The organism is Amycolatopsis sp. NPDC049159 (assembly GCF_040648295.1).
GTDB classification, from domain to species: domain Bacteria; phylum Actinomycetota; class Actinomycetes; order Mycobacteriales; family Pseudonocardiaceae; genus Amycolatopsis; species Amycolatopsis pretoriensis_A.
Genome location: NZ_JBEZDL010000014.1, coordinates 57,672 through 166,664, shown reverse-complemented (window position 1 = coordinate 166,664; position 108,993 = coordinate 57,672). Strand labels below are relative to the sequence as shown.

General features: G+C 70.3%; 134 protein-coding genes and 1 tRNA gene (1 of these 135 cut by a window edge). 102 read left to right on the top strand and 33 right to left on the bottom strand.

The genetic code is table 11. The annotated features are described in order from the left end of the window. Positions 1–158 precede the first annotated feature (158 nt). Together AB0B33_RS26075 and AB0B33_RS26070 are read left to right on the top strand one after the other, a co-directional pair. A complete protein-coding gene (locus AB0B33_RS26075) occupies positions 159–1,091 on the top strand; it encodes an LLM class F420-dependent oxidoreductase (RefSeq protein WP_360776507.1) in 933 nt (310 codons plus the stop codon). A gap of 299 nt (positions 1,092–1,390) precedes the next feature. Continuing rightward, the gene (locus AB0B33_RS26070) at positions 1,391–2,929 is read left to right on the top strand and encodes an FAD-binding protein (RefSeq protein WP_360776505.1); all 1,539 of its coding nucleotides are present in this window, start codon (positions 1,391–1,393) and stop codon (positions 2,927–2,929) included. A gap of 54 nt (positions 2,930–2,983) precedes the next feature. Here AB0B33_RS26070 and AB0B33_RS26065 read toward each other — a convergent pair whose 3' ends face one another. After that, on the bottom strand, positions 2,984–3,586 hold the full coding sequence (locus AB0B33_RS26065) for a sugar O-acetyltransferase (protein WP_360776503.1): 603 nt from the start codon (positions 3,584–3,586) through the stop codon (positions 2,984–2,986). Positions 3,587–3,764: 178 nt separating this feature from the next. Here AB0B33_RS26065 and AB0B33_RS26060 point away from each other — a divergent pair, with 178 nt between their 5' ends. Next, the gene (locus AB0B33_RS26060; protein WP_360776501.1) at positions 3,765–4,718 is read left to right on the top strand and encodes an NAD(P)-dependent oxidoreductase; all 954 of its coding nucleotides are present in this window, start codon (positions 3,765–3,767) and stop codon (positions 4,716–4,718) included. A gap of 676 nt (positions 4,719–5,394) precedes the next feature. Here AB0B33_RS26060 and AB0B33_RS26055 read toward each other — a convergent pair. The 8 genes from AB0B33_RS26055 to AB0B33_RS26020 all read right to left on the bottom strand — a co-directional run bounded on the left by AB0B33_RS26055 (position 5,395) and on the right by AB0B33_RS26020 (position 12,298). Further along, positions 5,395–6,933, bottom strand: a complete 1,539-nt coding sequence (locus tag AB0B33_RS26055) for an alpha-amylase family glycosyl hydrolase (protein WP_360776499.1) — start codon at positions 6,931–6,933, stop codon at positions 5,395–5,397. A 173-nt stretch (positions 6,934–7,106) separates the two neighbouring features. Next, the gene (locus AB0B33_RS26050) at positions 7,107–7,700 is read right to left on the bottom strand and encodes a dihydrofolate reductase family protein (RefSeq protein ID WP_360776497.1); all 594 of its coding nucleotides are present in this window, start codon (positions 7,698–7,700) and stop codon (positions 7,107–7,109) included. Between the two features lie 87 nt (positions 7,701–7,787). Then, positions 7,788–8,255 (bottom strand): VOC family protein, encoded by a 468-nt coding sequence (locus AB0B33_RS26045; RefSeq protein ID WP_360776495.1) that lies wholly within the window; start codon positions 8,253–8,255, stop codon positions 7,788–7,790. Positions 8,256–8,301: 46 nt separating this feature from the next. Continuing rightward, on the bottom strand, positions 8,302–8,919 hold the full coding sequence (locus tag AB0B33_RS26040; RefSeq protein WP_360776493.1) for a TIGR03086 family metal-binding protein: 618 nt from the start codon (positions 8,917–8,919) through the stop codon (positions 8,302–8,304). A gap of 154 nt (positions 8,920–9,073) precedes the next feature. Then, the gene (locus tag AB0B33_RS26035) at positions 9,074–9,370 is read right to left on the bottom strand and encodes a hypothetical protein (protein WP_360776491.1); all 297 of its coding nucleotides are present in this window, start codon (positions 9,368–9,370) and stop codon (positions 9,074–9,076) included. A gap of 752 nt (positions 9,371–10,122) precedes the next feature. Further along, positions 10,123–11,340 (bottom strand): hypothetical protein, encoded by a 1,218-nt coding sequence (locus AB0B33_RS26030; protein ID WP_360776489.1) that lies wholly within the window; start codon positions 11,338–11,340, stop codon positions 10,123–10,125. Between the two features lie 18 nt (positions 11,341–11,358). Further along, positions 11,359–11,625 carry a hypothetical protein gene (locus AB0B33_RS26025; RefSeq protein ID WP_360776488.1) on the bottom strand — a complete coding sequence of 89 codons (267 nt, stop codon included), beginning with the start codon at positions 11,623–11,625 and terminating at the stop codon, positions 11,359–11,361. Positions 11,626–11,797: 172 nt separating this feature from the next. Further along, a complete protein-coding gene (locus AB0B33_RS26020) occupies positions 11,798–12,298 on the bottom strand; it encodes a hypothetical protein (protein WP_360776486.1) in 501 nt (166 codons plus the stop codon). A 210-nt stretch (positions 12,299–12,508) separates the two neighbouring features. Between AB0B33_RS26020 and AB0B33_RS26015 the strand changes: the two genes are divergently transcribed. The 34 genes from AB0B33_RS26015 (at position 12,509) to AB0B33_RS25850 (ending at position 28,957) form a co-directional block, all read left to right on the top strand. Next, positions 12,509–12,883: a hypothetical protein gene (locus tag AB0B33_RS26015; protein ID WP_360776484.1), complete on the top strand. Its 375-nt coding sequence runs from the start codon at positions 12,509–12,511 to the stop codon at positions 12,881–12,883. Then, entirely contained in the window at positions 12,880–13,128 is a 249-nt protein-coding gene (locus tag AB0B33_RS26010) for an excisionase family DNA-binding protein (RefSeq protein WP_360776482.1), read from the top strand. The genes AB0B33_RS26015 and AB0B33_RS26010 overlap by 4 nt, the downstream gene beginning before the upstream one ends. Further along, positions 13,128–13,850, top strand: a complete 723-nt coding sequence (locus AB0B33_RS26005) for a hypothetical protein (protein WP_360776480.1) — start codon at positions 13,128–13,130, stop codon at positions 13,848–13,850. Before AB0B33_RS26010 ends, AB0B33_RS26005 begins: the two co-directional genes overlap by 1 nt. A 65-nt stretch (positions 13,851–13,915) precedes the next feature. Next, positions 13,916–14,233 (top strand): hypothetical protein, encoded by a 318-nt coding sequence (locus AB0B33_RS26000; RefSeq protein WP_360776478.1) that lies wholly within the window; start codon positions 13,916–13,918, stop codon positions 14,231–14,233. Next, a complete protein-coding gene (locus tag AB0B33_RS25995) occupies positions 14,230–14,631 on the top strand; it encodes a hypothetical protein (RefSeq protein WP_360776476.1) in 402 nt (133 codons plus the stop codon). The genes AB0B33_RS26000 and AB0B33_RS25995 overlap by 4 nt, the downstream gene beginning before the upstream one ends. After that, a complete protein-coding gene (locus AB0B33_RS25990; RefSeq protein ID WP_360776474.1) occupies positions 14,628–14,939 on the top strand; it encodes a hypothetical protein in 312 nt (103 codons plus the stop codon). Before AB0B33_RS25995 ends, AB0B33_RS25990 begins: the two co-directional genes overlap by 4 nt. Continuing rightward, positions 14,936–15,160: a hypothetical protein gene (locus AB0B33_RS25985; RefSeq protein WP_360776472.1), complete on the top strand. Its 225-nt coding sequence runs from the start codon at positions 14,936–14,938 to the stop codon at positions 15,158–15,160. Before AB0B33_RS25990 ends, AB0B33_RS25985 begins: the two co-directional genes overlap by 4 nt. A gap of 5 nt (positions 15,161–15,165) precedes the next feature. Beyond that, positions 15,166–15,507: a hypothetical protein gene (locus AB0B33_RS25980; RefSeq protein ID WP_360776470.1), complete on the top strand. Its 342-nt coding sequence runs from the start codon at positions 15,166–15,168 to the stop codon at positions 15,505–15,507. A gap of 109 nt (positions 15,508–15,616) precedes the next feature. Next, positions 15,617–16,177, top strand: a complete 561-nt coding sequence (locus AB0B33_RS25975; RefSeq protein ID WP_360776468.1) for a hypothetical protein — start codon at positions 15,617–15,619, stop codon at positions 16,175–16,177. Positions 16,178–16,188: 11 nt separating this feature from the next. Further along, positions 16,189–16,482 carry a hypothetical protein gene (locus AB0B33_RS25970; RefSeq protein WP_360776466.1) on the top strand — a complete coding sequence of 98 codons (294 nt, stop codon included), beginning with the start codon at positions 16,189–16,191 and terminating at the stop codon, positions 16,480–16,482. Then, positions 16,482–16,883, top strand: coding sequence for a LuxR C-terminal-related transcriptional regulator (locus AB0B33_RS25965; protein WP_360776464.1), 402 nt, complete (start codon positions 16,482–16,484; stop codon positions 16,881–16,883). The genes AB0B33_RS25970 and AB0B33_RS25965 overlap by 1 nt, the downstream gene beginning before the upstream one ends. Then, positions 16,880–17,236, top strand: a complete 357-nt coding sequence (locus tag AB0B33_RS25960; RefSeq protein ID WP_360776462.1) for a hypothetical protein — start codon at positions 16,880–16,882, stop codon at positions 17,234–17,236. Before AB0B33_RS25965 ends, AB0B33_RS25960 begins: the two co-directional genes overlap by 4 nt. Beyond that, positions 17,236–17,442 carry a hypothetical protein gene (locus tag AB0B33_RS25955; RefSeq protein WP_360776460.1) on the top strand — a complete coding sequence of 69 codons (207 nt, stop codon included), beginning with the start codon at positions 17,236–17,238 and terminating at the stop codon, positions 17,440–17,442. The genes AB0B33_RS25960 and AB0B33_RS25955 overlap by 1 nt, the downstream gene beginning before the upstream one ends. Continuing rightward, complete coding sequence (locus AB0B33_RS25950) at positions 17,439–17,693, top strand: hypothetical protein (RefSeq protein ID WP_360776458.1); 255 nt, start codon at positions 17,439–17,441, stop codon at positions 17,691–17,693. Before AB0B33_RS25955 ends, AB0B33_RS25950 begins: the two co-directional genes overlap by 4 nt. Beyond that, entirely contained in the window at positions 17,690–17,911 is a 222-nt protein-coding gene (locus tag AB0B33_RS25945; RefSeq protein ID WP_360776456.1) for a hypothetical protein, read from the top strand. The genes AB0B33_RS25950 and AB0B33_RS25945 overlap by 4 nt, the downstream gene beginning before the upstream one ends. Beyond that, a complete protein-coding gene (locus AB0B33_RS25940; RefSeq protein ID WP_360776454.1) occupies positions 17,908–18,738 on the top strand; it encodes a hypothetical protein in 831 nt (276 codons plus the stop codon). The genes AB0B33_RS25945 and AB0B33_RS25940 overlap by 4 nt, the downstream gene beginning before the upstream one ends. Further along, complete coding sequence (locus tag AB0B33_RS25935) at positions 18,738–19,727, top strand: hypothetical protein (RefSeq protein WP_360776452.1); 990 nt, start codon at positions 18,738–18,740, stop codon at positions 19,725–19,727. The genes AB0B33_RS25940 and AB0B33_RS25935 overlap by 1 nt, the downstream gene beginning before the upstream one ends. Continuing rightward, a complete protein-coding gene (locus AB0B33_RS25930; protein WP_360776450.1) occupies positions 19,724–19,981 on the top strand; it encodes a hypothetical protein in 258 nt (85 codons plus the stop codon). The genes AB0B33_RS25935 and AB0B33_RS25930 overlap by 4 nt, the downstream gene beginning before the upstream one ends. Positions 19,982–20,048: 67 nt before the next feature. After that, complete coding sequence (locus AB0B33_RS25925; protein WP_360776448.1) at positions 20,049–20,372, top strand: hypothetical protein; 324 nt, start codon at positions 20,049–20,051, stop codon at positions 20,370–20,372. A 4-nt stretch (positions 20,373–20,376) separates the two neighbouring features. Beyond that, positions 20,377–21,183 (top strand): hypothetical protein, encoded by an 807-nt coding sequence (locus AB0B33_RS25920; RefSeq protein ID WP_360776447.1) that lies wholly within the window; start codon positions 20,377–20,379, stop codon positions 21,181–21,183. Continuing rightward, a complete protein-coding gene (locus tag AB0B33_RS25915) occupies positions 21,180–21,566 on the top strand; it encodes a DUF4326 domain-containing protein (RefSeq protein WP_360776445.1) in 387 nt (128 codons plus the stop codon). The genes AB0B33_RS25920 and AB0B33_RS25915 overlap by 4 nt, the downstream gene beginning before the upstream one ends. Next, on the top strand, positions 21,566–21,799 hold the full coding sequence (locus AB0B33_RS25910; protein WP_360776443.1) for a hypothetical protein: 234 nt from the start codon (positions 21,566–21,568) through the stop codon (positions 21,797–21,799). The genes AB0B33_RS25915 and AB0B33_RS25910 overlap by 1 nt, the downstream gene beginning before the upstream one ends. Next, positions 21,796–22,044, top strand: coding sequence for a DUF6354 family protein (locus AB0B33_RS25905; protein WP_360776441.1), 249 nt, complete (start codon positions 21,796–21,798; stop codon positions 22,042–22,044). The genes AB0B33_RS25910 and AB0B33_RS25905 overlap by 4 nt, the downstream gene beginning before the upstream one ends. Then, a complete protein-coding gene (locus AB0B33_RS25900; protein WP_360776439.1) occupies positions 22,041–22,430 on the top strand; it encodes a hypothetical protein in 390 nt (129 codons plus the stop codon). The genes AB0B33_RS25905 and AB0B33_RS25900 overlap by 4 nt, the downstream gene beginning before the upstream one ends. Further along, the gene (locus AB0B33_RS25895; protein ID WP_360776437.1) at positions 22,427–23,152 is read left to right on the top strand and encodes a hypothetical protein; all 726 of its coding nucleotides are present in this window, start codon (positions 22,427–22,429) and stop codon (positions 23,150–23,152) included. The genes AB0B33_RS25900 and AB0B33_RS25895 overlap by 4 nt, the downstream gene beginning before the upstream one ends. Beyond that, complete coding sequence (locus AB0B33_RS25890) at positions 23,149–23,451, top strand: hypothetical protein (protein ID WP_360776435.1); 303 nt, start codon at positions 23,149–23,151, stop codon at positions 23,449–23,451. The genes AB0B33_RS25895 and AB0B33_RS25890 overlap by 4 nt, the downstream gene beginning before the upstream one ends. After that, positions 23,441–23,827 (top strand): hypothetical protein, encoded by a 387-nt coding sequence (locus tag AB0B33_RS25885; RefSeq protein WP_360776433.1) that lies wholly within the window; start codon positions 23,441–23,443, stop codon positions 23,825–23,827. Before AB0B33_RS25890 ends, AB0B33_RS25885 begins: the two co-directional genes overlap by 11 nt. An 11-nt stretch (positions 23,828–23,838) precedes the next feature. Next, complete coding sequence (locus AB0B33_RS25880) at positions 23,839–24,198, top strand: hypothetical protein (RefSeq protein WP_360776431.1); 360 nt, start codon at positions 23,839–23,841, stop codon at positions 24,196–24,198. After that, positions 24,195–24,530 (top strand): hypothetical protein, encoded by a 336-nt coding sequence (locus AB0B33_RS25875; protein ID WP_360776429.1) that lies wholly within the window; start codon positions 24,195–24,197, stop codon positions 24,528–24,530. The genes AB0B33_RS25880 and AB0B33_RS25875 overlap by 4 nt, the downstream gene beginning before the upstream one ends. A 312-nt stretch (positions 24,531–24,842) precedes the next feature. Next, a complete protein-coding gene (locus AB0B33_RS25870; RefSeq protein WP_360776427.1) occupies positions 24,843–26,168 on the top strand; it encodes a hypothetical protein in 1,326 nt (441 codons plus the stop codon). After that, entirely contained in the window at positions 26,165–26,542 is a 378-nt protein-coding gene (locus tag AB0B33_RS25865) for a hypothetical protein (RefSeq protein WP_360776425.1), read from the top strand. The genes AB0B33_RS25870 and AB0B33_RS25865 overlap by 4 nt, the downstream gene beginning before the upstream one ends. Further along, positions 26,539–27,390 carry a DNA cytosine methyltransferase gene (locus AB0B33_RS25860; protein WP_360776423.1) on the top strand — a complete coding sequence of 284 codons (852 nt, stop codon included), beginning with the start codon at positions 26,539–26,541 and terminating at the stop codon, positions 27,388–27,390. The genes AB0B33_RS25865 and AB0B33_RS25860 overlap by 4 nt, the downstream gene beginning before the upstream one ends. Beyond that, complete coding sequence (locus AB0B33_RS25855) at positions 27,387–28,388, top strand: hypothetical protein (RefSeq protein ID WP_360776421.1); 1,002 nt, start codon at positions 27,387–27,389, stop codon at positions 28,386–28,388. Before AB0B33_RS25860 ends, AB0B33_RS25855 begins: the two co-directional genes overlap by 4 nt. Continuing rightward, positions 28,385–28,957: a DNA adenine methylase gene (locus tag AB0B33_RS25850; RefSeq protein WP_360776419.1), complete on the top strand. Its 573-nt coding sequence runs from the start codon at positions 28,385–28,387 to the stop codon at positions 28,955–28,957. The genes AB0B33_RS25855 and AB0B33_RS25850 overlap by 4 nt, the downstream gene beginning before the upstream one ends. 94 nt (positions 28,958–29,051) lie before the next feature. On the opposite strand, the gene AB0B33_RS25845 is transcribed toward AB0B33_RS25850, so the two are convergent. The 4 genes from AB0B33_RS25845 to AB0B33_RS25830 form a co-directional block, all read right to left on the bottom strand. Next, entirely contained in the window at positions 29,052–29,504 is a 453-nt protein-coding gene (locus tag AB0B33_RS25845; RefSeq protein ID WP_360776417.1) for a hypothetical protein, read from the bottom strand. A 102-nt stretch (positions 29,505–29,606) separates the two neighbouring features. Then, entirely contained in the window at positions 29,607–29,732 is a 126-nt protein-coding gene (locus tag AB0B33_RS25840; RefSeq protein ID WP_360776415.1) for a hypothetical protein, read from the bottom strand. 360 nt (positions 29,733–30,092) lie between these two features. Continuing rightward, positions 30,093–30,305 carry a hypothetical protein gene (locus tag AB0B33_RS25835; RefSeq protein ID WP_360776413.1) on the bottom strand — a complete coding sequence of 71 codons (213 nt, stop codon included), beginning with the start codon at positions 30,303–30,305 and terminating at the stop codon, positions 30,093–30,095. A gap of 64 nt (positions 30,306–30,369) precedes the next feature. Then, positions 30,370–30,585, bottom strand: a complete 216-nt coding sequence (locus AB0B33_RS25830) for a hypothetical protein (RefSeq protein WP_360776411.1) — start codon at positions 30,583–30,585, stop codon at positions 30,370–30,372. 101 nt (positions 30,586–30,686) lie between these two features. On the opposite strand from AB0B33_RS25830, the gene AB0B33_RS25825 reads away from it, so the two are divergent. The 4 genes from AB0B33_RS25825 to AB0B33_RS25810 all read left to right on the top strand — a co-directional run bounded on the left by AB0B33_RS25825 (position 30,687) and on the right by AB0B33_RS25810 (position 31,998). Further along, positions 30,687–30,932 (top strand): hypothetical protein, encoded by a 246-nt coding sequence (locus AB0B33_RS25825; protein ID WP_360776409.1) that lies wholly within the window; start codon positions 30,687–30,689, stop codon positions 30,930–30,932. Then, the gene (locus tag AB0B33_RS25820) at positions 30,925–31,269 is read left to right on the top strand and encodes a DUF6221 family protein (RefSeq protein ID WP_360776407.1); all 345 of its coding nucleotides are present in this window, start codon (positions 30,925–30,927) and stop codon (positions 31,267–31,269) included. Before AB0B33_RS25825 ends, AB0B33_RS25820 begins: the two co-directional genes overlap by 8 nt. Further along, positions 31,266–31,421 (top strand): hypothetical protein, encoded by a 156-nt coding sequence (locus AB0B33_RS25815; RefSeq protein ID WP_360776405.1) that lies wholly within the window; start codon positions 31,266–31,268, stop codon positions 31,419–31,421. The genes AB0B33_RS25820 and AB0B33_RS25815 overlap by 4 nt, the downstream gene beginning before the upstream one ends. A 139-nt stretch (positions 31,422–31,560) precedes the next feature. Then, complete coding sequence (locus AB0B33_RS25810; protein ID WP_360776403.1) at positions 31,561–31,998, top strand: DUF6221 family protein; 438 nt, start codon at positions 31,561–31,563, stop codon at positions 31,996–31,998. Between the two features lie 112 nt (positions 31,999–32,110). On the opposite strand, the gene AB0B33_RS25805 is transcribed toward AB0B33_RS25810, so the two are convergent. Beyond that, positions 32,111–32,347, bottom strand: coding sequence for a hypothetical protein (locus AB0B33_RS25805; protein WP_360776401.1), 237 nt, complete (start codon positions 32,345–32,347; stop codon positions 32,111–32,113). Between the two features lie 918 nt (positions 32,348–33,265). Between AB0B33_RS25805 and AB0B33_RS25800 the strand changes: the two genes are divergently transcribed. From AB0B33_RS25800 to AB0B33_RS25625, 36 genes are all read left to right on the top strand, one after another. Continuing rightward, positions 33,266–33,775 carry a GIY-YIG nuclease family protein gene (locus AB0B33_RS25800; RefSeq protein WP_360776399.1) on the top strand — a complete coding sequence of 170 codons (510 nt, stop codon included), beginning with the start codon at positions 33,266–33,268 and terminating at the stop codon, positions 33,773–33,775. 20 nt (positions 33,776–33,795) lie between these two features. After that, positions 33,796–33,972 carry a hypothetical protein gene (locus AB0B33_RS25795; RefSeq protein WP_360776397.1) on the top strand — a complete coding sequence of 59 codons (177 nt, stop codon included), beginning with the start codon at positions 33,796–33,798 and terminating at the stop codon, positions 33,970–33,972. A gap of 665 nt (positions 33,973–34,637) precedes the next feature. Continuing rightward, positions 34,638–34,829 carry a hypothetical protein gene (locus AB0B33_RS25790; RefSeq protein WP_360776395.1) on the top strand — a complete coding sequence of 64 codons (192 nt, stop codon included), beginning with the start codon at positions 34,638–34,640 and terminating at the stop codon, positions 34,827–34,829. Between the two features lie 314 nt (positions 34,830–35,143). Continuing rightward, positions 35,144–35,386, top strand: coding sequence for a hypothetical protein (locus AB0B33_RS25785; protein WP_360776393.1), 243 nt, complete (start codon positions 35,144–35,146; stop codon positions 35,384–35,386). After that, on the top strand, positions 35,386–35,661 hold the full coding sequence (locus tag AB0B33_RS25780; RefSeq protein WP_360776391.1) for a hypothetical protein: 276 nt from the start codon (positions 35,386–35,388) through the stop codon (positions 35,659–35,661). Before AB0B33_RS25785 ends, AB0B33_RS25780 begins: the two co-directional genes overlap by 1 nt. Further along, the gene (locus AB0B33_RS25775) at positions 35,661–36,143 is read left to right on the top strand and encodes a phage terminase small subunit P27 family (protein WP_360776389.1); all 483 of its coding nucleotides are present in this window, start codon (positions 35,661–35,663) and stop codon (positions 36,141–36,143) included. The genes AB0B33_RS25780 and AB0B33_RS25775 overlap by 1 nt, the downstream gene beginning before the upstream one ends. Continuing rightward, a complete protein-coding gene (locus AB0B33_RS25770; RefSeq protein ID WP_360776388.1) occupies positions 36,115–38,661 on the top strand; it encodes a terminase TerL endonuclease subunit in 2,547 nt (848 codons plus the stop codon). The genes AB0B33_RS25775 and AB0B33_RS25770 overlap by 29 nt, the downstream gene beginning before the upstream one ends. Beyond that, complete coding sequence (locus tag AB0B33_RS25765; RefSeq protein ID WP_360776386.1) at positions 38,658–40,142, top strand: hypothetical protein; 1,485 nt, start codon at positions 38,658–38,660, stop codon at positions 40,140–40,142. Before AB0B33_RS25770 ends, AB0B33_RS25765 begins: the two co-directional genes overlap by 4 nt. Continuing rightward, positions 40,120–41,148 carry a hypothetical protein gene (locus AB0B33_RS25760; RefSeq protein ID WP_360776384.1) on the top strand — a complete coding sequence of 343 codons (1,029 nt, stop codon included), beginning with the start codon at positions 40,120–40,122 and terminating at the stop codon, positions 41,146–41,148. Before AB0B33_RS25765 ends, AB0B33_RS25760 begins: the two co-directional genes overlap by 23 nt. 133 nt (positions 41,149–41,281) lie before the next feature. Then, the gene (locus AB0B33_RS25755; RefSeq protein ID WP_360776382.1) at positions 41,282–42,016 is read left to right on the top strand and encodes a hypothetical protein; all 735 of its coding nucleotides are present in this window, start codon (positions 41,282–41,284) and stop codon (positions 42,014–42,016) included. 13 nt (positions 42,017–42,029) lie between these two features. Further along, a complete protein-coding gene (locus AB0B33_RS25750) occupies positions 42,030–42,728 on the top strand; it encodes a hypothetical protein (protein WP_360776380.1) in 699 nt (232 codons plus the stop codon). 19 nt (positions 42,729–42,747) lie between these two features. Beyond that, positions 42,748–43,785, top strand: a complete 1,038-nt coding sequence (locus AB0B33_RS25745; protein WP_360776378.1) for a major capsid protein — start codon at positions 42,748–42,750, stop codon at positions 43,783–43,785. Between the two features lie 14 nt (positions 43,786–43,799). Then, positions 43,800–44,168 carry a hypothetical protein gene (locus AB0B33_RS25740; RefSeq protein ID WP_360776376.1) on the top strand — a complete coding sequence of 123 codons (369 nt, stop codon included), beginning with the start codon at positions 43,800–43,802 and terminating at the stop codon, positions 44,166–44,168. Between the two features lie 6 nt (positions 44,169–44,174). Further along, complete coding sequence (locus AB0B33_RS25735) at positions 44,175–44,570, top strand: Gp19/Gp15/Gp42 family protein (RefSeq protein WP_360776374.1); 396 nt, start codon at positions 44,175–44,177, stop codon at positions 44,568–44,570. A gap of 11 nt (positions 44,571–44,581) precedes the next feature. Next, positions 44,582–44,947, top strand: coding sequence for a hypothetical protein (locus AB0B33_RS25730; RefSeq protein WP_360776372.1), 366 nt, complete (start codon positions 44,582–44,584; stop codon positions 44,945–44,947). Beyond that, positions 44,919–45,182 carry a hypothetical protein gene (locus AB0B33_RS25725; RefSeq protein ID WP_360776370.1) on the top strand — a complete coding sequence of 88 codons (264 nt, stop codon included), beginning with the start codon at positions 44,919–44,921 and terminating at the stop codon, positions 45,180–45,182. Before AB0B33_RS25730 ends, AB0B33_RS25725 begins: the two co-directional genes overlap by 29 nt. A gap of 10 nt (positions 45,183–45,192) precedes the next feature. Beyond that, positions 45,193–45,519 (top strand): hypothetical protein, encoded by a 327-nt coding sequence (locus AB0B33_RS25720; protein WP_360776368.1) that lies wholly within the window; start codon positions 45,193–45,195, stop codon positions 45,517–45,519. Positions 45,520–45,522: 3 nt separating this feature from the next. Further along, complete coding sequence (locus tag AB0B33_RS25715) at positions 45,523–45,834, top strand: HK97 gp10 family phage protein (protein ID WP_360776366.1); 312 nt, start codon at positions 45,523–45,525, stop codon at positions 45,832–45,834. Further along, on the top strand, positions 45,831–46,295 hold the full coding sequence (locus AB0B33_RS25710; protein WP_360776364.1) for a hypothetical protein: 465 nt from the start codon (positions 45,831–45,833) through the stop codon (positions 46,293–46,295). The genes AB0B33_RS25715 and AB0B33_RS25710 overlap by 4 nt, the downstream gene beginning before the upstream one ends. Before the next feature lie 126 nt (positions 46,296–46,421). After that, positions 46,422–46,979: a hypothetical protein gene (locus AB0B33_RS25705; protein WP_360776362.1), complete on the top strand. Its 558-nt coding sequence runs from the start codon at positions 46,422–46,424 to the stop codon at positions 46,977–46,979. Positions 46,980–46,993: 14 nt separating this feature from the next. Beyond that, positions 46,994–47,422: a hypothetical protein gene (locus AB0B33_RS25700; RefSeq protein ID WP_360776360.1), complete on the top strand. Its 429-nt coding sequence runs from the start codon at positions 46,994–46,996 to the stop codon at positions 47,420–47,422. Between the two features lie 86 nt (positions 47,423–47,508). After that, a complete protein-coding gene (locus AB0B33_RS25695) occupies positions 47,509–47,925 on the top strand; it encodes a hypothetical protein (protein ID WP_360776358.1) in 417 nt (138 codons plus the stop codon). A 27-nt stretch (positions 47,926–47,952) separates the two neighbouring features. Next, the gene (locus AB0B33_RS25690; RefSeq protein ID WP_360776356.1) at positions 47,953–51,969 is read left to right on the top strand and encodes a phage tail tape measure protein; all 4,017 of its coding nucleotides are present in this window, start codon (positions 47,953–47,955) and stop codon (positions 51,967–51,969) included. Between the two features lie 8 nt (positions 51,970–51,977). Then, positions 51,978–52,712 carry a hypothetical protein gene (locus AB0B33_RS25685; RefSeq protein WP_360776354.1) on the top strand — a complete coding sequence of 245 codons (735 nt, stop codon included), beginning with the start codon at positions 51,978–51,980 and terminating at the stop codon, positions 52,710–52,712. Positions 52,713–52,716: 4 nt separating this feature from the next. After that, positions 52,717–54,135 (top strand): hypothetical protein, encoded by a 1,419-nt coding sequence (locus tag AB0B33_RS25680; protein ID WP_360776352.1) that lies wholly within the window; start codon positions 52,717–52,719, stop codon positions 54,133–54,135. Between the two features lie 13 nt (positions 54,136–54,148). Further along, on the top strand, positions 54,149–55,261 hold the full coding sequence (locus AB0B33_RS25675; RefSeq protein WP_360776350.1) for a DUF5047 domain-containing protein: 1,113 nt from the start codon (positions 54,149–54,151) through the stop codon (positions 55,259–55,261). Positions 55,262–55,270: 9 nt separating this feature from the next. After that, the gene (locus AB0B33_RS25670; protein ID WP_360776348.1) at positions 55,271–55,495 is read left to right on the top strand and encodes a hypothetical protein; all 225 of its coding nucleotides are present in this window, start codon (positions 55,271–55,273) and stop codon (positions 55,493–55,495) included. Continuing rightward, positions 55,492–55,872, top strand: a complete 381-nt coding sequence (locus tag AB0B33_RS25665; protein WP_360776346.1) for a hypothetical protein — start codon at positions 55,492–55,494, stop codon at positions 55,870–55,872. The genes AB0B33_RS25670 and AB0B33_RS25665 overlap by 4 nt, the downstream gene beginning before the upstream one ends. 21 nt (positions 55,873–55,893) lie before the next feature. Then, on the top strand, positions 55,894–56,295 hold the full coding sequence (locus AB0B33_RS25660; RefSeq protein WP_360776344.1) for a hypothetical protein: 402 nt from the start codon (positions 55,894–55,896) through the stop codon (positions 56,293–56,295). Further along, positions 56,276–57,115 carry a hypothetical protein gene (locus AB0B33_RS25655; RefSeq protein WP_360776342.1) on the top strand — a complete coding sequence of 280 codons (840 nt, stop codon included), beginning with the start codon at positions 56,276–56,278 and terminating at the stop codon, positions 57,113–57,115. Before AB0B33_RS25660 ends, AB0B33_RS25655 begins: the two co-directional genes overlap by 20 nt. An 8-nt stretch (positions 57,116–57,123) precedes the next feature. Next, on the top strand, positions 57,124–58,134 hold the full coding sequence (locus AB0B33_RS25650) for a hypothetical protein (protein WP_360776341.1): 1,011 nt from the start codon (positions 57,124–57,126) through the stop codon (positions 58,132–58,134). A 21-nt stretch (positions 58,135–58,155) separates the two neighbouring features. Beyond that, entirely contained in the window at positions 58,156–58,527 is a 372-nt protein-coding gene (locus tag AB0B33_RS25645) for a hypothetical protein (RefSeq protein ID WP_360776339.1), read from the top strand. 3 nt (positions 58,528–58,530) lie between these two features. Next, positions 58,531–58,899 carry a hypothetical protein gene (locus AB0B33_RS25640; RefSeq protein ID WP_360776337.1) on the top strand — a complete coding sequence of 123 codons (369 nt, stop codon included), beginning with the start codon at positions 58,531–58,533 and terminating at the stop codon, positions 58,897–58,899. Between the two features lie 4 nt (positions 58,900–58,903). Beyond that, complete coding sequence (locus AB0B33_RS25635; protein ID WP_360776335.1) at positions 58,904–60,388, top strand: hypothetical protein; 1,485 nt, start codon at positions 58,904–58,906, stop codon at positions 60,386–60,388. Then, on the top strand, positions 60,385–60,717 hold the full coding sequence (locus AB0B33_RS25630; RefSeq protein ID WP_360776333.1) for a hypothetical protein: 333 nt from the start codon (positions 60,385–60,387) through the stop codon (positions 60,715–60,717). Before AB0B33_RS25635 ends, AB0B33_RS25630 begins: the two co-directional genes overlap by 4 nt. Before the next feature lie 15 nt (positions 60,718–60,732). Then, a complete protein-coding gene (locus AB0B33_RS25625; protein WP_360776331.1) occupies positions 60,733–61,074 on the top strand; it encodes a hypothetical protein in 342 nt (113 codons plus the stop codon). 113 nt (positions 61,075–61,187) lie between these two features. On the opposite strand, the gene AB0B33_RS25620 is transcribed toward AB0B33_RS25625, so the two are convergent. Beyond that, on the bottom strand, positions 61,188–61,583 hold the full coding sequence (locus tag AB0B33_RS25620) for a hypothetical protein (protein WP_360776329.1): 396 nt from the start codon (positions 61,581–61,583) through the stop codon (positions 61,188–61,190). Positions 61,584–62,102: 519 nt separating this feature from the next. Then, positions 62,103–62,330 carry a hypothetical protein gene (locus AB0B33_RS25615; RefSeq protein ID WP_360776326.1) on the bottom strand — a complete coding sequence of 76 codons (228 nt, stop codon included), beginning with the start codon at positions 62,328–62,330 and terminating at the stop codon, positions 62,103–62,105. A gap of 152 nt (positions 62,331–62,482) precedes the next feature. Between AB0B33_RS25615 and AB0B33_RS25610 the strand changes: the two genes are divergently transcribed. Both AB0B33_RS25610 and AB0B33_RS25605 read left to right on the top strand, forming a co-directional pair. Then, positions 62,483–63,331, top strand: coding sequence for a helix-turn-helix transcriptional regulator (locus AB0B33_RS25610; protein WP_360776323.1), 849 nt, complete (start codon positions 62,483–62,485; stop codon positions 63,329–63,331). Then, positions 63,328–63,531, top strand: coding sequence for a DUF397 domain-containing protein (locus AB0B33_RS25605; protein WP_360776320.1), 204 nt, complete (start codon positions 63,328–63,330; stop codon positions 63,529–63,531). The genes AB0B33_RS25610 and AB0B33_RS25605 overlap by 4 nt, the downstream gene beginning before the upstream one ends. Positions 63,532–63,685: 154 nt before the next feature. Here the strand turns inward: AB0B33_RS25605 and AB0B33_RS25600 are convergent. Both AB0B33_RS25600 and AB0B33_RS25595 read right to left on the bottom strand, forming a co-directional pair. After that, positions 63,686–63,759: transfer RNA gene (locus AB0B33_RS25600), tRNA-Arg, on the bottom strand. Between the two features lie 368 nt (positions 63,760–64,127). Beyond that, entirely contained in the window at positions 64,128–64,511 is a 384-nt protein-coding gene (locus AB0B33_RS25595; protein ID WP_360776317.1) for a peptidase inhibitor family I36 protein, read from the bottom strand. A 217-nt stretch (positions 64,512–64,728) separates the two neighbouring features. On the opposite strand from AB0B33_RS25595, the gene AB0B33_RS25590 reads away from it, so the two are divergent. Continuing rightward, positions 64,729–65,931 (top strand): MFS transporter, encoded by a 1,203-nt coding sequence (locus AB0B33_RS25590; RefSeq protein ID WP_360776315.1) that lies wholly within the window; start codon positions 64,729–64,731, stop codon positions 65,929–65,931. On the opposite strand, the gene AB0B33_RS25585 is transcribed toward AB0B33_RS25590, so the two are convergent. From AB0B33_RS25585 to AB0B33_RS25575, 3 genes are read right to left on the bottom strand one after another with little or no spacing between them, the layout of a single operon-like run. Next, entirely contained in the window at positions 65,903–67,264 is a 1,362-nt protein-coding gene (locus AB0B33_RS25585; RefSeq protein WP_360776312.1) for a YcaO-like family protein, read from the bottom strand. The two genes, AB0B33_RS25590 and AB0B33_RS25585, sit on opposite strands and share 29 nt — an antisense overlap. Beyond that, positions 67,264–67,410 carry a hypothetical protein gene (locus AB0B33_RS25580; protein WP_158104371.1) on the bottom strand — a complete coding sequence of 49 codons (147 nt, stop codon included), beginning with the start codon at positions 67,408–67,410 and terminating at the stop codon, positions 67,264–67,266. The genes AB0B33_RS25585 and AB0B33_RS25580 overlap by 1 nt, the downstream gene beginning before the upstream one ends. Beyond that, positions 67,407–68,627, bottom strand: coding sequence for an MFS transporter (locus AB0B33_RS25575; RefSeq protein WP_360776308.1), 1,221 nt, complete (start codon positions 68,625–68,627; stop codon positions 67,407–67,409). The genes AB0B33_RS25580 and AB0B33_RS25575 overlap by 4 nt, the downstream gene beginning before the upstream one ends. A gap of 416 nt (positions 68,628–69,043) precedes the next feature. Here AB0B33_RS25575 and AB0B33_RS25570 point away from each other — a divergent pair, with 416 nt between their 5' ends. Next, positions 69,044–70,216 (top strand): ATP-binding protein, encoded by a 1,173-nt coding sequence (locus AB0B33_RS25570; RefSeq protein ID WP_360776305.1) that lies wholly within the window; start codon positions 69,044–69,046, stop codon positions 70,214–70,216. Here AB0B33_RS25570 and AB0B33_RS25565 read toward each other — a convergent pair. Continuing rightward, positions 70,190–70,828, bottom strand: a complete 639-nt coding sequence (locus AB0B33_RS25565; RefSeq protein WP_247020396.1) for a phosphoglycerate mutase family protein — start codon at positions 70,826–70,828, stop codon at positions 70,190–70,192. The two genes, AB0B33_RS25570 and AB0B33_RS25565, sit on opposite strands and share 27 nt — an antisense overlap. A gap of 57 nt (positions 70,829–70,885) precedes the next feature. Between AB0B33_RS25565 and AB0B33_RS25560 the strand changes: the two genes are divergently transcribed. The 7 genes from AB0B33_RS25560 to AB0B33_RS25530 all read left to right on the top strand — a co-directional run bounded on the left by AB0B33_RS25560 (position 70,886) and on the right by AB0B33_RS25530 (position 84,197). Continuing rightward, the gene (locus AB0B33_RS25560; protein ID WP_360776302.1) at positions 70,886–72,913 is read left to right on the top strand and encodes a cytochrome c oxidase assembly protein; all 2,028 of its coding nucleotides are present in this window, start codon (positions 70,886–70,888) and stop codon (positions 72,911–72,913) included. Positions 72,914–73,031: 118 nt separating this feature from the next. Further along, a complete protein-coding gene (ettA, locus tag AB0B33_RS25555; RefSeq protein WP_360776299.1) occupies positions 73,032–74,708 on the top strand; it encodes an energy-dependent translational throttle protein EttA in 1,677 nt (558 codons plus the stop codon). 16 nt (positions 74,709–74,724) lie between these two features. Continuing rightward, positions 74,725–77,370, top strand: a complete 2,646-nt coding sequence (locus AB0B33_RS25550; RefSeq protein ID WP_360776296.1) for a hypothetical protein — start codon at positions 74,725–74,727, stop codon at positions 77,368–77,370. A gap of 496 nt (positions 77,371–77,866) precedes the next feature. Next, on the top strand, positions 77,867–82,852 hold the full coding sequence (locus AB0B33_RS25545; RefSeq protein ID WP_360776293.1) for an NAD-glutamate dehydrogenase: 4,986 nt from the start codon (positions 77,867–77,869) through the stop codon (positions 82,850–82,852). Then, on the top strand, positions 82,849–83,268 hold the full coding sequence (locus tag AB0B33_RS25540; protein WP_360776290.1) for a thioesterase family protein: 420 nt from the start codon (positions 82,849–82,851) through the stop codon (positions 83,266–83,268). Before AB0B33_RS25545 ends, AB0B33_RS25540 begins: the two co-directional genes overlap by 4 nt. Next, entirely contained in the window at positions 83,261–83,896 is a 636-nt protein-coding gene (locus AB0B33_RS25535; RefSeq protein ID WP_247020408.1) for a hypothetical protein, read from the top strand. The genes AB0B33_RS25540 and AB0B33_RS25535 overlap by 8 nt, the downstream gene beginning before the upstream one ends. Positions 83,897–83,948: 52 nt before the next feature. Beyond that, positions 83,949–84,197 (top strand): hypothetical protein, encoded by a 249-nt coding sequence (locus AB0B33_RS25530; protein ID WP_360776287.1) that lies wholly within the window; start codon positions 83,949–83,951, stop codon positions 84,195–84,197. A 6-nt stretch (positions 84,198–84,203) separates the two neighbouring features. On the opposite strand, the gene AB0B33_RS25525 is transcribed toward AB0B33_RS25530, so the two are convergent. The 4 genes from AB0B33_RS25525 to AB0B33_RS25510 form a co-directional block, all read right to left on the bottom strand. Next, positions 84,204–84,767 carry a dihydrofolate reductase family protein gene (locus AB0B33_RS25525; RefSeq protein ID WP_360776284.1) on the bottom strand — a complete coding sequence of 188 codons (564 nt, stop codon included), beginning with the start codon at positions 84,765–84,767 and terminating at the stop codon, positions 84,204–84,206. Positions 84,768–84,777: 10 nt separating this feature from the next. After that, positions 84,778–86,331, bottom strand: coding sequence for a glycoside hydrolase family 13 protein (locus tag AB0B33_RS25520; protein WP_360776281.1), 1,554 nt, complete (start codon positions 86,329–86,331; stop codon positions 84,778–84,780). Further along, positions 86,328–86,729 (bottom strand): globin, encoded by a 402-nt coding sequence (locus tag AB0B33_RS25515; protein WP_257920085.1) that lies wholly within the window; start codon positions 86,727–86,729, stop codon positions 86,328–86,330. Before AB0B33_RS25515 ends, AB0B33_RS25520 begins: the two co-directional genes overlap by 4 nt. Before the next feature lie 81 nt (positions 86,730–86,810). Continuing rightward, a complete protein-coding gene (locus AB0B33_RS25510) occupies positions 86,811–87,761 on the bottom strand; it encodes a mechanosensitive ion channel domain-containing protein (RefSeq protein WP_360776278.1) in 951 nt (316 codons plus the stop codon). A 394-nt stretch (positions 87,762–88,155) separates the two neighbouring features. Between AB0B33_RS25510 and AB0B33_RS25505 the strand changes: the two genes are divergently transcribed. Continuing rightward, entirely contained in the window at positions 88,156–88,653 is a 498-nt protein-coding gene (locus AB0B33_RS25505) for an HNH endonuclease (protein ID WP_315863255.1), read from the top strand. Between the two features lie 100 nt (positions 88,654–88,753). On the opposite strand, the gene AB0B33_RS25500 is transcribed toward AB0B33_RS25505, so the two are convergent. Next, on the bottom strand, positions 88,754–89,125 hold the full coding sequence (locus tag AB0B33_RS25500; protein ID WP_360776275.1) for a hypothetical protein: 372 nt from the start codon (positions 89,123–89,125) through the stop codon (positions 88,754–88,756). A 278-nt stretch (positions 89,126–89,403) separates the two neighbouring features. Between AB0B33_RS25500 and AB0B33_RS25495 the strand changes: the two genes are divergently transcribed. Together AB0B33_RS25495 and AB0B33_RS25490 are read left to right on the top strand one after the other, a co-directional pair. Continuing rightward, complete coding sequence (locus tag AB0B33_RS25495; RefSeq protein ID WP_360776272.1) at positions 89,404–89,658, top strand: hypothetical protein; 255 nt, start codon at positions 89,404–89,406, stop codon at positions 89,656–89,658. Continuing rightward, on the top strand, positions 89,645–90,133 hold the full coding sequence (locus tag AB0B33_RS25490) for a DUF5130 family protein (RefSeq protein WP_247020423.1): 489 nt from the start codon (positions 89,645–89,647) through the stop codon (positions 90,131–90,133). The genes AB0B33_RS25495 and AB0B33_RS25490 overlap by 14 nt, the downstream gene beginning before the upstream one ends. Positions 90,134–90,196: 63 nt before the next feature. On the opposite strand, the gene pepN is transcribed toward AB0B33_RS25490, so the two are convergent. Continuing rightward, on the bottom strand, positions 90,197–92,764 hold the full coding sequence (gene pepN, locus AB0B33_RS25485; RefSeq protein ID WP_360776629.1) for an aminopeptidase N: 2,568 nt from the start codon (positions 92,762–92,764) through the stop codon (positions 90,197–90,199). 153 nt (positions 92,765–92,917) lie between these two features. Here pepN and AB0B33_RS25480 point away from each other — a divergent pair, with 153 nt between their 5' ends. Further along, complete coding sequence (locus AB0B33_RS25480) at positions 92,918–93,538, top strand: DsbA family protein (protein ID WP_247020425.1); 621 nt, start codon at positions 92,918–92,920, stop codon at positions 93,536–93,538. A gap of 59 nt (positions 93,539–93,597) precedes the next feature. Here AB0B33_RS25480 and AB0B33_RS25475 read toward each other — a convergent pair whose 3' ends face one another. Together AB0B33_RS25475 and AB0B33_RS25470 are read right to left on the bottom strand one after the other, a co-directional pair. After that, positions 93,598–94,407 (bottom strand): MBL fold metallo-hydrolase, encoded by an 810-nt coding sequence (locus AB0B33_RS25475; RefSeq protein ID WP_360776269.1) that lies wholly within the window; start codon positions 94,405–94,407, stop codon positions 93,598–93,600. After that, positions 94,404–95,126 (bottom strand): 2-phosphosulfolactate phosphatase, encoded by a 723-nt coding sequence (locus tag AB0B33_RS25470; RefSeq protein ID WP_360776266.1) that lies wholly within the window; start codon positions 95,124–95,126, stop codon positions 94,404–94,406. The genes AB0B33_RS25475 and AB0B33_RS25470 overlap by 4 nt, the downstream gene beginning before the upstream one ends. Positions 95,127–95,171: 45 nt before the next feature. On the opposite strand from AB0B33_RS25470, the gene AB0B33_RS25465 reads away from it, so the two are divergent. Both AB0B33_RS25465 and AB0B33_RS25460 read left to right on the top strand, forming a co-directional pair. After that, positions 95,172–95,645 (top strand): ribose-5-phosphate isomerase, encoded by a 474-nt coding sequence (locus AB0B33_RS25465; RefSeq protein ID WP_247020431.1) that lies wholly within the window; start codon positions 95,172–95,174, stop codon positions 95,643–95,645. Then, complete coding sequence (locus AB0B33_RS25460; RefSeq protein ID WP_360776262.1) at positions 95,645–96,454, top strand: DNA-formamidopyrimidine glycosylase family protein; 810 nt, start codon at positions 95,645–95,647, stop codon at positions 96,452–96,454. Before AB0B33_RS25465 ends, AB0B33_RS25460 begins: the two co-directional genes overlap by 1 nt. Before the next feature lie 28 nt (positions 96,455–96,482). Here AB0B33_RS25460 and AB0B33_RS25455 read toward each other — a convergent pair whose 3' ends face one another. Then, a complete protein-coding gene (locus AB0B33_RS25455; RefSeq protein WP_360776259.1) occupies positions 96,483–97,301 on the bottom strand; it encodes a hypothetical protein in 819 nt (272 codons plus the stop codon). 148 nt (positions 97,302–97,449) lie between these two features. Here AB0B33_RS25455 and AB0B33_RS25450 point away from each other — a divergent pair, with 148 nt between their 5' ends. From AB0B33_RS25450 to AB0B33_RS25415, 8 genes are all read left to right on the top strand, one after another. Beyond that, the gene (locus AB0B33_RS25450; protein WP_360776257.1) at positions 97,450–98,325 is read left to right on the top strand and encodes a TIGR03619 family F420-dependent LLM class oxidoreductase; all 876 of its coding nucleotides are present in this window, start codon (positions 97,450–97,452) and stop codon (positions 98,323–98,325) included. 5 nt (positions 98,326–98,330) lie between these two features. Beyond that, positions 98,331–98,777 (top strand): nuclear transport factor 2 family protein, encoded by a 447-nt coding sequence (locus AB0B33_RS25445; protein WP_360776254.1) that lies wholly within the window; start codon positions 98,331–98,333, stop codon positions 98,775–98,777. Between the two features lie 193 nt (positions 98,778–98,970). Next, positions 98,971–99,573 (top strand): TetR/AcrR family transcriptional regulator, encoded by a 603-nt coding sequence (locus AB0B33_RS25440; protein ID WP_247020442.1) that lies wholly within the window; start codon positions 98,971–98,973, stop codon positions 99,571–99,573. A 12-nt stretch (positions 99,574–99,585) separates the two neighbouring features. Continuing rightward, complete coding sequence (locus AB0B33_RS25435) at positions 99,586–100,074, top strand: hypothetical protein (RefSeq protein ID WP_247020444.1); 489 nt, start codon at positions 99,586–99,588, stop codon at positions 100,072–100,074. 722 nt (positions 100,075–100,796) lie between these two features. Then, positions 100,797–103,646 carry an AAA family ATPase gene (locus AB0B33_RS25430; protein ID WP_360776250.1) on the top strand — a complete coding sequence of 950 codons (2,850 nt, stop codon included), beginning with the start codon at positions 100,797–100,799 and terminating at the stop codon, positions 103,644–103,646. 415 nt (positions 103,647–104,061) lie between these two features. Then, positions 104,062–105,093, top strand: coding sequence for a GDP-mannose 4,6-dehydratase (locus AB0B33_RS25425; protein WP_360776247.1), 1,032 nt, complete (start codon positions 104,062–104,064; stop codon positions 105,091–105,093). 4 nt (positions 105,094–105,097) lie between these two features. Beyond that, a complete protein-coding gene (locus tag AB0B33_RS25420; RefSeq protein ID WP_360776244.1) occupies positions 105,098–106,450 on the top strand; it encodes a glycosyltransferase in 1,353 nt (450 codons plus the stop codon). Positions 106,451–106,479: 29 nt separating this feature from the next. Beyond that, on the top strand, positions 106,480–107,535 hold the full coding sequence (locus AB0B33_RS25415; protein ID WP_247020450.1) for a DegT/DnrJ/EryC1/StrS family aminotransferase: 1,056 nt from the start codon (positions 106,480–106,482) through the stop codon (positions 107,533–107,535). A 55-nt stretch (positions 107,536–107,590) separates the two neighbouring features. Here AB0B33_RS25415 and AB0B33_RS25410 read toward each other — a convergent pair whose 3' ends face one another. Continuing rightward, a complete protein-coding gene (locus tag AB0B33_RS25410; RefSeq protein ID WP_281506243.1) occupies positions 107,591–108,250 on the bottom strand; it encodes a response regulator transcription factor in 660 nt (219 codons plus the stop codon). 86 nt (positions 108,251–108,336) lie between these two features. Then, positions 108,337–108,993 carry the 3' portion of an ABC transporter permease gene (locus AB0B33_RS25405; protein WP_360776240.1) on the bottom strand. 180 nt of this gene lie beyond the right edge of the window, so only the last 657 of its 837 coding nucleotides appear in the window; its start codon lies beyond the right edge, outside the window; the stop codon is at positions 108,337–108,339.

The following is a 108,993-nucleotide window of genomic DNA, read 5'->3' as shown; positions in this document are numbered from 1 at the left end:
CTCCGGCTGGTAGTTTGTAGTCACCGGGAATGGCCGGGTGGCGAGCACCGCGGGCTGCGCCGTCGCTTATCGAACTCTCGCACCGGTCCTTGTCGTGCTCATCTCCGAGCGTGCCGCCTCGCTTAGCGCGTCCGCCTTGCCGGGATAGGCTTTTCGCCATGGAGCTGAGGATCTTCACCGAACCGCAGGAAGGTGCCGCCCACGGCGATCTGCTGCGCGTGGCCCGGCACGCCGAAGCGACGGGGTTCCCCGCGTTCTTCCGGTCCGACCACTACATGCGCACCGGAACCGCGGCGGCGCACCCGGGCCCGTCGGACGCGTGGGTCACGCTCGGCGCGCTGGCGCGGGAGACCAGCCGCATCCGGCTGGGGGTGCTGCTGAGCCCGGTGACGTTCCGGTACCCCGGCGCGCTGGCCGTCACGATCGCCCAGGTCGACGAAATGTCGGGTGGGCGCGTCGAATTCGGCATCGGCTCGGGCTGGTTCGCCGGCGAGCACGAGGCGATCGGCGCGCCGTTCCCGACCAAGGGCGAGCGCGTGGACCGGCTGGGGGAGCAGCTCGAGATCCTCACCGGACTCTGGGGCACCCCGGTCGGCGACACGTATTCCTTCGAGGGCAAGCACTACCGCATCGTCGACTCGCCGGCCCTGCCGAAGCCGGTGCAGCAGCCCCACCCGCCGATCATCATGGGCGGCAAGGGTCCCCGGCGCCTGCCGAAGCTGGTCGCGCGCTACGCGAACGAGTTCAACAACTCCCTGTGGGACGAGGAGAACACGGCGGCGCAGTTCGACCGGATCCGCGCGGCCTGCGAAGAGATCGGCCGCGACCCCGGCGAGATCACGTTCTCGGTGGCCCAGACCATCTGCGTCGGCGCGGACGAAGCCGCGCTCGCCGCACGTGCGGAGAAGATCGGCCGCACGGTGGAAGACCTGCGGGAGAAGGCGCTCGCCGGCTCGCCCGCGGAGGTCGTCGACAAGCTCGGCCGGTGGCGCGAGCGCACCGGGCTCTCCCGCGTGTACCTCCAGGTCCTCGACCTGGCCGACTTGGACCACTTGGACCTGATCGCGGCGGAGGTCGTCCCGCAGGTCTAGGGGTCCGCCGCGGTGTCGAAGGGGGCTTTCCTCAGCAGGGGGAAGTCCCCTTCCTTTGTGTGGTCACGGGGAGTGTCAAAGTGAATCTTTTTTGTTAAAGGCACGACGCAAGATGCTGGTCAATCACCTGATCGGTTAATTTTTTCCTCTCAATTCTTGACTCGGCACTCAGTCGCGATCGCAGAGGAACGGCAGAAATGCTCAATGAGCGGCAGGTCACTGGTCGGAGAAAATTCCTCACTGGCGCAGTTCTCGGAGTCGGCGGGACGGCGCTCCTCGACAACGGGCTCCTCACCGGCGTGGCGGGAGCCGCCGAATCCACCGCGGCGGGTGCCGATTGCCCCGCCTCGATCGTCAACCCCGCGGACCAGCAGTACCCGGACCTGGTGCGCGCCCTCAACGCCCGGTTCGTGGCGCACCCGGAGCGGGTCGCCGTCATCGACTCGCCGTCGCAGGTCGCCCCGCTGGTGACCGCGGCCGTCAGCGCGGGCAAGCGGATCAGCGTCCGCAGCGGCGGCCACTGCTACGAAGACTTCGTCTACAGCGACGAAACCCAGGTCATCCTCGACCTGAGCAGCATGAACCGCATCTACTACGACCAGCAGCGCAACGCGATCGCGGTCGAGTCCGGGGCGATCCTGCTGGACGTCTACGAGAAGCTGTACAAGACCTGGGGCGTCGTCATCCCCGGCGGCGTCTGCTATTCCGTCGGCGTCGGCGGGCACGTCGCCGGCGGCGGCTGGGGCTGGCTGGTGCGCCGCAACGGCCTGGTCGTGGACCACCTGTACGCCGTCGAGGTCGTCACTGTGAACGCCGCGGGCCGGGCCCAGACGGTCGTGGCCACCCGCGAGCCCGGCGACCCCCACCGCGAGCTCTGGTGGGCGCACACCGGCGGTGGCGGCGGCAACTTCGGCATCGTGACGCGGTACTTCTTCCGCTCGCCGGGCGCGACCGGCACCGACCCGCGCAAGCTGCTGCCGAAGCCGCCCGCGCGGACGAACTTCACCGTCGCCGGCTGGAACCTGAACAACCTGACGGAGGCGCAGTTCTCCCGCCTGGTGCGGAACTACTCGCAGTGGCACATCGACAACAAGTCGCCGAACAGCCCGGCCCGCGACCTCACCGCTGCCCTGTCGGTGAACCACAAGTCGAGCGGGTCGGTCACCGCGCTGGCGCAGCTGGACGTGTCGGTGCCGAACGCGCAGGCCATCATGGACGGCTACATCGCCTACCTCGCCGACGGCGTGGCGCCGCCCGACTTCGTCGCCCCGCAGACGTTGCCGTGGCTTCAGTTCGTCGAGCTGACCGGGACCACCAACTCGGTCGCGAACGACCCGACGTCGCGCGCGAAGTACAAGGCCGCCTTCATGAAGGGCCTGTTCACCCCGGCGCAGACCGCGGCGATGTACAAGCACCTCACCCGGTCCGACATCAGCAACCCCAACATCAACATCATCTTCCAGCCCTACGGCGGCCAGGTTTCCGCGGTGCCGCAGGCGAACACGGCCATCCAGCACCGCGACGCCGCCTACCAGGTGCAGTGGTCGTCGGTGTGGAGCGGCGCCGCCGGCGACGCCGCCAACATCGCCTGGGCGCGCGAGGTCTACTCCGAGGTCTACGCGGCCACCGGCGGCGTCCCGGTGCCCGACGACGTCTCGGACGGCTCGTACGTCAACCACTGCGACGCCGACCTGAGCGACCCCGCGTTCAACAAGTCGGCTTCGCCGTGGCACGCGTTGTACTACAAGGGCGCGTACCCGCGCCTGCAGGCTGTGAAGAAGAAGTACGACCCGCGCAACGTGTTCCGGCACCGCCAGTCGGTCGAACTCCCGTCCTGACCCGCGTACGGAAAAGCCCCGGACCGCTCAGCGATCCGGGGCCTTTTCGTACGGTCAGCTCGCGATGTCGATGGGCCGGTCTTCGCCCGGCTCGATGGTCCGGACGACGCGGGCCGGCGCACCCACGGCGACGACGTTCGCCGGGATGTCCTTCATCACCACGGAATTCGCGCCGATCACGGCGTTTTCGCCGATCGTGACGCCCGGGCCGACGATGCTGCCCGCGCCGAGCCAGACGTTGTCCCCGATGGTGATGGGCTTGCCGTAGCCCCACTTCGCGCGGCGCGACTCGGGCTCGATCGTGTGCCCGGCGGCCAGCAGCTGCGAGTACGACCCGAGCAGGACGTCCTCGCCGATGGTGATCTGCCCGACGTCGAGGAAGATGACGCCGAAGTTCGCGAAGCTGCGGGCCCCGATCTTGGTCTGGTACCCGTAGTTGCAGTAGAACGGCGGGCGCAGGTAGGCACCCTCGCCGAATTCGCCGAAGAGCTCTTCGCAGATCTCGCGGCGCCGTTCGCCTTCCAGCACGGAACTGCGGTTGTACTCCTCCAGCAGTACCTGCGCGCGCCGGACCTCCTCGCTCAGGAGTTCCCCGTTCGCGAGGTGGTACTCGCCGGCCAGCATCAGTTCCTTCATCGCGTGGTCATCAAGCTGCATGGCGACGCTCCCTGGGGTCCTGGTTCACCGTTTCACGGTGCCCGCGCGCCCCGGACCAGGACATCTCCCAGCGTGCCGATCCCCTTCCACCCCGGCGAAAAATGCGCTGAGGTAGGGCAGGATGACTGTCGGCAAAGACGAGCGCGATCATTCGTCGGCGAAGCGCGAAAGGATGAAAATGATACTCGTTACCGGCGGCCTGGGTTCCATCGGGTCGCACACCGCACGGGGTTTGCTCGACCAGGGCGAGTCCGTCGTGCTCACCGCGCACCGGTCGACCGAACTGCCGGAATACCTCGCGAACGAGGCCGAGGGCCGAGTCGTCGTCGAGCCGCTGGACACCACGGACGAGCAGGCGTTCCTCGACCTGGGCAAGCGCCACGAGATCACCGGCATCGTCCACCTCGCGGCGAGCTACTTCGCCACCCCCGACCCGGTCGAGTACCTCCGCGTCGAAACCCTCGGCCTCCTGAACGCCCTCAAGGCGGCGTCGGTCTGGGGCGTCCGCCGCTTCTCGGTCGCCAGCTCGATCGGCGTGTACGTCGGCGTCGACGACTCCGCCCCGTGGCGCGAGGACGCGGCCCTCCCGGTGCTGCCCCTGCCCCAGATCCTCCAGTTCAAGAAGACGGCAGAGCTGTTCTCGATCGCAGCCGCGGCCGCCGGCGGCTTCGAGCTGGTCAACCTGCGCATCGGCACGATCTGGGGCCCGCTGAGCCTGCCGGACTCGCCGTTCTTCGCCCTGCCCCGCCTGCTCAGCTCGGCGGTACTGGGCGAGGACGCGGACCTGACCCCGCCCCGCCCGGACGCCTACGCCGAGGACGCAACGGACCTCTGCTACGTCAAGGACTGCGGCCGCGCAATCGCCCTGTTGATGACGGCGAAGCACCTGAACCACAACACGTACAACGTCTCGAGCGGCCGCCTGGTGCCTTACGCCGAGGTCGTCGACGAGATCAACAAGGCGGTCCCGGGCGCGAACATCACCCTCCCCCCGGGCCGCAGCCCGGAGCGCCCCTCGCCGAACTACCTGGACATCACCCGCCTGCGCGAGGACACGGGCTTCGAGCCCGAGTACGACTCGGCGCGGACGGTGCAGGACTACGTCGCTTGGCTGAAGACGCACGAGCGGTAGGTAGTTTTGGGAACGGGCCCCAGGCAGCGCCAAGCGCCGCCTGGGGCCTTTTCGCGTGGCGGGGACTCGCGCGGGGGCCGGGCCTCCGCGCGAGTCGGCGCTCGGGGCAGCGCGGATCGCCGCCTGGGGTCTTTGCGCTTTGGGCAGTGCGGATCGTTGGCTGGGGTCTTTTCGTGCTTCGGGTAGTGCGGATCGTTGGCTGGGGTCTTTTCGTGCTTCGGGCAGTGCGGATCGTCGGCTGGGGTCCTTTCGCGATCCGGGCAGTGCGGATCGTCGGCTGGGGTCCTTTCGCGATCCGGGTAGCGCGGATCGTCGCCTGGGGTTCTTCACGCGGCGCGGACTTGCGCGGGGCGAGGCTTTCCGCGCGCCGGGCGGCGCTAGCCGCCGTCCGGCGGCCTCTTCGCGCGTTGCCGAACCGCGCGGGCCTTCGCGCGTTGCGGACGCGCGCGGGCTTTCGCGCGTTGCGGACCCGCGCCTGCCTCGCGTTGGGACCCCGCGCGGGCCGGGCTCGCCGCGTGGGGCTCGTCCTGGGCCCGGCGCGGCGCGCGAGTTCGCCCCCGCCGGTACCCGGTCGTGCGCCCCGCCCCGGTGGCGGCGGTGCTGCCTGCCGCCGACGAAAGATCCCGGCCGGGTCGTGGTGACCGGGCCGGGATCCGTTTCGTTGCGTCGAAGCGCGTCAGTCTGCGGCGGCCCGGTAAATGCCGTAGCCGTAGCCCGAGACGTGCAGGCCCGCCGCGTCGTAGCTCGTGCCCTGGCCGAGGATCAGCTCGCCGGGGTCCGGGACGGTCACCGTCGCCGGGCGCAGGGCCGGGTTGACCACCACGGTGAATTCGCCGCGGCGGTAGACGAACGGGTAGCCGGCCCGCACGATCGAAACCTCGCCCCGGGCGCCGAGCGCCGGGTTCGCCTTGCGCAGGGCGATCAGCTCGCGGACGAGGTTCAGGTTCGAGTCCGGGTCGGCCTGCTGGGAGGCCACGTCCGGCCGGGTCGGGGACGGGTTCGGCGGCAGGTACGTGACCTCCGGATCCGCCGCGTCCCACTGCATCGGCGTGCGCGAGCCCGCGCGGTTGAAGCCGTCTTCGAAGACCTGCAGCAGGCTGCCCTCGTGGTCGGGCAGGCCGGGCTGGTACTGCGTGCCGATCTCGTCGCCGTAGTAGATCGCCGGCAGCGTCGGCCACGTCAGCAGGAACACCAGCGCGCTGCGCGCGTGCCGGGCCGAACGCGAACCCGCCACCAGGCGCGGCCAGTCGTGGTTCGCCGTGGGCAGGATGACGTGGCCGCGGTCGCCGATCGACGCCGTCGTCGTCGCCCATTCGGCGAGGAACACGTCGATCGAGCCCTGGCCCGCCGCGTCGAAGTAGGCCGGTCGCGGGTCTTCCCACGTCATGTCGTAGACGGCGCGGTTGTGGAACAGCGAACGGAACGCGCGGCTTTCCCCGTAGTGCATGAAGAAGTCCGCGTCGAACCCGGCCGGGACGGCGACCTTCGGGTCGTTCCACTCCGACAGCAGCACCGTGCCGGGGTGCGCGCGGTCGATCCACTCGCGCACGTCGCGCCACAGCTTCGACGTCTCGACGAGGCCGGGGTCGTCCTTGATCAGGAACGGCGCCATGTCGACGCGGAACCCGGCGATGCCGTAGCCCATCCAGAAGTCCATGATGTCGCGCAGGGCCTGCCGGTTCTCCCGCGGCCCTTCGGCGTCCACCGGCTGGCGCCACGGCTCGGCCTCGTTCGGCCGCCCGTAGCCGAAGTTCAGCGCGGGCTGCACGGGGAAGTAGTTCGGCAGGTAGAAGCCCTCGCGGCTGCCAGGCGACGGCTGGAAGTTCGGGCCCCGCTCCGCCGCCCAGATGTACCGGTGGTCGTCCGGGTCGTTCGCCGAGTGCACGAACCACGGGTGCTCGTTGGAGGTGTGCCCCGGCACGAGGTCGAGCAGCACGCGGATCCCGTGCCTGCCCGCCGAATCGACCAACTTGAGCAGGTCGTCGTTGCTGCCGTACCGCGGGTCGACGCGGTAGTAGTCCGCGACGTCGTACCCCGCGTCGAACATGGGGGAGGCGAAGCACGGGTTCAGCCAGACCGTGTTGACACCCAGCCACGCCAGGTAGTCCAATTTGGACTCGACGCCTCCGAGATCGCCGATCCCGTCCCCGTTCGAGTCCGCGAAGCTCTGCGGATAGATCTGGTATAGGACCGCATCCGCCAACCAGTCAGCCATGCTTGCCAAGCTACAAGAACCGCCGGTCGGCGGGCGTATCCGAACGTGCGGGAAGGCCCGCGCGCGCGACTGCGCCGAGGCACGCAGATCGCCGAGAGCGGCCGTGCTCCCGGCGATCTGGTAAACGTTTTCCCTGGCGGCCGGACGCGTTCACCGGCCGGGCGCCGGACCGGTCAGCGCTTGACGTTGTAGTGCAGGTGCAGCACGCGGTCGCCCTGGATGACGACGTCCGGGTCTTCGAGCTGGACGGTGCCGGCGTGGCTGCCGAAGTACCGCTTGCCCTCGCCGAAGACGACCGGCGCGACGTCCAGCGCGACCTCGTCGACGAGCCCGGCCGAGAAGGCCTGCCCGGCGACGTCACCGGCGGCCACGCAGACCAGCCCGTCACCGGCGAGCTTCTTGGCCAGGTTGATGCCGTTCTCGATCGAGTCGGCCGTGTGGAAGGGCGCGTCCGGGAACCGGGCCAGCCACTCGTCCGGCAGCGGCCGGTGGGTGATGACGACGAGCTCGTCGGCGGACGCGGGCTTGCCGCCCCAGCCGTCGAACGTGTCGAACAGGTGCCGGCCGATCACCGTGACCTTGATGGCGTCCCAGAAGGGCTGCACGTAGTCCGCAGAGGCCTGGCTGACGTTGAACGACCACTCGTCGTTGGCGCGGATCGTGACGTCGCCGTTCGAGTACCAGTCGAACAGCGGCCCGACCGAGTCGTCCGGGTAGGCGATGTAGCCGTCCAGCGAGACCACGGCGTGTACGACAACTCGGGCCATTGCATCCGCTCCTTGATTTCATCGGCGGCGCAGGACATTCCTGCGCCCGTTGGCGATGCTATCGGCGGGGCCGCGGCGCGCATCTCCCTAATTGCTCTCCTCGGCGAGTTCGACGATGAGACCTTCGGGACCGCGGACGTAGCACATCCGGAAGATGTTTTCGTAATTGACGATCTCGCCGATGGTGTCCAGTCCTTTTGCCCGAATTCGCTCGATCGTGCTGTCGAGATTCTCGACGATGTATGCGATGTGCCGGAACCCCAACCGGTTCACCGCCGGCGCCTGCGCGTCCGCTGAATCCGTCGCCGGGTCGACCGGGTGGTGGAACTTGGTCAGCTCCAGTTTTCCGCTCCCGTCCGGCGCGTTGACCATCACCATTTCCAGCCGCACGCCCTCGAGCCCGAGGATCCGCTCGACCCAGTCGTCTTCGATCCGCATCGGCGCGGCGACTTCGAAGCCGAGGTCGGCGAAGAAAGCCGTCACCGCTTCGAGGTCGTCGACGATCACGCCGACGTGCTCGAACCGCCGCACGCCACCCCCGGCCGCACCGTTCATGGTGAATTCCCCTCGCTCGTCGGACGATTCCGGTCCGCCGCGAAACCTACGCGGCCGCCTGCGCCCCCGGCCACGGCGACCGGCGCCCCACGTGACCCAGGTGCGCGGTCAGCAGGTCGGCGTCCGCCCCGACTTCCACAGGCGGTCCGAACATCCCGAGCGCCCGCGCTTCGGGCCCGACGAGCACGGCGGCGAACTTCTGCGCCGCGGCGACGACCTCGGCGTCGGGCGCGTAGGCGATCCCGCCGCCGCTCGCCAGGTCCCAGCCGTGGGTGAGCACCTCGTTGAGGCACATCAAGGCGTGCACCGAACCGGGCGTGTCCGCGCCGCCCTTGCCCGGGGTGACCCGGTCGAGGATCCCCGGCTCGGAAAAGGCGGTGACGCACCGGTCCCCGAGCGCGCGAACGGTGACCGCGGGGTCCGCGCCGAGCCGTTCGGTGTGCGCCAGGTGCTCCAGCCGGTCCGGCTGCGAGTCCGCGGGGTCCAGCGCCGGCCCGGTCGCCGCCTGCGTCGCCAACCCGACCATGCCGAGCATGTGGTTGCCGACCTGGCGGACCGACCACCGTTGGCACGGGCTCGGCCGGTCCCAGGCCGCCGGTTCGATGGCGGCCACCACGTCCGCCGTCGTCCGGAAAGCGCGCTCGAGCAGTGTGGGCAGGTCCATGTCCGTCCTCTCGTCGCCAGCTTTCCTCCAATCTGGAACATGATCAAGCAAACGATCATCTTGCTGCGTGCGAGATTCGCCTTTGCGGTGGTCAGCGGCTCGGAGGCAAGTGCTTGGCGTACCGGGGAACGGGCCGGGTGCCCACAAGTGACGGTCAGGCGGCCCGGTCGGCCGCGGCCTGGCCCGGCACCGGATCGTTCGCCGTCCGAACGGGGTCTCCGCACGGTGCCGCGAGCCCGCCCGTCGTCGGATCCGAACTGGACAGTGCGGTGCCGCCCGCGACCGGTGGTGCGGTGCCGGAATGCTCCGCGGCCGCCCGGAAGGCCAAGTGGTGCAGCTTCCTCAGGTGCCGCTGCACCAGACCGGCCCGCCGCGCTTCGGCGAAGATGGCCCGCGCGGCGCCGTTCTCGCGGCGACGGCGGTGGCGCGGGGTGGATCCGTGGTCCGCCACGATCGTGTCCTCCAGTGGGTGTGCCGGATCGGTCCGGCGTGTCGGGTTGACGGGTTTCATTGCTCGGTGTGACCGTTCGGTCGCGCGCGAGCACGACGGCCGGGTTCGCCGCCTGGGTAACAAGGTTGTCTCGACTGGAACTCGGCCCGGTCAGGTTGGGCCACCTGGCCGCTCGCACGGTGGGTCGTCCGGACCTTCGCGCACTGCGGGGGAATGCGGGCCGCCACCGTCCACTGTGGGAGCACACCGAGCAGGAGAAGCCGTTCCGGTGTGGGGCCGATCACGTGGCCAGGGCACGTCGTGCGCAGCCGCGCACGACGTCTTCCCTGGTGGCGCCCCCGGCAGGACTCGAACCTGCGACCTAGAGAGTCGCAGGAAACCGTCCGATATGGACAGGTATGGTTGTCTGACCTGCGATAGAACGCATGAACCGTTGGGTACCGACCGGCACAATCGGGTACGTTTCTGGTACGTTTGTGGACCATCGTTTGGGCTCGGCAAGGTCGTCGTGGGGTGCTACCGTCCGAGGGTTGCCGTGGGATCCCAGGTCTGGTTGAGAGCGGCGGGTACCCGGGTTCGAGTCCCGGCCAGCCAGGCCAACGAGGTCCCGAGGAACGCGTCCTCGGGGCCTCACCACGTCGGCGGCGTAGTACCCTGGTCGGCGAGAGCGTGACGCCGTGGGCGGCGCGCGAGTCGCAAGGCCAGGTGCACCCGGGGAATACCGGGACCCTGGCCTTACGCATGTCTGATGTTCACCCGCCGAGCAGGGACTCCAGCTTCGCCGCGTTCTCCGGCGACGTCCGCCGCTTCCGCCGATAATTCCGCTCCACGATCTCCGGCGTGTTCCCCAACTGATCCGCAGCGTCCTCGTTCGTGCCGCCCACGTCCACGATGTGCGTGCCGACCGTGTGCCGCAGCATCCGCGCCGCCACCCACTCGTACCCGATCCCGTCGCACGCCTGCCGGAACCGCTTCTGAAAGTTCGACGGGTCCGTCCACTCCCCGTTCCACGTCGGGAACAACGGCCCCTCACCGGCTGCCAGCTTCCGGCGCGCGAACATCGGCGCCGCCCACGACGGGTACATCGGCTCGACGGCCTCACCCCCGCCCTTCCGCCGGAACTTTCGCACCAGACCGACCCGCTCGATCCGCACCAGGTGATGGTCGAGCAGCACCGTCCGCGCCTGCGGGTCCACCCCGGTCCCGACCGCCGCGAGGATCTCGCCCGGCCGGCCACCCGTCGCCAGCATCGCCTCCACCGCGTCCGGCAGATCCCGCCAAGCCTGCACCCGCACCCCGCCCCGCGCCGAGCCGTCCGCCTTCGTCGTGCACCACGCGCGCAGCTTCGTCAGGAAGTCCAGCCGCTCGTCCGGCTCCAGCGCTCGCACGTCCTCACGGTCACCGGACTGCTCGATCGCCTCCGCCGACTTCGCCGGGTTCGACGTCATCGCGCCGTGCCGCACCGCCAGACCGCAGATCCCTGTCAGCACCGTCTTTGCGCGCTTCGCCGCCGCGTACCCCGCACCCCGCTTCGACCGCTTGCTCTTCGCTGCGTCGTCCCGGATCGCCTTCAACGTCTCATCGCATAGCCCCGCGTTGTCAGCCTCGCCGCACGTCAGCTCGCCCATGCGACGCCGGATTTGATCCGCGGAGTCCTCGTAGTCGTACAGCGACTTCGCCGCCCGCTCCCCACGCTCCACTTTCCGCCGGAATTCAGCCAGCCACAGGTCGATCACCACAGCGAACCGGGTCTCCACGTTGATCGTCTTGCTCGCCGCCTCGTTCGCGAGCTTCGCCATCGCGGCCTTCAGCTTCCGCTCCGCCGCGGTCCGCGACGCGCCGCGGCGCTTCACCGGCTTGAGCCGGCCGTTCCGCATCCGGAACCGGGCCCGCGCCTCCCACACCCCCGGAGACACCTCGCGCACGTTGATGTTCCCGAACGTCCCGATCTCAGTTCTAGGACGCGCCATGCTCTCCTCCGCGGAGGGTCAGGCGGCTTCACGGTCCCGGATCGCGTCCGCAATACGGTCGATCGCGCGTCTCCGGCGGTCAGCCTGGAGAACAGCTGCGACACCGAGGACGATCGCGATGCCCAGGTGCAAGCCGAACAGGTGGGTGGGCCATCGGTGGATGAACCCGAGGATTGCGTGGACCAGGAGGAGTAGTCCCGATGTGGTCGCGTACCTTGCCAGCCTGGTTCGGGTGGCGGCGGTGGTCGCGGCGTGGGTCAGGTGCGCGGCATCCTGGATGATCACGATTATCCCCTCCAGCTGGGCCTTTCGGTGAGGACGGTTGGTCCGTTCGGCAGGGGTATCTTCGTGCTTCCGTGGCGCAACGTTATCGAACAGGCGGTCTATCTACGCGGAAGTACTAAGATCAACCTACTGATTCGGTAACTTCCGTCAGATGACACCTGCAGAACCCGTGTCACTCCACTACGATACCGGCGCCTGGCGAGGCATGTTCGCGGCGAATTCGTAGCGCGTCCTCGGCGTAACTGACCGCAGCGTCGGGATTGACCTCGGCGATCTCCACGATCCGCTCCGCCAGTTCGCGTTCCGTCATCGCGATGATCCTTCGGTGCTTCTCCGGGACGTCTGCGACGGCGCCCGGAGCGGCGTGGCTGCTGACGGCCAGGGGTGTACTCGACGGTGCGTCGTCACCTTCGAGGATCATGCGGGGCGTGTCCTCGGTCCAAGCCGGCAGGAATCGGCCGAGCGCGTAGAGGAACGACTGGCCGACGCCCGGCTGTCCGGTCTCCACTAGCTCGAGGCTCTTCTTGTTCAGCGCTACGCCGGCGGTTGCTGCTGCTGCGACCAGCTGAGGGCGCGACATGCTGAGCGCCTCACGCGCCTTGGTGACGGCGTCGCCGAGGCGCTGTCGCGCTTCCGGGGAGTAGTTGGCTGTGCGCAGCCTGCTCGACGGCATGGGTGCATTGTGCCGCATGGCGGCGCATGTTGGGGAGCGTCTTGGCTGCTTGAGGCGTGACTTTCGTCCGTGGTCCCCCCGGACTAGAACTCGCTGGGCTCTGGCCATGAACGCATGCTAGCGCATGGTGACGCATGTTGTGAACCCGTGATGCAAGAAAATGCGCCAACATGCTTGACCAGAGACGCATGACGGCGCATGATCTGCGGCATGCCACTCCTCAACGGGCCCCGCGTGCGACACCTCGCCGCCGAGCGCGGTTGGGATCTGCCGACGCTCGCACGGAAGGCAGACCTCAACCCCCGCACCCTCGCCAACACCACCCGCCCCGACAGCCCCCAGCCGGTCAGCCTCCCCGCTCTCTACGCCATCGCCGGCGCCCTCGCCCTCACCGGGCAGGACCGCCGCGACGTCGCCGCGAACATCGTCGCCGACCCCAACGTCGCCGCCGAGATTCGTGCCGCGAAGGACGAGGAGAAGAAGGAGACCAAGAGCGAGCCGCGCGGCCCGATCCGTCGCAAGGACACCGAGCGAACCACCGGCCCGAAGCGCGCCGCCGACACGACCATCGCGGTCGCGTCGTGAGTGCCATCGTCGCCGCGATCGAGCGGCTCACCGAACGCGTCGCACGCCTCGAGAAGGCCGTCAAGGCGCCGCCGCGGAAGTCGTGGAAGCCCCGCGAGGTCGCCGCCATGACCGGACTCGGCTACGACACCGTCCTCGAGTTGATCCATGAGGGCACGCTGCGCGCGACGAAGGTCGGCCAGCTGTACGTGATCGCGGACGACGAGGTTGACCGGTTCCTCGGTCGCCGGAAGGCGGCCGCGTGATGAGCACTCTCGTCCCGGCGACGGGTTCGCCGTTCGACAGGATCAAGCAGACGCGTCCGGACGGTTCGGAGTTCTGGTCCGCGCGCAGCCTTCAGGTTCTGATGGGTTACTCGCGGTGGCAGAACCTGTCGCCCGCGATCGCCCGCGCGCAGCAGTCCGCCAGCAACACCGGGTTGGACGTACCCCGGGAGTTCGTGCAGGTCGGAATGGTTACGGGATCCCGGAACCCGTCTGACGTGAAGGTCGACTTCGAGTTGTCGCGTCAGGCGGCCTACCTGGTGGCGATGAACGGTGATCCGAACAAGCCGGAGGTGGCGTCGGCTCAGGCGTACTTCGCGGCGCGGACGCAGCAGGCCGAGATGGTCGAGCAGCGCGTCGCTGATCTGCCGGCGTGGGCGCAGGCGATTCACGCGCTGGTGGACAAGCAGGCCGCGATCGAGTTGGAGCAGCAGCGTCAGGCGCGGCAGGCCCGGGAGATCGAGGCGCGCGTCGACTCGATCGAGGGGAACTACGGCGAGTTCACGGCGCTGGGTTACGCGAAGTTGAACGACCTTCCGACGGCGCGGCCGTGGCTGGCGCAGTTGGGGAAGCGGGCGTCGGCGGCGCTGCGGGCTGAGGGTGAGGAGCCGCGGCGTCGGCAGGACGCGACGTTCGGGTTGATCAATGTCTATCCGACTTGGGCGTTGGATGCGGCGTTGGCCGAGATGTCCGACGCTGCCTGATTTTTCTTCCACATTGGACGGCCCGGTGCTGTCACACCGGGCCTTGATCAGAGGAGTAGAGCCTCATGACCGTCAGCATTCTCGCATCCGGATCGACCGGGCGCGACACGCTGTTCCCGGCGCGGCCGCATCCGCGGCGTGCCGCGGTGTGGACGCCGTTCGAGTCGATCGTGTGGGCGGTGTCGCTGTTGTGCGCGGTGCGCCGGCTCGGCGGTTCGCGGGGTGGGCACCGTCGGGCGGCGGCGGGGACGCGGCTGAACATGGCGGCCGGGCGTGCCGGGAAGTTCCTGAGGGACTGGTGGGTGTTGTTCGCGGTGTTCGGCGGGTTCGCGCTGGTCACGATCGTCGGTGTGCTGGTGCTGTCCGTGCAGGTGCCCCGATGACCGCGAATGCCTGGGGTCCGAAGAGCACGGAACCTGACCGCACCCTGACTTTGCGGGACCAGGACGGGGACCTGATCGCCTACAACGCTGACGAGGCGAAGGGTGGCGTCGGCTGGCGGTTCATCCGGGTCAAGGGCCACAAGATGAACTACAGCGGAGTTCCGTGGTCCGACCTCGACGACGAGTTCGAGGTCTCTTGGCCGCTCTTCAGCGTGGAACCTCTGGTGTCGCTCAACGCGGAGACCCAGGTCGAGTGGGGTGTGTGCATCGTCGCCCTCGGCGAGGTGATCCGCGAGTCCAGCGAGACAGAGGCTCGCCGGCGCGTGGGCTTGGCCCGCGCTGGTTCCCGTGCGCTCGTCCGCCGCGAGGTCGGCCCGTGGACCGAGGTGCAGTCGTGAGCGCGCCGGTGTTGGCGCGGCCGGACGAGCTCGCCGAAATGCTGGCCGACTGGCGCATCCGCGTCGGCCGCGACCCCTACCACGGGACGCTGCTGCCCGCCGTCGAACGCGGTCTGCTGCCGGTCGCGCGGCTGCGCGTCGACCACATGCCGACGGTCCCGGTGCTGCGCGTCGTCGAGCCGCGGTTCCCGCGGCTGGCTGCCGCTGTCCGCTGGGCGACGACGGTCGGCGCGATCGGTGTCGCGGTGGGTTGCCTCGGCGCGGCCGCGGTGCTCACCGCCGGGATGCGAGCGGGGGTGCTCCGATGAGCGAACTGATCTACCAGGTCATCGAAGGAGCCCGCTGCGACGCGCGCAACTGCGGGAAGGTCTTCGAGCTTCCGCAGCCGGTCAGCGTATTCGAGGGCAGGCGGGCGCTGGAAGACCTCGCGCGCCCCCTCGGCTGGTCGATGTGGGTCGGCCACACGCGGCGCACCTACTGCCGCGACCACGGTCCACGCCCCGGTTCCAAGCTGCGGAAGGTGTGGTGATAGCCGTGAACGACTTCGACACGGTCCGCGCGATCCTCGCGCACGCCGCCGACCTCCAACCCCGCATCGGCGCCATCTCCGTCGCCAGCGCACCGACCATCCGGCTCCGCGACGACGACGTCTCGTCGTTCCGCGCGTGGGTCGGGAGCTTGTCCTCCGCGTCGCCGGTCTACAGCGACGCGGGGGAGAACCGGGCGGTGCTGTCGTGCACCGGCCTGATCAAGGGCGGTCGCCGTGTGTCGGTGGTCGTCGATGTCCGGGCGGATTTGCTCCGTCGCAACGATCTCGTCGGCTTCTTGTCGGCGCATGAGCTGGCGCGTCTCGCGCCGATGGTGGTGAACCGCTGATGGGTGACAACCGACGCGACTACGGCCCGCAGGGGTGTGCGGAGAAGGGTGTCCTGTTCGGACTCCTGGCCGCGCTGCTCCTCACGATCACCCGGAAGGGCGGCAAGCGATGACCGAGTTCCTGCCCGGCGAGAAGGTCGTCGGCCCCAGCCTGATGCACGAGGACCGCCGCGAGGTCAGCGGCGCGTACGTCCGTCCTTTCGGGATGGGCCACCCGCGTGCGCTGATGATCGAGCAGGGTGACGGTACGCGCTCCGTCATCGACGCCGACGCGGCCCGATACCAGAACCCGCGCATGTCCGACTCGCTCCGCAACCTCGCCGACGTCCTCGACAACAACCCGAAGCTGGCGAGATGGTTCAGCTTCGAGCACTTCAGTCAGCACATGAGCGCCGAAGAGGCTGGCGCTCTGGACGAGTTCGCGGACATGTTCGGTGCGCAGGTCGAGTCGCGTACGCACGGTCCGCGGTCGTCGAACGCGGGTATCAGTTTCAGCTTCGTGTCAACGCAGATCGGGCCGATCCAGATGCAGTTGCAGGCGTACACCGAGGACTACGAGAAGGCGAAGCTCGTCGCGATCGGCCCGATCCCGCCGGAACAGATCGAAGAGGCGAAGCGGGTGTCCGACTGGAACGCCGAGCAGGCCGATCGGAACGCGGGCGGTGCGTGATGGCTCACTGCGTGATCTCCGAAACCTACGACACCGACAGCGAAACCCTCAACCCCGCATGCGTGGTCCACACGCACCACGCGCCGTGCCCCCGCGACGGCGAGCCGGCGAACCCGACGCCCCTGCACGGCGACGACCTGCCGGGCGAGACTGCCATGGTCCGGGCGTGGGCTGATCTGACCGACCAGCAGCGACCCTTGGTCGTGCACCACATGGGACGTGGCGTGGATCGGTTGGGGCACAACAAGGATGGCTTGGAGTGTCCGTGCTCGCCGTCGGTGTATCCCGCTCGGGAGGAGTCGTGATGTCCCGGACGGTGGTGCTGGCCGTGAATCCCGGTGTCATGCCGCAGGTTGAGGGGATCTTGCGTGCGGGTGCGATGCGGATCTCGGAGTCGGTTGGTGGTGACGGTGTGCGTGTGCGGGTGCACGAGTTCGTGGCGCCGTGTTTGCCGTCGCGTGTGGTCCCGGAGGAGACGCCTGTCGAGGTGGCGGAGCGGCTGGGGATGCCGGAGCGGATGTTTGAGGCGTTGGTGATGTTGGCGGATGGGTTGGCGGTGAAGCAGATTGGCCGTGAGATGGGGATTGCGGAGTGTTCGGCGAAGTCGCATTGTGCGCGCTTGTACCGGTTTCTTCGGGTGAATGGTGCGCCGGCTGCGGTGGCTGAGGGGTTCCGGCTGGGGCTGCTGACGGGCGGTGAGTCGTGACCGAGCGCCCCGCACCGCCGCCCCTGGAGTATCGAACGCCGCTCTGCTCTGTGTGCGGCACGGAGACCCGTCACAGCGTCAATGGCCGGTTCTTCTGTGATGCCTGCGGCTGCGGGTGGGATGACTCGATCATCGATCTCGAAGGCGAGTGGGAGAACACCGCTTCCGAGCAGTGCACGGCCACGGTTCGACCCTACGAGGACAACACCTGGATCCCGGAGGAGGACGAGCGGAAGCACCTCGAACTGAGGTGCATTCGTGACGCGGGCCACTGCAAGGAAGACGAGCTAGGCGAGCCGCAATCCCTTCACGCCCACCCGGAACTCATTACCTTCGCGAAGGGGTGGGCGTGATGAGCGGGCTCGGTGTGCTCGCCGCCGTCGCCGCGCTCGTCCTCATCGGGCTCGCCGCGCTGCTCCTCGTCGACAAACGCCGCCCCATCCGCCACCTCGACGACCAGCCCACCGACACCGGGCCCTGGCTCGGCGACGGCGACCTCGACCGCATGACCGACGAACGCATCGCCGCCGAACACAACCTCCACAGGAGACTCCGATGACCACCCTGCTCGAAGCGGCGAACTACCACCAGACCCGCCGCCACTACACCAAGGAACTCAACGAGCGCGGTCGCGGCTACGCGCTCTGCTCCCTCAACGGCGCCGACTGGACGCGAGTCGACGTCTATGACCAGACCGCGATTGCCCGCGTGCACGCGCTCGGCGGCGAGGCGAAGGACAACGCCACCCTCCCGCTGTGCAAGCGGTGCGTGAAGTCGGCCGCCGCGCAGGGATTCGAGGTGCCCGCATGACCGCGCCCGCCGAAGTCAGCTTCGAGGCCGCAGTCGCCCGGTCGCTCGCCGGCCAGGACGTCGGCCGCGACCTCACCCGCTTGGAGAAGTCCGCCGTCGCCCGCGCGCTCGCGGCGAAGAACTACACCGACCGTGCCATCGGGTTCCACCTCGGCGTCCACGAGGACGCCGTCCCCCGCCTCCTCAACGGTCGACCCGCCAAGAAAGGCCACCAGTGACCACCAAGTACACCGCCCCCATCCGGCGCGTCAACACCGCCAAGTCCCACTACTACGTCGACGCCAACGGCGAACGCGTCCCCGGCGTCACCACCATCCTCGGCGACGGAATCCCCAAACCCGCCCTCATCAACTGGTCTGCCAACTCCACCGCCGAGTACGCCGTCGACCACTGGGACGAACTCACCGGCCTCTCCCCGTCGCAGCGCCTGACCAAGCTGAAGGGCGCCCGGTACGCCGAGAAGGACGCCGCCGCCAACCGCGGCACCGAAGTCCACAACCTCGCCGAGAAGCTCGCCCGCGGCGAAGAAGTCGAAGTCCCCGACGTCCTCACCGGACACATCGAGTCCTATATCCAGTTCCTCGAAGACTTCGCCGTCCGCCCGGTGCTGCTGGAAACGACGTGCATGTCCCACAAGTACGGGTGGGCCGGGACGTTCGACGGGATCTTCGAGTTCCCGAACGGGCTGAAGGGTCTGCCGATGGAGTGCCCGCGGCTGCTGGCCGACCTGAAGACGAACCGGTCGGGGATCTTCGGGGAGACGGCGCTGCAGCTGGCCGGGTACCGGTACGCGGACACGTACCTGGACGAGGACGGTATCGAGCAGCCGATGCTCGAGGTGGACGGCTGCGCGGCGGTGCACATCACCGCGGACGGCGCGCACCTGATCCCGGTGGTGGCGGGTGAGGCGCAGTTGCTGCAGTTGCGGTACGCGAAGCAGGTCGCGGAGTTCGTGAAGGGTTCGCGGGATCTGGTGGGCGCGGCGGTGGAGCCAGCCGGCCGGACGCCGCGCCGCCGCCTGGAGCTCGTCGGGGCGGTCGCCTGATGACCGAGCTGCAGCAGTACCAGGGTGGCGGCGACATCGTGGCGCAGTCCGCGCTCCCGGCCGCCGCCGGTGCGCTCGTCGAGTGGGCGCAGGCTCTCCGCTCGGCGAAGCAGATCGCCGACGCGCTCTGCGTCACCGCGTTCTGCCCCCAGCAGTTCCGGAACAAGCCGGAAGAAGCGGCCGCCGCGATCCTCGCTGGATCCGAGATCGGGCTCTCGCCGCGGGCGTCGATGAACAGCTTCGACATCATCCAGGGCTCCGCCGCGCCGCGCGCCGTGACGCTCCGAGCGGTCGTCCAGTCGCACGGACACGACCTCTGGGTGGTCGAGTCCACGAACACCCGAGCCATCGTAAAGGGCCGCCGCGCCGGGTCGGACGCCGAGCACACGTCGACGTGGACCATGGACCGGGCGCGTGGCCTCGGCCTGCACACGAAGGACAACTGGAAGAAGCAGCCCGGCGCGATGCTCGTCGCCCGGGCGACCGCGGAGTGCGCGCGGTTCGTCGCGTCGGACGCGATCCTCGGCATCGCCTACACGGCTGAGGAACTGGCCGACACGTTCGAGCCGGAGCCCGCGGCGGTGGGCCGGGCGTCCGTGCGGCGGCGCGCGACGACGACCCGCGTGTCCCGGCCCGCGCTCACCGGCGCCGCGCCGGCGACGGTGGAGTCGGCGGGTGAGCCGCCACTGCCCGGCGACGAGGTCCCGCCGGTCGAGCCGGCCGCGCCGATCACCGAGCCGCAGATGAAGAAGATGCAGGCGATCTTCACGAACGCGGGCGTCGACCGTGACGTCCGGCTCGCCGCGTCGTCGGCGATCCTGCAGCGCGAGATCAGCACGGCCTCGGACCTGACGAAGGACGAGGCGACGGTACTGATCGACACGCTGGAAGGGCTCGGCGAGGGCGAGGACCTGACGCGTCGGATCGAGGAGCTGGCGGACCCGACGTTGCCGGGCGACCCGGACCTGCAGGCGGGTGGTCAGTCGTGAACGCGCAGGAGCACGTCCGGGCAGCCGACGCGTGGCTGGCCCGCGCCGAGCAGGCATGGACGGACTTCGACCAGGACGGCGAGCCGCGGGACATCAGCAAGCTCCGGAAGGCGGAGGTCGCGACCGGGCTGTCGCGTGCACACGCGGCGCTGGCGTCGCTGCTGGACCGGCCGCGTCCGTCCACGATGGAGCACCGCACCCCGAACGGTCTCTCGATCCCGGTGTCGCCTGTGCCCCCGCGCCGCGGCACCTGATGGTGGTCGGGCGGGCAACCCCGAGCCCGCCCGACCACACCCCCAACGACCACGAAAGGAGGACACCGTGAAGGCCTTCGACATCCCCGACGACGTCCTCGCGAAAGCCCAATCCGTCGCCGGCATGGCCGAGCGGATGTCCATGGACGACGTCACCGAGATGCTCGCCCCGTGGGTCCGCGACTCCCCTGAGGCGGCAGTGCGCGCGATGTTCGCGCTCGCCCTCCTGGCCGACAAGGACAAGCACCTGAAGCAGGCACACGCGGCCTACACCCGCGGGGTCCGCACCGAATCCGTCGTCGAACTGGAGCGCCAGTACCAGCGTGATCGGCAGCGCCGGAACCGCCCGTACCTTGCGGATCAGGTTGCGCCCCTGCGGAAGGGAGCGTAGCCGAGTGGCTCGTACTGAGGCCCGTCTGCTGTTCACGGTCTGGGAAGGCTTGGCCGTGCTCAGCGACGCCGGGAAGCTGGCTTACTTCGCGGTGATGACGGACCCGAGCCTGACGCAGTGCGGTGCTGGTCCGCTGCGTCCGTCCCGATGGAGCAAGAAACTCGGCTGGCGTGACGAGCCGGAGAAGATCGAAGCGGCACTGTCCGAGATGGACGAGCATCGGAAGATCTTCGTTGATCACGACACCGATGAAGTCCTGATCCGGACGTTCGTTCGTCGCGACGGCGTGGCGAAGATGCCCTATGTCCTGCGGTCGGCGCTGAAGGCTGCGGTGATGATCGAGTCGCATCGGCTGCGGAAGGAGCTCGCGGTCGAGCTGCGCACGCTGCACGACGAGCGTGCCGCCGAGAGCAGTGGCTTGCTGCGGCAGGTGCTCGACGAGTGCTTGGTGGTGGCCGATGAGCTGGAGGGTGTGCATCGACCGCGTCCGGCCGCGGAGTCAGCTGCCACCGCGCCGGCTGCTGCTGAGGAGCCGGGGGAGAAAGCGCCGCCGGAGCGGTGTCCGAAGCACCTGGAGAAGCCGACGAACCGTCCGTGTCGTGCGTGTGGCGCGGCGAAGGACAAGGCGCGGGCGTGGCACGCCGAGCGGTCGCGGGCTGTCGATGACGAGCGGGCGTCGGATGCGCGGGCGCGGGCGGAGATCAAGCGGAAGTTGGTCGCGGCGTGCGGGTTGTGTGATGAGCAGGGGTATGTGGGGACGGCGGTGTGTGATCACCAGCCGCGGGCGTTGATCAAGAGGAGAGCGCAGTGAGTTCCGAGAAGCCGAAGCGAATTCAGCGCAAACGAACCGCGGGCTGGCGGATGCCTGAAGGCGCGGTGTACGTCGGCCGCCCGTCCAAGTGGGGCAACCCCATCGACCTGTCCGACGTCGGCAGCCAGTTCCCCAGCCTCGACGACGAGCAAGTCGCAAGGATGGTCGTTCGTGACTTTCAAGCGCTTGCTGCGCGCGGCGAACTGTCCTTCCCGAACTGGCAGTTCGTCGGCGGCCGGCGCGGCCCGGTCGCCTGGACGTACCCGTCGGTCGCCGAGATCCGCGCCGAGCTGGCCGGACGCGATCTCGCGTGCTGGTGTCCACTGGACCAGCCGTGCCACGCCGAACTCCTGCTGGAGATCGCAAACGGTGGTGTGCCGTGATGGCTCACGACCGCACCGGCGAAGAGATCACGGACGACACCGAGTCGGTGGGCGCCCCGTTCCACGACCCACGCTGCATCGACGGCTGGATCGACTACGAGAACGCCGACGAACCGAAGCCCTGCTACGTGTGCCGCCCGAACCTGCGACCGGATGCGTTGCGACGTCGGGCGTACCTCGACGATCCGCGTCCTGATCCGTTGAACACAAGACGAAACCTGGAGACCTCATGACCGACCAGAGCGCAGTCGAACCCGGCCAGCTGTGGGTCGACAACGACCCGAGGAACAGCCGGGGCACCCGGTTCCTGATGGTGACCTCGGTGGGCGAAACGCACGCCGTCTGTGAGAGCTGGTACGAGCACGGTGGCGGCCACTCCCGTACGACCGAGATTCGACTCGACCGGTTCAAGCCGACCGCGACCGGCTACCGGCGTGCGAACCGGCAGGAATGCGAGCGGCAAGGCGTGGCTCCGTGAGCGCGCGGGATCCGCGGTACACCGCCGAAGCCGCGAAAATCTGCTGGGTCGACTGGATGCCCGGCGACGGCACCGCCTACCGCGTCCACGCACCCGTCATCGCCGGCGGCCCCGACCGATCCGACCGCACCCTCCTCCTCAACTGCGTCGGCCGCACCGTCGCCTTCCAGTTCTCCCTCACCGAGTACCGGCACCAGCACCTCGGCCGGTGGACGAAAACGAAGGCCCGCGAGCAGGGGATCCCGGAGTGGGCGTGGCGTGCGGCCGAGCCGCTGCTCGCCGCGTACGGGGCGACCGAGCGGTCGCTGGTGCGGACCGGGCTGGACGTGGTCCGGCAGGCGGGTCATTCGGTGCGTGAGGTCGAGCTCCCCGGCGGTGCGCCGTGACCGCCGGGGTTCGGCTCGGTCGTGCCGTAGCGCACGGCTGGGCTGTCCTCCTCGGCTACCCCTGGCGCCAATGCGCCGCCTGCGGCAACTCGTTCGGCGGGCAAGAACAGCCGACCACCGAGCACCTCGAAACCATCCCCGGCGGCGAAGACGACCACCGCCTCCTCTGCCCGTCCTGCGTGGACTCCGGTGTCGGATGCCGCGCCCACGCCACCAGCGAACGCCCGTTCCACCACGACGGCTGCGAGCACGTGCCCGACGAGGTGTGGCCGGCTGACGACACCGACACCGTGCCGGGGCGGTCGGGGCCTTACCTGATGGTGATGTCCCGTGAGCGTCCGCCGTCGCCGTTCCCGCGCACCGATTCGAAGGAAACCGTGAACCCGATCATCACTGTGTTGCCGGAGCCTGCTGTTGTGGAGAAGTTGGCGGGTCGTGCGGCGCAGCGCCGGATCCGGGCTGTGGGGGAGCGGTCCCGGATTCTGGCTGCGCACAAGGACATGCTCGCGACGGTCCCGGACGTGGACAACAACGCGGCGCTGCTGGATCTGTTGCGGGAGCATGCGCCGGTGTTCGTGGAGGCGGAGGACAGGTTGGTGTGCCGGGGGTGTGCGCCGTCGGAGCCGTTGACGGAGGACAAGGAGTACCCGGTTCGGTTGGCGGATGGTCCGTGTCCGACGTGGTCGACGATCCACGCCCACTTCGAAAAGAGAACAGCATGAGCGACGAAGAGCAGCCTGGGTATGAACTCGTGATGCCGTTCGTGACGGTTGCGTCGAAGGGCGGCCCGCACGAGGACCAGGCGTACACGGCGGGCTGGGAGATGGGCGCGCTCGACGCCTACCTCCAGTACGGAAACGTCCAGAACCCGTGGCAGCAGACAATCCGCACCGACAACGTCCCGCAGGCCGACCGGATCGCGATGAAGAACGGCTGGATCGCGAAGTTCGACGACGACGGGAACGGCTGGTCTGGCATGACCTTGCGGCTCGACGAGAGCGAGACGCCCCGTGATCGCTGACGAGCACTACGAGACCGCGCTCCGCCGCTGGAACGCCGCACACCGCCAACGCGACCGCGTCACCGGCAACCACATCCCCCTCACCGGCGCCGACCGTATCGAGATCGAGCAGGCCGCCGAGAAGCTGCGCGCCGCCGCCAACCCGACACCCCTGCTCGACGAACGCTGCGAACTCTTCGACCTCCCCGCCAAATCCTGCGCGCACTGCCGACCCGCACCGCCGCGACCGACCACCGTGGACGGACGAACCCGCATCATCACCGCCAACTACCCCGGCAAATGCGCCGGCTGCCACAAGCCATACCAGCCCGGCGCGACCATCGAACGCCTCGAAGGCGGAGGGTTCGTCGGCCCGTGTTGCGTGAACAAGACCTGAGGAGCACCACCATGACGACCACAGTGGAGGAGCTGCGACGGCTCGCCAACGAGCTGGAGCAGACGGGCCGGTTCCGTGCCGAGATGAGCGTCGGGCCTTGCGAGGACCACGAGGGCGTCGATTGCCACGCGGCGGCGGCGTTCACCGCGTGGTCCCGGGCGGCCGCGCTGGTCCGGAAACGAGCCGACGAGCTCGCGTCCTCGCCGCTGCCCGACAGCGAGACCGAGTGGCAGTGGGGCAACTGGCTGCCGCGCGAAGAGCGGATGCTGAAGGCCGACGACGAGGCTGACGCCCGCCGCACTCTCGCCGAGGATGGATGGGCCCTCTGGAAGCGCCAAGCGCCGGGCCCGTGGATCGAGGTGACCTCGTGACCGAGGACAACCGCATCCCCGAAATCCGCGCCGCACTGGCGGTCTACGACAGCGTCGCGTCGATGCCCGCCGACTACCTGGCCGACACCATCCGGGCGATCCTCGACAGTGCCCCGCCCGCGCCCCGGGTGTTCTTCCCAGGCGACACCGTGCCTGCCGGGATTTGGGTACTGAGCGGGCGTCTGGGGTTTCACAGGGTGCCGTGGGACTGGACCATCACCGAAACCTACGTCGAGGCGCACCCTATGACCCGCGAGGAGTGGCAGGCCGCTGTCGACCGGGCCTCTGAGGAGCGCGCCATCCCCGAACCCACCGAAGGGCAGAACCCGTGAGCGACAATTCCAGCTGGCCGAACCCCATGGTCGACCCCGAGGATTCGTGCCAGGACCTCCGATGTTCCCGCCGCAACGGTCGCTGCGTCAGCATCCACTGCTCGGTCTGTGGCGAGTCCTGCGGCATCTATGGCCACGAACGCTGCCAGACGCGTGCTCGCGTCGCGCTTGCCTCAGCTGGACACGCCGATGACTGTCGGGGTTGCGACGGACCGGGTCAGGTTCCGTGTGCAGCCGACGAGGTTCGCGGCGACGTGGCGTACCGCAACGGCGAGCCGATCAAGAGCCTGCGCATCTGGTCGGAGGTGTCCGATGGCGAGTGAGCCGGCCCCCCGACAGGACGAGCTGATCGAGAAGGCGGCGCGCGCGATGCGCGATCGGTGGTCGACGCAGACACCGCCGACCGAAGAGAACTACGCCGACGCTCGCCGACTCGCGCGTCGCGGGTTGCTGGCCGACCCCGAGCAGACCACCGAACTGGAGGAGATCCAGGAAGCGCTTGACGAGTTCCAGGTCCGGGACGCTGACGGGCCCGTGCCCAACGTGCCGCTGGCGGAGCAGGTGCGTGTGCTCTTCAGCGAGTGGACCGACGCTGTCGCCGAGCGAGATCAGTTGCGCGAGCGCAAGCAGGCGGACCTCGACGAGCTGAAGAGAACCCTGGGTCTGACGCGGAAGCCGCTGAAGCAGAACGTCGAGTGGCGGGATCGATTCCGGGCCGAGCGGGACGAGGACCGCGCGGAGCTGGGGGAGACACGGCGCGAGCGGGACCTCGCGCTGTGGCTGCACGCCGAGCGGGACGCTCTGCTGCCTCGTCTCGCTGAGCTGGCCGAGGCGTCCGGGAAGCTCCGGTCCGCCGAGTGGCTGCGCACCTGCGCCACGCTGCCGGTTGAGGAGTGGCCTCCAGCCCCGGCGTACAAGGGCCCGGTCGTCCACCTCGACGACCCGCGACCGGACTTCGCGGCGATGACCAAGCCGCAGCTGCGTGACCTCCGTCTCCAGATCGTCAACGAGCTGCGTCAGCGACGCGGGCTGCCTGAACTGGAACCCAGCGAGCCCGATCTCGCCGCCGAGCGGGACGGGCTCCAAGCCGCGGTCGACCGCGTGCGTGCGTGGGCGGACAGCTTGGAGACGGACTTCGAGGGGAACCCGTCGCTCACCGGGCGCGCGATCGCTGCGGCCGCTCGTGGTGCGCTGCAGGGCGACCAGCCCGCTGAGCCCCGTCACGAGCTGATCCTGAAGTCCGGCCTGTCCGGCGTCACCGGCGCGTGCTCCTGCGGCGACTGGACCGGCGGCGGACGGCACGAGCTGCCCTCCCGCGTCGCGCACCAGTGGGACGCCGAGCACCTGACGTCACTCGCCCCCGAGCCGGGTGACCAGCCGACCACGAAACAGCGGACGCTCTGGCCGACCGGAACGCCGACCGTCGGCGAGCGGGTGACCGGCATCGAGACGCAGAACGTCGGCCAGCCGGTCGTCACGGGCTACTTCCACTCGTCCGGCGTGGACGGCCTGTCCTGGCTGAAGGTCCACGCGGACGACCCGGAGACGGCGCAGCGGTTCCTCGTCGCTACGTCCACGCTAAAGCCTGCCCCTCGTGATGTCGGGGTTCGCGACGACACCAGCGAGGAGACCCCGTGACCCGCACCCGCGCCTCCGCCAAAGACGCCGGAACCCGCTTCGAAACCGCCGTCGCCCGCTACCTTGCCACGGCACTCGACGACGACCGCATCGAACGCCGCGCACGATCAGGCGGACGCGACCGCGGCGACATCGCAGGCGTCCGCGCACCCGGCGGCGACCGCGTCGTCATCGAGTGCAAGAACACCTCCCGGATCAACCTCGCCGGCTGGGCAGCCGAAGCCGAAGTGGAGCGCGGCAACGACGATGCCCTCATCGGCCTCACCGTCCACAAACGCCACGGAGTCGGCGACCCCGCGCGGCAGTGGGTCACCATGACCCTCGCCGACTTCGCCGCACTCCTCACTGGCACTCGACCCCCGGAGGTCGAATGATCCTCGACCTCTTCGGCGGACCCGGAGGCATGGACACCGGACTCCGCCTCGCCGGCTACACCGGCGACATCCTCGGCATAGACACCAGCGCCGACGCCTGCGCCACCGCCCGCGCCGCCGGACACCACCGCGAGCAAACCGACGTCACCACCTACCCCGTCCACGACCTCATCGGCCACGTCGACGGGCTCATCGTCACCCCACCCTGCACCGACTGGACCACCGCGGGCAACGGCCTCGGCATGGCCGGCACCACCGGCCCGCTGATCCTCGAAGCACTCCGCTGGACCCTGCTACTCCGGCCGCCCTGGACGGTGTGGGAATGCACGCCGGACCGGCCCGTCCGGACGCGGTTCGAACAGGACGCCGCGGTGCTCGAGCGCGCCGGGTACAGCACCTGGACCGGCGTGCTCAACGCCCACGACTACGGCGTCCCCTCGACCCGCCGCAGACAGATCCTCATCGCCCGCGCCGACGGCCACCCGGCGCGCCCGCCCGCGCCGACCCTGCGGCGCAGCATGACCGAGGCCCTCGGCTGGGACGGGGCCGTGCTCGTCTCGAACTACGGCACCGGCGGCGACGCGTCCCGCCGCGGCCGCCGCAACATGGATCAGCCGGCGTTCACCATGACCGGCAAGTGCTGCCGCAACCGGTGGGAATGGCCGGACGGAACGACCCGGAACCTCACTCACTCGGAGGCCGGCGTGCTGCAGTCCTTCCCCGCGGACTACCCGTGGCAGGGTGGAAGCACATCGGTGCAGCAACAGATCGGTGACGCGGTCCCGCCGCTGCTCGCCGCTGCGATCCTCCGTCCCCTGGTCGAAAACGTGAAGGAGCGTGCCGCGTGACCGTCGAGTGCGTGATCGGCTGCGGACGGCCATCCGAAACCACCACCTGCGCCGGCTGCCTGCGGAAGCTGTTCGACGACCTCCGCGAAGTCGAGTGGCTCCTCACCGAGCTCGACGTCACCATCACCCGGCAGGCGAAGCTGTCGTCCGGCGGCGTCGGATTCGTCACCGGGAAGGGTGAGGCGAGTATGCCGCTGCACCTCGGCGCGTCTGCGGTCGCCGCGGAGCTCCGGGATCGGCTTGCGCGGTGGGTGCTGAACCTGTGGGAGGAGCACGGCGTCCGCTGGCACCGCTGCGCCGAGTGCGGCGCGGAGGACCGGTCAGGTGACGGTACCCCGCCGTGCGCGCCCGGGTGTCCGACGAAGTGGGAGACGCATCTGGACCCGCTGGACATTCCGCTGCATGCGTTGCCGTTGTCGCGGTGGTTGCTGCGGCATCCGTCGTGGGTGCAGTCCTACAGCGATGGTGCGGCGTTGTTCGACGATATTCGTGGCGCGGTGCGGCATGCGCGGTCGACGATTTACGGGCCGGGGGAGCGGACGTTTCTGGGGATCTGCTCGGCGCCGGTCGAGGTCCCGGTCGGTGACGATGGTGACACGGTGCTGGCCGAGTGCCAGCGGGACTTGTACGGCGCGAAGGGGCGTCCGGTGGTGGCGTGCCCGGAGTGCGGCGCCGAGTGGGACACCGAGTTGCGGCGGCGGCACATGCTGCGGTCGATGGAGGATCAGTTGTTGACAGCGACGGAGTTGTCGCGGGCGTTGCCGAACTATCTGGACCGGCCGGGGGATAAGCCGGTGACGGCGTCGATGATCCGCGGGTACGCGAATCGGGGTCGTTTGGTGGCGCATGGCGGTGTGGCTGCGTCGGAGATGGATTTGTTGGAGGATCCGCAGTTGAAGTGTGAGCTGCGGGCGCGGGGGCGGGTGTTGGCGCCGCGGTATCGGGTGGGGGATCTGTTGGACATCTTGGACCCGACTGCGACCGCGGAAGCGTCGTGAAGCCGCCGCTGACCTACTTCGGCGGTAAGACGCGGCTTGCCGAGCAGATCTCGGCCGCGTTCCCGGCGCACGAGCACTACGTCGAGCCCTACGCCGGGTCGCTGGCCGTGCTGCTGGCCAAGCCGCGTAGTCGGATGGAGACCGTCAACGACCTCGACGGCGACCTCATGACGTTCTGGCGTGTCCTCCGCGACCAGCCCGACGAGCTAACGCGGGTGTGCGCGCTGACCCCGCACGCCCGCGCGGAACAGCTCGAGGCCTACGCGCTCGGCGAGGTACCCGACGACCTCGAGCGGGCCCGCCGCGTCTGGGTGCTGCTCACCCAAGGCCGCGCTGGGGTCATGCGCAACACCGGCTGGCGCCACTTCAGCAGGAGCGCACCGAGGTGTTGTGGTGCAACCGGGCGCCGGAGCCGACGCTGTTCGACAACCTCGAGGCCTGATGTGATGAAGGCCCCCGGCGTGCTGCCGGGGGCCTTCATCAGTTCAGCGAGCCGCGTGCCTCGCGGAGGTTGTCGTACCGGGCCTGCTGATCTTCGACGTCCGAGCCGTGCGCGGACCGCTCGATGATGCTCTGCTCCACCCGATCCAGGTCAGCGTCGAGCCCGCCAGCAGGGCGGCCGAGCTCCGGGTTCCGGGCAAACGGGTAGAGCGGGCCACCGCTTCAGCCCTGGGTCAGTCCACTGGCGGCCTGCTCCAGCTGGTTCTCGACCTCCTGCACCATCGAGTAGGCGCCGTCGATCTCCTGCTTCGCGGCCTGGATGGCGCCCTGCACGGCCTGGAGACCGGTGCCGCTGGAGCCGAGCAAGGTCGAGGCCGTGTTCATCGCCTGGTCCAGTTCGGTCTGCGCCTGCTGCATCGCGGCGAACGGCAGCGTGATGGCGCGCAGGGCGGCGGCGTCTTCGGTCGCGGACATGGTTCCTCCTGTGGTTGGTGCCGGTGCATGTCCGGCGGTGTGGGTGGTGACGGCCCGCTCCCAGCGGCCGTGGTCCCACGGCTCCACGTGGATGCCGTGGTCGATGCCAGCCGCGTGCGCGGTGATCGCCGTGTCCTTGGCGGTCTTCTTGTGCTGCTGGCGTTTGGTGAGCGGCGATCCGCCGTGGTGTGCTCTGGGCATGGTTCGTCCACAAAGGATTATCGGCGAACGCCGGAGATTCTGGCGAGGGAGCCATCGTCAGCCCGGTCACGATCCCGGGGACGCCCCGAAGGGCGTTTCGGCTCAGCTGGTGAAGATCTGGTCGCGCGGCGGCCCGACGGCCTCGCGGGCGTCGAGGATGGCGCGGGCGACAGCGGAGGTGGTCGGGGTGACCGACTCGGCCATCCGGAGAAGCGCCGGCGTGGGCATGTCGCGGAGTCCTGCTCGTCCCGCAGAGCGTCCTCCCGCCGCATGGACTCCCAATGGTGTTCGGGCAGCTGCGGGTATTTCGCGCGGAGTTCGGCGTAGTGCTCGGTGCGGTCGGGCATGGTCACTCCTGTGTGGAGGGCGGAGCTTGAACAGTTGATGTTGGTGGGGTTGCGCCCGCCTGCGCTGGCCAGTCGGGCGGGCGCGTGCCGTAGGCGCGACCTCACGGCACCGCGGCTGTGGCGGGCACAGGGTCTCCGGGGAGCGACCCGTATTCCTGTCCACCTTGGGGTTCCACAGCCGGCCCCTCGTGCCCCTGCTCGGTCGTGGACCGGCGGCGCCTACGCGCGGCGGGGGCGGAAGTCAGTGGAAGAGGACGAAGGCGGCCGGGTGGCCAGTCTCCATCTCGTAGATGCCGTTCCCGTACTCGATCATCAGCTCGATGCCGTCGTGGCCGTAGGCCTGGATCGTCGACCAGCCAGAGCGGTAGCCCTCGCTTCGGCACTGGTCTTCGCACGCGGAGACGGTGGCGGCCTGCTCCAACTCGGCGGCGTAAGCGATGGGCGGGATGCGCATGGTGGTTCTCCTGTCTGGTGTGGACAGTGGTGGTACCCCCGGCCGGAGCCGGGGGGCGGTCGGGCTACTTCTGGTCGGTGATGTCGGTGGTGGTGATCTGGATGGTGCGGCCGTAGGCGGTGACGGTGATGGGGCCGCCGTCGGGGTGGGTGACGGTGGTGTCGGGGTCGGCGACGGCGGCGAGGGCATCGCGGAGGGCGACGGCGATGTGGGCGCGGACGGCGGCGCTGGCGAGGGTGGCTTTGCTGGCGATCTTGGGGGCGTGGGGCTGGTCGGTCATCGTGTCCTCCGTGGCTCGGTATGTGAAGTAGCTTAGCGAAGCCACTTCACGTAAGTCAACAGGGTTCGCGAAGTGACTTCGCAATGAGGTACAGTCGGCCAGTGGACGAAGAGCACTACACTCGCATCGAGGAGATCCGCGAGCGCCTCAATGCCGCCGAGCGCGAGGCCGGCGGCATCCGAGAAGAGCTCTACGGCGCCATCCGCGCAGCCATCCCCGAGCTCAACGGCGGCGAACCCAAGCGCGGCGTGGTGTCCGAGATCGCCCGCCGGAGCGGCTTCACCCGCGAGTACGTCGCGATGATCCGAGACGGCAAGTACGGCGCCAAGGAGTCTGACCGTGGATGACGAGCACGTGCCGACGCGCGAGGCGGTGCATCTGGAGCCGGTGAGCGACCCGTTGATCGCGTTCTTCTGGGCCCGGCTTGACGAGGCGGAAGACGACGCGAAGTCGAGTGGACCAGGGATCGAGGTCTACGACGGCGGGGAGTGGCGGCGGCAGGCCGACATGACGCTGGCTGACGTCCGGGCGAAGAAAGCGATCCTCGACGACTACGCCCGCCGCTGCGCCGACCTCGACAACCCGGCCCGCGAGATGGAGTGCCAGCTGATCCGCGACGTCATCAAGCGGCTCGCGACCGTCTACGCCGGACACTCCGACTACACCGAGGACTTCCGACCATGAGCGACGACATGCAGCGCCACGACGGCGAGACGAACGTCGAGTTCGCTGCTCGCCTCCGCGACACCGCGAGCCGTATCCACGCCTGGGGTGGCGACGAAGAACGGGCAAGGCTGCTCGCTCGCGCAGACCGCGTCGAGCGCGGAGAGGAGTGAGAGCGATGAGCGACGAGGCGGCCGTGACCGGGCCGATGTGCTCGAAGTGCGACGAGAAGCCCGCCGGGCCGGGGAAGATTCTCTGCCCGGACTGCGTGGCGAAGATTCAGGCGGTTCGGCTCCCGGGTGTGGGGTCGTGATGGACGACTTGATCACGTGGCTGAGAGCCCAGCTCGACGAAGACGAGCGGGTCGCGCGCGAGGCTGGCGGCGCGGCCTGGTCGGTGGGCACCGAGGAGACCCCGGACGGCGAGAACGCGTACTACTCGATCGGCGCCTACGGCGAGGAGCCGTTCGTCGACACGGACGTGACCGAGCGGGCCAAGTTTGATCACATCGTTTACTGGGACCCGGCTCGTGTGCTCCGCGAGGTCGAAGCCAAGCGGGCCATCATCGACATGCACCAGCCTGACACCCAGTTTTCGAGCGATCAGCAGTTCTGCCGCAAGTGCGCAACGGGTGACTCCTGCGACGACTGCCTCGACTACTCGACCCAGGTCTGGCCATGTTCGACGCTGCGCCTGCTGGCCCTTCCGTACTCGGACCATCCGGGCTACGAGGAGAGCTGGAGACCATGAGCGAGCCGAAGCCGGGCCCGCCGATCCTTACGATGTGCCCGCGCCGGAAGGTAGGCAACTCGACCTACATCAGCGTGCCCGGCCGCGTCCCCGTCGTCTGGGCGCGTGGACGTCAGCCAGCCGGCTCGAAGTCCGCGGTGTCGTAGACCGGCCCGTTCGGATCCCGACCATCCGGACCCGGGTGCATCATCCCCGAGCCCCAGAACGGCACCGGCTCGTCGTCGACGATGTCCCAGTCGGCCTGGTCGAGGCCGGGCTCGTTGCTGCGGCGGAACCACCTGTCGCAGTCCATGCGGTCGCGCCAGACGCGTTTCTCGCGGGTGACCTTGTGGCGGGCGACGCACGGCACGAGCTGCTCCTCCCGGCAGGCTGGGGTGCATGCCGCCCGGTCGCGCTCCGGTGCGAGTGTTCGAAGTTCCCCCGTGTGCGTGACCGGGGCGGCATGCGGTGTGGTGGCCGGGGCGGGACCTTCCCCGTCTCGCCGTGGCCGTGGTTGACGCTAGCCGAACCCTTGCAGAATGTCGAACACCTGTTCTACGGTCGGTGTCTGGTCGGGCCCGCCAACGCATCCCCATGACGGGCCCGACCACTAGCCGATCGGCAAGCTGGGAACCCTTCGCGAAGGGTTCCCCGAACCCTTCGACCACCACAATATGTAGTGGTGCCGAACCCTTCGCGAACACTACGAGAAGGGTTCCCCGAATCCTTCGAATGGACTCACCCATTTAAGGGATCCCCGAACCCTAGGGGGAGGGGGAAGGGGAAGTGGTTCTCTTACGTTCCTGAGGTGGTTGAGTTTGTGGGTCGCGCACGCGTGAGCGCCCGCGCGCGTACACGCGCACGCGAGACCCCGCCCCGACCACCGACGACCCGCTTGACGACCCACGCCCGGCCCGGCTACCTTCGCCGCCATGACCCGACCGCAGCCCACCCCCGCCGACGCCCACCGCGTCGCCGCCCCGGCTGCCGTTGATCAGCCCACCGGAACCTGACCGGCCCGAGAGCAACCCCGCCGTGGCGAGCAGCTGCGGCCCTACGGCCCCGCCACCGCGCGGGGCCGTTTCACGTCTCGGCCAGCGCGCTTCCAAGATTTTTCGATCTAGGTCTTGCGCGAACGCAACTGCGAACGCTAATTTTTGTAGGATCCCACGGGACGAGAGTGGTTGAGGTTCATCCTCCCCTCGTGACCCGGCCCCGACACCAAGAAAGCCCCGGCGACGGCTGCAACCGTCCCGGGGCTCGGTCAACCCCACACCACGAGGTCGACATGCGACAGCGTACCCACGTCACCTGCACGGTCGTACAGCGCAACAATCGCTTCTGCGATGACCCCAGCGCCGACGACGTCCCGTTCCCGATCTGCGCCCACCACGCGAAGCAGCTCTACCGGCACATCCGCGAAGCGATGGCGCCCCTCGCGAGCGATCCGCTCTACGCACTCTGGCACAACGTCGAGCGCATCCAGGCCGACCGCGAACGCCAGAGGGTCGCCGACAGTGCCAAGACCTTCGTGGTCTACTACGTGCAGCTCGGTGAGCACCTGAAAATCGGCTACACCGGAAGCCTGCGGAAGCGCATGAGGGCCTACCCGCTCAACCGCCGTCTGCTTGCGTACGAAGCCGGCGGCCAGGAACTTGAGTTGAAGCGGCACCAGCAGTTCCGCGAGTACCTGTCGCTCGGCCAGGAGTACTTCGCGCCCGGCCCGAAGCTGATCGAGCACGTGAACGAACTCCGCGCGAAGGCTGGCGCACCCGCGATCCAAGCCTTCACCGCCTGACACCTCGGAGGCGAGCACCGGTGGCCAACCAGCTCCCGAAGCTCCCCACCACCCTCAACCTGTCGATCGGTGTCCACGCCCACATCGCCGGACCCAAGCTGCACGAAGACCACACCTGTGACTACGTCACCTGCCTCCTCTGCGGCAAACCCGGCAAGGTGCTGCTCGGCGTGTGGCTCGACCTCGTCCTCGACTGACCCGGAGGTCCACGATGGACAACCTCGAGTCGGAGTGCGCGACCTGCGCTCCGAACCTCTACCACCAGCCGCTCGCCGTCCCCGCCTGAGACCACGAAGGGCAGGCCCCCATGCCCGACTCCACACCAACCTCGCTCGCCGAACTCGAACTCGCCCGTCGCGCGCCCCTCGAAGCGGAGATCAACAGCCGAGCTGAGCAGCACGCCGAAGCCTGGACCTCCGCGCTCGCAGCCGTCACCCGCCCAACCCCGCAGCCCACCTGATCCGTGCCGGTCCACACCTGCACCCGGCCCGGCTGCCCCCTCAAGTCCGCAGACCAAGACCACCGCGGACCCTGCGAACGCCACGCACGCGCCGACCAACGCCACCGCACACGCACCACCCCGACGAAACGAACGAGGGACTGGGGCGAGATCAACCGCCGACGCGCCGCCGTCAAAGCCCACGTCGCAAAGCACGGCTGGAACTGCCCCGGCTACCGCGTCCCCGCCCACCCCAGCACCGACCTCACCGCCGACCACCCCGTCGAGATCGCAGCCGGTGGCGACCCACACGCCAAGCACGACGTCCTCTGCCGCGCCTGCAACAGCCGCAAAGCACAGGCCGCCACCAACCCGCACCGCGCACCACGACCACGCTGACCCGACGCCCCCATCGGAGAACGCATGTACTGGTCCCTCGCCCGCGTCACCCTTGCCGCTGTCCTCGCCATCACCAGCCTGGTCGTCCTAGCCACACCGCCAGCCCCACCCGAGCGCTTCGCCAGCTGGCTCGTCAGCCTCGGCGGCACCCTCACCGCCACGCTCGCGCTCCTCGCCTTCGACGCCTGGCGCACACGACGAGGTCGCACCGACTGAAGCTGAGCGGGCCTGAGCGCCACGTACACCCCGCGCCCGGCCAACCGCACCAGCCGACCCACGCCGGGCAGCAGGCGGCACAGCCACCCACCCAGCACAGGGCAGCACGGCAGGACACAGGCAGCACCACAGCCCGAGCACACCAGTCGATCAACAGAAGACGATCACAAGATGATCAACGAAGATCGACATCACTTGATCAAACACCCCCAGGGGATGCCCCCTCCCCCCAGGTCAACGCGCTCTCCGCCCCGGGCAAGGGTGGATCTCGCGTGGACAGGTTTCCGACAGCGCCGTAACCGGAGGTGATCAAGATGGCCGACCACAGCCCTCGCAGCGCGTCGATGCTGCTGTCCGGTGCTCTCGCTCACCTCGACGTGATCCAGCCCGAAGCGCTCCGTGGCCCGGTGCGGGACATCCTCCGCGCTGGCATCGAACTTTGCGTCGGGTCGCGGTCGCTGCTCGGCAAGCCGATCCGGCCGGCGCTGGACTTGGCGCAGGCCGTGATGGACACGGCCGAGGGCGAAAAGCGCAGGGACGACGAGGGGCAGGGCTGATGCGGCCCGCGCCGATCCCCGAGGATGCGATCTGGCCTGGCGCCAAGCGCATCGTGCTGTCCGCGCCGAACGGCGACCTGACCAACGAGAAGATCGCACCGGTCGAGATGCTCGCCGACGTCCCGGCTTCGATCGGCGGCGTCCGGTACTCGGCGCGGTGCATGCTCGAGCCGGGCGACCTGGAGAAGCTCGTCGACGGCGGCCACGTGTGGGTGTCGTTCTACGGTGGCGTCCCGCCGTTCTGCGTGGACGTGACCGACAAGGACGGCCGCTGATGGGCGAGCGCGGACCGGCCAAGACGCCGACGAACATCGCCGTGCTGCACGGACACCGCAAGGACCGGATCAACCAGAACGAGCCGAAGCCAGGCGCGCTGGCGGTCGAGCCGCCGGACTGGCTCGGCGAGCAGGCCGTCGAGGTCTGGCACACCCTGGCCGCCGACCTGAAAGCCAAGGGCGTGCTCACGGGCTGGGACGTCGAAGCGTTCGCCTCGTGGTGCGACGCCGTCGTGCGCCGCCGCCACGCATCGAAGCGCCTGCAGGTCGAAGGCGAAGTCATCGAGCTCCCGGTGTTCAACAAGAACGGCGAGGAGACCGGGCACCGGTACGCGAAGAACCCGTGGACGCTCGTGCTGAACGAAGCGGACGCGCAGATGCAGAAGTACGCCGCCCGGTTCGGCCTCACCCCGAGCGACCGGGCATCGCTGTCCATCGGGGGAGGCGCCGCCAGTGCAGACGACGACCTCCTCACCGGCTAGCTACGACCTCGAGGCCCGCTGGCGCCCCGACGACGACGCGGGCCCGGTGTGCGGCTACACCTTCCGCGGCAACGCCTGCCCGAAGTCCGGCGCGCACTACTGCGAGCCCCGCGCCGACCGCGTCGTCACGTTCTTCGCCCGCATGCTCGTCCACGTCAAGGGCCCGCTCGTCCGGACACCGTTCCTGCTGCTGGACTGGCAAGAATTCGAGATCATCCGGCCGCTGTTCGGCGAAGTCCAGTGGTCGAGCGAGTGGGGCACCTACGCGCGCCGCTACCGCATCGCCTACATCGTCGTCGCGCGGAAAAACGGCAAGTCCGAGATCGCCGCGGCGATCCAGCTGTACATGCTCGTCGGCGACGACGAAGAGTCCGCCGAGGTGTACTGCCTGGCGCCTGAGACGCGGGCGCTCCGCGCTGACCTGACGTGGGGTCCGATCGGCGACCTACAGCCCGGCGACGAGCTCGTCGGGTTCGACGAGAACGTCCCGGACGGTCAGCACCGGCGGAGCCTGCAGCCGGCCACGGTCACGTCCGTCGACCGGGTCATGCAGCCGTGCTACCGCGTGACCCTGACGGACGGCCGCACGGTCGTCGCGTCAGCGAACCACCGCTGGCTGGCGAAGAACTGCGCCGGCAGCAACACCGTGCGCTGGCTGACCACCGACTCGATGGCACCCGGGTCACTGATCCGCGACCTCGGACCGGCCTGGGAGAACGACGAGACCTACGGCGGCGGCTACCTCTCCGGCGTGTTCGACGGCGAGGCCAGCTTCCACCGCGGCGAGCGGTCCGGGTACCGGATCTCGTTCGCGCAACTGCCCGGCAAGGTCATGGACCGGACGCGGCAGCTGATGGAAGAGCGCGGCTACCCGATCTCGAAGAACCGGCACCAGGGCTCCGGCGTGGCGAACTTCTCGCTCACCGGCCTGAGCGAGTGCTTCCGATTCCTCGGCAGCGTCCGGCCGGTCCGGCTGCTCGCGAACGCGCGCAGCTGGTGGGCTGGCAAGGCGATGCGAACCGGGTGGGCTGAAGTCGCGAGCGTCGAGTTCCTCGGCGAGCGCGAAGTCGTCGCGCTGGGGACGTCGACCAAGACGCTGTTCGCCGAAGGGCTGGCTAGCCACAACTGCGCGGCGAAGGACACCAAGCAGGCCGGGAAGGTGTTCGAGCCCGCGTTGCGGATGACGCAGCTGTCGCCCGCGTTGTCGAAGCGTCTGGTGCACAACAAGAACGCCCGGCGGCTGATCGACGAGAAGTCCGGGTCGCACTACGAGATCCTCACCGCGGACGCCGAGGGCGAGCTGGGGCACAACCCGCACGCGTTCAACCTGGACGAGGTGCTGTCGCAGCCGGACGGGTCGATGTGGGAGGCCATGACGACCGCGGCCGGCGCGCGGCTGCAGGAGCTGCTGTACGCGACGACCACCGAGACCGACGACGACAGCAGCTTCGGCGCGGACCTGATCGACGAGGCGGAGAAGACGCAGGAGGACCCGGCGCGGGCGCCGCACGTGTTCGCGTTCGTGCGGAAGCTCCCGCACTCGCAGGACGAGCTCGACCGGCTCCGCGAGCGGTTCCCCGGGCACCCGCACTTGCCGGTGTCGCTGGATCCGTTCGACGAGGCGAACTGGAAGTGGCCGAACCCGGCGCTCGACCAGTTCAAGTCCCGCGACGCGATGCGCCGGCAGGCCCTGGACGCGCGGAACGACCCGGCGAAGGAGAACGGGTTCCGGCAGTTCCAGACTAATCAGCGGGTGCAGCAGAAGTTCCGGTGGATGCCGATGCACCTCTACCGCGCGTCCGGTGGGGACGCGAACGACATCTGGCTGCGCCCGGACTACCACCGCGACCGGCTGCGCGGCCGGCCGGCGTGGGCGGGGTTCGACCTCGCGGCTCGCAGCGACTTGACGGCGTGGTGCACGCTGATCCCCGAGGACCGGTGGATCCACGCGCTGTGGCGGTTCTGGCTTCCCGAGGCGGCGCTGCGGGAGCTGGACAAGAAGAACGACGACAAGTTCTCGAAGTGGGTCAAGCAGGGCTGGATCGTCGCCACGCCGGGCCCGGTCGTCGACTACGAGCAGATCTACACCGACGTCGCGCGCGACGCGGAGGACTTCGATCTGCTGGCCGCGGACTGCGACGTGTGGTCGTCGGCGCCGGTGATCCAGCGGATCGAGAACGACACCGGGCTGTGGGAGATCGAGGCCTACAAGAACGACTTCTCCAGCATGACGCTGGGGATGAACGAGCTCATGGCGCTGGTCAAGACCGGCCGGTTCCTGCACCACGGCAACCCGGTCGCCGAGTTCTGCTTCGACAGTGTTGAGGTCCGGAAAGCGCCGTACAACCCGGACCTGATCCGACCGGACAAGCCGGAGCGCGGCAAGGTCGGGAAACGGATCGACGGGGTGCCGGCCGCAGCGATGGCGTGCAACGCGATGCTCCGCGAACCCTACGAAGACACCGGTCCAGCCGAACGTCCGAAGATCGTGATTTCGAGCCGGGGGAGGTCCGCGTGAAGCTGTCCGACCTCACACCGGACGAGTGGTACGGCCGGCTGTCGAACCGGATCTCCGAACAGCGCAAGTACGCGCTGCAGTGGTGGCAGTACATGGACCTCGAGCAGGCCCTCGTGTACGTCGCCCGGATCATCGCCGAGCAGGACGGCCGGTTCCCGCCGCTGCTGCTCCCGTGGTCCGAGCTGGTGATCCAGTCCGTTGTGGAGCGGCAGAAGTTCGAGTCGTTCCTCCTTGCGGAGAAACCCGTCAACGAGCTGGACAAGTCGTGGCAGGACAACAACCTCGACGAGCTCTCCGACGAAGCGCACACCGCGATGCAGGTCGGCGGCGTGCACTTCCTCATGGTCGGCCCGGAAGGCCCGGGCGGCAGCCCGCTGGTCACGACCGAGTACGCCGACCAGGTCGCCGTCGAGCTCGACCCGCGGACCCGGCAGCCGATCGCCGGGCTGAAGCTCTGGCAGGAAGACAGCGGGCTCGGCCGCACCGAGCCGCGCGCGGCCCTGTTCCTCAAGCACGTCCCCACCGCCGCGGGTGAGAGCGGCCCGTGCCGGGTGTTCGAACTCGACAGCCAGTGGAAGATGCGCGAGACCGCCCCGCTCGGCGACTGGTCCCGCGTCATCGGCGACGACCCATCGCTGCCGTCGGTGCCGCTGGTCCCGATGCTCGCGAACCCCCGCCGCGGCGTTGGCCGCTCGGATCTGGTGCAGCTGAAGCCGGCGTTGGACGGCGCGAACCAGATCGCGACGAACATGCTCGCCGCGGTGGAGCACCACGCTGTCGGTCGGAAGTGGGTCGTCGGCGCGACCGAGAAGGACTTCGTCGACGAGCACGGCAACCAGGTCCCGCTGTGGAAGGTCGCGATGGGCGACGTGTGGGGCATCCCGCACGCCCGCGCCGAGAGGAACGGGCAGCAGGCCCCGGAGGTCAAGGTCGGGCAGTTCGCTGCGAGCGACCTGCGGAACTTCCACGAGTCGCACAAGCTGCTGGCGCAGGTCGCCGCGTCCGCCTACGGGCTCCCGCCGGCGTACATGGGCTACGCAAGCGACAACCCGCCCTCGGCAGAGTCGATCCTGTACGCGCTCGAGCGGCTCGTGCTGCGCACGGAGAAGCGGAACCTGTGGGCCGGTGGCTCGTGGAAGCAGGCCGGTCGGATCCAGTACGCCATCCTCGAGAAGGATCCGTCGTCGATCTCGGCGATGGAGGCGAAGTGGGCGAACCCGGCGACGCCGACGCTGGCGTCGAAGATGGACGCCGCGGTGAAGGGCGTCCAGGCCGGGATCATCGACAACGAGCAGGCATGGATCGATCTCGGGTACAGCGAGCAGACCAAGAACGGCTTGCGCGAGCGGATGGGCACGAACCGCACTGCGTTCGCCGCCGCTGCTGCCGATCTCCGCAACCTCGACGTCAGCGGCGGCGCCGGCGTCAACCCGAACCCGGCTCCGCCGGCGGTGAACGGTGCTCCCGTCCCGGCTCTCTGACCTCGCCGCCCGCTACGGCAAGGCCACCGACGCCACCACCCGCGCCGCGCTCACCGAACTCACGGACGCAACCCGCGGCAAAGTCTCTCCGGAGGCGTGGCGCGACGCGATCGCACTCATCGCGCCGCGAATGCTCGAGCTGCAAACCCAGATCGCCGGGCTCGCCGGCGACTACGTCAGCAAGTCACTGCAAGCGCAGAACAGCGCGCCCGCCCGCGACGCGCTCGAGCTGAACCCGGACGGGTTCGCGGACCTGACCGACGGCGGCGGGTCGTGGCTCCGGAACCTGATCTTCGCTCCGAACTCGGTGCGGGACGCGAACCGCAGCCTTGGTGTCGTCGAGGCGCAGCGGCGCGCGCAGTTGGTCGCGATGTCGATCGTCCTCGACGGTGTCCGCGACGTGGCCCGGACAGCGACCGCCGCGGCGATGTGGTCGCAGGGCGCCCTGCACTACGTGCGGGTCCTCAACGGAGTGTCCTGCGCGCGGTGCGCGGTGCTGGCCGGCCGGAAGTACCGGGTGTCGGCGTTCCAGCGGCACCCGCGGTGCGACTGCCGGATGGTGCCCGCCGCGCGGGAACCATCCGAGTCGTGGACCGTCGACCCGAAGCACTACTTCCACTCGCTGTCCACGCAGGACCAGGACAAGGTGTTCACCGCCGCCGGCGCGCAGGCGATCCGGGACGGCGCGGACATCGGCCAGATCGTGAACGCCCGCGAGGGTGTGCAGACCGGGATGCTGTACGGCCGCGAAGTGCAGATCACCACGACGGGGACGACGCGGCGCGCGTTGTTCGGCGGCTACGAGGTGCTTGAGGACGGGTCGCTTCGGAAGCGGGTGCGGAGCGAGTTCCGCCGGAAGGTCGTCGCGGGCAACCGCGGCACTCGGTATTGGCGGCCCACCGCTCCTCGGCTGATGCCGGACGAAATCTACCGCCTGGCCGATGAGTTCGACTGGGACCGGGCTGAGGTGCTGCGACAACTCCGCCGGTTCGCCTACCTGATCTGACCACTCAGATTTCCCCGACGCCGCGACGGCGCGGGGCTGCTTCACCCGCACAGGCACGCGACGTGCCCGCGCGGCCTTTCCCCGGCTCGACCGCGCGACGCGGCGAGACGCCCACCCGATGGAGGACCGCGCGATGCGGAACACCACCCTGCCCGAACTGCCCACCCACCCGCTGATCCGAGACCCGCGCACGGGCGAACCGCTGCGCGCCGTCGGGATCGTCGGCGGCCGCCCCGTGTGGCCGATCATGGGCGCATCCGGACCGATCCCCGGCGGCGGACAGCCCCCGGCGGCACCTCCCGCGCCGCCGGCAGCCACGCCACCCGCACCGAACGGCCAGCCGGCCGGCCAGGGCGCGACGCCCGAACCGCCCGACGAGCCGCTCGGCGAAGCCGGACAGCGCGCACTCGCGGCCGAACGGCAGTTCCGCGCCGAAGCCGAGGCACGAGCTAAGGCAGCCGAAGAAGAACGAGACGCACTGAAGGCCGCAACCCAGACCGACCAGGAGAAGGCCGTCGAAGCCGCACGCGCCGAAGGGCGCGCCGAAGGCAACCAGCGACTCATCCGCGCCGTGGTCGAGGCCAAGGCCGCGGCAGCCGGTTTCCACGACCCCGCCGACGCTGCCGTGCAGCTCCACAACCGGCTCGCCGAGGTCAAGGTCACGAAGGACGGCGACGTCGACCAGACGAAGGTCACCGAACTCGTCGCCGAGCTCGCCCAGGCCAAGGCGTATCTCGTGAAGACCGCGGGCGCGACGCCCCCGGTCCCACTCCCCGGGCAGGGAAACCACCAGCCGGCACCGAAGTCGGGCGCCGCCGCCGGCAAGGCCGAAGCGGAACGCCGCTTCGGCAAGCCCAAGACATCCTGAAAGCGAGTCCATCATGACCTCGATCGAGGTGCAGACGACCAGCTACCAGGTCGAGAAGCGGTCCTGGCTGCTCAGCCAGCACGGCACCGACCCCGGCACCACCCCGAGCATCACGCTCGACATCTCCGCCTTCACCGCGGGCGTGCACTACCCGAACGGCTACATCCCGTCCGGCACCGCGCTCGCGAAGCAGAGCAACGGCCTGTACGGCCCGTACACCGTGTCCAACGAGGTCCAGACCCTCACCGAGGGCGGCTCCGGGCTGACCAGCTTCACCGTCACCTGGAACGGCCAGACCACCGCCAGCCTCGCCGCGGCGGCCACCGCCGCGCAGGTGCAGGCCGCGCTCGAGGCGCTGTCGAACATCGGCGCCGGCAACGTCGTCGTCACCGGCAACGCTGGCGGTCCCTACACCGTGACCTTCCAGGGCGCGCTGGCCGGCACCGACGTCGCCGCGATGACGACGACCCCGACCGGTGGCACCGGCACCGTCACCGTCGCGACCGCCACCGCGGGCGGCACCGAAACCGGCGGGCTCGACGTCGCCGCGGGGCTGCTGTTCAGCTCGGTGAAGGTCCCCAACCTGGCGGACACCACGAAGGACGTCGGCGCGGCGATGCTCGTCCACGGCTTCGTGAAGCTGTCCAAGCTGCCGTTCGGCCTCAACGCCAACGGGCAGGCCGACCTCAAGCTCATCCACTTCGTGGCCTGACCGGCAAGGAGCCTGAACCATGATCGTCTTCGATGGGCCGGTCACGCCCGACGCCCTCACCACCTTCGTCCGCGAGGTCCCCACCCCCGCCGACCAGGTCCTCAACCAGCTGCTCCCCGACCGGCTGTTCAACAAGAACAGCATCGACTTCGCGGAGCTCACCCGCACCAACCGCACCGCGCGGTTCCGCGCCTACGACGGCCGGCTCCACGTGTCCGAGCGGGACACCGAGCTCACCAAGACCGTGAAGCTGCCGCCGCTGTCGACGTCGCTGTCCACCGGCGAGCTCGAGCGCCTGAACCTCGAGTTCGCGCGGACCGGCGGCACGAACAACGCGGCGCTGATCGACGCGATCTACGACGACGCCACCAACCTCACCCGTGAGGTGCAGGCCCGCATGGAGCAGGCCCGCGGCGACGTCCTCACCGACGGCAAGTTCACGCTCGCCGGTGAGGGGGGCCTGTTCCTCGAGGCGGACTTCGGGGTGCCGGCGAACCACTTCGTCGCGCCCGGCGTGCTCTGGTCGAACACCGCCTCGGCGACGATCATCGCGAACCTGAGCGCGTGGATCGACATCTACGTCGCGACGAACGGTTTCGCGCCCGGCGGGATGGCGATCTCGCGGCGGATCCTGAACTACATGCTGCAGAACGCCGAGCTGCGGACCCTCGCGGCCAGCATCGTCGGCACGCCGGGGCTCATCACCCGGCCCGGGCTGGACGCAGCGCTCGGCGCGTACGGGCTGCCGCCGATCCAGATGGTCTACGACACCGTCGTCGACGTCGACGGCACCTCGACCCGCGTCATCCCCGACGACCGGGTCATCTTCGTCCCGCCGAACGTCACCGACCTCGGCTACACCGCCTGGGGCGTCACCGCCACCTCGCTCGAGCTGGTCAACTCCAACCAGGCCGACCTGTCCTTCTCGCAGGCGCCCGGCATCGTCGGCGTCGTCGAGAAGTCGGGCCCGCCGTACCGGGAGTTCACCTACGTCGACGCGGTCGGCATGCCGGTGCTGGCCAACCCGAAGCTCCTGATGATCGCCGACGTGGCGTAGAAGGGGTGGCGAGCATGGCGAGGCTGAACACCTTCGTGCACGTCGTCGCGACCGCCGACGACGGCGCGCAGCAGTCGGGCACGTTCGGGCCGGCCGACGAGGTGCCCGCTTGGGCGGCCGCGGCGATCACCAACCCGGACGTGTGGGACGGCGAACCGCCGGCCGTCGATCTGGAGCCGGCGAAGCCCGGCGGCGGGGAGCTCGTCGAGCCGCCGCGGGCCGGGAAGGGCAGCGGCGCCGAGGCGTGGCGCGAGTACGCCGGGAAACTCGGCTGGTTCGAGGCGATCGCGCCGGAAGCCACCCGCGACGACATCGTCAAGGCGGTCGACGACGAGCGCGAGCGCCGCGCCGCCGAAGCCGCGCAGCAGAACGACGGGGAGTGATGCCGGGTGGCCACGTACTACGCCAGGGCTGAGGACGTGGCCACCCGCCTCACCGTTACGTTCACCGACTCGGAGAAGGCGCGAGCGGATCAGGTGATCCGCCACGTCTCGGCGATCATGCGGAAGCGGCTCGCCGACGTCGGCGCGGACCTCGACGCCGGCCTCGCGGCGGGCACGATCGAGCGGGACCTCGCTGAGGCGGTGTCCGTTGACGTCGTCACGCAGACCGTGGAAGTCAAGCGCGGCGTGAAGTCCGAGGCGCACCCCGAGTACACGATCGTTTTCCAGGACGCCACGACCGCGGGCCTCGACCTCACCGCTGACCAGATCGGACTGCTGACGCCGACCGGGCCGAGCGCCGACGAAGTCCGCGGCAAGGCGTTCTCCGTCCACCCCGGATAGAGGAACTGAGCATGGCCGACGAGACGACGCAGACCGAAACCGAGACCGAGCAGGCCGGCGAGAACCCGGCGACCGCGCACCAGCCGGCCGAAACCGTGACCCGGGTGTACGACGCAGACGGGCGTGAGCACTTCGCGTCGCCGACGTCCAAGTTCGTCGTCGACGGTCTGGCCGACGGCACGCTCACCACCGAACCGCCCGCGAGGACCGACGAGTCCGGCGGCGAGCAGCGCACCGAGGAGGTGCCCAGTGGCGCCGAAACTGGATCAGCAAGTCACGATCACGAACCCGGGACCGGCGACGGGACCGCCGAATCCGGTGACGGGCCAGCCGACGCCGGGACCGCCGGTGGACGTCGTCGAGCCGGCCAGGCTTAGCCAGAAACCCGTCGTCGACGTCTCCGCCGCCACCGAGTTCCGCGGGCAGCAGTCCACCGTCCTGTCGAACTGGACGATCCTCGTCGGCCCCAGCTCGGTGCTGACATCCGAATCGGTCGTGACCGACGAGCTCGGGCAGCGGTTCGAGATCGTCGGCGCCGTAGCGCGGCGGCCGCAGCACAGACCCGAGTTCCTCGCCGCCGCCGCGCGGCTCATCTCCGACATGCAGAGCTAGGAGCGCCACGATGGCAGCGACCCTGATCACCCCCGCCTACCTCGACCACAAGACCGCCGTCGTCAAGCCCACGCCGGTCGCGTGCGACACCGTCAACGGCAACCGGATCCCGAACAGCGGGCACCTCACGCTGGAGATGATCGCGTCGGCCGGCGGCACGGTGACGGTCACGTTCCCGAAGAAGGTCGACGGACAGACGGTCACGCCGCTGACCTACACCTTCACCGGCGCGCAGACCCGCCTCGCCGGCGGCTGGCCGGTCAACACCTACGGTTCCGAAGTGCTCGTGACCGGATCGGTGAACACGATCACGCTCGTCGCGACCGACGCGGGCTGACCCATGGCCGGGGTCCGCGTCACGATCTACCGCGAGGAGCTCCTTGCAGAGGCGCGGAGGCTATCGACCGATCGCCGTGTCGAGATCGCGCACGAAGCGGCCGGAGACGCCGTCGCGGACGCCCCGGTCCTGTCCGGCGACTACCGCGACGGGATCCACGTCGAGACCGACGGCGACCGGGTGTCCATCGTGGACGACGACCCGGACGCCATCTACAAGGAGTACGGCACGAGCGACACTCCGGCGCACATGACGCTCACCGAGGCCGCGTCGCGGTACGGGAAGTACACCGGCTGGCAGGCGCGCGGCCGATGACCACCGCCTATGCCATCCCGGACCTGCACATCCCGATCCGCGAGCAGTTGCTCGCCGACGCCGAGTTCGCGGCGCTCGTCGGCGGCCGGGTCGGCACCCGGGCGCCGGACAACGTCCTCGCTCCGTACGCGGTGATCCGCTGCTCGGCGAACCCTCTGTCGTCGTCGAGCCGCTCGGTCGGGTGGCGCGGCGGCGTGCAGCTGCACGGCTGCGCGGCACGCGACGTCGGTGACCTCTCGCCGGAGCAGGTGGCGTGGAAGATTTGCGCGGCCGGGGCGCGGGTCCTCGACCGGTCCGGGCAGCAGACCTGGACCGAGACGGAACCCGGCGGCCGGTCGCTGACCTACACGCCACGGGTCACCGCGGGGCCGCTGCCGATGGACCCGAACACGAGCCGCGGCCCGGACGCCGTCGTGTACTGGGCGCTGATCACAGCCACGATGCCGATCCACCTCCGATAGACCCCGGTCCGCCGTTTCGGCGGGGGCGCCCTGGCGGCGGACCGGCCCTACCCTCCGACGCCCCCATCTCAGCGGCGCCCCACCGCACCCGATTCCCCGCGCGCTGCGGGACTACCAGGAGGACTCATGTCCAGCTACGCGAACAGCGATCTGGCGCGCGTGTGGGAAGACGGCGACGCCTTCCGCGCGCCCACCGGGACCGCGGTCCCCGGCGACATCTTCGCCAGCTCCCTGCCCGGCTGGGAAGCGTTCGGCGGCATCCGCGCGGGCTTCACCGTCTCCAAGGACCAGACCGTCGACGAGCTCGACATCTGGAACAACAAGTCCGGCGCCGCCTACAAGCGCAAGAAGCAGCCCGTCAAGCCGACCATCGCGTTCGAGCCGGTCGACATGTCCAAGGCCACCGCGCTGACGATCCTCCGCGGCGGCTCGGTCGTCGCCGGGAACGGCGGCTACGAGCTCATCGAGGGCGACGACGAGGACTTCGCCCTGATCGTCCGCGTGTACGACGGCGACGAAGCGAAGGCTTACTACGTCGAGAAGGGCGAGCTCGGCGCGATCCCCGAGGACAAGATGGACGGTGAGGACATCTCGGGGTTCCCGCTGGAGATCGCGCCGCTCGCGCCGCCGTCGGGCGGCAAGGCCATCCGCCAGTGGCAGAAGAACACCAACCCGCTCGCCTGAACAGGAGTAGCAGCATGACGCAGGGCGCCCCCCGAACCAGCCGCACCGCCGCGAAGAAGGCCACCGAGCCGACCGCGCGCGACAACCACGTCATCCAGACCACAACGGACGGTCCCGAGCTCGACCTCGACGCCTTGCTCGGCAGCCACGGGCTGCTCGGCGAACGACGCCTGAAGGTCGCCGGCAAGTCGTTCCGCCTCACCAAGGCCGCAACCGGCGAGCAGGTCGCCGCGTACCACGAGCTCGTGTCGGAAGGATCGCTCGGCGAATCGATCGCGACGTTCCTCGTCGACCCGACCGAGCGCGCCGAGTTCGTCGAGGCGTTCCAGAAGCAGCGCCAGCCGCTCAGCGGGCAAGCCGAGCAGGTGTACTTCCAGCAGATCCTCCGCTACGTGTTCACCGGTTCGGTCGACGGTGACGCGGGGGAATCCTCGGCGTCCTGATCGGGGTCCTCGGACCCTGGTGGGACGCCGTCCTCACCGACTTCCGCCAATTCTTCCACCTCGACCTCCGCACCGCGTGGCACACGATGGCCGCCGTCGACCTCGTCGCGCACGTCCACCGCCTCACCCGCATCCGCGACGCCGCGCTCTACGACCTCCTCTCCGGCGGTCTCTCCCACTGGGGCCCGCACGAGGAAAACACCGCGCTGCTCCTTGAGCACCAGGCATACGCGCTCGAACTCACGTGGTCGGACCGGATCACCGACCCCGACGACCCGAAGCTGAAGCGCGAGCGCGCACAAGCCAAGAAGGCCGGCATCAAGCCGCCGCCGCACCCGCTGATCCCGCCGGTCGCGCACCGCCCCGACTCGCTCGCCGAGCAGCGTCTCCGCGAGTACCTCGACGCCATCGAGCGTCACCGGGCCGGACCGCCACCCGAAGTGAAGTACCTGTCCAGCGCGGACTTCGACCGCGAGATGGGCCTGACCGCCGAGCCCGTCTGACCCTGCAGCCCCGGGAGGTGACCAGCCATGCCCGGAGGACGCATTGAGATCGACGTGGAGCCGAACCTCAAGGGCTTCGACGGCAAGGTCGCCAGCAAGCTCCGCGGCCTGCAGGGCCCTCTCGGTTCCACCGCCAAGGGCATCGGTCTCGCCGTCGCCGGCGGCATCGGCCTGGCCGCGGTCGGGTTCAAGCAGGTCATCGACATCGGCATCGAGTACCAGTCGAGCCTGAACGACCTGCAGGCCGTGTCGCACGCGACCGGCGACCAGATGGCCCGCGTCGGGGCCACCGCCAAGGCCCTCGGCTCGGACATGTCGCTGCCGGCGACCTCCGCGGCCGACGCGGCCGCGGCGATGACCGAACTCGCCAAGGGCGGCCTCAGCGTCGATCAGGCGATGACCGCGGCGAAGGGCACGCTGCAGCTGGCCGCGGCCGCGCAGATCGACGCCGCGCAGGCCGCGGAGATCCAGTCGCAGGCCCTCAACGCGTTCGGGCTCTCGGCGGACAACGCCGGCCACGTCTCCGACGTCCTCGCCAACGCCGCCAACGCGGCCAGCGGCGAGATCACCGACTTCGCGCAGGCCATGGGCCAGGTCGGCGCGGTCGCGCACCAGTTCGGCCTGTCCATCGACGAAACCACCACCGCTCTCGGCCTGTTCGCGAACGCCGGGATCAAGGGATCCGACGCTGGGACGCTGATCAAGTCGGCGCTGCTCGCCCTGGCGAACCCGTCCAAGCCGGCCGCGAAAGCCATCGAACAGCTCGGCCTGAAGACCTACGACGCGACCGGCAAGTTCGTCGGCCTCAAGAGCATTTTCGAGCAGCTGCACGACGCGTCCGGCCGCATGACCGACGCGCAGTACCAGCAGGCCACCGCCACCGTGTTCGGGTCGGACGCGGTCCGGCTCGCCGGTGTCGCGGCCGGGACCACCGGCGAGCAGTGGGACGCGATGGCCACCGCCATCGGCCACGCCGGCGGCGCCTCCGAAGTCGCGGCCGCGAAGACCAAGGGCCTCGGCGGCGCGATCGAGGGCTTCAAGTCCCAAGTCGAGACCGTCGAAATCGACGCGTTCGAGAAGATCGGCCCGGCGCTCGAGGCCGGTGTCCGCGGCGCGGCGGACGCCGTCTCGAAATACGGACCGCAGGTCGTCGACGGCCTCGAGCACGTCATCGACTTCGCCGGCCAGGTCGGCCCCGGGATCGCGAAGAAGGTCGCCGCCGGCGCGACCGAGGTCGCGCAGGCCGGGCAGCGGCTCATCGCGCCGTTCGAGCAGGGCGCGAAGCAGGCACTCGACCGCGGCATCGGGATCGTCACGACCGCGGTCGGCGGGTTCATCGACGTCGGCCGCAAGGCCGTCGACGTCGCGCAGCCGATCGCGAAGGGCATCGCCGACATCGCCAAGGGCGCGACCACAGCGTCCGGTCCGCTCGGCGCCGTCCGGCTCGCGCTCGAGCTGACCTACGACGCCGCCTCCGGCGTGCTGACGATCCTGCGACCGTTCGCCGCGGGGATCGGCGAGGTGCTGCACCTGTTCGGGGAGCTCCCCGGCCCGGTGCAGGCGGCCGCGTTCGCTCTGCTGGCGCTGAAGGTCGGACCCGGGATCCTGAACGGGCTGAAGGGCGCGCTGTCCGGTGTCCGCGGCGAAGCCGAGGGCGCGTCGACGAAGCTCGGCCTGGTCGGCAAGACCGTCGGTGTCATCGCCGCGCCGGCTCGCGCGACCATCGGCGCGGTCGGTGGCGCCGTGGGCGTGCTGCGGCAGTTCAACGACGAGGCCCGGGTCCAGCGTGAGATCGGCGCGGCGGCCGGCCAGTCGATCGGGCGGATGGGCAGCGCGGCAGCGGCGTTCAACACCTCGGCGATCCCGGCGGTCGCGGCGGCGCGCGGGTTCGTTGAGCAGACCCGCGCGATCAAGGAAGGCGCAGCCGGCGCGGGTCAGCCGATCAACACGCTCAGCGCTGCGGTCGGCACGCTGGTCGAGCGGTCCTCCGCGCTGTCGCAGGCACGCGACCGGTTCACCGAGGTCTCCTCGAGCACGGAGCGGTTCGGAAAGATCGCCGGCGCAGCGGCTGCGGGGGGTTCGTTGTTGAAGTCCGCGGCAGGCGGACTCGTGGGTGCGTTTGGTGGGCCGTGGGGGATCGCGATCGCCGCGGCTGGCGTGGGACTCTCGATGCTGGCACAGCGCAACGAGGAGGCGGCGCAGAAGGCCGCGGCGCACAAGCAGGCTGTCGATGACCTCCTCGGTGCCTATCGCAAATCTGGCGGTGTCATCGATCAGAGCATCATTAGCACGAACAACAAGGCGCTGGCTGACCTGAACGTGGCTGCCAACGCAAAGGCTGCTGGATCGTCGTTCGCTCTGTATTCGGCTGCTGCAAACGGGAACGCTACCGCACTTGGTGAGGTCACGAAGTCTTCCGACGCGGCTCTTGCTTCTATCGGCAAAGAATCTGGGCTGAGGTCGGACCAGATCAAAGGACTTCAAGATGTCAACCACGAATTGCTCAAGAATGGTGGAGCGTACGAGGACGTCGCTGACAAGGTAGCTGACCTTTCGAAGAAGACGAATGGGTATGCGAAAGACGGCGCTACGTACACTCATGCGTTCACAGCGGATCAGGACAACCTGGTCAATGCGATCTTGAATGGAACTGGCGCTCTAGGTAAGCAGATCGCGCAGAATCGGGAAGCTCAGCAATTGTACGAGCTTCTCGCGCAGGCGGAGTCGAACCTGTCTGCTGAGACGATCAAGATGTACGAGGCGCAGAACAAGGCTGCCGACAGTGCACGTGCAGCGGCGACCGCTGGTCTTGCATACAAGGACGCGCTCGCGCAGTTGAAAACTGCCCAGGAGCAGACCAGTCAGGCTCTCAAGGACAACGGCGAGAACTCGGAGCAGTACCAAGCGGCGCTGCGCGGCGAGGAGCACGCCATCCTCGCAGTGCTGGATGCGAAGAAGGCTGAGGCAATTGCGAACTCCAAGGCCAGTAGTGACATCCTGAAGTTGCATGACGGTACGGTCGCGCAGAACGCCGAGGCCGTGAAGCTCGCTGCGACGTACAAGGGTGCCATCCCGGATGCACTTCGCACGGCGATTGCGAACATCGGAGTTGCCGACTCAGCCGCTGCTGGGCTGACCATCTCGGTAAACGAGGCAGGGCAAGCGGTCTACGCGCTTCCGGATGGCCGAACCATCGTGATATCCGGCGATGTGAAGCAGGCCAAGGAAGCGATCGACAGCGTCGAGCCGTACGCGGCAGGAAAAAAGGGCACTGTTCCGATCAGTGCGAACGCCGACGAAGCCACAGGAAAGATCAACCAAACCCTTCAGTATGCCGACGGCAGCACCGGCATCGTCACGATCGACGGCAAGAAGGATCCCGCGGACGGCAAGGTCTACGCGGTCGTCACGCTCGCCAACGGCACCACGACCTACATGCGGATCGACGCGATCAACCAAGGCGCCAAGGACAAGACCATCGAGGTCGTCCGCTACGCCGACGGCAGCGTCGGCTACATCCAGGTCCGAGCGAACACCGCTGCGGCAGAGGCGGCGATCAACCAGGTATCCCGGGATCGGACTGGAACGATCACGATGATCGTCCGAACCGACGGCAGCGTTCGTGTCGGCGGCGGCAACAACATCATGAACGCCACCGGCAACGTCCTTGAGCCCTACGCCGCCGGCGGGATCAAGCCGATGCGCGCGGGCATCGCGCAGATCGTCCCGCCGCGGACGCTGCGGGTCATCGGCGACCGGATGGTCGACGACGAGGCGTACATCCCGATCAACCAGAAGTCCCGTTCGATCAGCCTGCTGACGGAAACGGCGCGGCGCATGGGGTTCGACCTGATGCGCCGGTACGCCACCGGCGGGATCGCGCAACAGGGCTCGGTCTCCGTCTCCAGTGCAGGGCTAATCGGGCCCCTGCAGATCACCGGGTCCTTGGACATCGGCGGAGTTCTGGTGCCGCTCGTCGACGCCCGCATCTCCGCAGCAGACCACGCAGACGGCGACGCGCTCTACCGCGGCCGCAGGAACTAGGAGGGCACGTGGTTTTCTCGTTTCGCGAGACGAACAACTACTTCTCGACGCAGCTGAGCATCGCCGCGTCCGTCACGGACACGACCATGCGTGCGCCCGGGTTCACCGCGCTCGGCACTGGCTACGGCGAGAAGTATGTCCCGCTCGTGCTCCACGACGACGCGGCCGGCGTCTTCGAGATCGTGTGGGTCAGCGCGCACACCACCGCCTCCGACACCGTGACCGTGGCCCGCGGCAAGGAAGGCAGCAGCGCCCGGCCGTGGCCCTCCGGGACGCGGGTCGAGTGCGCACCGACCGCCTACGACATGATCATGATGGCGACGTCCGGTGCGCTCCCGTCGGACGCGCAGTTCGGCCAGCGCGCCTACCGGACCGACAAGCTCGACGTCGTCATGAAGACGTTCAACGGCTGGGTACCCGCCGCCGGTGTCGCCCTCGCCGGCAACGTCGGACCGAACATGCACAGCGCAACCCCGCCCGACGGCGCCACCATCCTGGCGCAGATGCAGTACGTCCCCGCGTTCACCACGAACGGCAACGGCGACAAGACCGTCAACTTCAAGCAGCCGTTCCCCACGAACTGCCTCGGCGTGATGATCACCTCGGTGGACTTCGCTCACGTCGGCCCCTTCGTGGTGTCGGCCGTGAACGCGTCGTCGGTGACGTTCACGACCTACAACGGCAACAGCACCCGTACCACGCAAACCAACGTCAGCTGCGTCCTGTTCGCGCTGGGCTGGTGACCTCGTGGCCTTCGGGACCGGGCCGTACGCGCGCACCGGCTACGCCGGCGCCGGAGCCGGCGCGCCACCGCCGTCCGGGCAGCAGACGCTCCCGCCGCCGATTCCCGGCGGCACCGCCACGTGGGTGTACGAGCAGAACAGCACCTACGCGTTCGCGCTGCGCGGGTTCGCGGCCCGCCAGTCCACCGGCATCTACCCCGGTGGCGGCATCAGCATCCGGCCCATCGCCGACCGCGGGATCATGGAGATCACCGCGTGGTGGCCCGACGCCACCGTCCTCAGCCTCATCCGAGTCGACGCCGACGGCACCCAGACTCCCGTCCGCAGTGGGGCACCACTCACCGCACTCGGACCGACCCGCCGCAACCTCTGCCAGAACCCGTCCTTCGAAGCCGGGCTGAACGGCACCGTCCCGGACCTCGGATCGCCGACGCTGACCCGCCCCAACGACGGAACCGCACCGCGCGGCACCTACTACCTGAAGGCGACCGTCGCCGCGGCTGGATCCTGCGGCGTCGTCATCCCCAACGCCGTCGGCGCCGGCCAAGACCTGACCGTCGCATTCGACCTGCGCCTCTCCGCCGCCGCGACATCGCTGACGGTCCAGGCATCGTTCACCGACCTGGACGGCAACACCCTCACCCTCGCATCCACCGCACTCACCACCGACCAGATCAACAACAGCGTCGCGCAGTTCGCCCGGCAAGTGCTGCGCATCGCCACCCCCGCCGCCGGCGTCGCGGCGACCATCAAGGTCATCGCCGGTGGCATGCCCGCCGGCGGCGCGATGAGCCTCGACGGCATCACCATCGAACGCGGAACGAGCAGCGACGGCAGCTACTTCGACGGAGGGACCTACGGCGCGACCTGGCTCGGCACTGCCGACCTGTCCGCGTCGGCGCTGGCGCCGCTGTTGGTCATTGAGGACGGCGAATGCCCGACCGACGTCCCCGTGCAGTACCAGCTTGTAAACGGCGGACTCGCGGGCGGGCGCATGACCTCGGCCTACGCGACGCTGCCGTCGAACGAGATCGTGTGGCTGACCCACCCGGACGCGCCGGACGAGCCGCTCGAGGTGTTCGTCGAGAAGCGGCCGCTGCGGGGTAAGGCCGCGAACGTCGCGGTGTTCCAGGCGATCAACGACCCGATGTTCCTCACCATCGGGTCGCGGCGCCGGTCCGCGTGGAAGTCCACCGAGAGCATCGCGCTGTGGACGTTCGGGTCGGAGGCCACCGAGCGGCTGGTGGCCATCCTCGACGACAACCGGCCGGTGCTGCTGCGCGCGCCGGCGTCGCTGAACTACGGGCCGCCGCTGTGGCTGTCCCTGCTCGACTTCGAAGAAGACCCGGACGGGTCGTCGCCGTGGCAGCAGATGCTGAAGATCTCGGCGCCGTGGGTTCAGGTCGCCGCGCCGGCACTGTGAGGGGAGCCGCCCTGTGTGGAACATCAGCGACCCGGCGCGGCGCGTCTCGGCCAAGAGCCACAACGTCGACGTCCGCGCGGTCGTGGACAGCCCGACCGCCGGCACCCGGTACTTGCCGATCCTCGGCGGGTCGGTCGAGGTTGACGCGACGAGCCAGGTCCGACGGACGGCGACGATCGTCACGGATCCGTCGCTGTGGCCGACGTCGCCGGCGGATCTGCTGACGCCGTTCGGGTCGACATGCCGGATCGACTGCGGGATCATCATCCCCGGCCAGGACGAGCCGGAGTGGATCCCGCAGGGGCTGTTCTCACTGGACCGCAACAAGCGGTCACGGTCGGCGGATGCGACGTCGGCCGCGGAACTGTCTCTCGTGGACTTGTCGCAGCGGGTGGCGGAGGCGCGGTTCGAGGCGCCGACGCAGACGCTGTCGGGCGCGACGAACGTCTCGGAGATCACCCGGCTGATCCGTGAAGTCCTCGGCTTGACGTGGCCGGTCGTCGACCTCACCGGCTCGACCGCGGTGTGCCCGGTGATGGAGATGCAACGGGAACGCTGGCAGGACGGCATCGAGAAGCTCGCCGACGCGATCGCCGCGGAGGTGTTCTTCGACCAGCTCGGCCAGGCGGTGATCCGGCCGCAGCCGACACTGAACGACGCGCCGGTCTGGTACGCGCGCACCGGGCAGGACGGGAACATCCTGTCCACCGACGAGGAGTGGACGCGCCAGAACGTCTACAACGTGTGGGTCGTCTCCGGTGTCCGCGCGGACGGAACACCGCCGGTGTCGGCGACCGTGGCCGACACGGATCCGCTGTCGCCGACGTACGTCGGTGGCGCGTTCGGCCGGAAACCGCGGTTCTACTCGACGCCGCTGGCCACCACGACCGGGCAGTGCACGACCATCGGGCAGACGATGCTCGCGCGGTACCAGGGCCTCGGATGCTCGGTCGACTTCTCGCTGTTCCCGAACCGCGCGCTCGACGCCGGCGACGTCATCGACCTCGACGACGAAGACCTCGGGCGGGCGCAGCACATCATCGACAAGGTGTCGATCCCGCTGTTGCCCGATGGTGGGCAGCCGCTGCAGACCCGGTCGACGCTGATGATCCCGTCCGAGTCGTAGGGAGGCGACATGCGGCTCCTCGACGCGCTGACCTTGAAGCTCGAGCAGATGCTGGCCGACCGGCAGAAGATCGGCACGGTCACCGCGATCGTCGGATCGAAGGTGACGGTGGCGTTCGACGGCGGGTCGGTGACGTTGGCGAAGAACGCGGCGTACACGGCGACGGTCAACGACACGGTCGTGATCAACATGATGACGAAGAACAGCTGGTTCGTGCTGTGCAAACTCGGATGAACGACGTCGTGCGGATGCCGCGTTGGCTGTTAGCCGCGCACCTGATCGTCGTCGGGTTGGGGTATGTGTTCGGACCGGCAACCGGCGGCGGGTTCGTGTTCATCCGCGAGCTTGGCCTGCCGATCCCGTTGTGGGGCGCCGTGTTCACTGCCGCCGGGTTGCTGCTGCTTTTTCGGCGTCGCACGATCGGACACGCGGTGGCGGCGTTCGCCTGCACGTTCTGGGGCATCGGCTTGGTGGTCCCGATCCTGATCGGGGAGGCGACCAGCGGCGGCGGCTGGGCGCACACGCTGATCCTCGCCGCACCAGCGCATGTGATCGCCCTGTGGCAGCGGTCGAAGTCCCGGCTGGACGCCGGCAGCAGTACGTCGAGGTGATGCCGAGTCCAAGGGGGTCACGTGCTGCTCGCTGCCGATGCCGCTTCGGCGGCCGGGCCTCCCTGGCTGGCCATCGTCGTCGCCGCGCTCGCCTCGATCGGTGTCATCGCGACAGCGTTCGGTCCGGCGATCGCAGAGAAGGTCAAGCGCGGGAAGCCGAAGGACGAAGCGAAGGCAGCGGCGAGCACCGAGCCGGCCGCGCTGCCGACACCGACGGTGGTGCAACGCACCGACCAGGCGCTCGACTTGGTTGGGGCAGCGATGACGGATGCGCACCGTGAGCGCGATGAGGCACAGGCCAGGGCGGAGCGCCTGTCCAAGGCGAACACGAAGCTTGAGCGTGAGAACGCCGCGCTGCGCACGTTGATCTATCGGCTCGATCCGACGTGGAACGGGGACAGCAGTGGACGATCAGCGGGCTGACGGCGCGGTGGAGACGGCGCGCCAGGGGGTGCATGCGCTGGCTGAGCGGGCGCCGAAGGAAGCCCGCGAAGAAGCGAACCGTGAAGCCAACCGCGTGGTACGTAGGTGGTTCCCGCGGTTCGTGCTCGCTGCTGCCGTGGTCACGCTGATCGTCATGCTCGGCGGCGGCTACGCGATCGTCGACTTGTACTTCCGGTCGGCCGCGACCAACTCTGCGGTCACGACGCTGCAGCAGGCGAAGGACGCGAAGGTCGGCGGGGACAAGGCGAACGGTGAGCTCGCGCAGCGCGGCCAGCCGCAGGTGTCGATCCCGACGCCGGGGACGGCGCCGGACACGGACGTGATCGTGGCGTCCGCGGCTGCGCGGGTACTGGCGTCGTTGCCGGACACGACTCCGTCGTCGACGGCGCTGGGGCAGGCGGTCGCGCGGTACGTCGCAGCGAACCCGATCGCGCCGGCGCAGCCGACGCCGGGCCAGATCTCGTCGGCGCTGGCCGGGTACTTCACCACGAACCCGCCGCCGGCCGGGCCGCCGGGGGCGTCCGGGGCGCCGGGCCAGAACGGGCAGCCCGGCGCGAACGGCCAGCCCGGCGCGGAAGGCACGCCGGGCCGCGGGCCGACCGCCGAGGAGATCGAGGCTGCGGTCGGCGCGTACTTCCGTGACCACCCGGAGGCGCTGTGCCCGAACGGCGGGTCGATCGCGCAGCTGCGGGTGCAGCTCGCGGATGGCGGCTCCGCCGACACCTGGACCTGCGTCGTGACGACCTACCCGGCGCCGACCACCACCACCACGCCCGTGCTTCCCATCCCGACCACGTAGGAGGATCCATGGCCAACCCGGCCGGAGTGCTGCGAGGCGTCGACGTCTCGCACCACCAGGACGACATCGACGTCGGGCGCCTGCCCGTCGACTTCGTCATCGCCCGCACCGTCCAGGCCGCCGGCGGGAAGTACGCCACCACCCGCGACCGCGCCTACGCCACGCACAAGGCCAACGCCGCCCGCGACGGCAAGCTGTTCTCCAGCTACTGCTACCTCGGCAACGGCATCTCCGCCGCAGCGAACGCTGCCCTGCACGCCGACATCGAACCCGACCGGTCGGTGCCGGTCATGCTCGACTGGGAGCAGGGCTCCGGCAACGGCGCGTTCCTCCGCGCCTGCGAGAACGAGTTCGCCAAGGCGGGGTTCTTCGTGTGGGGCAAGTACGCGCCCCGCTGGTACTGGCAGTCCCAGGGCAGCCCGGACCTGTCCGGCGCCGCGCCGCTGGTCTCCAGCCGCTACGCCGACACCGCGCCCGGCGACTGGGAGTCCGAGTACCGCGGCACCCCGGACTCGTACTGGGCGCCCTACGGCGGCAACGTCGTGCGGATGCTGCAGTTCAGCTCGGTCGGCCGGCTGCAGCCGTACCCGAACCGCGACCTGGACCTCGACGCGTTCCAGGGCACGCGCGCGCAGCTCGCGGCGTGGTGGAACCCGAAGCTTCCCAACCCGCAGCCCGCCCCGGGCGAGCTCGACCACGAAGGAGAACTCATGGAGCGCATCACCGTCACCCCGCCGAACGCCGATCAGAACGCGAAGCGCGTCTGGCTGTCCGGCTCCCCGAACGCCGCCGTCATCGTCCGGCCGCGCATCAACCGCGACGGCGTGGCGAAGCCGATGTGGGTTGGCGACATCTTCGCCTGGGGCAACGACCACCAGGGCGTCGGCCACAACCCGAAGACCGTCCCGGGCTACGTCGACAAGCTCACCAGCCACCGCCGGTACGAACTCCCGGGCGCCGTCTGGGCGGACATCAACTACTCGGCGGCCCAGCCGTTCGAGATCGACATCGTCGGCTGAACTACGAAGGGACTCAACCACATGCTCATCTTCGGTCGCGAACCCGCCGCATGGCTCGCACTCGTCGCCGCCCTCGTGCAGGGCGTGTCCGCGTTCTTCTTCCCGCTCACCATCGACCAGCAGGGCGTCATCAACGCCCTCGCCGTCGCCGCCGTCGGCCTCATCACCGCGGTCATCGTGAAGTCCGACAACGTCCTCCCCGCCATCACCGGCGTCGGCAAGGCCCTCCTCGCCCTCGGACTGGCGTTCGGACTGAACTGGAGCCCCGACGCGCAGTCGGCCGCCATGATCCTGGTGACGGCCGTGGCCGCCTTCGCGATCCGCGACCGCGTCACGGCGCCCGTCAACGCGCAGGGGCAGCCGGTCCAGCAGGTCTCGCTCCGGGAGGTCTGACCCATGACCTACACCAACGCCGCACGCGATGCCGCCGTCAACGCGATCCGCGCGCTCCTCACCTCCAACATCGGCTACGTCTCCCTGCACACCGCTGACCCCGGCACCACCGGCGCCAGCGAAGCCACCGGCACCAGCTACGCCCGCGGATCATCGACGTTCCCCGCGGCGTCCGGCGGCACCGGCTCGACCGGCACCCAGGCAGCGGTGACCGCGCGCACCGGCTCGGCGACCGCCGCCACCCACGTCGGCATCTGGACCGCCAGCACCGCCGGCACCTTCATCACCGGCATCCCCCTCACCGTCACCGAAAACTTCTCCACCGCCGGCGGCACCCTGAACTACACCCCGACCCTCACCGCGACGGGCTGACCCCATGTCGTTCCGGTTCGGCGCCGACAGCACCGCCAACTCCCGCGTCACCCGCACCGGCGGCGCCCCCGACCCCCAGGGCGCCGGCGGCTGGACGATGTGCGGCTGGTTCTACCTGTCCGTCGACCGGAACGACTTCTCCACCATGTTCCGGGCGCACGCGTCGTCCGGCAGCACCACCCGCCTCACCCTCGCCACCAAGACCGACGGCACCAGCCCCGCGATCTTCACCCCCGGCAACACCGGCGGCGTCGCCGGCGTCGACGTCTTCACCGTCGGCGCCTGGCTGTTCATCGCCATCGTCCAGTCCGGCACCACCGCGACGATCTATACCTGCACGCCGGGCGGCACGATGCACTCCGCGTCCGGGACGTCGTCAGGCGGCAGCGCACCCGACGGCTACACCATCGGCGGCCGCTCCAGTTCGGACAGCACCGAGTACTTCAGCGGCCGCGCCCGCTGCGTCCGTCAGTGGTCCGGCGTCCAGCTCACCTCCACCGAACTCGCCGCCGAACGCGACAGCTTCACCGCCGTCAAGACCGGCACCTACTCCGATCACCCGCTCGCCACCGGCACCGACCTGTCCGACGCATCCGGCAACTCCCGAACGCTCACCGCCGGCTCGGTCTCCGGCACCACCGAAGCCGACCCACCGATCGGCACGTCCTTCATCGACGCCGGCACCGCAACCCTCACCCTCGGCGCCAGCGGCACCCAGGGCCGCACCGCGGCCGCCACCGGGACAGCCGACGCGGCGCTCGCCGCGACCGGCACAAGCACCACGGTGCGGGCCGGCAGCGGCACCGCAGCCATGGCGCTCGGAGCAGCAGGCACAACTCAGGCGCTGCGCGCCGCGGCGGGCACGGCCGACGCACTGCTGTCCGCGTCCGGCACCGCTACGCACCTCACCGCCGACGCCGGCGCCAGCACGCTGCAGCTCGGTGCCAGCGGCACGGCGACCCGAACGACCGCCGACACAGGGACCTCGGCGCTGCAACTCGGCACTTCCGGCGCCGCGGCGCGCCAGGCCGCAGACGCGGGCACCGCGGCGCTCACCCTCGCCGCCGCCGGGGCCGCTCTCCACCTCGCCACTGCGGTCGGGACAGCGGACCTCGCGCTGCAGGCGACCGGCACCGTCGACTCCGGCAGCGACCAGCAAGCCGGCACCGCAGTGCTCATCCTCGACGCTACCGGCGCGCACTCGGCGATCCGCGCAGCCGCCGGCGCGGCGGTGCTGACGCTCGACGCGTCCGGCACCGGCCAGCCCGTCCTGCCCATCCTCGACAGCGGCACCGCCACGCTCCTACTCGACGCGTCCGGCCCATCGGCCGCCATCCGGACCGCGGCCGGCGAGGCCGTGATGCAGCTCGCCGCGACGGGTGTCGTGTTCGGTGAGCAGCGCGACATCACGGTGACCGCGGTGCTACTGCCGTCCCGCTTCTCCGCGCGGCTCCTCCCGTCGCGCTGGCACGTCCAGGAGGCCTCATGATCGAGCGGTACGCCCAGAGCCTCGAATACATCGAGGCCGAGGCCGCAGGCAGCACGCCGGGCGGACAGCCGATCGACCCGGCCACCCTCACCATCCAGCTCGCCTTCACCGCGGTCGGCGCCGAGCCGCTCGAGGTCGACTGGCACCCGGCGACGTTCCTGCGTGAGACCCCGTCCCCCGACAACGGCCGGACCCGCCCCGGCGTGTTCGGCGTCCTCGCCGGCCCGGGCGCACTCGACGTCCCGCACGGCGACTACGACGCCTGGATCGACATCCTCGACAACCCCGAGCGGCCCCGCGCGCCGTTCGGGAAACTCCGCATGCTCTGACCCCGGGAGGGACCCTTGACCGCGCTCGGAGACCACGCCATCTACGAACTCACCTACCAGGGGATCACCGGCACCGACTACGACAACATCGTCAACATCGTCGGCACGTTCGCGGACTACACCGACCCGGTCGAGCGTGACGGGATTCTGCAGAAGGTGCTGCTCCTGCTCGGGTTCAAGCCGCTGTCGCCGCTGACGAATGAGTCCGCGCAGTGGGTTGACCGGTCGCCAACGATCGGCGGGAACCCGCTGTGGCAGTCCAAGCGGGACCCTGACGCGTTCTCGCGAGACGGCGGGCTGAACTACTTCTACGCCTCGCAGACCGGCGCGCCGTTCCAGGCGGACGACGCCCCGTAAGTTCCACCGAGCTTCGGGTCGTGCCGTGGTCGGCGGCCCGAAACGAGAAGCCCCCGCGCTCCCACCCCATTCCCCCGGGGTGGTCGAGCGCGGGGGCTTCTTCGCGTCTTCAGCTACTTCGTGCTGCAGAGCGTCTCGGTCGCCCCAGTCACCGTGGTTCCGGCCTTGGCCTCACTGGAGTACACCTGGCCATCGGGCCCCTCGATCCGGCACGTCGCATCCAGGGTGCTTGTGGACATGACGTGAACGAATACGAACTCGTACGCCGACACGGTCTGGGTGTCGAAACCGGACGTGAGGTTGAAAATGCCCTGCTTAGAACTGGCATCGGTAGTCCACGTCGCCGATGTGTTGCCGTAGACGCTGACCTTGAACTGCTTCAGCTGGGGGCTGGCGGTGACGTTGACGACCACGACGATGGCGCCGGCCAGGGCGAGGGCGCCGGCGACGATGAGCGTGATGAGCCATCGGCGGCTGAGTTTCGGCGCCGGCTTGTCGGTGGTGGTCATCGTGGTCTCCCCGGGGTGGTGGTCTCGCATGGTGTCGTCTGGATCAAGACTTGCGTTGCCCACGTGACCCGACTGTGACCGAAAGAACGGCCCCCGGGTTTCCCCGGGGGCCGCCTCCGCGCCGTCTCGGACTGAGCGCGGTCTGGTCCGCCCGCCGCGGACGGGGGGACAGCTTCCCGAGATCCGCTCGAGTCGCTTCCACGGTGGGCGGAGTTTGGTGACCCGGCCGGCGCGTCGTCATCGGGATCCGTCGCGTCGGCCGGGTTGTCGTGGGTTGCCGCATTCGCCATCGCGCGGGCAGCGGTGAAGAGCCCTTCAGCGCCCTTGCCGGAGGTGGCCATCACAGGCCCTCGTGGTAGTGCTCGCACACCCAAGCGGCGCCAGCTGACCGGTAGACAGTTCCGCAGGACTGGCAGGTCCGGATGAGTCGGACGGGCTCTGTCCAGTTTGTCCAGACGTCTTCGGCGACTCGGAGTTTGGCGATTCCTGGAGCTGGGGTGGCTTTGGTGACGAGGGTTGTCATCGGCCTTCCCGCTCGTACCAGTCCAGCAGGGTTTTGCGGATGGCGGCGATGACGTCGGCCCCGACGTCTTCGAGGGGGAGGAGTGCGATGGGGCCGTCGTCGATGCGGATTGCGGGTTCGAGGTGGCCGTTGCGGGAGACCATCCCGACGATGATGTTGACGGGTGTGCCGTCGGGTTTGGTGCTGGGGATGGCGCGGACTTTGCGCCAGCCGTCGTCTGTCATGGTCGCCCCCGACCGATTGTGTCGACTTGGTACCGATGGTACCGGTCTCTGGTACCAAGAGTGGGCCTTGGTACCAGTGCGCGTCAATGCAACCTTCGGGTGACCCGAATGCGTTCGGTGAACCCTTCGATCGGGTGCGTATTCTTTGGACCATGGCTGGTACCAAGGGCACGCTCGCGGTCACGCTGGGCGCGGAGATGCGCGACGCACGTAAGAAATACCTCCCGGACAGCACGGTTCGCTCGATGAGCGACCTGCTCGGCGTGCAGCATCCGACCGTCTCGAGGTGGGAGACCGGTGAGCGCAAGCCGCGGCCGGAAGATGTCGCTGCGTACATGGTCGCCATCGGTGCGCCAGCGGCGAAACGTGAGGAGTTGGTCGAGATGGCTCGCGGATCCAGCAGCAAGCCGATGTTGGAGGATCAGGGCAAGTACGCGGCGATGCTGGAGATTGCCCGCACAGCGAAGGAGCTGGTGCACGTTGCGCCGGCGTTGCTCCCCGGCATGCTGCAGACGGAGCCTTACGCCCGCGCGGTCTTCGTCGAAACCGGACTTGCCTCAAGCTTGATCGACACGAGGGTTGCCGTCCGGCTTGGGCAGCAGACGGCGCTCACACGTCGGTACCCGCTGATCTATCGCGCCTTCATTTGGGAGCCGGTGTTGCATGCTGCGTTGATCGACGGAGAGTCGATGTCCGATCAGCTGAAGCACCTGCTGGTGATGGGTGAGCGGCCCAACGTCCACGTCCGGATCATCCCGATGTGCGTGAAGTGGAACCCCGGTTGGGAGGGTCCGTTCAGCGTGGCGACGTTCCCGGATGAGGTCGAACGCGGTCCGGTGGTCCAGCTGGAGAACAAGGTTTCCGCCCTCTACCTCGAAGCTCCTGCAGACGTCGACCTGTACCAGAGCGACGCGAGGAGGGCGGAGGAAGTGGCGATCAGCTCCGAAGAGTCAGCGGAGCTGATCGCCAGCGTCATCAACAGCAAGGAGACGACAACATGACCGTACCCGAGGGCGACGAGGGACGGTGGCGAACATCGAGCTACAGCAAGGAGGGGCAGGACTGCGTTGAGGTCGACATGGACAGGCCGGAGGTTCCGACTGTCGGGGTGCGCGACAGCAAGGATCCCGAGGGTGGTGAGCTGAGGTTCGCTCGGCGAAGCTTCGCGGCCTTCGTTGAGGTGGTTCGACAGCGAGGCTGATCTGTTGTGGACGGTGCCCGGCACACTCGGACTGTGCCGGGCACCGTCGTATCTGGACGGGTACGTTCGGCTACGAATGTGGTGCGTAAGTGGGCCATCTGGCCTATTTCGTTCGTGCGGCCTGGTCAGACACGGTGTCTGACCAGGCCGTAGGCGCCCCCGGCAGGACTCGAACCTGCGACCTAGAGATTAGAAGGCTCTTGCTCTATCCAGCTGAGCTACGAGGGCCCGCGCCGACGGCTGCAGCCGATCGGTACCGGTCGCCCGGCACCGGCAGCTTAGTCGTCGCCATCCTCTCGATCGTTCGACACCGGCGAATCGTTTCAGGTCTCGTTCGACGTAATTCGGGAGTCCGGTGGCGACACCGTCACGGCCCGCGATCCGACCCGGTCGGGGGAGGTGCGCGGTCCGGCGGTGATCGGAAGGCGCTGTCCGCCGGTGAGCTGCCGCCGGGGGCCCGTGGGCGCGCCACGCCGCAGAGGCGCGCCCACGGGGTGGGGCCGCTGTCGGGGGAGCGGCCCCGGTCGGGCCCGGCCGCCGCCGCGAGCCGGCTCCCCACCCTGGGAGCGGCGGCGGGCACGGGCCCGGGTCGGGGGTCATTCCCAGATCTGGACCGCGCGGACGAGGAACGGCGCGTTCGGCACGAACGTGCCGCCACCCGGGTAGGTGATGAAATCGCCCTCGGTCGAGCATTCCTCGTCCTGGTACACCGTGACGTCACGGCTCATCAGATTCGCGAACGAGGATCCCGCGAATCCTTCGGGCAGCGGAATGCATTCCCCGGGATTCGCGGTGCGCAGGTCGAACCGCTGGGACTCGCCGCCGTAGGCGTCCGCCGACCAGAGGCAGAATTCGCCCTTCTGACAGGCGGGATCCGGCGGCGGCGAAGCGGCCTGGGCCACTCCTGCGCTGGTCAGCAACCCCAGCACGGCCAGGACCAGCAACTGCGGCAGCCGGGAACGGAGACGGCTCGAAGACATGGTGGATTCCCCTCTGGAGTTCGCGGCCCGGTGGCCGCGGTGAACGTGTGATTCCAGATTGGCGCGCCGGGGAAGGGTTGTCAGCCCGCGATTTCCATTCTGTGGACAACTCGGGGAACCGGCCGCGGTTGTCCACAAGGCCGCGAACGGGGCTTGCGAACGGGCCGTTCCGGTGTTACGCGCGCCGTGTCAAGCTGAGGCCGCGGAAGGGGGAGCCATGCGGGATCGGGTCGCGGTGTTCACCGTGTTCGCCCTCAACGGCCTGGCGATCGGCTCGTGGGCGACGCGCACACCCGCGCTGGCCGCCCAGGTGCACGCCTCGCCCGGCGTGTTCGGGCTCGCGCTGCTCGGCGCCAGCGTCGGCCTGCTCTCGGCCGCCTCGGTGGCCGGAAGGGTCGTCGAACGCCTCGGGGCCAGGGCGGTCGTGGCCGGGACCACGGTCCTGGCAGCCGTCGCCCTGGTGCTGATCGGCTACGCGCCGGGCGTCCCGCTCCTGGCCGGCGCGCTGTTCGTGGTCGGGGCGAGCGTCGGGATGCTCGACGTCGCGATGAACGTCGCCGCGGTGGCCGTCGAACGCCGGGCCCGGCGGCCGGTCATGCCGGTCTTCCACGCGGGGTTCAGCGTGGGCGCGCTCGCCGGTTCGCTGGCCGCGGGGCTCGCCGCGGGACACGGCTGGTCACCGGCGCGCCACCTGACCACCGCGGCCGTCGTCGCGGTCGTGGTGCTGCTGGTGGTGGTCCGCGCGGTCCCGGGCAGCCGTCCGGAGCACGCCGCCGCGGTCACCGGCCGCCGGGCGCCGATCCGCCGTCCGGTGCTGTGGCTGCTCGCCGCGGTGGCGCTGTGCTCGGCGGTCGCCGAGGGTGCGGCGGCGGACTGGTCGGCGCTGCTGATGACCGCCGAACGCGGCGTGGGCCAGGGGGCGGCGGCGCTGGCGTTCGCCGGTTTCCAGCTGGTCATGGCGCTGGCGCGGCTGGCGGGACCGTGGGCGCAACGGCGGTTCGGGCCGACCCGCTGCCTGGTCGCGGGCGCGGCGCTGGCGACGGCCGGCTTCCTCGCGACGGCCACGGTGCCGGCCGCTGCCGTCGCCTACGCCGGCTTCGCGCTGGCCGGTGCGGGGCTCGCGGCTTCGTTCCCCCTCGCGCTGAGCCTCGCCGGTGACGCGGGGAAACGCGGTGACGGGGCCGGTGGGGAGCGCGAGATCGGGTTCGTGTCGGCCGTCGCCTACACCGGGTTCCTCGCCGGGCCGCCGATCATCGGGGGGATCGCGCAGGCGGTCGGGTTCGGGGCCGCGTTCGGGTTCGTCGCGCTGGTCGCGGCGCTGATCCTGCCCGCGGCGGTGGCGGCCCGGCGGTCGCGGCGCCGGGAGGAAACCGGGCAGCCCGCGCCGGAGGTCACCCGTGGGGCATCGGATCCCGGTTGAGCTGCTCCTCGTCCAGCGGCTCCGGGTGCCACCCCAGCCGCACCCCCAGGTCCTGGACGCGCCGCAGGCCCAGCGGCGGGTAGGCGGCCGGCGCCGTTCCCACCGTGCCCGGCACCAGGACCCGAACCACCCGCACGCCGTCCGCCGCCGCTTCCGGCGTTGTCAGGTCGACGTACAGGACCTCGTGCCCCGCCGCCGCGACGCACGCCAGCAGGGCGTCGAGCGAGTCGTCCGCCGGCCGTGGGATCGCCGCCCAGTCGAGGGGCGGCCCGCCCGTCGCCCAGGCCAGTGCCGCCGCGCCGGCTCGCGGGTCGAGGTGGAACTGCTGGTGGCACAGCAGCTCCACGAGGTCCGCCGGGCCGTAGTGGTCGGCGTAGTCCCGCTCCGCCCGCCACGGGCGCAACGGGCCCGGGCGGCCGCCGTAGCCCGCGATGATCGCCGAGAGCGCGTCGCGGTCGTCGAGCGTGCGGCACGTGATCTGCAGCGTGTACGCCTCCGCCAGCGCCTTCAGGGCCGCCTGCTCGGGGTCGGGCCGCGTCGCCGTGCCGACCGTCAGCCAGCCCTCGGGCGACCGGACCGCCGCGGCGAGCACCGGCACGCCGAACGCGTTCGCGATCGACCAGAACCGGACCTCGTCGGCACCGGCCAGTGAGGCCAGGCGCGGGGTCGGGGCCAGGGTGGGCTGGGGCGCGCCGTTGAGCCACCAGACCGCCGAGGCGTCGTGTTCGACGATTTCCTGCAAGCCGGACCGGATCGCGGCTTCGAGGGTCTCGCCCGCCGCCGTGCCGCCGATCGCCGGGAACGTGTGGAGGGGCTCCTCGGTCGCCTTCGGGACGTGGGGCCAGCCGGTGTGGACCAGGAAGGCGGGCACGTGGACGTCGCCGCCGCCGAGCGACGTGGCGCGGACCCAGTGCACGGGCGAAGAGGGGAGGAACGGCGTGAACGGGAACCCGGGGGTGGCGTACTGGCGCGGCGAATACAGCGCGAGCCGGCCGGGGGACAGCGCGGTCAGCCCGCGCGCGACCAGGTCGTCGTGGCTGCCGTGGACGACGTCGCGGGGCGGCCGGGTCGCGCAGTACCGCTCCACCGCCTCGCCCCGGGCGGACACGCGGGCGTGCGCCGGGTCGTCCCACGACGTGCCGAAGCCCTGCAGGTCGCCCTGCCACGGCAGTTCGGCCCGGACGTCGCGGATGTCGGCCACCGCCAGGTGCAGGGCCGCCGGAGTGCCTTCCAGGCCGGCGAAGGACCGCAACCGGGTGACGATCGGGCCGGAGCCCGGCGCGGAACGGCGTTCACCGCTCCGGCCGGGCAGCCCTTCGTGCAGAGCGGTCATCAGCGCTCCGGGAGGTACGCCGCGACGCACGTGTTGACCGTGAGGCTCGCCGCCACGCACGTGTTCACGACGAGGCTCGCCGCGACGCAGGTGTTGACGACCAGGGCTTCCGGGGCGGTCTCGACGGAGAACTGCTCCTGCTTCATGGCGCTACCCTTTCCATCGACGGCCCACCACCGGTTCCGGTGGCGGGATCCGGGGAGTGCTCCCCGTTCCGCGCGTCCGAGGCGGCCACCTCGCGCGGAAGCTTGGTACCGACCGCGAACCCCGCGGCGGCCAGCGCGCCGAGCGCGGCGCAGGCCAGCCACACGGCCGCGGGGCCACCGCGGTCCAGCAGCCAGCCGCCGCCGGCCGGCCCGAGCAGGGCCGCGGCCGACCACGCGCCGGTGTAGAGGGCCGCGTACCGGCCGCGCTGCGTGCTGGGTGCCCGGTCGGCCGCCACGGAGCTGCCGACGGGCATCTGCAGCATTTCCCCGACCGTCCAGACCAGGGCGATAACGGCGTAGCCGAGCAGCCCCTCGGCGAAGAGGTTGAGCCCGAAGCCCCAGCCGATCAGCAGCGCGCTCGCCATCAGCAGCGGTCGTCGCCGGTGCCGGCGCGCCCACCGGGTCAGCGGGAGCTGCAGGAACGCGATGAGCAGCCCGTTCAAGGCCTGCACGAGGCCGAACGCGCCCGCGGTGAGCCCGGCGCCGACCATGACGACCGGCAGTGTCGTCGCGCTCTGTTCGTAGACCGAGCCGATCGCGAGGGTGGCGAGCAGGAAGACGGCGAACCGCAGGTCGAACCGCAAGGGCGGCCGGGCGACGCGGGCCCGTGGGGTGAACGGCGGCCGGGTTTCGGGCACCTTCAGCAGCACGACGAGCGCGCACAACGCGGTCGCGGCGGCGTCGGCGATGAACACGACGGGGTAGCCGAAGCCCACCATGACGCCGGTGAGCGCGGCGGACACGGCGACGCCGACGTTGACCGCCCAGTAGTTGAGCGAGAAGGCACGCGGCCGGTCGGCGGGCGGCACGACGTCGGCGAGCGCGGCGTTCATCGCCGGCCGGGCCGCCACGGAACCGACGCCGACGGCGAAGGCCGCCGCTTCGAGCTGCCAGCGCCCGCTCGCCGTGCCGAGCGCGACCATCGCCACCGCGGTGACGACGTGCGCCAGCACGAGGGTGGGCCGCCGGCCCAGCCGGTCGGCGAGGACGCCGCCGGCCACGGTGCCGAGCACGCCACCCAGCCCGATCAGGGCGATGACGAACCCGGCGTAGGACACCGGGTACCCGTGCCCGGCCGTCAGCGACAGCGCGAGCACGGGCCGGGTGAAGGCGCCGGCCCAGTTGACCAGGAGGCTGATCCAGATCCACCAGAACACCGGCGGGAGGGTCCGGGGGCTCCGACGGGACGTCATCGTGTGCGTCACCCGTCGGCCCCCTTCCCCGTTCCACTGGTTTCTCGTCCCGAGCCGGGTGCCGTGGCCGTCTGGATCACAGCGACGCGGGCGTTCCCGGGGCTCCTCGCAGGAGAGCCAGTTGTGCGGTTCTCCCATCGAGCCGGGTGCCTTCCGCTGGGTCTCAGCTGGGAGGCGCACCCCCGGACTCATGGGTAAATCATGGCTCCCGGCATGGAGATCGCTCGTCTCCTCGATTGCCCGCCGTCTGGGCTGAACCCGTTGACAGTGCCGAACCGGTGGGGGCAAGCTGACCCTGTCGGTAAACTGAGATGAATGCGGCGACGCTTCCATTTCAGGTCGGCTGATCAGGGTAGGGGCCTTGATCCGGGGAGGACGTCGTGAGGGTTGTGCTGCTCGGCGGAGCGGGGGCGCTCGCCGGCGGGAGCGGTCGGTGGGGTGCGCTTTCGCTGGTGCAGGGCGCCGTACCGAGGCTCGTGCTGGTGCCGGTCGTGTTCCGGCTGGTGCTGTTCCTCCAAGCGCTGTGGGCCGCGGGCGGGCGCACGGCGCCGGTGCTCTGGCTCGCCGTGGCGTTCTTCCTGGTGCCGAACCTCCTCGAGGTCGCCTGGGTCTTCCGCCGCGCCACCGGCATCCGCCCGGTGCTGGTCGCCGACACCGCGTACACGCTCGTCACCAGCCTGGCCGCGGCGGCGTTCGCCCCCGGTCTGCTGGGGCTGACCTGGCCGAACATCATGGGCACGGTCATGGTCTGGACCCTGCTGCGCGGCGCGCCCGCCGGTGCGGCGGCCATCGCCGGAGCCGTTCTCCTGCGCTACGGCACGGCCGCGGTCTCGGGCACGTCCGCGCCGGCGACGTGGATCCTGCCGGCCCTGCTCGCGGCCGCGGCGACGGCGCTGGCGATCGTGCTGCTGGTCGCCGGCTCGATGCGGTTCGCGCACCGGCTGGGCGAACAGCGCGGCCGAGCCGCCGAACGCGAGCGGCACCGCCGGGACGTCCACGACACCGTGCTGCAGGTGATGGAGTCCCTCGCCCTGCCCGCCCCCGACGACGCGCTCGACCCCGTCGGCAGGCTCGACCAGGTCCGGCGCACCGCCCGGGCGCACGCGCTGCGCCTGCGGCTGAGCCTCGACGGCGACGCGCCCGCCGAGCCGGGCGGGCTCGAACACCGCCTCGGCGCGTTGGCGGTCGAGATGACGGCGGACGGCCTGCGCGTGGACCTCGTGGTGCTCGCGAAGCCTTCGGACGTGCCCGAAGCCGTCGTCAACGCATTGCACGACGCGGCCCGCGAAGCGCTGCGAAACACTTTGAAGCACGCGAAGACCACGAGAGCCGTCGTCTGCCTCGAAGAGCGCGAGGGCGTCGTCACGGTGTCCGTGCGCGACCACGGGACCGGCTTCGACCCCGGCGCCCGCCGCGCCGGGTTCGGCATCGACAACTCCATCCACGCGCGGCTGGCCGAGATCGGGGGCGCCGCACGCATTGATTCGGCGCCCGGGCAGGGCACCCGCGTCGTGCTGACCGCACAGCTAGAGCTGCGTTTCCCCGTCGGGTGAGTCCCGCCACTGGGCGAACGGGCGGTCCAGCGTCCACTTGCCGTCCTGCTCTTCGAGGACGCGGTACTCGCAGGTCCCCGGGTTGGACAGCGACTCGAACAGCTCGATGCTCCAGCCGAAGAGGCGGCGGCACAGCAACCGCAGCGTGAGCCCGTGGGAGACGATCAGGACCGTCTCCGGGTGACGTTCGTCGCGCAGGCGCAGGTCCGAGAGGAACGCCGCGACGCGGTCGTCGACGTCCGCGCCCGACTCGCCGAACGGGAGCCGGTAGAAGAAGTGCCCGAACTCGTTGCGCCGCGCCTTCTGGACCTCCTGGTCGGCCGGGTCCTGCAGGTTGCCCCAGTCCTGCTCGCGCAGCCGCGGCTCCTGCAGCAGCCGGTCGCACGACGCCTCGATGTCCAGCAGCCGCAACGTTTCCCGGGTGCGCAGGTACGGGCTGACGTAGACGGCGGGCCGCTCGCCGTCGAGCAGCCGGGCGATCTCCGGGCCGGCCGCGAGCGCTTCCCGCTCGCCCTTCTCCGTCAGCGGCAGCGCGTGGTCGGGGATCCGCGTGTAGGCGAGCTCGTCGACGTTGCCGAGCGACTCGGCGTGCCGCAGCAGGATCATCTTCACGGCTCCCATCCTGCCCGTCACACGGGCCTGACCGGGGCTGGGCATACCCTCAGGGGCGTGTCCGAGCAGTCCGTCACGAAATCCGACGTCCCCACGCAGCGGCGGGCCAGCGTGCTGCCCCTGCTCTCGGTCGGCGTGCTGCTGGCCGCCGTCGTCGCGGTCGGGCTGATCGCCCTCACCGGCGGGGCGGGCTACGTCATCGCCGGCCTCCCCGATCCGGGCCTGGTCACGCAGTACGGCGTCACCGTGGTGCGCGTGCTGTCCGAAGCCGCGTCGGTGATCTGCGTCGGGTCGCTGCTGCTGGCGGCGTTCCTGGTGCCGCCGCAGAAGTCGGGCACGCTCGGCCCCGAGGGCTACGGCGCGCTGCGCGCCGCCGGGATCGCCGCCTGGGTGTGGTTCGCCGCCGCCCTGCTGTCGGTCGCCTTCACCGCCGCCGACACCGCCGGGAAGCCGTTCGGCGACATCCTCGACCCGCAGACGCTGCTCGACCTCGTCGGCGCCATCGAGCAGCCGAAGGCCTGGCTCTGGACGGCGCTGATCGCGGTCCTCGTCGCGCTCGGCTGCCGGCTCGCGCTCACCTGGGGCTGGACGGCGGTGCTGTTCGGGCTCGCCGTCGTCGGCCTGGTCCCGGTCGCGGTCACCGGCCACTCCGCCAGCGGCGGCTCGCACGACGTCGCCACCAACAGCCTGCTGTTCCACCTGGTCGCCGCGGCGCTGTGGGTCGGCGGGCTGATCGCGGTGCTGGCGCTGGGTTACCGGCGCGGGAACCACCTGAGCCTGGCCGCCCAGCGGTTCTCGCGGCTGGCGCTGGTGTGCTGGATCGTGATGCTGCTCTCCGGCGTGGTCAACGCGCTGGTCCGGATCAGCCTGAACGACCTCTTCACCACCGACTACGGCCTGCTGGTCGTGGCCAAGACGGTCGCGCTGCTGCTGCTCGGGGTGTTCGGCCACCAGCAGCGCCAGAAGGGCGTCGCCGACCTCGTGGACGGCAAGGGCGGCGGGCAGCTGCTGCGGCTGGCCGCGGTCGAGATCGTGATCATGTTCGTCACGATCGGGATCGCGTCCGGGCTCGCGCGGACGCCGCCACCGGCGGACGCGGTCACCCAGCCGTCCACCACCGAACTGCTGATCGGCTACAACCTCGACGGTCCGCCGACGCTGTGGCGGCTGCTCTTCGACACCCGCTTCGACCTCGTCTACGGCGTCCTCGCGCTCGTCGTGGGCGGGCTGTACCTGGCGGGGGTCCGGCGGCTGCTGCGCCGGGGCGACCCGTGGCCGGTCGGCCGCACGGTCGCCTGGATCAGCGGCTGCGTGGTGCTGCTGATCGCGACGTCGTCCGGCATCGGCCGGTACGCGCCCGCGATGTTCAGCGTCCACATGGGCAACCACATGCTGCTGTCGATGGTGGCGCCGGTGCTGTTCGTGCTCGGCGGGCCGGTGACGCTCGCCCTGCGCGCGCTGCCCGCGGCCGGCAAGGAGAACCCGCCGGGGCCGCGCGAGTGGCTCGTCGCCTTCGTGCACTCCCCGGTGTCGCGGTTCCTGACCCACCCGGTGGTCGCGCTACTGCTGTTCGTCGGGTCGTTCTACGCGCTTTATTTCTCCGGCCTGTTCGACAACGCGCTGAACTACCACTGGGCGCACCTGATCATGAACGGGCACTTCCTGCTCGCCGGGTACGTCTTCTACTGGCCGGTGATCGGCGTCGACCCGGCGCCGCGGCGGATCCCGTACCTCGGCCGGCTCGGGATGATGTTCGCCGCGATGCCGTTCCACGCGTTCTTCGGCGTGATCCTGATGAGCAAGCAGGCCGTCATCGGGCAGGCGTTCTACGGCCAGCTGCACCTGCCGTGGGTGACCGACCTGCTCGCCGACCAGCGGCTCGGCGGCGGCATCGCCTGGGCGGCCGGCGAGATCCCGGTGCTGCTGGTGCTGATCGCGCTGCTGGTGCAGTGGTCGCGTCAGGACGAGCGCGAGGCGAAGCGGCGTGACCGGCGCGAAGCGGTCACCGGCGACGAAGAATTGAACGCCTACAACGCGATGCTCAAGAACCTCGCCGAGGGCAAGCGACCCTCGGGTTCCAGTTGAGGTTGAGGGCTCGTCCGGGCGCCCGAAAACCACGCTCGCGGTGACCCAGGCCTGACAATCGGTAGTCCGGTGGTGACCGCCGTCGAGACGCGATCAGGCGCGCTCTACGATCGTGGGTATGGCCGAGTTCATCTACACCATGAAGAAGGTGCGCAAGACCGTCGGGGACAAGGTCATCCTCGACGACGTCAGCACCGCGTTCTACCCCGGCGCCAAGATCGGCGTGGTCGGGCCGAACGGTGCCGGTAAGTCCACCGTTCTCAAGATCATGGCGGGGATCGAGCAGGCCAGCAACGGCGAAGCGTTCCTCCAGCCCGGCGCGAGCGTCGGCATCCTCATGCAGGAGCCGGAGCTCAACGAGGAGAAGACGGTCCGGGGGAACGTCGAAGAGGGCTTGGGCGAGATCAAGGTCAAGCTCGACCGGTACAACGAGGTCCTCAAGCTCATGGAGACCGAGTACACCGAAGAGCTGATGGAAGAGATGGGACAGCTCCAGGAGGAGCTGGACCACGCCGACGCCTGGGAGCTCGACTCGACGGTCGAGCAGGCCATGGACGCGCTGCGCTGCCCGCCGCCGGACGAAGGCGTCTCCCACCTCTCCGGTGGTGAGCGCCGCCGCGTCGCGCTGTGCAAGCTGCTGCTGTCGGCGCCGGACCTGCTGCTGCTCGACGAGCCCACCAACCACCTGGACGCCGAAAGTGTCCTGTGGCTGGAGCAGTTCCTCTCCCGCTACGCCGGCGCCGTCCTCGCCGTCACCCACGACCGGTACTTCCTGGACAACGTGGCCCAGTGGATCATGGAGATCGACCGCGGCCGCGTCGTCGGCTACGAGGGCAACTACTCGACGTACCTGGAGAAGAAGCGCGAGCGCCTCGAGGTCCAGGGCAAGAAGGACCAGAAGCTCGCGAAGCGCCTGAAGACCGAGCTCGAGTGGGTGCGGTCGAACGCCAAGGCGCGCCAGACCAAGTCCCGCTCGCGCCTCGACCGCTACGAGGAGATGGCGGCCGAGGCGGACAAGCACCGCAAGCTCGACTTCGAAGAGATCCAGATCCCGCCGGGCCCGCGGCTGGGCAACGTCGTGGTCGAGGTCGAGAAGCTCAAGAAGGGCTTCGACGAGCGCGTCCTCATCGACGGCCTGTCGTTCGACCTGCCGCGCAACGGCATCGTCGGCGTGATCGGCCCGAACGGCGTCGGCAAGACCACGCTGTTCAAGACGATCGTCGGGCTCGAAGAGCCGGACAACGGCGTCGTCAAGATCGGCGAGACGGTCAAGCTGTCCTATGTGGACCAGAACCGCGGCGGCATCGACCCGAAGAAGACCGTGTGGCAGGTCGTTTCCGACGAGCTGGACTACATCCACGTCGGCCAGACCGAAATGCCGTCGCGCGCGTACGTCAGCGCGTTCGGCTTCAAGGGCCCGGACCAGCAGAAGCCGGCGGGCGTGCTCTCCGGTGGTGAGCGCAACCGGCTCAACCTGGCGCTGACGCTCAAGCAGGGCGGGAACCTGATCCTGCTCGACGAGCCGACGAACGACCTGGACGTCGAGACCCTAGGCTCGCTGGAGAACGCGCTGGAGCAGTTCCCGGGCTGCGCCGTCGTGATTTCGCACGACCGGTGGTTCCTCGACCGGGTCGCAACGCACATCCTGGCCTGGGAAGGTACGGATGAAGACCCGGCCAAGTGGTTCTGGTTCGAGGGCAACTTCGAAGGGTACGAGAAGAACAAGGTGGAGCGGATGGGCGCCGAGGCCGCCCGCCCGCACCGTGTCACCCACCGCAAGCTGACCCGCGACTGAGGGGGCGGGTTTCCCCGTGGAAGCCAGCAAAGCGCACCGGACGGGCCCGCTCTCCCGCGTGGAGAGCGGGCGCTCCGCCAATGCCGGGGGAACCCTCTCCGCAGTCGGCAGGCTGATCGAACGCGCGGACGCGCTGCACCTGCGCGCGCCCGAGCTCGCACTGGTCCTCGGCGAACGGGCGGCGGCGTTGTCGGAGGCCGCCGGCGCCGACGAGCAGTGGATCCGGGCCGAGAGCCTGGTCGTGTCCTCGCGCGTCCGGCTCGGGATGCGCCCGGCCACGGTCGGCCGGGCCGTCGCGGCCCTGCGCGCGGCCGAGCACGCCGGTTACGGCGACATCGCCGCGCGGCTGCGCATCGACCTCGCCGTGTGCGCCCGGAGCCTGGGCGTGCCGCTGACCGGTCTCGCCGCGCTGCGGCCGGTGCTGACCGACCCCGTGGTCTCGCCGGTGCACCGCGCCGCGGCGTTGTGCCACCTGGCCGGCTGCCTGGGTCTGCTGGGGCGCAAGGCGGAGCTGGACCGGGTGCTCGTCGAGGCGGACAAGCTCGTCCTCGGCGACGAGTCGCTGGGCGCGGACACGCAGCTGCTGGTCCGGGCGCTGCTGCGCGTCGGCACGGCTTCGCACCGGCGTCGCCACGGCGACCTGACGGCGGCGGCCGACGCGGCCCGCACCGGGCTCGGTTTCCTGGAGAAGCTCGACAACCCGGCCGACGACGGCGGCCTCGTCCGCATCCGGCTGGTGTTGCTGCTGGTGAGCACCCTGCTCGACCGCGGCGACGCGGAAATGGCGTACGAGATCGCGGAGCCCGTGCTGGCGGAGCCGGTCCGAGCGGCCGGGGTCGCCCCGATGGGCTGGCTGCGGCTGGCCGTGGCTACCCGCATCCACCTGCCCGCGGGGTCGGGCGAGGCGGCGATCGAGCTGGTCCGCGAGGCCGTGGCGAGCACTGATCGGCACGGGCTTCCGGCGGTCACGGCCCGGCTGTGGCTGGAGCTGGCGCAGCTGGAGGAGCGGTTCGGCCGGGCCGAGGAGGCCATCGCTTGCCTGTACCGCTCACGGGCGGCGGAGCAGCTGCACGCGCGTGCCCGGCGGCAGGCGTGCAATGTGCTGGCCGGCGAGTTCGGGACCGGCGAGCCGGCTTCGGTGGATCTGGACGAGGTGTTGAAGGCGGTGCCGTCGCGGCCGGTTCCGGTGGTTGCCGAGCCGTCGCCTCCGTCACCCGCTTGGTCGTTCGGCCGTGAGCCGGCGCCGGGCTGGTCGTTCGAGCGGCCGCGGGCGACGGCTGACGCGGCCGAGACGACGGTGATGCCGGCGATCCGTGACGAGCCGGCGCCCCGGCGCGCGGAGCCGGTCGCGGTGGAGCGGCGGCCGGTGGGTCGTCCTGAGCCGCGGGTGGTTCCGAAGGCGGAGCCCGTGCGGGCCGAAGGGGAGCGCGGGCGGCAACCGGAGTTCCGGGCTGAGCCGCGGCTCGAGCCCATCGAGGTGCACTCGGCGGGGGAGCGAGGAAGTCAGGCGGCGCCTGGCGAGGTGCGGTCTGAACGTCGGAGCGGCGCGGAGCCCGTTGGGGCGGGGCCCGGCGAAGTGCGGTCCGGGCGTGACGCGAGGCTCGACGAGGTGCGGTCGGAGCGCGGCCGCGACGGCGGGCCCGTCGAGGTGCGGTCTGGGCGTGACGCTGGGCCCGTGGACGTGCCGTTGGAGCGCGGGCGGGAGGCGGGCCACCGGTCCGAGCCCGTTCGTGAGCGGCAGCCGGGGCAGCGAGCCGAGGCCGAGCGTGGCCGTGAAGCCGAGCCGGTCGAGGTCCGGTCCGGGGGGAAGCGCAGGCGGGATCCGGAGCCGGTGGAGGCGCCGTCCGAGCCGGACTTCCGGTCCGAGTCCGTCGAGGTGCGGGCCGAACGGCAGCCGGACTTCCGGTCCGAGCCGGTGGAGACCCGGTCCGCCCGTGCGCCGGAACCGGAGCCTGCTGAGGCCGAACCGGCGAGCGGGAAGACGAAGTTCTCGTGGGCCGCGCTGGCCGAAGCCCGGCTGAAGGAAACGGCGGCCGAACGGGAGTCGGCGCCCACGCGCATCACTCCCGCCTTGCCGCTCGCTCCCGAGCCCGCGGCCGAGCGTGAACCCGAGCCGCGGCCGCGGCAGGAGCCGCAGCCCTCGACCCGGCACGACGCTGAGCACGGGTCCGTCGCCGCGCGGTCGGTGCTGGATCGCCTCGGTATTTCGTCTTCCTCCGGGGGTGCCGGGGGCCGTCGACGGGCGGAAGACGCCGAGACCCCCCGCGCCGAGGAACGGCCCGAGCCGGAACTCGCGCCGCCGCCGCGGCCGGAGGACCAGCCGCCGTCCGCGCCGGACTACCGCGACGAGACCGAGCCCTGGCTGCCGCGGCTGCGGATGCCGCCGACGCTGGAGCCGATGGAGGACTTCGGGCACTGGACGCCGGCCACGGCACCGTTCCCGGAGAGCTACGCCCGCGCGATCGCGGAGGACGAGCCACCACCGGACGCCGGCCTCGCCGACCTCCTCGCTCGCGCACTGGCGGAGCACCAGGCAGGCACGGCCAGCGCGGCCGCCCTGGTGAAACAGCTGGGCTCCCAGGACACGGGCCACCGCAACGGCCACGCCCGCAACGGCCACGGCGCCGACGTCGACTCCCGCCGCCACGGTTCGGGCGACTGACCCTCGCGGGACCGCACCGCCGCGGGAGCAGCCGGCCGGGAGCCCGGACCCGTCACGACCGCGGCGGTGCAGTGAACGACCCTTTCATGTCGTTTCCAGGGCCGGGAGCGTTCGCCCGGTCGGCCTCCTGTCGGTGAGACACCCCGTTTCGTCGCCGACCTGCCCGTGCCCCCGCCGCCCCCGGGTCCCGGGCGCCATGGGGTCGCCGACCGGCCGACAACGTTCGCCGAGCGGTGTCAGGAGACGAAAGCTGAACCGATCACGTTGGACACGTGGCGTCCCGCGTGGCTGGTCAGCGCCGCGCGACCAGCGCCAACACAACCCGCCGGTAGCTTTACCGATCCGGCAAATTCCCTGGCCCAAAAGGGTTTTTCGGCCCCGGCCAACGTCTGGGTCTTCGTGTGGACCCGCGGCCCGGCGCATTAGTGTGGGGTGAGTCCGGCTCAACGACGAGCCGGCGCGGTGCCACCTCACGCAAACTGGAGAGTTGTCTCAAATGAGCTCGACCGGAGTCTCGTCCCCATCCGGAACCGGCGCGGAAACCGAACCCGAGTTCGGCCAGCGCGCCCCGGCCAGCCTGGAGCAGATCAGGGACGACCTGATCGACGCGGCCGCGGGGCTGGCGCCGGAGATCGGTGAGCTCATCCGGCTGTACTACCGGCACATCCCGGCCGAAGAGATCGTCGGCGACGAGGCCGTGAACCTCGTCGGGGCGGTGCGGTCGCACCTGCAGCTGGCCAAGCACCGGATGCCCGGCCGCCCGGCGGTGCGGCTGCTGAACCCGACCGTCGCCGAAGACGGGTGGGCTCGCGAGGCCACCGTCGTGCAGGTCGTCACCGACGACATGCCCTACCTCGTCGACTCGATCGCCGCGGAGTTCGCGCGCGACGGGGTGCAGGTGCAGCGGATCGTCCACCCGATCGTCGTCGTCACCCGCGACCTGACCGGCGAGCTGCAGGAAGTCCACCCCGACGCCGACCCGGGCGAGCCGCCCGTGAACTCGGCGGCCGAGTCGTGGATGTACATCGAGATCGACTTCGTCACCGACCGCAACCGCGCGCGCGAGCTCGACAACCGGCTCTCCAGCGTGCTCGGGGACGTCCGCGAGGTCGTCGAGGACGCCGAGAAGATGGCCCAGACGGCCTGCCAGCTGGCGAGCGAGCTCGAGACCGACCCGCCGAAGCTGCCCCAGGCCGAGGTCGCCGAGGGCGCGCGGCTGCTGCGCTGGCTGGCCGACGGCCACTTCACCTTCCTCGGCTACCGCCGCTACGAGCTGATCGACAACCCGCACCCGGACTCCGACGACCCGGCCCTGCGCGCGGTCCTGGCTTCCGGCCTCGGCGTGCTGCGCCAGGACAGCCTCGCCGCCCGCGGCCTCACCGCCGGGCCGGACACCGCCGCCACCGCGCTCGCGCCGTCGCTGCTGGTGCTGACCCAGGCGAGCGCGCCCTCGACCGTGCACCGGCCGGTCTACCCGTACTACGTCGGCGTGAAGACGTTCGACGCCGACGGCACCGTCACCGGCGAGCACCGCTTCCTCGGCATGTTCACCACCACCGCGCTCCACGAGAACGTCCTCGACATCCCGGTGGTGTGCAAGCGGGTCCGCGAGGTCATCCACCGCGCCGGCTTCCCGATGGAGTCCTTTTCCGGCCAGCGGATGCTCGAAGTCCTGCAGAACTGGCCGCGCGCCGACCTGTTCTCCGCCGACACCGACTCGCTGTACGCGACGACGACCGGCGCGATCACGCTGTCCGACCGGCGGCGGCTGCGGCTGTTCCTGCGGCGCGACCCGTACGGCCGCTTCTACTCCTGCCTCGTCTACCTCCCGCAGGACCGCTACACGACGCGGTCGCGGCTGGCGATGCAGGAAGTCCTGCTCGAAGAGCTCGAAGGCACCCAGCTCGAGTACAGCGCCCGGATCGGGGAAACCGTGCTGGCGCAGGTGCACTTCATGGTGCACACCGACCCGGCGCGCCGCCTGGAGCCGGACACGCAGCGGATCCAGGAGCGGCTCAACACCGCGGTCCGCAGCTGGGACGACCGGATGGTCGAGGCGGTGCTCGACGAGCGCCGCGAGCGCTCGGACGGCGGCGTCGCGGTCGGGATCGTCGGCGAGGAGTCGGCGACCGAGCAGGGCCAGCGCTACGCGGGCGTGTTCCCCGAGGGCTACAAGGAGGACTTCACCGCCGAAGAGGCGCTGGGCGACCTCCGCGCCCTCGACTCGCTGACCGACGAGGGCGACCTCGCGCTGTCGTTCTACCTGCCGGCCGGCGCCGAGCCCGGTGAGCGGCGCTTCAAGCTCTACCTGCGCGGCGAGGGCGTGACCCTGTCCAAGGTGCTGCCGGTGCTGCAGGCCATGGGCGTCGAGGTCGTCGACGAGCGGCCGTACGAGCTGCACCGCGAGGACGGCGGCGCGTGCTGGATCTACGACTTCGGCCTGCGCATCGGCCAGCAGGTCATCGCCAAGACCGGCGCCGAGGCGATCACCGAGCTGCGCGACCGCTTCCAGGACGCCTTCGAGGCCGCCTGGCGCGGTGACGCCGAGGTCGACGGCCTCAACGGGCTCGTCCTGCGGGCGGGCCTCACCTGGCGCCAGGTCGCCGTGCTGCGCGCGTACTCGCGGTACCTGCGCCAGGCCGGCAGCGCGTTCTCCCAGGACTACATCCAGAACACACTGCTGAACCACACGCAGGTCGCGACGAAGCTGCTGCGGCTGTTCGAGGCCCGTTTCGACCCGAAGCTGAACGACACCGACCGCGAAGCCGCCGCCGAAGCGCTGGCGAGCGAGCTCGGCTCGATGATCGACGAGGTCACCAGCCTCGACGAAGACCGGATCCTGCGCCGCCTGATGGCCGTCATCCAGGCCACCCTGCGGACGAACTACCACGTCACCGACGCCGCGGGGGCCAACCGCACGTACCTGGCGATCAAGCTCGACCCGGCCGGCGTGCCCGAGCTGCCCGAGCCGCGGCCGAAGTTCGAGATCTTCGTGTACTCGCCGCGCGTCGAGGGCGTGCACCTGCGCTTCGGCGAGGTCGCGCGCGGTGGCCTGCGCTGGTCGGACCGGCGCGAGGACTTCCGCACCGAGATCCTCGGCCTGGTCAAGGCGCAGGCGGTGAAGAACGCGGTGATCGTGCCGGTCGGCGCGAAGGGCGGCTTCGTCGTGAAGCGCCCGCCGGCCGCGACCGGTGACGCGAGCATCGACCGCGACGCCCAGCTCACCGAGGGCATCGCCTGCTACCGCATGTTCATCTCCGGCCTGCTCGACCTGACCGACAACCGGATCGAGGGCAAGACCGTGCCCGCGCCGGGCGTCGTCCGGCACGACGCCGACGACTCCTACCTGGTCGTCGCGGCGGACAAGGGCACCGCGAAGTTCTCCGACATCGCCAACGAGGTCTCCGGCCAGTACGGCTTCTGGCTGGGCGACGCGTTCGCCTCCGGCGGCTCGGTCGGCTACGACCACAAGGCCATGGGCATCACGGCGAAGGGTGCCTGGGAGAGCGTCAAGCGGCACTTCCGCGAGCTGGGCAAGGACACCCAGACCGAGGACTTCACCGTCGTCGGCATCGGCGACATGATGGGCGACGTCTTCGGCAACGGCATGCTGCTGTCCGAGCACATCCGGCTGGTCGCGGCGTTCAACCACATGCACGTCTTCCTCGACCCGAACCCGGAGGCGGCCGCAACATTTGCCGAGCGCCGCCGGCTGTTCGACCTCCCGCGCAGCTCGTGGGACGACTACGACCGCTCGCTGATCAGCGAGGGCGGCGGGATCTACCCGCGCACGGCGAAGTCGATCCCGATCAGCCCGCAGGTGCGCGAGGCCCTCGGCCTCGAGGAGGGCGTCACCGCGCTGGCTCCGATGGACCTCATCCAGGCGATCCTGCTGGCGCCCGTCGAACTCCTGTGGAACGGCGGCATCGGCACCTACGTCAAGGCGGAGACCGAGACCCACGCCGCCGCCGGCGACAAGGCCAACGACGCCATCCGCGTCGACGGCAAGCAGCTGCGCGTGAAGGTGTTCGGCGAGGGCGGCAACCTCGGCCTCACGCAGCTGGGCCGGATCGAGTTCGCCCGCAACGGCGGCAAGATCAACACCGACGCGCTCGACAACTCGGCCGGCGTCGACTGCTCCGACCACGAGGTCAACATCAAGATCCTGCTCGACCACCTGGTGCAGACCGGGAAGCTCGAGGAGGCCCAGCGCAACGAGCTGCTGGCGGAGATGACCGACGAGGTCGGCGCGCTGGTGCTGGCGGACAACTACCGGCAGAACGCCGTCCTCGGCGTCAGCCGGGCGCACGCCGCGCCGATGCTTTCGGTGCACCAGCGGCAGGTCCAGGCGCTGGTCTCCGCGGGCGCGTTCGACCGCAAGCTCGAAGCGCTGCCGAGCAACTCGGAGTTCCGTGAGCTGGAGAAGGCGGGCAAGGGCCTCACGTCGCCGGAGCTGGCGACGCTGCTCGCCCACGTCAAGCTGGAGCTGAAGGACGAGCTGCTGGCCAGCGACCTGCCCGACTCGCAGGTGTTCGCCGGCCGGCTGCCCGAGTACTTCCCGGTGCCGCTGCGGGAGCGGTTCGCCTCCGCGATCGGCGAGCACCCGCTGCGCCGCCAGATCATCACCACGCTCATCGCCAACGAAGTGGTCGACGGCGGTGGCATCTCCTTCGTCTACCGGCTGATGGAGGAGATGAACGCGACCGCGACCGACGCGGTGCGCGCGTACGCGGTGGTGACGCGGGTGTTCGACCTGCCCGCGCTGTGGGCGGAGATCGACGCGCTCGACAACGTCGTGTCCACCGACGTCGCGGACAGCATGGTGCTGGAGACGCGGCGGCTGCTCGACCGGGCCGCGCGCTGGTTCCTCACCAACCGGCCGCAGCCGCTGGCCCCGCTGGCGGAGATCAACCGGTTCAGCCGGGTGCTCGGCAAGCTCGTCCCGAAGATCGGCGACCTGCTGCGCGGCCGCGAGGCGGAGTCGGTGCAGAAGCACGTGGACGAGCTGATCGAAGCGAAGGTGCCCGAGGGCCTGGCCCGCCGGGTGTCGCTGCTGCTGCACACCTTCGGCCTGCTCGACGTCACCGACGTGGCCGAGCTCGCCGAACAGCAGATCGGCGTGGACGCGACGCACAGCCCGGCCGAGACGGCGGAGCTGTACTACGCGCTCTCGGACCACCTGGACGTCGACAAGATGCTCACCGAGATCAGCGCGCTGGAACGCGGCAACCGCTGGCACGCCCTCGCGCGGCTTTCGCTGCGCGACGACGTCTACGGCTCGCTGCGAGCGATCACGCTGGACGCGTTGCGGCACAGCGATCCCGGCTCGTCCGCGGACGCCAAGATCGCGCAGTGGGAGAAGACGAATTCCTCGCGGCTGCAGCGGGCTCGCGTTGCGCTGGACGAGATCCACAAGTCCGGCCGGCTCGACCTCGCGACGCTTTCGGTGGCGGCCCGGCAGATCCGGAGCACGGTGCGGTGACCTACGTTGCGCGCGTCCGTCCGCGCTGGACGGACATGGACGTCTACGGCCACATCAACCACGCGAAGATGGTGACGCTGCTCGAAGAGGCGCGGATCCCGCTGCTGTTCAAGGGGGCCGTCGAAGCGGGGCTCGACGAGCTGCCCAAGGGCATCGTCGTGGTCAGGCTGGAGGTGGCCTACAAGGCGCCGATCGTGGTGTCCGGGCAGGAGCTGCGCGTCGGCATCGACCTGACGGAGCTGCGGGCGGCGAGCTTCACGCTCGCCTACCGCGTCCACACCGGGCCAGCCGAAACCGACCCGGTCGCGGTCACCGCGGAGACGGTGCTGGCGCCGTACGACACGGTCAAGCTGCGGCCGCGTAGGCTCAGCCCGCCCGAGTCGGAGTTTCTGAAGCAGGGGTTCGCGGATGCCTGAGTTGTTCGTGCCGGACGCGGCGGACCGGGAGACCCTCGGTGCGTTCGTCGCCCGCGCGGTCCGGCTGGACGGCCAGACGGCCGTCCGGCTGCGCCAGCGTGGCGACGGCGTGGTGGAAGCCTGGACGGCGACGCCGTTCGAGTGCTTCGCGACGCGCGCGGTGGCCGGGGACGTCACGCCCGGCGACGTCACGGTGTCCGGCAACGAGCTGCTCGCCGCGCTGACCGTGGCGGGCGGGCCGAAGATGGACCCGGGCCCGGCCCGCGACCTGCTGTGGCACGGCGAGCTGCCGCCGTCCGGCCGCTGGCCGCTGATCGACGAGCTGCCGGCGCGGGTCGTCGCCGAGCTGGCCGACCGCGGCGTGACGCTGGCCAGGGACAACGCCGGCCCGCACGGCAACCCGCCGTCGTCGCTGATGGACCAGGCGGTGCTGACCGTGTCCGGTGAAGCGACCGAGGTCAAGGTCCAGATGCGCTGCCTGTTCGCGATGTCGGGCATGGGTTTCGTGGATTCGGACCTGGCGGAGGACGTCGTCCGCGTGTCGGCGACGGACTCGTGGCTGCGCCTGGACGCGCGCTACGGCGCGATCGTGCGGCGCCGCCACGCGCTGCTGCCGCTGTTGTTCTGACGGATTCCTTACGAGTGCCACCGGTGCGCGCCACCGGTGGCACCCTGGAGTCATGAAGCCGGACGACGACCCGACCGCGGACTTCCTCGACGCCGTACGCGCCGAGGACACGCCGTGGCGGCAGGACCGTCCGGTGGGTGAGCCGGCGCCGGAGCGCGCCGAAAGACCTGAGAGGTGGGGCCGCACGCGTGCGGCGGGCCGGGCGGCTGCCCAGGCGGCGCCCTACCTCCAGGCCGCGGCGCTGGTGGCGTGGCTGGCGAGCGGCGCCTTCGACGACGGCTCGGGCGACCAGAGCGGGTAGGGGCGGTCAGCGCCGCTCGTACCGGGTCAGGACCACCCCACCGGGGAACGTCCGCGTCTCCACCAGGTTCAGGGGCACCCGGCTGTCGAGCGCGGTGAAGAACGGCGTGCCGCCGCCCACCAGGACCGGGTGGGTGACGATCTCGTACTCGTCGACCAGCCCGGCCCGCAGGGCCGCCGCGGCCAGCGTCGGCCCGCCGACCCGCATCCGCCCGCCGTCCCCGGCCTTGAGCCGGGTGATCTCGGCGAGCGGGTCGCCGGTCACCACGCGGGTGTTCCAGCCGGGCTCGTCCATTTCCGCCGAGGTGAACAGCACCTTGGGCGTGTCCCGCCAGTTCCGCGCGAACGCGATCTCCGCCGGGGTGGCGCCCGGCAGCTCGTCGGCGGTCGGCCAGTGGGAGCCCATCGTCTCCCACAGCTTGCGCCCGTACAGGAACAGATCGACCGCCTGCTCCTGCTCGAGCCACCACTCGAACAGCTCGTCACTCGGCTCGCTCCAGCCGAGGTCGCCACCGGGCGCGGTGGTGTAGCCGTCCAGGCTCAGGTTCATCCCGTAGACCAGTTTCCGCACGTCAACCCCCTCAAACCAGCCAGGCGGCCGAATCCGCCGGCAGCTTCCCGTCGACCAGCGGGCTGCTGGAGAGCAGCACTTCACCGGGCGGCAGCGCGATCGGGCTCGCCGACGTGTTCAGCGCGCACACCAGCCCGCCGCCGCGGCGCCGGAACGCGAAGCAGCCCGCGGGCGCGCCGTACCACTCCAGTTCCTCGCCGCCGAACGCCGGATGCGTCTTCCGCAGCTCGATCGCCTGGCGGTACAGGGAGAGCGTCGAGTCCGCGTCCTCGATCTGCTTCTCCACCGTCAGCCCGGCCCAGCCGGCCGGCATCGGCAGCCACGTGCGCGGGTTGCGCGAGAACCCGAACGGCGGGAGGTCGCCCTCCCACGGCAGCGGGACGCGGGAGACGTCGCGGCCGAACTCGGCGCCGCTCGTCTTCGCGCGCGGGTCGGCCATCTCCGCGGCCGGGATGTCGACGTTGGCCAGGCCGAGCTCTTCGCCGTTGTAGAGGTAGACGGTGCCGGGCAAGGCCAGCTCCACCAGCGCCATCGCCCGGGCGCGCCGGACGCCGGCCGCGCCGCCGCCGTAGCGGCTGACCTGGCGCCAGACGTCGTGGTTGCCCAGCGTCCAGGTCGCGGGCGCGCCGACCTTCGCCGGGACGGTCAGAGAGCGCTCGATGGCCGTGCGCATCGCGTCGGCGTCGAAGTGGGTCAGCACCAGCCGGAAGTTGAACGCCAGGTGCAGCTCGTCGGGCCGCAGGTAGCGCGAGAGGCGCTCTTCGTCGGTCACCCAGATCTCGCCGACCGCCATGGCCTCCGGGAACTCGTCGAGCACCTTGCGGATCATCTGGTGGATCTCGTGGACGCCGTCGTGGTCCCAGCGCGGGTCGTAGTAGTGGCTCGGCCCGAGCGCGTCCGCGCGCGGGTCCATGTCCGGCAGCCCCGGCGGCTTCGCCATGCCGTGCGCGACGTCGATGCGGAAGCCGTCGACGCCGCGTTCGAGCCAGAAGCGCAGGGTGCGTTCGAGGTCGGCGGCGACCTCGGGGTTGGTCCAGTTCAGGTCCGGCTGCTGCGGCGCGAACAGGTGCAGGTACCACTGGCCGTCCGGCACCCGGGTCCAGGCCGGGCCGCCGAACGCGCTGACCCAGTTGTTGGGCGGGTCCTCGCCCTTCGGCCCGACGCCGTCGCGGAAGATGTACCGGTCGCGCTCCGGGCTGCCCGGCTTCGCCGCCATCGCGGACTTGAACCAGGCGTGCTGGTTGCTGGTGTGGTTCGGCACCACGTCCACGGTGACCTTGATGTTCCGCTTGTGCGCCTCGGTCAGCAGGACGTCGAAGTCGCCGAGGGTGCCGAACATCGGGTCGACGTCCCGCGGGTCCGCGATGTCGTAGCCGTGGTCGGCCATCGGGGAGCGGTAGAACGGGGTCAGCCACAGCGCGTCGACGCCCAGCAGCTCCAGGTAACCGAGCCTGGAGTGGATGCCTTCCAGGTCTCCGACGCCGTCACCGTCCGAATCGGCGAACGAGCGCACGTAGACCTGGTAAAAGACGGCATTCCGCCACCAGTCCGGCCCGGGTCTCATACGAAGCTGTTCATCATGCTGTGCGCGGCCATCTCCAGGTACGCCCAGAGCTGACCGCGGTACGGCTCTTCCAGGTTCTCCTCGTCGACGGCGATCCGGATGCAGCGCAGCCACGCGTCCCGCTCGATCGGCCCGATCTTGAACGGCGCGTGCCGCATCCGCAGCCGCGGGTGCCCGCGCTGGTCGGAGTAGGTGTGCGGGCCGCCCCAGTACTGCATGAGGAACAGCCGGAAGCGCTCCTCGGCCGGGCCGAGGTCCTCCTCGGGGTAGAGCGGGCGGAGGATCTCGTCACGCGCGACCTCTTCGTAGAACCGCCCGACGATGCGGCGGAACGTCGGTTCGCCGCCGACCGCTTCGTAGAGGTTCGCCGGTTCGCTCACTGCAGACACGCCTTCCATTTTGCCCTCCTGGGTGCGGGTTCCCGACGCCGGTCCCGCTCCTTCCGGATGGTCGCGAACCCGCTTCCCAGCGTAACGGCGCTACTTTTCGACGGCCGGGACCACGCTCGGGAACAGCCGGCCGAGCGGCGGTTCGAACCCGGCCTCTTCCAGGGCCGCGAGCAGCTGCGCGCGCAGGGCGCGCTGCACGGCCCACTGCTTGCCCGGGCGGACCTTCACCGTCAGGCGCAGCTGGAGGCCTTCCGGTGTGACGCTTTCCACACCCAGCATCTCCGGCGGCTCGAGGACGTTGTCCTTCAGCGCCTCGCTCTCGGTGGCCTTGGCCGCCGCGCCCAGGAGCACGGTGGTCGCGCGCTCGACGTCGGCCGTGTAGCCGAGCGGGACGTCGACGACCGCGACCGCGAAGCCCTGGCTGGAGTTGCCGACGCGCAGCACCTCGCCGTTGCGGACGTACCAGACGGTGCCCTTGAGGTCGCGCAGCGTGGTGATCCGCAGGCCGACGGCCTCGACGGTGCCGGTCGCCTCACCGATGTCGACGACGTCGCCGACGCCGTACTGGTCTTCGACCATCATGAAGATGCCGGACAGGAAGTCCTTCACGAGGTTCTGCGCGCCGAACCCGATCGCGACGCCGATGATGCCGGCCGAGGCGATGATCGGCCCGAGGTCCAGGCCGAGCTCGCCCAGCACGAGGATGAACGCGAGGCCGTAGACGAGGAACGTGGCCATCGACTTCAGCACGGAGCCGATGGTCTGGGCGCGCTGGCGCCGCCGTTCGATCACGGCGGAGCCGAGCACTTCGGGGGCGCGCTCGCGCAGGGGGCGCAGCAGTGCGGGGAGCTTGCCGCCGGAGCGCGGGAACGTGGTGACCCGGTTGATCATGCGCCTGATCAGCAGGCGGACCACGAACGCGATCACCAGGATCATCAGGATCTTCAGCGGCTTCGTGAGCAGCCAGTTCGCCGATCCGGCCAGCCACGCGTTGCCGGTGGCCGCGTACACCTGGGAGCAGAAGGTGCTGGGGTCGCTCACGCAGGGCGGCTTCGCGACGGAGAGCAAGGGGGACACGGGAGTTCGATCATCCTTCCGATCAGGTCGGTCTGCCCAACTTCAAGTGGATGTCGGGTCGCGCGGATGTGACACGTCTTGTAACACACGTGCGCTGGGGGCCTGTTCTGTGGTCGACTATGCCTACGCCCCTGGAGGTGGTCGAGTGCCAGACCGACAACCCAGCCCCCGCGGCGCCTCCGGCCAAGCCACGGCCGACGAGACGCCAGAGGTGGTCCTGCGCGCCTACACGGGGGGGTCCGCATCCGGCGGAACCGTCCCGGCCGGGCCGGGGAACCGCCCAGGGGGAGTTACCCGCCCGCCCGGACAGCGTAGTAGAGGCCGGGATCCGGCTGCCCCGGCCTGGGGCCGGCGCCGGGTGCTCCTGCTCAACGCCACTTTCGAGCCGCTGACCGCGCTCCCGCTGCGGCGGGCCGTGGTGCTGGTGATGTGCGGCAAGGCCGAAGTGGTGCACGGCGACCCCGGCGGCATCGAGCTGCATTCGGCGAAGGTGTCGCTGCCGGTGCCCTCGGTGATCCGGCTCAGCACGTACGTGCGGGTGCCCTACCGGGCGCAGGTGCCGCTCACCCGTGCCGGGCTGATGCACCGCGACCGGTACCGCTGCGCGTACTGCGGGGGGCGGGCCGAAACGATCGACCACGTCCAGCCGCGCAGCCGCGGCGGGCCCCACAGCTGGACGAACTGCGTCGCCTGCTGCGCCAAGTGCAACCACCGCAAAGCGGACCGGCTGCTCTCGGAGATCGGCTGGCGGCTGCGCGTCGTCCCGCGGGCGCCCCACGGCCCGCACTGGCGGCTGCTGGCCCATTCCCGGGAGGCCGACCCGCTCTGGCAGCCCTACCTCGGCTCGGCCGCTTAGCTGCTCCAGACGCGCCGGCGCCCCGGCTGCCTTGCGGCGGCCGGGGCGAGCCGGGTGCTTGCGCGTGTTCAGGTAGTGCGTGCGTCCCTGGAGTACGGGGTCAGGCAGCGAGCGCGTAGTCGCTCTGGCAGGTGACGCGAGTGCCCATGGTGACGCGCGTGCCGCGGGTGACCCGCGTGCCGCGCGTGACGCGGGTGCCGCAGGTGACTCGCGTGCCGGCCGTCACACGAGTGCCCATCGTGACGCGAGTGCCCCGGGTGACTCGCGTACCCCGCGTGACGCGCGTGCCCGCCGTCACCCGGGTGCCCATGGTGACGCGGGTTCCGGCCGTCACGCGTGTACCGCGCGTGACACGTGTACCCCGGGTAACCCTTGTGCCCGCCGTCACACGTGTTCCGGGCACGAATTCGATGTCGCTGGGTGACGAGAAGGTCTCGGTGATCGCCTGTGCGGGGGTGTGGGCGCTGTTCATGGCAAGGCCTCCTGGGACCGGTGCGTTACCTGCTGGGGCTGGAGAGCGGGGCGCAAGGCCCGTACAGGTGAAAAAGCTACGAGGATTTCAAGGCCGCGACAAGACGACAGCGGCGGGTGCGGCCGCCTGTACGTTGAGTTGCAACCTTTCGGCCCGACGGTCTTCGCCCCAACGTTCCAGTGGCCGCGAGCCAAGCGGCGGACGGCAGTCGGCTTACGACGAACGGTCGAGTGCGGCGCGCGCGGTGGCCGCCGAGGTCATCCGATACGCTCAGCGCCGTGAACGTTGTCGAGACGATCGTGGTCTTCGCCGTGATCCCGCTGGCCATCTACGGTCTCGCCGGGCTCCTGACGCTCCGGCGCAGGTCCGGCGGCGCCCCGCGGTACCGGTCCGGCCAGGCCTGGGAATACCCGGCCATGTGGTGGAGCGCCAACCCCGACGGGGTCGGCGAAGGGCACCGGCACGCCGGCGCCGAAACGAAGGCGCCTTCGGGCGCCGCGACCGCGGCGGGAGGCGCTCGTGGCAACTGGTGAGCTGACGAAGCGCGTCGACGAGTCCGAGCTGGCCTACGGCGAGGGACTGACGTCGAGCGGCCGCGTGTCGGCGGCGAAGATGTACGAGCCGGCCGCGCCGTCGGGCCCGTTCGACACCCGCCAGCTGGCCCGCCTGGACGAGGCGCTGACGTTCGCGAGCCGGGAGACCGGCCTCGACTTCAGCCTGTACCTCGGCGAACTGGGTGAGGACAGCCGCGCGGCGGCGGAGAAGCTGCACGCGACGACGACGGACCCGGCGAACGCGGTCCTGATCGCGGTCTCGCCGGGCGAGCGCAAGATCGAGATCGTCACGGGCAAGACGGCGTACACGCGCCTCCCGGACCGCGGCGCCAAGCTGGCGGTGGCGAGCATGGTGGCCTCCTTCAAGGAGGGCGACCTCGTCCGCGGGCTGGTGAGCGGACTGGTGAACGCGCTGCGCATGCTGTCCGACCAGGCGGGCCCCGCGCCCCGCTGATCTCTTACGCGAGAGCCCCGCACCTCGGTGAGGTGCGGGGCTCTTCTACGTTCGGCGCCTGGGTCAGGCCTGTGCGTCGAAGTCCCGCGCCGCCAAGGCCCGGACGATGCCCGCCCGGCCCTCCGACACCAGGCGGCGCAGGGCCTGCGAGTGGTCGCCCGCCAGCCACTCGTCCGAGGCCGTCACCGTCTCCGGGGCCACCGCCCACGACGGGTACAGCCCGATCGCGATCGGCTGCGCGCGCTCGCTGGACCGGCGCTGCCACACCTCGTCGATCACCTCGAAGTAGCGGGGCACGTACGAGCCCAGCAGCGCCTTCTGGCCCGGGTGCGAGAAGCCCGAGATGAGCGAGTCGCTGACCGCGTTCGGCAGCTCGTCGTCGTACACCGCGCGCTGCCACGCGTCCGACTTCGCCTCCTCCGTCGGGCGCAACGCGCGGGCGCGCTCCGCCTGGCGGCGGCCGGTGGCCGTGTTGTCGCGGGCCAGCTCGGCGTCGATCTCCGTCGCGTCGGCCTTGCCGTGCGCGACCAGCGCGTGCAGCAGGCGCCAGCGCAGGTCGGTGTCCACGGTCAGGCCTTCGAGCGGGGCCGACTCGTCGAGCCAGCCGGCCACCACCGCCAGCGTCGCTTCGTCCAGCACCGAGCCCGCCAGCGAGTTCACGAACGCCAGCTGGTGGTCCGAACCCGGCTCCGCGGCGCGGACGAGCTCCAGCAGCCGCCCGGTGAACGCCGGCCAGCCGGTCGAGGCCGCCCAGCCCTGCTCCGCGTAGGAGTTCAGCGCGGTCTGGGCCTGCAGCAGCAGGCGCTGGACGACGCCGACCTCGGTCTCGGTGTGGATGCCGCGCTGGACCAGCGTGACGAAGTCGCGGGCCTTCAGCTCGGCCTCGCGGGTCATCTCCCACGCCGCCGACCAGCACAGCGTGCGCGGCAGCGACTCGGTGATGTCGGCGACGCGGTCGATCAGCGTCGTGAGCGACGTCGGGTCGAGGCGCATCGTGCAGTAGGTCAGGTCGTCGTCGTTGACCAGCACCAGCTTGCCCGCGGGCTGGCCGACCAGGTCCGGCACCTCGGTGCGCTCGCCGTCGACGTCCAGCTCCACGCGGTGCTTCCGGACGATCTTGCCGGACGCGTCCTCGTCGTACACGCCCACGGCGACGCGGTGCGTGCGCAGCTCACCGGCGCCCGGCTTCGCGCCGGACTGCACGACGGCGAACGCCGTGAACCTGCCGTCCGCGCCGATCTCGTAGCGCGGGCTCAGCGAGTTCAGCCCGGTGGTCTCCAGCCACTGCGCGCTCCACCACGACAGGTCGCGCCCGGACGCCTCTTCCAGCGCGCCCAGCAGGTCGGCCAGGGTCGCGTTGCCCCAGGCGTGCTTGCCGAAGTACACCTTCAGGCCGTCGAGGAAGTGGTCGAGCCCGACGTAGGCGACGAGCTGCTTGAGCACGCTCGCGCCCTTGGCGTAGGTGATGCCGTCGAAGTTGACCTCGACCGCGTGCAGGTCGACGATGTCGGCCGCGATCGGGTGCGTCGAGGGCAGCTGGTCCTGCCGGTAGGCCCACGACTTCTCGATGTTCGCGAAGCTGGTCCACGCGTTCTTGTACTCGGTCGCCTCGGCCTGGGCCAGGACGCTCGCGAAGGTCGCGAACGACTCGTTCAGCCACAGGTCGTCCCACCAGCGCATGGTGACCAGGTCGCCGAACCACATGTGCGCCATCTCGTGCAGCAGCGTCTCGGCGCGCCGCTCGTAGGCGTAGCGGGTGACGCGGCTGCGGAAGACGTAGTCCTCCAGGAACGTCACCGCGCCGGCGTTCTCCATCGCGCCCGCGTTGAACTCCGGCACGAACAGCTGGTCGTACTTGGAGAACGGGTAGGGCGTGCCGAACTTCTCATGGTAGAAGCCGAAGCCCTGCTTGGTCTCGGTGAAGAGGCGGTCGGCGTCCATGTGCTCGGCCAGCGACGCGCGGCAGTAGATCCCGAGCGGGATGGTCTTGTGGGCGTCGGTGTACTCGTCGCGCCACTCGGCGTACGGGCCGGCGATCAGCGCGACCAGGTACGTCGAGAGCCGCTCGGACTCCTTGAACACCGTGCGGACGGCGCCTTCCGGCGTCTCCTCGGTGGACTCGGGCATCGTGTTCGAGACGACCTTCCAGTCCCGCGGCGCGATGACCGTGAGCCGGTAGACGGACTTCAGGTCCGGCTGGTCGAAGCAGGCGAACATCCGCTTGGCGTCGGCCGTCTCGAACTGCGTGTACAGGTAGACGCCGTCGTCGACCGGGTCGACGAACCGGTGCAGGCCTTCGCCGGTGTTCATGTACCGGCAGTCGGCGGTCACCGTCAGCTCGTTCGCCTCGGCCAGTCCGGCCAGCGCGATGCCCTTGTCCTCGACGTAGGCGCTGACGTCGACGTCCGAGCCGTTCAGGGTGGCCGAGTGCACGCGGTCGGCGACGATGTCGACCCACGTGTTCTCGCCGGCCCGGGCGCTGGAGAACCGGACGGTCGTCGTCGACGCGAAGGTCTTCTCCCCGGGTCCGCCGTGGCCGTCGGTCAGATCCAGCTCGATGTCGTACGCGGTGACGTCGAGCAGATCCGCGCGCAGCTTGGCTTGGTCGCGGGTCAGGTTGGGGGCGGGCACAGGCACCTCTGGTCGTTGGTATCGGTTTTCAACTCCCCGCATCCAATCATGGCGACGGGGTGCCCGGCGATAAGGGAACAACCTCGGGTGCGCCGGTGTTGGCCCGTCGTGTGGGGGTCCGCCCACATCGAGACGTAACCCAGGAGTACCCCGATGACCGCTGCCGAGCAGCCCACGAAGGTCGATTTCTACTTCGACCCGATCTGCCCGTTCGCGTGGATCACCTCCCGCTGGATCCTGGAGGTGGAGAAGCACCGCAACCTGGACCTGCGCTTCCGGATCATGAGCTTGTCGGTGCTCAACGAGGGCCGGGACGAGCTGCCCGAGCAGTACAAGGAACTGCTGTCGAAGGGCTGGGGCCCGGTGCGCGTCGCCGTCGCGCTCTCGCAGCTCAAGGGCGAAGAGATGCTGCGCGAGTACTACACCGAGTTCGGCACCCGCTACCACAACCAGGGCAACAAGGACCGCGACCAGGTCATCAAGGAGGCGCTGGCCGCGATCGGCGCGCCCGCCGAGCTCTTCGACGCCGCGGACTCCACGGAGTACGACGAGGCGCTGAAGAAGAGCCACCACGAGGGCATGGACCCGGTCGGCCAGGACGTCGGCACCCCGACGATCCACATCGACGGCGTGGCGTTCTTCGGCCCGGTCCTGAGCTCGATCCCGCGTGGCGAAGCCGCGCTGAAGGTGTTCGACGGCGCGGTCGCGCTGGCGAGCTACCCGGACTTCTTCGAGCTCAAGCGCACCCGCACCGGCGACCTGAACTTCGACTGAGCCGCACTTTCACGTGAAAGTGCGGCCCCCAGGTGCGCACTTTCACGTGAAAGTGCGCGTCAGGGGGTGGCGAGGGCGGCCAGGGTGACGTCGCCGGGGTAGCGCGAGGCTGCCACGGCGGCGGCCTCGGTCGTTTCGCCGCGGCCCATCGCCGCCTTCAGCGCGAGCAGCTCGTGCAGGCCGTGGCGGTGGTAGCGGACGAAGTCGGCGTCGACCGGGTCGCCGTGGCCGGCCACGATCACCCGCGGCCGGAGGCCGAGGATCGCGTCCAGGGTGTCCGGCCAGGCGGTCAGGTCCGACTCCGCGCTGAAGGAAAACGCGCTGAAGCCGTGTTCGGCGTTCTCCACGATGTCGCCCGCGAAGACGACGTCGGCGTCGGGGACGTGCACGACCGCGTCGTGGTCGGTGTGGGCGCGGCCGGGGTGCAGCAGCACGGCGGTGCGGCCGCCGAGGTCGAGCACGGCCCGGTCGGTGAACAGGTGGTCGGGCACCACGAAGGTCGTGCGCGCGATGGCGCCGGCGATCTCGGCCTTGCCCGCTTCGCGGTAGTAGTCGATCCACTTCGCGCGGGCGTTTTCGGCGTATTCGGCCAGCTCGGCGCGGCAGCCTTCGTGCGCCCAGACGGCGCAGGGCGTGAACGCCTCGGTGCCCCAGGTGTGGTCGAAGTGCGCGTGCGTGAACGCCACCGACCAGGGCAGCGGCGTGATCTCCCGCACCGCCGCGGCCAGTTCGGCGCCCTGCTCGAGGTCGCCGCGCGTGTCGACGACCAGGCAGCGCTCGGCGCCCACCACCAGCCCGACGGTCAGGTCCAGTTCCTCGTAGCGGCGCGCGTGCACGCCGTCGGCGACGTCGATCCAGCGGCCGGTCATGCCAGTACTCCTTCGTTCAGGACAGGGGCAGCCTGGCTCACGTCGAGCTGCGTGGCCAGTGCGACGTCCCCGCCGTGACCCGATTCGGTCAGTTCGCGCCCCGACACGCAACCCGCGACGGCTTCGACGTCGACGCCGCGCGCGGCGAGGGCGGCTTCGGGGGACAGTGAAGCGCCCAGCCGGGCCAGCGCGGCGGCGATCGCGCCCGCGCCCACCTGGTCTTCGACGCACGGCCGCAGCGGCCCGAAGGTCTCGCCGGCCCCGAAGATGTTCACGCCCCAACGTTCCCCGGCGGCGATGAGCCCAACCGGCCCGCCGAGCTCGAGTGCCTTCGCGGCGACGGCGGAGGCGTTGCGCAGGCACCCCGCGAGGACCGCGGCCCCGGTCTCGGCGGCGGCTTCGCACAGGGTCGCGCCGTTGGGCGAGGGGAGCGCGAGCAGCGTCCCCGGCGGGATCTCCGTCACAGAAGAGGGCCGCAGGGTGAATCCGGCCTCACCCGCGATGACCGCACCCGCCGCCTTCGCCCGCGCGACGCCGCGTTCGTCGCGCCACCGCACCGGCAGCACGCGGCCGCCGCGCCCGACCACGAGATCCGTGGTGGTGCCGAAGGAAAGCACGTCGACGACCACCAGGACCGCGCATTCGCGGCCGAGCGCGGCGACGCCTTCGCCGCCCCAGTCGAGCCGCACGTCGTACCCCGATTGCTCCCAGCTGCCCACCCCCGGAGCATGCCCGAAACCGGGCGTGGTGGCAGACTCCCAGCCGTGCGTGTCTACTTGGGATCCGACCATGCCGGTTTCGAGCTGAAGAACCACCTGGTGGCTCACCTGGAGAAGCAGGGCCACGAGGTGACCGACATCGGTCCGCACGTCTACGACGCGGCCGACGACTACCCGGCGTTCTGCGTCGAGACGGCGCTGCGCGTGGTGGCCGACGAAGGCAGCCGCGGCATCGTGGTCGGCGGCTCCGGCAACGGCGAGCAGATCGCCGCGAACAAGGTGCCCGGCGCGCGGGCCGGCCTCGCGTGGAGCGTCGAGACCGCGAAGCTGTGCCGCGAGCACAACCACGCCCAGCTGATCGGCGTCGGCGCCCGGATGCACACCGCCGACGAGGCCACCGAGATCGTCGAGGCGTTCCTCGCGACCGAGGTCTCGCCGGAGGAGCGGCACGCCCGCCGCGTGCAGCAGCTGCTCGACTACGAGCGCACCGGGACCCCGCCGGCGTTGCCGGAGGCCTGATGCCCGAGGGGCACACGCTCCACCGGCTCGCGCGGCTGCACAAGCGCCGGTACGCCGGCGCCCCCGTCGAGGTGAGCAGCCCGCAGGGCCGGTTCGCCGCCGAAGCGTCCCGTTTGGACGGTCAGGTGTTCGTCGGCGCGCAGGCGCACGGCAAGCACCTGTTCCACGACTACGGGCCGCACGGGATCGTGCACATCCACCTGGGTTTGTACGGCACGTTCGGCGAGGCCGCGCTGCCCGCGCCGGACCCGGTCGGCCAGGTCCGGCTGCGGCTGGCCGGCCGGACACATTGGACGGACCTGCGCGGGCCCACCCGCTGCGAGCTGCTTTCTCCGGACCAGGCCGACGCGATCAAGGCCCGGCTGGGCCCGGACCCGCTGCGCCGCGACGCGAAACCCGAGCGGGCGTGGGAGCGCGTCTCGCGGTCGAAGACGTCGATCGCGGCGTTGCTGATGGACCAGGCGGTGCTCGCGGGGGTCGGGAACGTTTACCGCGCCGAAGTGCTGTTCCGCCACGGCGTCGCGCCGCTGACCCCGGGCCGCGCGCTCGATCGCGCGCTGTGGGACGACATGTGGGCCGACCTGGTGACGCTGATGCGCGACGGCGTCCGCGTCGGCCGCATCGACACGGTCCGCCCGGAGCACCTGCCGGAGGCGATGGGCCGCGCCGCGCGGGTCGACCGCCACGGCGGCGAGGTCTACGTCTACCGCCGGGCGGGCGAGCCGTGCCTGGTGTGCGGGACACCGGTGGCGAACTCGGAACTGGTGGGCCGCAACCTCTACTGGTGCCCCACCTGCCAGCCCGCCTGACCGGCGCCCCGATGTGGCCTTCGGGGCGTCAGAAGTCGAAGCCGCCGCCGTCGAAGCCACCACCGTCGAACCCGCCGCCGTCGAAGCCGCCGCCCCAATCGCCGCCGCTGTCGCCGCCGCCGAAGTCGCCTCCGCCGTCGCCGCCCATGTCGCCGCCGTCGCCGCCGCCCGCGTCGCCGGACTCGAGCGCGTCCTGCTGGCCCGCGTCGTAGCCCGACTCCCACGCCGAGGCGCTGGCGATGCCGCCCATGCCGGAGAACATCGCGCTGAACAGGAACATCGACCCGAGGCCCCAGGCGCCGGCGACGAGCGCGGGCTTCCACCACGGCTCGCTGTACCAGCCCTGCGGGACCGGCCGCCCGGCGACGCGGCCGCCGGGGTAGTAGTACGGCGTGTCCTGGCCGGCGTCCGGCGAGGCCGCGTAGTGCTGGCCCTCGACGTCGACGTCACGGCGCTCGGTGACCTTGCCGGCGCGCTCGCGCTCGGCCTCCTCCGGCAGCTGCGGGCCGGGGTCCATGCCCATGGCGACGCGCGCGGCGCGGACGTAGTAGAGGCCTTCGACGGCGGTGTCCTTGACCAGCCGGGCCTGCTCGATGGTGCGGGCCTGCTCCAGCTGCGAGCCGGCCGCGTTGTAGCGCTCGCTCGCGTCGGCCATCGCCTGCATCGACGCGGTGTCGTTGCCGTTGAGGTTGAGTACCTGACCGCCGAGCCGCTCGACCAGGCGCCGGGCGTCGGCCTTGGCGTCGTCGAGCTCCCGCTGCCGGGCCGCGGCGCGCTGCCGCGAGAAATAGAGGCCGCCACCGACGATCACGACGACGAGCACGATCAGGAAGATCGCGGTGCCCATGGACCACTCCCAGAAGTTCGGGGCTCGGGTGACCGGAAGTCACCTTTGATCCGGACAACGCGGACGTTACGCGGAGGGTTCCCGGACAGTGATCCGGCACACCGTCGGGCCTGGCCGAGCAAACTAGAACACGTTATAGTTCGACACCATGAAGTTCACCCTGTCGATCGCGATGAACCCCCTCGATCAGCTGGGCGAGCTCGCCCGGGCCGCGGAAGAGGCCGGCTTCGCCTCCATCGCCCTGCCGGACTCGCTCTTCTACGCCGAAACGGTGGACACGGACTACCCGTACACCCCCGACGGCAGCCGGTTCTGGACCGGGGAAACCCCGTGGGTCGACCCGCTCGTCGCCACCGCGTCGATGGGGGCGGTCACCAGCCGGATCCACTTCTACACGTCGGTGCTCAAGCTCGGCTCGCGCAACCCGGTGCTGCTGGCGCGCCAGGTGGGTTCGGCGAGCGTGCTCACCGGCGGCCGCTTCGGGCTCGGGCTCGGCGTCGGCTGGCTGCCGCAGGAGTTCGAGTACTGCGGCGTCCCGTTCGAAAAGCGCGGCAAGCGCGTCGACGAGGCCATCGACGTGCTGCGCCTGCTCCTCGACGGCGGCATGGCCGAGTACCACGGCGACTTCTACGACTTCGACAAGATCCAGATGAGCCCGGCGCCGCCGTCGCGGGTGCCGTTCTACATCGGCGGCCACACCGAGGTCGCGCTGAGGCGCGCCGCGCGGGTCGCCGACGGCTGGTCGTCGGCGATGATGAAGCTCGAAGAGCTGCGCGAGACCATCGCCCGGCTCAAGGAGCTGCTGGCCGAGCGCGGCCGCGCCGACGACCCGTTCGAGTACCAGGCGGTCTGCATCGACCGCTTCGGCCTCGACGGCTACCGCGAGCAGGCCGAAGCCGGCGTCACCGACGTCATCACGATGCCGTGGGTGTTCGACGGCGTCGGGTTCGACGCGCCGGTCGAGCCGAAGCTGGAAGCGATCCACAAGTTCGGGGCCGAGATCATCGCGAAGTTCGAGGAGTGACTGCCGTGGGTGTGCAGGTCAGCTGGGACACGGCGGCGGAGCAGCCGCCCGCGCGGCGCGCGGCGGTCGCGTCGATGACCGCGGTGACGGCGGGGGACAAGGAGGCGTGGCTGGACCTGTTCGCCGCCGACGCCGTGGTGGAGGACCCGGTCGGCCCCTCGTTCTTCGACGAGGAGGGCAAGGGCCACCACGGCCGCGACGGCATCAGCGCGTTCTGGGACAAGACGATCGCCAACGTGGAGCGTTTCGAGTTCACGATCCGCGACTCCCACGCGGCGGGCGACGAGGTGGCCAACGTCGGCACGATCACGACGTACTTGCCGGGCGGCTACCGCGTGGACACCGACGGGGTGTTCGTCTACCGGGTGGGCGAGGACGGGCTGATCCGGTCGATGCGGGCGTTCTGGGAGACCGAGCGCGCGATGGCGACCGCCCGGCAGGTGACCGAGTAGCGCCCGGCCGCCCCCGCCCGGCCGGGCCGCTCCCCTCGCCGGCCGGCGGATCAGGCCCACCGAAGGCCGCTCCGGAGTTCTCCGGGGCGGCCTTTCCCATGCCCCGGGAAAAGATCGACACGTACCGCAACTGATCGATTGCGGAAAGACGGCATTCTGGCGATTGTTTGCTCGATCGTGCTACCTTTTGCTCATGCAAGCAAAAACGTTCACCGAGAACGCCCGGCGGGCGCAGATCGTCCGCGCGGCGATCGAAACCATCGGTGAACTCGGGTACGCGAAGGCTTCGTTCGGGCAGATCGCGAAGCGTGCCGGGCTGAGCAGCACCGGCATGATCTCCTACCACTTCGACGGCAAAGCGGACCTGATCGCCGAAGTCGTGCGGGACGTGCTGACCACGAGCCTCGCGTACATGCGGGACCGGATCGACGCGGTGGACGGGCCGGCGGCGGAGCTGCGGGTCTACATCGAGTCGAACCTGGCGTTCATCGCCGAGCACCCCGTCGAACTCACCGCGCTGCTCGAAAGCCTGCGGCACGGCGGGGCTCCCGGCGGCGAGGCCGACGGTGGCACCGGGGAGTGGTACCACGGCGCCATCGACGTCCTGGAGACCTGCTTGCGCGAGGGGCAGCGGACCGGCGACTTCGGCCGGTTCGACCCGCGCGTCATGGCGATCACCATCCGCCAGGCCATAGACGGCTTCCACACCGAATCGATCCGCCGTCCGGGGATCGACGTCGCCGCCTACGCGGCCGAACTAGTCCGCATCGTCGAACGTGCCACCGCGCACGACTGAACTGGGGAAACCATGGCCACCTCGTCCTCGACCGGCCGCGCGCTGCGGCCGGTCATCTTCCTGCTCTACCTGAACCTGCTGCTCAGCATCGCGTTCGCGGTGCTGACGTTCCTGAACAAGGACGGCATCCTCGACTACCAGGTGCTGCACTGGGAATCGACCGGCCAGGCCAACCCGGCCGACCACGCGGAAACGCGCACGTCGCTCGAAAGCGTCCTGTGGATCCGCCCGGTGTCGGTGCTGGTCATCGCCATCGTCTACGTCCGGCTGGCCGCGCGGCTCAAGCTCGGTCGCCGGCGCACCTACGTCCGCGTGATGCTGGTGACCGTCCTCGGGCTGGCGGGTCTCGTGTACCTCGTCGTCTCGGCCGAATTCCCGAACTGGATGCGGGCCGGCCAGGTCGTGCAGGCAGTGGTGCTGCTGGTGTTGTTCCTGCTGCTCTGCAGCAAGGGAGTCCGCGGGTACTTCTCGAAGGAGGGCCGCGTTCCCGCGAAGGTCTGACGGACGGGCGCCGCGTCCCGATCCGTGGACGCGGCGCCCGCTAAAAATGTTCACAATCTGTTTCCTTCCGGCCTTTCGGTTACGCCCGAAAAAAAGGCCTGCCCGCCGCTCACTCGAATGCCGGAACCCCCGGGCCGGGGCTTCGACTGGGAGTGGAACAAGTGGTGTGGCTCATAGCGCTCACCGACTTTCGGCCCCTTGCCCGTCGACCGGCGTTTCCCCACGGTAAACGCTGGTCGGGACGGGTATGCGGAATGTCCTGCCGAACAGGACCAAACGGACATCGTGGTCCGGGTGAAGCCCCTTCGCGGCTCGTTGCGGCACGTAGGGGCAGGTGGTAGCTTCTGGTTCGTTATCTCCTCGCGGGAGACCGGGTGATCGGGACAGTAATCACCCAACCGGGAAACTGCGGGGATCTGGGGTCTGGGGAAAGGTTCGTCTGATGAACGGATACCGCTGTCCTTCGTGAGGGACGCTGAATAGACACTGACGCCGGCTCATGCGCGAGCCGGTCGAGTTCGCAATCGCCGGTCGACGCCGTTGGGGAGCGGTGGGCCGTGTGATTGCCGTGAAGCAATGCGTGCGGAGGCATTCGCCTGCCCGCACACGTGCCTGTGCTGGTGATTCGCGGAAAAAACCGGAGCCGGCGGCCTGGGGGTCGTCGTGCCGGCCGTGGATCGAAGGAATCCAACACACAGAGAATTTCTGGGGGAAGTTCCGTCATGCTCATCGAACGTGACTTCGAAACGGCGACGCTGAGTCAGATGCTCGCCGACTGCCATTCCGGGGCCGGCGGTGTCGGCCTCGTCCTCGGACCGGTCGCCAGCGGGAAAACGGCCCTGCTGGAAGAGTTCGGCAGACAGGCCGCCGGTACCGGCGCGGTCGTGCTGTCCGCCTCCGGCGCCCGGTCGGAAACCGCCGTCGGGCTGGGTGTCGTTTCCCAGCTGGTGCACACCCCGGGTGTCCGCGCGGACATCGTCGACCAGGTTTCGGCGTACGTGGAGGACGCCGAAGCCGACGCGACGCTGCTCGACAGCCGGTTCCTGCACCGCCTGTCCAGCGCGGTGATCAGCTGGTCGGCCGAGACCCCGCTGGTGATCTGCGTCGACGACGCCCACTACGCCGATCCCGCGTCGCTGCAGTTCCTGCAGCACATGGCGCGGCGCATCCGGCCCGCCCGGGTGCTCGTGCTGCTCGCCGAACGCGCGGACCCCGGCGAACGGCGCCCGGTGCGCCACGTCGACCTGATGCGGCGCCCGCACTGCCGCCAGCTGCGGCTGGCCCCGCTGTCCCGCAACGGCGTCGGCGTCCTGCTGGCGGGCAAGCTGGACGAGGGCAAGGCGCACGCGCTGGCCGCGGAGTGCTTCGCGATCAGCGGCGGCAACCCGCTGCTGGCCACCGCGCTGGTGCAGGACACCAGGGCGGCGGGCGCGGGCGGGGTCGTCGCCGGGCCCGCCTACCGGCACGCGGTGCTCAGCTGCCTGCACTCCAGCGAGCCGCGGGCGCTCGAACTCGCCCGGGCGCTCGCCGTCCTCGGCGACGGCGAGCAGTCGCCGATCGCGCTGGCGGGCGGCATGGTCTCCTTCGCGCCGGCCACCGCCGAACCGGTGCGCCGGGCGCTGGAGTCGGCCGGCGTCCTCGACGGGCACCGGTTCCGCCACGCCGAGGCCCGCGTGGCGGTGCTCGACGAGCTCGACCCCGCCGTCCGGTCCGCCCTCCACGGCCAGGCCGCGCGCCTGCTGTTCGACCAGGGTGCCCGGCCGACCGCGATCGCCGCCCACGTCGTGGCCGGGAACCTGGACGAGCCGTGGACCGAGCACCTGCTGTCCGAGGCGTCGGAGGCGGCGCTGCTCGAGGACGACGTCGAACTGGCCCGCGCCTGCATCGCGCTGGCCAGCCGCTGCTGCACCGACGACCGCGACCGCGCGATCGCCAAGGCGTCGCTGGCCGACATCGAGTGGCGGACGACCCCGGCGAAGGCGATGCGGCGGCTGCCGGAGCTGGTGCACGCGACCCGCGCCGGGCACCTGCCGGGCATCCGGGTCGTCGGCATCTTCGAGTTCCTGCTGTGGTTCGGCCGGGTCGACGAGGCCGTGGAGATCGCGAACGCCTTCGGCGACCTCGTCGACTCCACCGACCGCCGCACCCGCGGCGAGCTGCTCACGCTCGACTCGTGGCTGGCCAGCTCGGTGCCGGGGATGCGGCACCTCGTCGAGCCGATGCTCGCGACCTGCACCGGGGACGCGGCCGCGCCGCGGCTCGGGCTGGTGGTGAACTCGCAGCAGAAGGCGGTCGACGCGCTCACCAGCGCCGTCCGCGAAGGCCCGACCGAGGCGGCCGTGCTCGACGCCGAGCAGGTGCTGGAAGGCACCCGGATGACCGACACCAGCCTGCGGCACCTGGTGTTCGCGGCCACGGTGCTGATCTACGCCGAGCGCCTCGACAAGGCCGCGACCTGGGCCGAGCACCTGATGGCGCAGGCCGCCGGGCGCCCGGCCCCGACGTGGCAGGCGTCGCTGGCGGAACTGCGCGCGGAGGTCGCCCTCCGCCAGGGCGACCTGCCGCTCGCCGCCCGCAACGCGAAGATCGCGCTGACGAAGATGACGCCGGAGGCCTGGGGCATCGGGGTCGGCGCCCCGCTGGCCACGCTGCTCGCGGCGCTGACCGAGATGGGCCGGTTCGACGAGGCGGCGGAGCTGCTCAACCAGCCGGTGCCCGACGCGCTCGGCGAGACCCGGTTCGGCCTGCACTACCTGCACGCGCGGGGGCACTACTACCTCGCGACGGGCCGGCTGCCGACCGCGCTGAACGACTTCCTCGCCTGCGGGGAGCAGATGGCGCGCTGGGACCTGGACCAGCCGTCGCTGGTGCCGTGGCGCTCCAGCGCCGCGGAGGTCTACCTGAAGCTGGGTGACCGCGAGAAGGCCCGGGAACTCGCCGAGGAGCAGGCGGCGAAGCTCGGCCCGGACTGCGGGGACCGGACGCGGGGCATCACGCTGCGGACACTCGCGCTCGTGGCCGACCCGGCCCGGCGGCCGAAGCTGATGCAGGAAGCGGCCGACGCGCTCGAGAAGTCCGGTGCCAAGCTGGAACTGGCCCGGACGCTGGCCGAGCTGAGCCGGGCCGGCGGCGACCCCGCCATCGCGCGCACGGCGAGCCGGGACGCGCGGGCGCTGGCCAAGGAGTGCGGGGCGGAGCTGCTGCGGCGGTCCTTCCTCGAGGGCGGCTCCGACGACGTCGTGGTCTCCCTCCGCGGTGCGGTGGCGCCCACCGACGTCAAGCTGCTGACCGACGCCGAACAGCGGGTCGGCTGGCTGGCCGCGCGGGGCCACACCAACCGGGAGATCGCGAGCCGGCTCTACATCACCGTCAGCACCGTGGAGCAGCACCTGACGCGCGTCTACCGCAAGCTGAGCGTCACCCGGCGCCGCGACCTGGCGTCGGAACCGCAGCTGCGGGTGCCGGAGCAGCAGGAGCGGGTGCCGGGCGCGGCCCGCCAGCCCGTGGCGGTCAACCACCAGGGGGTGCCGCCGGTGCGCCGTCCGCTGCGGCCGGTGCCGCCCGTGCGCTGAGCCCCGTCCGAAGGAGCCGGGACCCGCTTCGGCGGGCCCCGGCTCCTTCGCGCGTTTCCGGCCCCACCCCTAGGTTTCCGCCCCGCCCCTAGGTGCGTTCCGACGGGGTAGGGGCGGGGCCATTGACTTGGCGCCGATCTCCTTGACTTCGCGGCGGCCTGGCGCGAGCGTGGACGTCGTTGCCGACCACCGGACGCGGATTCGGCGGTACAGCGCGATTTTCGCGGCGGCAGGGTTCACCGAAGCTGCTCGCAAGGCGGCCGGACGACGCCACGGCGGGAGCTCGATGCGTTGCCAATCCGGTTGAAAGCAGGCGGAGACGGTCCGCCGCCGATCCGCACGACGCGACGGTTTCCGCCGTGACTGCCACCGGATTGGTAACCGACGACACAGCGTGGCAAGGGAAGGCACATTCATGGCGAAGCGTGCGTTGATCACGGGTATCACCGGGCAGGACGGGTCGTACCTGGCCGAACACCTCCTGGCCGAGGGCTACCAGGTCTGGGGCCTGGTCCGCGGCCAGGCGAACCCGCGCAAGTCGCGGATCAGCAGGCTGGTCTCCGATCTCCACTTCGTGGAGGGGGACCTGATGGACCAGGTCAGCCTCGTGGCCGCGGTGGACCTGGTGCAGCCGGACGAGGTCTACAACCTCGCGGCCATCTCGTTCGTGCCGATGTCCTGGCAGCAGCCGGAACTCACCACCGAGGTGAACGGCATGGGTGTGCTGCGGGTGCTCGAAGCGGTCCGGATGGTGTGCGGGCTGGACAAGTCGCGGCCCACCGGCGGCGGCGGGATCCGGTTCTACCAGGCGTCGTCGTCGGAGATGTACGGCAAGGTCGCCGAGACCCCGCAGAACGAGCAGACCATCTTCCACCCGCGCAGCCCCTACGGCGTCGCGAAGACCTACGGGCACTTCATCACCAAGAACTACCGCGAATCCTTCGGCATGTTCGGGGTTTCCGGGATCCTGTTCAACCACGAGTCGCCGCGCCGCGGGGCCGAGTTCGTCACCCGCAAGATCACCATGGCGGTGGCGGAGATCAAGCTGGGCATGCGCGACAAGCTCTACCTCGGCAACCTGGACGCGGTGCGCGACTGGGGTTTCGCCGGCGACTACGTCCGCGCGATGCACCTGATGCTGCAGCAGGACACGGCGACCGACTACGTGGTCGGCACCGGGGAGATGCACTCGGTCCGCGACGCCGTCCAGATCGCCTTCGACTCGGTGGACCTGAACTGGCGCGACTACGTCGTCGTCGACCCGGCCCTGGTGCGGCCCGCGGAGGTCGAAACCCTCTGCGCCGACCCGGACAAGGCGCGCGCCGAGCTCGGCTGGAAGCAGTCGGTCGACTTCGAAGAGCTGATGCGCATGATGGTCGAGGCCGACCTGCGCAAGGCGTCGAACGAGCACAAGTACAGCGAACTGATGCTCGCCGGGAGCTGGTGAGACGATGGCTCCCGTCCTGTTCGCGTCGATCGCCGACGCCGGCATGATCAACCCGCTGCTCGTCATCGCGGGCGAGCTCGCCCGCCGCGGCGTGCCGGACCTGTACTTCGCGTCCACTGAGGACCGGCGCGCCGCCGTCGAGGCGATCTCCGCCGACAACCCGGTGAAGTTCGTGTCGTTCGGGGAGCGCCTCGAGCGCCCGCCGGGCGAGTGGGACCCGGACCTCTACGCCGCCGCGACGCAGCCCGCGAAGCCCGGCAGCCTCACCGCGCGGCCCCAGAACGTCATCGCCTACCTCAGCGGTGTCACGGACGCGAGCATCATGGTGACGATGTACGAGCGCGCGCTGGCCGTCGTCGACGAGGTCAAGCCGGGGCTGATGGTCATCGACTCCTCCAGCGTCTACCCGACCGACGCGGCGATCGCGCGGGACATCCCGTACGTCTACAGCGTGCCGATCTCGGTCAGCGAGGTCTTCGCCGACCGCCTCCCGCTGAGCTACCCGAGCCCGAACACCGGGCTGCCGCGCGACCTCTCCGGGCGCCAGAAGCTCGCGAACCTCGGCTTCCGGCTGCGGCTGCTGCTCGGCATGCTGACGAAGGTGCCGGCGGTGCAGTTCACCAAGGCCCGCAAGGAAGCCGGCATCCTGAACGCGACCGCGGGCCAGTCCACCTACGCCGACCGCGCGCAGGCGATCCTGGCCTACTCGGTGTTCGGCATGGAGTACCCGTTCGAGGCGGCGCCGTCGCACCTGAAGATGGTCGGCCCGGTCGTCCCGCCGCTGCCCGAGGCGGTGGAGCCGGACCCGGCGCTGTCGGCCTGGCTCGACGAGCACGAGTCGGTCGTCTACCTGGCGTTCGGCACCCACATGCGGCTGACCGCGCCCCAGGTGACGGCGATCGCCGAAGCGGCGCGCAAGCTCGGGCCGGAGCACCACGTGCTGTGGAAGCTGCCCAAGGCCCAGCGCGCGCTGCTGCCGGCGGACCTGCCGTCGAACGTGCGGCTGGAGAACTGGGTGCCGTCGCAGTTCGACGTCCTGGCCCACCCGCACGTGCGCGTCTACTACAACCACGGCGGCGGCAACAGCGCGTACGAGGGCGTCTACTTCGGCAAGCCGGGTCTCGTGCAGCCGTTCTGGATGGACTGCCACGACCACGCGGCCCGCGTCCTCGACAGCGGCTGCGGCCTGGTCCTTTCGCACGAGGAGACGGTGTCCGCGGACGCGATCGTCGCGAAGCTGCGAAGGTTGCTGGAGGAGAAGGAGTTCACGGCGAACGCCGAGGACTGGGCGGACCGCTTCCGGTCGGCGGGCGGCGCGTCGGCCGCGGCCGACGCCGTGCAGGCCGCGGTCCGGTGATCGATTCCGTGGTCGGGGAAGGGAAGGACATGTCCGTCAAGTACCCGGTGTCGCAGCCGTACTTGGACGAAACCGAGCTGGCCAACGTGACCGAGGCCGTCACGAGCGGCTGGATCTCCTCGCAGGGCCCGTACGTGGCCCGGTTCGAGGAGGCGTTCGCGGCGTACAACGGGGTGGCGCACGGAGTGGCGTGCTCCTCCGGCACGACGGCGCTGACGCTGGCGTTGCGGGCCCTCGGGATCGGCCCCGGCGACGAGGTGATCGTCCCGGAGTTCACGATGATCGCGTCCGCGTGGGCGGTGACGTACACGGGCGCGACGCCGGTGTTCGTCGACTGCGGGGACGACCTCAACATCGACGTGTCGCTCATCGAAGCGAAGATCACCCCGCGCACCAAGGCGATCATGCCGGTGCACGTCTACGGCCGCCGGTGCGACATGACCGCGATCATGGAGCTGGCGTACGAGTACAACCTGCGCGTGGTGGAGGATTCCGCGGAGGCGCACGGCGTGCGCCCGGTCGGGGACATCGCCTGCTTTTCGCTGTTCGCCAACAAGATCATCGCTTCGGGCGAGGGCGGCATCTGCCTCACGTCGGACCCGCGGCTGGCCGAGCAGATGAAGCACCTGCGGGGCATGGCGTTCAACCGCGACCACACGTTCCTGCACAAGAAGATCGGCTACAACTTCCGGATGACCAACCTCCAGGCGGCGGTGGCCGTCGCCCAGGTGGGGAAGCTGGATTCGATCCTGGCGCTGCGGGCGTCGATCGAGGAGCGCTACGACGCCCGGCTGCGGGACGTCCCCGGCGTGACGCTGATGCCGCGCCGCGACGTGCTGTGGATGTACGACCTGCTGTGCGAGCGCCGGGAAGAGCTGCGGGAGTTCCTCGCTTCCGAGGGGGTCGAGACCCGGGTGTTCTTCAAGCCGATGAGCCGGCAGCCGATGTACCTGGACCCGGTGTGGCCATCGCTGCGCGCGAACCGGTTCGCCGAAGAGGGGCTGTACCTGCCGACGTACACGTCGTTGACGGAGGCCGATCAGGAGTACATCACCGACCGGGTGCGGAAGTTCTACGGTTGCTGATCGCGCGCTGAACGAGGAAAGGCCCGCAGCCACCCCGGCTGCGGGCCTTTCCACGTCAGGGCTTCGGCACCTTGCTGCTCAAGTACGTCAGCACCGCCAGCACCCGCCGGTTGTCGTCTTCGTGCTGGGTCAGGTCCAGCTTCGTGAAGATGCTCGCCGTGTGCTTGCCCACGGCGGCTTCGCTGATCACCATCCGCTGGGCGATCGCCGCGTTCGAGCGGCCCTCCGCCATCAGCTCCAGCACCTGGCGCTCCCGCGGCGTCAAGGCGTCCAGCGGGTCCCGGCGCGAGCGGCTCGCCAGCAGCTTGGAGATGACCTCGGGGTCCATCGCCGTCCCGCCGGCCGCGACCATGCGCAGGGCGTCCACGAACTGGTCGGCGTTGAGCACCCGGTCCTTCAGCAGGTACCCGATCGCCCCCGTGCCGTCCGCCAGCAGCTCGCGGGCGTACGTCTGCTCGACGTGCTGGGAGAGCACCAGCACGGGCATCCCCGGGCGCCGCTTGCGCGCCTCCAGGGCCGCGCGGATGCCCTCGTCGCTGAACTTGGGGGGCAGCCGGACGTCGACCACCGCGATGTCCGGGGTGTGGTCCTCGATGGCCTTCAGCAGCTCGGTCGCGTTGCCGACCGCGGCCACGACGGTGAACCCCTTCGCCTCGAGCAGCCGGGTCATGCCGTCTCGAAGCAGGTAGAGATCCTCCGCGAGGACAACGCGCACGAACCGCTCCTGGGTTTCCGGGCCGGGCGGGGCCGGGGCTGGGTGGTCCAACCGTACCGTCGCCGCACCCGCCCGGTTACCCCGCGTCAGTCCAGCGCGCGCTTCAGGAAACCGCGGATCCCGAAGATCCCGAAGAGCACCGTCGCCGCCACCATGACCACCAGGGAGATCCACAGCGGGATCGACTGGACCTGGGTCGGCATCACCAGCCGGCGCAGGGCCTCCGACACGTACGTCAGGGGATTGGCCGCGCAGATCACCTGGAACCACCGCAAACCGGACAGGCTGAGCCACGGGAACTGGCCGGACCCGGTGAAGATCAGCGGGACCAGCAGGATCGTGAACACCAGGTTGATGTGCCGCGGCGGGACGATCGTGCCGAGCACCATGCCCACCGCCGCGCCGGCCAGCGAACCCAGTGCCACGACCCCGGCCACGCCGGGCAGGGCCGCGACGTCCCAGCGGACGCCGTCGAGGATGAGCAGGCCGATCGGGATCATCACCAGGCCGGCGATGATGCCGCGGATCGCGCCGAACAGCATCTTCTCCACCGCCACCAGGCGGATCGACAGCGGCGCCAGCAGCCTGTCCTCGATCTCCCTGGTCACCGAGAAGTCCAGCACCAGCGGGAGCGCGGTGTTCTGCAGCGCCCCGGTGAACGCGTTCATCGCGACCATGCCGGGCAGCAGGATCTGCGCGTACCCGGCGCCCGCGTACCCGATCTGCGAGAGCACCTTGCCGAA

Bases quoted from the DNA above. Each gene is read 5' to 3' on its own strand.
- AB0B33_RS26075 (WP_360776507.1), top strand. From the start codon at position 159: ATGGAGCTGAGGATCTTCACCGAACCGCAGGAAGGTGCCGCCCACGGC.
- AB0B33_RS26065 (WP_360776503.1), bottom strand. From the start codon at position 3,586: ATGCAGCTTGATGACCACGCGATGAAGGAACTGATGCTGGCCGGCGAG.
- AB0B33_RS26060 (WP_360776501.1), top strand. From the start codon at position 3,765: ATGATACTCGTTACCGGCGGCCTGGGTTCCATCGGGTCGCACACCGCA.
- AB0B33_RS26055 (WP_360776499.1), bottom strand. From the start codon at position 6,933: ATGGCTGACTGGTTGGCGGATGCGGTCCTATACCAGATCTATCCGCAG.
- AB0B33_RS26050 (WP_360776497.1), bottom strand. From the start codon at position 7,700: ATGGCCCGAGTTGTCGTACACGCCGTGGTCTCGCTGGACGGCTACATC.
- AB0B33_RS26045 (WP_360776495.1), bottom strand. From the start codon at position 8,255: ATGAACGGTGCGGCCGGGGGTGGCGTGCGGCGGTTCGAGCACGTCGGC.
- AB0B33_RS26040 (WP_360776493.1), bottom strand. From the start codon at position 8,919: ATGGACCTGCCCACACTGCTCGAGCGCGCTTTCCGGACGACGGCGGAC.
- AB0B33_RS26030 (WP_360776489.1), bottom strand. From the start codon at position 11,340: ATGGCGCGTCCTAGAACTGAGATCGGGACGTTCGGGAACATCAACGTG.
- AB0B33_RS26020 (WP_360776486.1), bottom strand. From the start codon at position 12,298: ATGCCGTCGAGCAGGCTGCGCACAGCCAACTACTCCCCGGAAGCGCGA.
- AB0B33_RS26015 (WP_360776484.1), top strand. From the start codon at position 12,509: ATGCCACTCCTCAACGGGCCCCGCGTGCGACACCTCGCCGCCGAGCGC.
- AB0B33_RS26005 (WP_360776480.1), top strand. From the start codon at position 13,128: ATGAGCACTCTCGTCCCGGCGACGGGTTCGCCGTTCGACAGGATCAAG.
- AB0B33_RS26000 (WP_360776478.1), top strand. From the start codon at position 13,916: ATGACCGTCAGCATTCTCGCATCCGGATCGACCGGGCGCGACACGCTG.
- AB0B33_RS25995 (WP_360776476.1), top strand. From the start codon at position 14,230: ATGACCGCGAATGCCTGGGGTCCGAAGAGCACGGAACCTGACCGCACC.
- AB0B33_RS25985 (WP_360776472.1), top strand. From the start codon at position 14,936: ATGAGCGAACTGATCTACCAGGTCATCGAAGGAGCCCGCTGCGACGCG.
- AB0B33_RS25975 (WP_360776468.1), top strand. From the start codon at position 15,617: ATGACCGAGTTCCTGCCCGGCGAGAAGGTCGTCGGCCCCAGCCTGATG.
- AB0B33_RS25965 (WP_360776464.1), top strand. From the start codon at position 16,482: ATGTCCCGGACGGTGGTGCTGGCCGTGAATCCCGGTGTCATGCCGCAG.
- AB0B33_RS25955 (WP_360776460.1), top strand. From the start codon at position 17,236: ATGAGCGGGCTCGGTGTGCTCGCCGCCGTCGCCGCGCTCGTCCTCATC.
- AB0B33_RS25950 (WP_360776458.1), top strand. From the start codon at position 17,439: ATGACCACCCTGCTCGAAGCGGCGAACTACCACCAGACCCGCCGCCAC.
- AB0B33_RS25945 (WP_360776456.1), top strand. From the start codon at position 17,690: ATGACCGCGCCCGCCGAAGTCAGCTTCGAGGCCGCAGTCGCCCGGTCG.
- AB0B33_RS25935 (WP_360776452.1), top strand. From the start codon at position 18,738: ATGACCGAGCTGCAGCAGTACCAGGGTGGCGGCGACATCGTGGCGCAG.
- AB0B33_RS25910 (WP_360776443.1), top strand. From the start codon at position 21,566: ATGGCTCACGACCGCACCGGCGAAGAGATCACGGACGACACCGAGTCG.
- AB0B33_RS25905 (WP_360776441.1), top strand. From the start codon at position 21,796: ATGACCGACCAGAGCGCAGTCGAACCCGGCCAGCTGTGGGTCGACAAC.
- AB0B33_RS25890 (WP_360776435.1), top strand. From the start codon at position 23,149: ATGAGCGACGAAGAGCAGCCTGGGTATGAACTCGTGATGCCGTTCGTG.
- AB0B33_RS25880 (WP_360776431.1), top strand. From the start codon at position 23,839: ATGACGACCACAGTGGAGGAGCTGCGACGGCTCGCCAACGAGCTGGAG.
- AB0B33_RS25870 (WP_360776427.1), top strand. From the start codon at position 24,843: ATGGCGAGTGAGCCGGCCCCCCGACAGGACGAGCTGATCGAGAAGGCG.
- AB0B33_RS25860 (WP_360776423.1), top strand. From the start codon at position 26,539: ATGATCCTCGACCTCTTCGGCGGACCCGGAGGCATGGACACCGGACTC.
- AB0B33_RS25845 (WP_360776417.1), bottom strand. From the start codon at position 29,504: ATGCCCAGAGCACACCACGGCGGATCGCCGCTCACCAAACGCCAGCAG.
- AB0B33_RS25840 (WP_360776415.1), bottom strand. From the start codon at position 29,732: ATGCCCACGCCGGCGCTTCTCCGGATGGCCGAGTCGGTCACCCCGACC.
- AB0B33_RS25835 (WP_360776413.1), bottom strand. From the start codon at position 30,305: ATGCGCATCCCGCCCATCGCTTACGCCGCCGAGTTGGAGCAGGCCGCC.
- AB0B33_RS25830 (WP_360776411.1), bottom strand. From the start codon at position 30,585: ATGACCGACCAGCCCCACGCCCCCAAGATCGCCAGCAAAGCCACCCTC.
- AB0B33_RS25815 (WP_360776405.1), top strand. From the start codon at position 31,266: ATGAGCGACGACATGCAGCGCCACGACGGCGAGACGAACGTCGAGTTC.
- AB0B33_RS25810 (WP_360776403.1), top strand. From the start codon at position 31,561: ATGGACGACTTGATCACGTGGCTGAGAGCCCAGCTCGACGAAGACGAG.
- AB0B33_RS25800 (WP_360776399.1), top strand. From the start codon at position 33,266: ATGCGACAGCGTACCCACGTCACCTGCACGGTCGTACAGCGCAACAAT.
- AB0B33_RS25790 (WP_360776395.1), top strand. From the start codon at position 34,638: ATGTACTGGTCCCTCGCCCGCGTCACCCTTGCCGCTGTCCTCGCCATC.
- AB0B33_RS25785 (WP_360776393.1), top strand. From the start codon at position 35,144: ATGGCCGACCACAGCCCTCGCAGCGCGTCGATGCTGCTGTCCGGTGCT.
- AB0B33_RS25780 (WP_360776391.1), top strand. From the start codon at position 35,386: ATGCGGCCCGCGCCGATCCCCGAGGATGCGATCTGGCCTGGCGCCAAG.
- AB0B33_RS25775 (WP_360776389.1), top strand. From the start codon at position 35,661: ATGGGCGAGCGCGGACCGGCCAAGACGCCGACGAACATCGCCGTGCTG.
- AB0B33_RS25755 (WP_360776382.1), top strand. From the start codon at position 41,282: ATGCGGAACACCACCCTGCCCGAACTGCCCACCCACCCGCTGATCCGA.
- AB0B33_RS25750 (WP_360776380.1), top strand. From the start codon at position 42,030: ATGACCTCGATCGAGGTGCAGACGACCAGCTACCAGGTCGAGAAGCGG.
- AB0B33_RS25745 (WP_360776378.1), top strand. From the start codon at position 42,748: ATGATCGTCTTCGATGGGCCGGTCACGCCCGACGCCCTCACCACCTTC.
- AB0B33_RS25740 (WP_360776376.1), top strand. From the start codon at position 43,800: ATGGCGAGGCTGAACACCTTCGTGCACGTCGTCGCGACCGCCGACGAC.
- AB0B33_RS25730 (WP_360776372.1), top strand. From the start codon at position 44,582: ATGGCCGACGAGACGACGCAGACCGAAACCGAGACCGAGCAGGCCGGC.
- AB0B33_RS25720 (WP_360776368.1), top strand. From the start codon at position 45,193: ATGGCAGCGACCCTGATCACCCCCGCCTACCTCGACCACAAGACCGCC.
- AB0B33_RS25715 (WP_360776366.1), top strand. From the start codon at position 45,523: ATGGCCGGGGTCCGCGTCACGATCTACCGCGAGGAGCTCCTTGCAGAG.
- AB0B33_RS25710 (WP_360776364.1), top strand. From the start codon at position 45,831: ATGACCACCGCCTATGCCATCCCGGACCTGCACATCCCGATCCGCGAG.
- AB0B33_RS25705 (WP_360776362.1), top strand. From the start codon at position 46,422: ATGTCCAGCTACGCGAACAGCGATCTGGCGCGCGTGTGGGAAGACGGC.
- AB0B33_RS25700 (WP_360776360.1), top strand. From the start codon at position 46,994: ATGACGCAGGGCGCCCCCCGAACCAGCCGCACCGCCGCGAAGAAGGCC.
- AB0B33_RS25695 (WP_360776358.1), top strand. From the start codon at position 47,509: ATGGCCGCCGTCGACCTCGTCGCGCACGTCCACCGCCTCACCCGCATC.
- AB0B33_RS25690 (WP_360776356.1), top strand. From the start codon at position 47,953: ATGCCCGGAGGACGCATTGAGATCGACGTGGAGCCGAACCTCAAGGGC.
- AB0B33_RS25670 (WP_360776348.1), top strand. From the start codon at position 55,271: ATGCGGCTCCTCGACGCGCTGACCTTGAAGCTCGAGCAGATGCTGGCC.
- AB0B33_RS25665 (WP_360776346.1), top strand. From the start codon at position 55,492: ATGAACGACGTCGTGCGGATGCCGCGTTGGCTGTTAGCCGCGCACCTG.
- AB0B33_RS25650 (WP_360776341.1), top strand. From the start codon at position 57,124: ATGGCCAACCCGGCCGGAGTGCTGCGAGGCGTCGACGTCTCGCACCAC.
- AB0B33_RS25645 (WP_360776339.1), top strand. From the start codon at position 58,156: ATGCTCATCTTCGGTCGCGAACCCGCCGCATGGCTCGCACTCGTCGCC.
- AB0B33_RS25640 (WP_360776337.1), top strand. From the start codon at position 58,531: ATGACCTACACCAACGCCGCACGCGATGCCGCCGTCAACGCGATCCGC.
- AB0B33_RS25635 (WP_360776335.1), top strand. From the start codon at position 58,904: ATGTCGTTCCGGTTCGGCGCCGACAGCACCGCCAACTCCCGCGTCACC.
- AB0B33_RS25630 (WP_360776333.1), top strand. From the start codon at position 60,385: ATGATCGAGCGGTACGCCCAGAGCCTCGAATACATCGAGGCCGAGGCC.
- AB0B33_RS25620 (WP_360776329.1), bottom strand. From the start codon at position 61,583: ATGACCACCACCGACAAGCCGGCGCCGAAACTCAGCCGCCGATGGCTC.
- AB0B33_RS25615 (WP_360776326.1), bottom strand. From the start codon at position 62,330: ATGACAGACGACGGCTGGCGCAAAGTCCGCGCCATCCCCAGCACCAAA.
- AB0B33_RS25610 (WP_360776323.1), top strand. From the start codon at position 62,483: ATGGCTGGTACCAAGGGCACGCTCGCGGTCACGCTGGGCGCGGAGATG.
- AB0B33_RS25605 (WP_360776320.1), top strand. From the start codon at position 63,328: ATGACCGTACCCGAGGGCGACGAGGGACGGTGGCGAACATCGAGCTAC.
- AB0B33_RS25595 (WP_360776317.1), bottom strand. From the start codon at position 64,511: ATGTCTTCGAGCCGTCTCCGTTCCCGGCTGCCGCAGTTGCTGGTCCTG.
- AB0B33_RS25590 (WP_360776315.1), top strand. From the start codon at position 64,729: ATGCGGGATCGGGTCGCGGTGTTCACCGTGTTCGCCCTCAACGGCCTG.
- AB0B33_RS25585 (WP_360776312.1), bottom strand. From the start codon at position 67,264: ATGACCGCTCTGCACGAAGGGCTGCCCGGCCGGAGCGGTGAACGCCGT.
- AB0B33_RS25580 (WP_158104371.1), bottom strand. From the start codon at position 67,410: ATGAAGCAGGAGCAGTTCTCCGTCGAGACCGCCCCGGAAGCCCTGGTC.
- ettA (WP_360776299.1), top strand. From the start codon at position 73,032: ATGGCCGAGTTCATCTACACCATGAAGAAGGTGCGCAAGACCGTCGGG.
- AB0B33_RS25545 (WP_360776293.1), top strand. From the start codon at position 77,867: ATGAGCTCGACCGGAGTCTCGTCCCCATCCGGAACCGGCGCGGAAACC.
- AB0B33_RS25535 (WP_247020408.1), top strand. From the start codon at position 83,261: ATGCCTGAGTTGTTCGTGCCGGACGCGGCGGACCGGGAGACCCTCGGT.
- AB0B33_RS25530 (WP_360776287.1), top strand. From the start codon at position 83,949: ATGAAGCCGGACGACGACCCGACCGCGGACTTCCTCGACGCCGTACGC.
- AB0B33_RS25520 (WP_360776281.1), bottom strand. From the start codon at position 86,331: ATGAGACCCGGGCCGGACTGGTGGCGGAATGCCGTCTTTTACCAGGTC.
- AB0B33_RS25515 (WP_257920085.1), bottom strand. From the start codon at position 86,729: ATGGAAGGCGTGTCTGCAGTGAGCGAACCGGCGAACCTCTACGAAGCG.
- AB0B33_RS25500 (WP_360776275.1), bottom strand. From the start codon at position 89,125: ATGAACAGCGCCCACACCCCCGCACAGGCGATCACCGAGACCTTCTCG.
- AB0B33_RS25480 (WP_247020425.1), top strand. From the start codon at position 92,918: ATGACCGCTGCCGAGCAGCCCACGAAGGTCGATTTCTACTTCGACCCG.
- AB0B33_RS25475 (WP_360776269.1), bottom strand. From the start codon at position 94,407: ATGACCGGCCGCTGGATCGACGTCGCCGACGGCGTGCACGCGCGCCGC.
- AB0B33_RS25460 (WP_360776262.1), top strand. From the start codon at position 95,645: ATGCCCGAGGGGCACACGCTCCACCGGCTCGCGCGGCTGCACAAGCGC.
- AB0B33_RS25455 (WP_360776259.1), bottom strand. From the start codon at position 97,301: ATGGGCACCGCGATCTTCCTGATCGTGCTCGTCGTCGTGATCGTCGGT.
- AB0B33_RS25450 (WP_360776257.1), top strand. From the start codon at position 97,450: ATGAAGTTCACCCTGTCGATCGCGATGAACCCCCTCGATCAGCTGGGC.
- AB0B33_RS25440 (WP_247020442.1), top strand. From the start codon at position 98,971: ATGCAAGCAAAAACGTTCACCGAGAACGCCCGGCGGGCGCAGATCGTC.
- AB0B33_RS25435 (WP_247020444.1), top strand. From the start codon at position 99,586: ATGGCCACCTCGTCCTCGACCGGCCGCGCGCTGCGGCCGGTCATCTTC.
- AB0B33_RS25430 (WP_360776250.1), top strand. From the start codon at position 100,797: ATGCTCATCGAACGTGACTTCGAAACGGCGACGCTGAGTCAGATGCTC.
- AB0B33_RS25425 (WP_360776247.1), top strand. From the start codon at position 104,062: ATGGCGAAGCGTGCGTTGATCACGGGTATCACCGGGCAGGACGGGTCG.
- AB0B33_RS25420 (WP_360776244.1), top strand. From the start codon at position 105,098: ATGGCTCCCGTCCTGTTCGCGTCGATCGCCGACGCCGGCATGATCAAC.
- AB0B33_RS25415 (WP_247020450.1), top strand. From the start codon at position 106,480: ATGTCCGTCAAGTACCCGGTGTCGCAGCCGTACTTGGACGAAACCGAG.